Raw genomic sequence first — 115,343 nt, 5'->3', positions numbered from 1 at the left:
GTGTAGCCGCCGATGATGCCGTTGAACTCGGCCGTCGGCCGCGCCCAGGTCAGTTCCATCACCGAGCGGCCTTTTTCGCCCGACGGGATCGAGAGGCCGATCGGTCCGAGGAAGGTTTCGGCGGTCTCGCCCAGAGTTTCCCATGATTTCAGGATCTGCGACGGCGTTTCCTCGACCCCGTCATAGAAGCCCGGAATGGTGACGTGGCCGTTCTCGTCATGGATGTCGGCGAGGATTTTCGCCAGGATGCGGATCGGGTTGGCGGCGGCGCCGCCATAGAGGCCCGAATGCAGGTCGCGATCGGCAGCCTTGACCGTGACCTCCTCGCCGACCATTCCGCGCAGCGAAACGCAGATCGACGGCGTTTCGCGGTCCCACATGCCGGTGTCGCAGACCAGAGCGAAATCGGCCTTGAGCTCATCGGCATTGGCCTCGAGGAACGGCTTCAGCGACGGCGAACCGGACTCCTCCTCGCCCTCGAACAGGATGGTGATGCGGCAGGGCAGATTGCCATGCACCTGCTTCCAGGCGCGGCAGGCCTCGACGAAGGTCATCAGCTGCCCCTTGTCGTCGGCCGAGCCACGGCCGGTGATTACCTTGTGACCGGGCTCGATCTCCTTGACCGCCGGCGCAAACGGGTCGTTCTCCCAAAGCTCGATCGGATCGACCGGCTGCACGTCGTAATGGCCGTAAAACAGCACATGCGGCGAACCGGCGGGGCCTTCATGGTGCGCAACCACCATCGGGTGTCCCGGCGTGTCGCGCACCGAAGCGTCGAAGCCGATCAGCTTGAGGTCCGCCACCAGCCATTCGGCGGCCTTGCGGCAGTCGGCAGCATAGTCGGGATCGGTCGAGATCGACTTGATGCGGAGCAGGCCGAACAGGCGCTCCAGGCTCTGGTCGAGATTTTTGTCGAGACGGTCGAGGACGGGGGTGATTGTGGACATGTCTTGCGGGCCTTTCTTTTCGGTGGCCGAACCGTAAAGGCAGCGCATCAAAACGAAAAGCCCGCGATCGTTGGACCACGGACCGTAAACACTTGTCAGAAGGCAAAAAAGAACCGCCGTGGTGGAGGGGAACCACGGCGGTCTTTTACTCGAAACGATGCGGCAGCCCGGAGAGGGGGGATAGGCTGCCGCAATTGTCCGGGATAGGCGGGGGACGGGCCTTGCTCCGGACTCGGCGAAAACTGCCGATGACCTTTATTTGTGTCTCGGATCGTGGCGTTTCAAGGGCACAAAAATTACACTTTTGTAACATAGCCGTGAGCGCCGAGGCAAACAGCAGCAGGGCCTATTGGCAGGCAGGCTCTGTCAGCATGTCGCCGCAACACCTGTTGGAAGCCCGCCTTTGCCATGGACCGCGCCGTCCTGCCGCGCTATCCCTGCCGGCATGAAAAAAGGCGACCATCTCTTCCTTATCGACGGCTCCGGTTACATCTTTCGCGCCTATCATGCGCTGCCGCCGCTAACCCGCAAATCCGATGGGCTACCGGTCGGCGCGGTCTCCGGCTTCTGCAACATGCTGTGGAAGCTGATGCAGGATGCCCGCAACACCGATGTAGGAATTGTACCGACGCATTTAGCGGTCATTTTCGATTATTCGTCGAAAACCTTCCGCAATGATCTCTACCCGGAATACAAGGCCAACCGCAACGCACCGCCCGAAGACCTGATCCCGCAATTCGGTCTGATCCGCCAGGCAACCGTGGCCTTCAACCTGCCTTGCATCGAGATCGAAGGCTACGAGGCCGACGACCTCATCGCCACTTATGCCAGGCTGGCGTGCGAGGCCGGCGGCGACACCACTATCATCTCCTCCGACAAGGATCTGATGCAGCTGGTCGGACCCACGGCCGGCATGTACGACCCGATGAAGGACCGCCAGATCGGCATCCCCGAAGTCATCGAGAAATGGGGCGTGCCGCCGGAAAAGATGATCGACCTGCAGGCGCTGACCGGCGACTCCGTCGACAATGTGCCGGGCGTACCCGGCATCGGGCCGAAGACGGCGGCGCAATTGCTGGAACAGTTCGGCGACCTTGACGGGTTGCTCGCAAGGGCCAGCGAGATCAAGCAGGAAAAAAGGCGCGAATCCATCATCGCCAATGCCGACAAGGCGCGCATATCGCGCCAGCTGGTGACGCTGAAGAACGACGTGCCGGTGACCGACGGGCTCGACGATTTCGTGTTGCACGCGCCGGATGGGCCGAAGCTGATCGGCTTCCTCAAGACCATGGAATTCACCTCGCTGACCCGGCGCGTTGCTGAAGCGACCAGCACCGAAGCCGGCGATGTGCAGGCTGTCGCCGTCACCGTCGAGCGCGCCGACACCGCGCACGGCCCCGATGTCGGTTCCGGCATAGCGGCGCCTGCGGCAACACAGGATGAAGCCAAAACCGAAACCGCCAGGGCCGGCGACGCCCCTTCGCTGCTTGCCGCACTTCGCCTGGAAACGGCCGCTGCGGCCAAAATCGATCCCGCCGCCTATGTCGCCATCCGCGACACGGCGACGCTCAAGACCTGGCTGGCCCAGGCCAAGGAGACCGGCATCGTCGCCTTCGACACCGAAACCACGTCTTCCGATCCGATGCTGGCCGACCTCATCGGTTTCTCTCTGGCGATCGGCCCCGGCCGCGCCGCCTATGTGCCGCTCGCCCACAAGAGCGGCGCCGGCGACCTGCTCGGTGGCGGTACGCTGGAGAACCAGATTCCGGTCCGCGAGGCGCTGGCGCTTCTGAAGCCGCTGCTGGAAGACAAATCGGTCCTCAAGATCGCCCAGGACGCCAAATACGACATCGTCGTCATGAGCCGCCACGGCATCGATATCGCACCCTTCGACGACACGATGTTGATTTCCTATGTGCTCGACGCCGGCACCGGCCACCACACTTTGTCCTCGCTTGCCGACAAATGGCTCGGCCATGCCACGACGCCGCTCAAGGATCTCGCCGGTTCCGGCAGAAGCTCGGTCGGCTTCGACCAGGTCGACATCGACCGGGCGACCACCTACGCCGCCGGCCATGCCGACGTGACGCTGCGGCTGTGGCAGGTGCTGAAGCCGCGGCTTGCCGCCAAGGGCCTCGTCTCGGTCTATGAGCGGCTGGAGCGGCCGCTGGTGCCGGTGTTGGCCCGGATGGAACAGCGCGGCATCTCGGTCGACCGCCAGATCCTGTCGCGGCTCTCCGGCGAGCTGGCACAAGGCGCTGCACGGCTGGAGGAGGAGATCTACGGCCTTGTCGGCGAGCGCATCAACATCGGGTCGCCAAAGCAGCTGGGCGACATCCTGTTCGGCCGCATGGGCCTGCCCGGCGGCTCCAAGACCAAGACCGGGCAATGGTCGACTTCCGCGCAGCTTCTGGAAGACCTCGCCGCCGAAGGCCACGAACTGCCGCGCAAGATCGTCGACTGGCGCCAGCTGACCAAGCTGAAATCGACCTATACCGACGCGCTGCCGGGCTTCATCCATCCCGACACCAGGCGCGTCCACACCTCCTATGCGCTGGCCGCGACGACCACGGGCCGGCTGTCTTCCTCCGACCCCAATCTGCAGAACATCCCGGTGCGCACCGCGGAGGGACGCAAGATCAGGACGGCCTTCATCGCCGACAAGGGCCAGAAACTGGTCTCGGCCGACTACAGCCAGATCGAATTGCGCGTGCTTGCCCACGTCGCCGAAATCCCGCAGTTGAAGCAGGCCTTCGCCGATGGCGCCGACATCCACGCCATCACCGCCTCGGAAATGTTCAACGTGCCGGTCGAAGGCATGCCGTCCGAAGTGCGCCGCCGCGCCAAGGCGATCAATTTCGGCATCATCTACGGCATCTCGGCCTTTGGGCTCGCCAACCAGCTGTCGATCCCGCGCGAGGAGGCCGGCGCCTACATCAAGAAGTACTTCGAGCGTTTCCCCGGCATCCGCGACTATATCGAGGCAACAAAGGCCTATGCGCGCGAACATGGCTTCGTCGAAACCATCTTCGGCCGCCGCATCCACTATCCTGAGATCCGGTCGTCAAACCCGTCGATCCGCGCCTTCAACGAGCGCGCCTCGATCAACGCCAGGCTGCAAGGCACCGCCGCCGACATTATCCGTCGCGCCATGGTGCATATGGACGAGGCGCTGGAGAAGGCCGGCCTGTCCGCCCGCATGCTCTTACAGGTGCATGACGAATTGATCTTCGAGACGGTTGAAGCGGAAGTCGAGGCGACGATCCCCGTGGTGCGCAGGGTGATGGAGAACGCGCCGATGCCGGCCATCTCGATGTCGGTGCCGCTGCATGTCGATGCCCGCGCAGCGAACAACTGGGACGAGGCGCATTGAAGGTGCGATGATTGTCTTTGTCACCGGAGACCTGCTGGCCGCCCAGGAAAGCTATATCGCTCAAGGCGTGGCAGAGGGCAATCAAGAGGGCCTTGGCACCGGACTTGCGCTGAAGATTTCGAAAAAGTGGCCGAATGTGCAGGCTGCGTTCAAGAAATATGCTCGGACCGGCAGGTTTATTGGGGGTCATATCTGGACATTGGAGCCAGACGGCAATCAGCCGGGCTTCATTTATCTGGCAACCCAGCCAGATATGTATCACGCCACGCTTCCCTTTTTTACGGAAAGCAGTTCGCGGGCTTGTGAAATGGGCCGACAAAAACCGGGTAGAATCCATCGCCTTGCCAAAAATCGGGTCTGGCCTTGGCAAATTATCTTGGCTCGACGAGGTGAAACCCCTGCTTATGGAGCAGCTAACACCTGGGCCTACGCGGTACGTCGTCTATGAGACATTCTTGAACGAATTCGAGAATAGCGCACCGCCTCGGCTCAAGTAGGAAGCAAGCTAAGCCGCTTCAGCCAGGCACTTGGCACACGTCCCCCGAAACTCGATGACCGCCTTCTTCGCAGCAAACCCGGTCGAGCGCACCCATTCGTCCAGCCGGTGGCCGACGTCATGGTCGGACATCTCCATCACCTGCCCGCATGTGTCGCAGATAGCGAAGGCTGTCATCGAATGCGTATGGTCGTGCGGTTCGGCGCAGGCGACGAAGGAGTTGAGGCTTTCCAACCGGTGCACGAAGCCTGACTTCACCAGGCTGTCGAGCGCCCGGTAAACCTGTAGGGGCGCGCGGAAACCGCGCTCGCGCAGCTGGTCGAGAAGCGTATAGGCGCTGAGCGGTCCGCTGGCGGCCTCAAGCTTCTCGAGCACGCTCAGCTGATTCTTCGTCAGCACATCCCTTGCCGCCATGATCCCGTTTTCCGATCGTTTAGTGCATGATGCCGAAAAGTGTGAAGCGGTTCTCGGACGACATCATGTTCTATCCTGTTTGATCCAGCGCCGCTCGCAATCAATGCGGCGGTCTCAATTCCCTTGAGATAGCGATGAAGTGGGCTTTTTGCCACTGTTTCCGTTATCGCCATCGACACCATGACCACCACCGCCGATTGACGGCACCGACCACATTCAAAATACTGACAAAATTCGCGACGAAAGGTGCCGCACTTGCAAATTCGGTTGGGCTTGGGGAAGCAATTATGATCAAACTGACACGACGGACGCTGCTCGTCGGCACGTCGGCGCTTGTTGCTGCCGGTACTGTCTCGTTCGGCGCCCTCGCCGCCTCGCGCACCTATCACGCGCTGCTGGTTGCCTGCACCGATTATCCGAACCTGCCGCAGAAGAACTGGCTGATCGGGCCGAAGAACGATGCCGGCCTAGTGCGCGACTATCTCCTGAAGAACACGCCCGATCCGGTGAAGTTCTCGGCCGAGAACGTGATCCTGCTCGCCAAGGACGTCGAAGGCGCCAACGGCCCGCCGACGCATGCGGCGATCAAGGCCGCTCTTGCCGACCTCGCCGGCAAGGTGCAACGCGACGATTTCGTCTATCTGCATCTGTCGGGCCACGGCGCCCAGCAGCCGCAGGCCAAGGCCGGCGACGAGACCGACGGCCTCGACGAGATTTTCCTGCCGTCCGATATCGACAAATGGATCAACCGCGAAGAGGGCGTGCCGAACGCGCTGGTCGACAACGAAGTCGGCGCCGCACTCGACGCCATCCGCGACAAGGGCGCCTTTGTCTGGGTGGTGTTCGACTGCTGCCATTCGGGCACCGCGACGCGCGCCGCGGAAGTCGATGACGAACTGGAGCGCAAGGTCGAGTTCGCCGACCTCGTCGGCGGCGACGACGCGGCGAGAGCAGCCGCGGTGAAGGCCTATGACGACATCTCGGCAAGCGCATCGCGCGGTTTCGACGAGAATGGCGGCCGCAAGCCGGCCTTCAACCTGACGCCGACCGGCGCAGAGCCGATCGCCCGGGGCAAGCTGGTCACCTTCTATGCCGCGCAGACGGTCGAGACGACGCCGGAAATGCCGCTGCCCAAGGGCACGCCCGACGCGCCGCGCTTCGGCCTGTTCACCTTCACCATCCTGTCGAAATTGGCCGAGAACCCCAACGTCACCTATCGCCAGCTCGGCCAGGCCGTGCTGCAGCAATATTCGGCCGACGGCCGCACAAGGCCGACGCCCCTGTTCGAGGGCGAACTGGACGCCCGCGTGTTCGGCACCGACAAAACCGACGCCGTCATGCAATGGCCGATTGCCGTCAAGGACGGCGATGTCGCGATCGGCGCCGGGCTGCTGCAGGGTCTGACCCCCGGCAGCAAGCTCGCCATTTTGCCTTCGGCGCTGTCGAAGCTCTCCGACGCCGTCGGCTATCTCGAAGTGAAATCGGCAAAAAACCTCGAAAGCCAGCTCGCACCGGTCGAATTCGACGGCAAGCCGGCGCTTGCGCCGACGGCGGTGCCCGCCGGCGCCTATGCGCGCGTTGCCGAACTCGCGGTCGACTACAAGCTGCTGGTGGCAAAGCCGGCGCCGACCGCAGGGCTCGAAAAAGAAACCGAGCTGGTCAATTCGGTTCTGGACGAATTGGTGGCGAAGCCGAAGTCCGGCTTCCACATCGCGCTGGTCGAGCCCGGCAAGAGCGCCGATCTGCGGCTTGCGGTGCTGCGCGAAAAATCCATAGACGGCGCTGCCGCCAACGCCAGCGACGAACCGGCGCTGTGGTTCCTGCCGGCGTCCGGCGACATCAGCCTGAAGGACGGCAGCAAGCCGCCACGCATCGTCATCGATCAGGATGGCCGCGACAAGCTTGCGGAAAACACAGCCAAGACCCTGACCACGATCTTCCGCGCCACCGGCCTGTCGCGGCTCGCCGCGGCGTCCGACTACCGGCCGGACGAGGTCAGCGTCCAGTTCCTGATCAAGCGCCAGGACAGCGATGTGCTGGAGCCGATCGAATCCTCGACGGTGCCGCGCGTTTCGCCGGGCGATCAGGTACACATTGCGGCCAAGAACGGGTCCGACGAGTTCGTCGACATCAACGTGCTCTACATCGGCAGCGACTATTCGATCACCCATATCGTCGCCGAGCGGCTGGCGCCGATCAACGAGCAGGCCGATCAGGGCCTGAAGGAAGGGCTGCTCGCCTTCACCGACACCAGCTTCGGCATGGAGCGCATGATTGCCGTGCTGACCGAGGCGCCGCCGCAGAGCGAGAAAGAGGATCTGAGCTTTCTTGCCCAGGAAGGCGTGCGCGCCGTGACGCGTGCCGCATCGGGAACGCCTGGTTTTTCCGACATGCTGGCCGACATCGGCATGGCGCCGGCAACGCGCTCCGTGATGCGGCTTGCCGACAAGAGCGGTCCCAAAGGCGCGGTGATGATCTTCCCGATGGAGACGGTGCCCCGCGCCTGACCTGACATCGCTTCGCCGGCTCTTGCCGGCGTGATATAGGAACATTCCCGGCTCGCGACACTTCTATGCGCCGCGGCTGGATGCAACAGATGAGGACATCAGTGACTATCCCCGTGCTCTCCTGGCGTGCAGCGACGGTCGGCCTTGCCGGCAGCCTGTTGCTGGTTGCCAGCGCCTCGGCGGACGAGAATTGCGGCCTGTGCGCCAAGCAGATCGTCACCAATTCCGAGCTCGCCACCTGCTTTCTCGACCAGTACGACCAGATCGCCAAGACCGGCAGCACGGCCGTTGTCGTCGATCTCTCCAGCTGCGCCTCGCGCGGCGTGGTCGAGCCCTTGCCGTCACCCAGCAAGGCGGCTGCCGAACCGGACGTGCAGTTCATGATTTCGCGCACGCAGCTCGATTGCCTGAAAAAGAAGCTGGAGACACCCGGCATCGTGCTCGATCCCACCGCCATTATCCAACTGGACAGCTGCGGATGAAAAAGCCGGGGGGCACTGCAACGCAAAAATCGCCAGCCACATCGGCGCCGGCACCGGCCAAGAAGCCGGCGACCTTGCCCGAAACCACCGAAGGCTTTCCGTGGCCGAGCAGTCACGAGATCAAGAAGGAAGCCAACCCGTTCACCGACCGCGACTGGCGCATGCTGATCTATGCCTGGTCGGGTCTCGCCGTGCGCCTGGCGATCGTCTTCACCTTGGGCTTCTCGGTCTTCCAGTTTCTGGCAAACCAGGAACAGAAGCGCGTCGAGCAGACGATGTCGCTGGTCGAGCTTTGGGAAAGCAAGGATTTTCAGCAGGCGCAGCGCGCGCTCAAGGAGCGCCTCTCGTCGCTCAACGCCAAATACGACAATCTGCTCAGCGCCACGCCGTCGCCGACCGAGGAACGGGTCTTCCGGCAACGCATTGGCATTGAGGCGATGACTGCCGGCGGCGGCACCATGCCGATCGCCGATTTCAACGACAATTTTGATCGCATCGTCTATTTCCTCAATCGTCTCTCCATCTGCGTTGAGGGCAAGCTCTGTTCGCGCGATGTCGCCGATGCCTATTTCCGCGACTATGCGGTGTCGTTCTGGAGCTATTTTGCCGGCTACATCGAAAAAGAGCGCAAGGCCGGTTCCGCCAGTTATGCCCAGGCGATCGAGAATTATGTGCGTCACGGGTCGGCGCCGCCCGCCGACTCCAAATAGCGGCGCAACAAGGTGCCGGGCAGCTCCCATCCCTTGCGTGCTATCCGGTGGCTAATCCTGGTCGGTCTTCTGGCGTTAACGTCAACCGCCGGTGCCGAGGACCTCGATTTCCACCTCGATCTCAACACCGGCGGCCACAGCGCCAGGGTCACCGACCTTGCCTTCACGCCGGACGGCGAGGAACTGGTCTCCGCATCTGACGACAAGACCATCCGCATCTGGGACTGGCAGAGCGGGGTGACGCTGCGCACCATTCGCGGCTATCTTGGCAATGGCAATGACGGCAAGGTCTTTGCGATTGCCGTGTCGCCGGATGGCAAGACGATCGCCGCCGGCGGTTATTTCGGCGCCGGCATCGGCGACAAGGCCCCTTATGACGATATCAGGCTGTTCGATTTCGCCACCGGCAAGATCAAAACCGTGCTCAAGGCCGCCGACTATGCCATCTATGATGTCGCCTTTTCACCCGACGGAAACACGCTCGCCGCCGGCGGTGGCGATGGTTTCGTCTACCTCTGGCGGGCGGACGACAAATCCGCGTCGGGCTGGACGCTGGCGGAAAAACTCGATGCCGATTCCTGGCGTGTGGAAAAGCTCGCCTTCGCCGCTGCGGGAACCCGGCTGGTGGCGACGACCACCGACAACGGCATAAGGCTCTGGGATGTGGCCAAGGCTGAGGAAATCGCCTTGCCGACCGAGGCCGAACCGCTGCGGGATGTCGGCGTCGCCGCACTCGCCGTGTCATTGGATGGCAGCCTGTTTGCCACTGGCAGCAAGGACGGTGACGTCCAGCTCTGGCGGGCCAGCGACGGCAAATTCGTCCGCGCCATGCCGAAGCAGGATTTCCAGATCGGCGCTCTGAGCTTCGCCACGGGTTCGCGGCTTGTGGCGTCATGCAGCTATCGCTGCGCCGACAAGCATCGCTCGGTGGTCTGGAATACCGACAGCGGCGAGCAACTGCTCGACTATAACGGCCATGACGGCACGGTCTTTGCTGGCGCCGGCAATGCCGACGGCTCGCTGGTGGCGACAGCCGGCGGCACCCGCAACGCCATCCAGGTCTGGAACCCCATGACCGGCGAGCGCAAGGCGCTGCTGCAAGGGGTCGGCGAACCGGTGACGGCGATCGGGATCGATGCGGCGAGCAGCTCCATCGCTTGGGGCAACACCAACCCCTGCCCCGAACGCGTGTCCTGTCCCGAGCTGCAGGGCACGCTGGACAAGGTGCTGGCACTACCGACGGCCAAGCGGTTCTTCGAGGACCCGGTGGCGTTGGCGGAACAGGGCGCCTATGCCCGCGCGGCACTCGCAGAGGGTGAGTGGTCGCTCCGTGCTGCCCCCGGCGGCAAGGACGGCCTGGAGAATGCCGTGCTCGAAATCGCGAGCGGCGGAAAGGTGATGCACAGCATCGAGAATGCCGCCACCAATGGCTTCGTCCATTCGGCTTACACGCTGATCGGCAATGGGCTTGGCCTGATCACCGGCGGCAGCGACGGCACGCTGTTGGAATACAAAACCGCGACCGCCGAGCTATCGGGTGAATTCACCGGCCACACCGGCGAGATCAACGCCATGGTTGCCGCCGAGAAGGAAGGGCTGTTGGTCACCGGCAGCGCCGACCAGACCGTGCGGCTGTGGAATTTGAAGACACACAAACTGATAGTGTCGATGTTCTTCGCCGGCTCCGAATGGATCGCCTGGATGCCGCAGGGCTACTATTATTCCTCCGCCGACGGCGACAAGTTGATAGGCTGGCACGTCAATCAGGGTCGCGACCACGAAGGGCGTTTCATCAGCGCCGGCCAGCTGAAAAAATATCTCTGGAGCCCGGAAATGGTGCGCCGGGCCATCATCCTGCGCAGCGCCGAACAGGCGGTTCAGGAAATGCGCCCCGGCGTCGACCGCCAGCTGGAAAAGCTGCTCGAGCGCAAACCGCCGGAATTCGGCATCAAGCTTGCCGCCGACCAGAGCAACGTCCGCGAGGGCTATGTCGCCGTCGAGATTTCGGGCGCGCAGGAAGCCGGCGCCGATGTCGCCGGATTTTCGATCCTGTCGAACAGCCGCAATGTCGGCAATGTCACGGCGCGCTCGGCCGATGGCGGCAAGAGCACCATCGTCGAAGTGCCGGTCGAGAATGGCGAAAATACCATTCGCATCACCGGCACCAACGAGTTCGGCTATCTGACCGAGCGCAGTGTCACAGCACTTGGCAGGAAAACCGAAAAGCCCGCCAACAAGGGCAAGCTCTACGTCGCCGTGATCGGCGTCGACAAATATCCTTTCCTCACCGATGCATGCGCCGGCCACGCCTGCGATCTGCGCTATCCCGTCGATGACGCCACCGAATTCCTCAAGGTGATCTCGCAGAAATCCGCGCCCTTGTTTTCGGCGATGGAGACGCTGGTTCTGGTCAACCGCGAAGCGCTGGATGAGGCGCCCGATTCCGGCAAGGACGTGTTCAAGGTCGCCAGCGCCGACACCATCCTGGAACCGGATTCCGACACGATCAACGACCAGCTCGCCGACTTTCTCGACAGACCCGGCGAGAACGACACCACCATCATTTTCGTCGCCGGTCACGGCATCAACATCGACGAAGATTATTATTTCATCCCCACGGACGGCCGCAAACAGGATGCCGACCGCTGGAAGCGCTCCTCGCTGGTCGACTGGGGCGACATCCAGAAATCGGTTGAGCGGGCCAAGGGCATGCGCTTCATGCTGCTCGACACCTGCCACGCCGCCAACGCCTTCAACCCGCGCCTGGAAAAAGACGCGCAGGACGCACGCATCGTCGTCTTCTCGGCCACCGCTGCCAACAACACCGCCGCCGAACTGCCCGAGCTCGGCCATGGCGTCTTCACCTATTCGATCCTCGAAGGCCTGCGCGGCCGGGCCAAGACCTCCGACGGCGGCGTGACGCTGTTCGGCCTCGCCGACTACATCTCGCGCGAAGTGCTGCGGCTGACCGCGTCCAAGCAGAAGCCGTTCTACTATGTCGGCGGCGTGGAGAACATTGTGCTGGCTGAGCCGTGAGAGGTCGGCACCCAGGCACCCGCCTCTGGCCTGCCGGCCATCTCCCCCGCAAGGGGGGAGATCAGTCTCTTCATTGCTGGAGATCTATTTTCAAGGTTGGTGATTGGCGAAAGTCGAGGCGACATCCAATCTCCCCCCTTGCGGGGGAGATGTCCGGCAGGACAGCGGGGGGTGCCTGGGCACGGACCAGCATTCTGATCTTTGCCACCGCCTTGCTTATCCTCTCAGTGCTTCAAGCGTCTGCCGCCCCCATCACCTGCCCGCCCGGCGACACAAACTTCCCGTCCTTCTACTCCGACCCCACACTCTTCACCGACGCCATCGCCGCCGTCGCCAGAATCGAGCCGTCCAACCAACGCCTCACCGGCATCACAGTCCCCCACCACCTGCTCGTCGCAGATCTCGTCGCACTCGGTTTCCACGCCGCGTCCGGCTTCCGCTACAAGCGCATCGTCATCCTGTCGCCGGACCATTTCCATAAGACGCAGAAACTCTTCGCCACCACGACGCGCGGCTTCGACACTGTGCTTGGCCCGGTCCTGGCCGACACGGCAGCCCTGCGCCTTATCCAGGCGAACAGCGACATGGTCGAGGACTCCTGCCTCTTCGCCAAGGAGCACGGCGTTCAAGCCATGCTGCCCTTCCTGCACCATTATTTTCCCGAGGCAACCATCGTGCCGGTGGCGATGTCGGTCAAGGCGAAGCGCGGCGACTGGGACCGGCTGGCGCAGGCGCTGAAAGCGATCGTCGACAAGGACACGCTGATCGTCGAATCCACCGATTTCTCACATTATCTGCCGCAGCACGAAGCCAGGCGTTTCGACCAGCAGACGCTGAACATGCTCGCCGCCGGTTCGCTCGACGGCATCGCGGCGCTGCGCCAGCCGGATCACGCCGATTCGGTCGGTGCGCTCTATATCCAGACCAGGCTGCAGCGCGAACTGTTCGGTGCTGCGCCGCTGGTCGTCGCCAACGAGAACTCGCAGGCGCATTCAAGCGACTATGTCGAGCGCACCACCAGCTATGTCGTGGCGCTGTTCGGCGCCTTCGGCCCCGGCATCAACAATCCTGCCCGTCCCGACGACAAGCTCTACTATTTCGCGGGCGACGTGAATTTCGGCCGCGCCATGAAGAAGATCCTGGTCCGCGACGGTGTTGCCGAGAAGATCGTCGAAAGCGTGCTGGCCCTGACCCGCTCGCGGCCGCTGATCGTCAATCTCGAAGGCGTGATCCTGCCCAACGTCCCTGAGGCGATCGACGACATGACGCTGGCCATGCCCGCAGACCTCGCCATCGACATGCTCAAGAAATTGCATGTCGCCGCTGTCAGCCTCGCCAACAATCACGCCTACGACCTCGGCCCGTCAGGCTATGCCGAGACGCTGGCCGCACTCGATGCGGCCGGCATCGCCCATTTCGGCCAGGGCGAGACGCTGGCGCTTGCCGATCTCGACCTGGTCGGGCTGACCGACATCGATACCAACGGCTCCAGGAACACCGACCTTGTGACGCCCGCTTTGCTCGACCGGCTGCTGCACGACAATGCCGAGCGGCCGGTGATTGCCTTCGTCCATTGGGGCCGCGAGTACAAGACGGAGCCGTCGCCGCACGAGGAGATGCTTGCCGACCAGATGCGGCTGCGCGGTGTCACGGCAATCGTCGGCGGTCATCCACATGTATCGAGCGAGGCGATCCTGCCGCTCGGCGGTGGCGATGTTGCGGAGATCTATTCGCTCGGCAATTTCCTGTTCGACCAGAAAGCCGAACGATCGTCCGGGTCGATGCTGGAACTCAGGGTGTTCAGCCAGGGCACGATCTTTGCCCGGCTGATCCCGCTGCCCAATTTTTTCGAGATGGGCTCGAAATGACGCGATTCCCGAAAGGACGTGACAGGACCTCAACAGCCTTGCAGATCTTCCGGCAGATAGCAGACCGCCGGCTTGGTGCTGGTTTCGAACAGCGACTGCTTCGGCCTGAAATAGAAGAACGTGGCCGGCTTGCTCTCGCGTGTGCTGCCATCGGCGAAATGGGCGGCGATGCTGAAGCGATGGATCGACGACATTGACGACCACATTTTCAGCCGTGCCGTGTAGGCGCTGAGATTCTTGTTGCCGCGCACCGGCATGGGGATGCTGTAATCGGTCTTGCCGATCGGAAATTCGATGTTCTGGTAGCGCAGCGCTTCGGGCGACGCGCCGCCGCCATCGCCGCATTCGGCGAGCGATTCTGGGACCTCGATGCTGACCAGCGAGACGATGACGCGAAACGGCTCGCTCTGCTGGTAGACAGCGCCCTGATCGTCCGCCCAGGAATAATCGAGCTTGCCAATCCCGGTCACGCTCATTTTCTCGACGCTGCCGCTGATGTAATCGGCAACGTCGCCGAACTTGACCTTGTTGGCCACCTGGGCGCGGCAGACATCCAGGCTGTCCCTTGACGGGCAAGTGAAGCGCTCGGTCTCGAGCGTGGTTGTGTCGACGCCGGCTTCAATCAGCACGTTCTTGATCGAGACGTCGACGCCGTCGCCGAAAGTGCCGATGTCCTTCGTGAACATGCGGCTCGGCTCGCCGGTCGCGTTGTCCTCCTCGTCGGTTCTGGTGAACTGGATCGACATCTTCATGTCTTTCACATCGCCCCAGCCATTGTTGACGATCGAGAAGTCGGGGCGGAAGCCGACGCAGCCATAATGCTCGCTGATCGACAGCATCGGCTTGCGGTAGGCCTCGCTCGCGGCCACCTTCATTTCCAGGCTGTCGATCTTGACCCTCGACTGGTCGGTGGTCTTGAGGTCGACTTCGGCGAAGGCCGGCGCCGTCTCCCAGTCCATGCCTTCATAGACATTGCCGGTACGAATCTCTCCGGTGCCGTTCCAGGCATCATTGTACTGGTCCGACACCGGATAGATCGCGATGTCTTCGTCGCGCACCAGATGCTGGTACTGCATGTCGGCCTGCTGCGTCATGCGCTGGTCGACGGCAATGCCGATCTCGACCTTGTCGGCGGAACCGCCGCCGGTCTGCGCCTTGAGCAACCCGCCCACTCTGGCATCGGCCAGCACGTCGGGGCGCGCACCGCCGATCTCCTTGCCCATCGCCCATTGCGACCAGTAGACGGTGCCGCCGGGCAACCGGGTGCGGCCCTTGCCGTCCTTCAGCCCATCGGCAAAAGAGCCGACGAATATCTCGCCTGTCTTCGTCTCCAGCCTGCCCTCGCCATTCGGCACACCGGCCCTGAATTGCCCTTCATAGCGATTGCCGTCGGCATCGACATGGATCGCATGGCCGTCGAGCTGGCCGGCGACCCAACGGCCGTCGAGAACCTCGCCTGAACGCAGCTCCAGCCGGCCTTGTCCTTCGGGGCGGCCATTCCTGATCTCGCCGAAATAGCTGGAATAGATCGTCTTGGGGTCATAGCTCGCCGAGCCGCGTACGCGCCAGACCAGCCTGCCCTTGCCGTTGACGGTGCCGTCGGCTGCGACGGTGCGGTCCGGCGACACGCCGGCTGCCGGCTCCCAGGTGAAATCAAGACCCAATTCCGGGTGGGAATCCCAGACCCGTACATTCTTGCGCAGCACCGAACGTGTTTCGCTTTTATAGAGGATTTGCACCCGCTCGGCCCAGGCGCCATCGGGTGTGGCACCGCCTTGATCGGCCATAGCGGAAAAGCATGTCAGTGCGGCCAGCATGGATGCAGCCGCCATCGCTTTGACTCCGAAGATCATTCTTGCCCGCGCCATCTTACCCAACCCCTTGGATCGCCTAGCGTAAGCACCGCTGTAACACAGTGCAAGAGAGGTGTTTCGATACAAAAAAACCGGCGGCAGGAACGTCCCGCCGCCGGTTTGGTAGTGCTGGTTATCGCCGCTGTTTGCCGGCGAAAGATCGGGCCTTATTTGTACAGGCTGTTGATCCACGCCACGTTGGCAGCGTTCAGGCGCACCGCAGTGTTGGCGTTGGGGCTTTCGGCCACGTTCACGCCGGTGACGACGCGCTGCTTGGCGCCATTGTCGTAGGCGTAGACCGAGCTGCCGCTCGACCCCGGATAGGTGTCGCAGTCGTACTGGAAATACTCCGCGCCGACGTTTTCGGCTTTCACTTCGCAGGTCGCCTTCCACATCGTTCCCATCGGCTTGTCGCCGGGATAGCCAACGATGTTTGCGGTGAAATCGCCGAGGTTCTCATAGTTGGCATAACCCAGCCAGCCGAGATTGGTGCCGACATCCTGCTTCAGCGTAATGATGCCGAGGTCCCACGGAATGACCGAGCCGTAGTAACCCTGATAATTGTCGATGAAGCCCTGCAGGATATAGACGCTCTCGTAGCTGAAAGCGCCAAACGGTGCATCGTCGGCGGTGTTGCCGTTGAGCGACGGCACGAAGATGACGTCGTCGAGCCAAGCCTTGTCTTCATTGCTGTAGAGGCAATGCGCGGCGGTGAGCACCGTGCGCGGACCGATCAGGGTTCCCGAGCAGCTGCCGTAACCGCTCTTGGCTTTGCCTTCGATATACCCGATCGCGGTGAACGGGTAGGTCTTGGTGTTCTTGATCTGCTCGCGATCGTCGGCCCCGAACACCTGGCGGCCGGCTTCGTCGCCGCCCGTCAATCCGGTCTTGTCGGCGTTCGGTGTGTTGGCGGGCGCGTTCAATTCCTTGATGACAAGGTCCTTCAGCGTCTCGCCTGCATCGATCTTGATGTCCTTGCCATCGGCGGAACGTCCGACGATGCCATAGGATTTGACCGCCGTGCCCTCGTCGGTCAGCGGCGCTGCCCGGCTGGCTTCATCTTCGGTCAGTTTCGGCGGCGCGATCGGCTTTGCACGGCCGGGCTGGTAGTCGCCCGTTCCGAGATCGCGCATGCTTTCGCCATTGCCGGCATTCGCTGAGCCGGGATCGGCGGCGAAGGCAGGCATCGTCCACAGTGCGGTGGATAGCAGTGCGGACGCAATGATAGTGCTTGTCAGTTTCGTCATGGTGAGACTCTCCCAAAAGTCAGCAAGGAGTGGAGCAAAATACAGAAATATTGTCGAGATCGTGGTGGAGTTAAAAAATTAGTTTGGTTACCCGCCCGTATCGGATCATCGGTCCGGGCGGCCTCGTTAAAGCCCTCCGCCAAACGCACCCGCGTCGATATACTGCCTAAAATAATCCAACATTGGCAATGACAAATCGCTTCCACGTAGCCCGTGGGGGGCTATAGGGTTTGGGTGGGCTCTGCCCGATGGGGCACGATTAGCAAAAGTGGTATTTCGGTTTTATAACCGCGCGGATGTCGTTCGTTCTGGCAGAAGGCGATCGAGGTACCGCTACCGCTTCTGTTGGTTATGCGTCATGGCGGCATGGCTCGGCAATTTTCATCTCAGGAGGGTTTCAAGGTGAACATTATCCATCGGTTCAGGCCGCTTGCCGCTGCATCGCTGCTGGGCATCGCGGCCGCTTTCCCCGCCGTCAACGCGCTCTATGCAGCCGACGACGCCGCCAGGCCGGAAGCGGCGGTCTCGCCGATGCAGCGCGTTGCCGAATCCCGGGACAAGGCCAAGGCCGAGAATCCCGACGGGGCCGACCGCGTCTATGGCGGCAAGGAAGCCGACAAAGGGGCCTATCCGTTCCAGGTGGCGCTGCTGACCAGCGCCCGGCTGGACCCCAGCCCGGCCTCGCAGCCGAACGCGCAATTCTGCGGCGGCAGCCTGATTGCTCCGCAATGGGTGCTGACGGCGGCGCACTGCCTCAACGACAAGGGCCGGCCGATTTCGCCCGACACGGTGACCGTGCTGACCGGCGCCACCGATCTTACCGAAGGCAAGCGCTACAAGGTGGTCGAGGTCATCGTCAACGAGGGCTACAGCGAACAGACGCTGGACAATGATCTCGGCCTGCTCCGGCTGGCGGAGCCCGCCGATGCGCCGGTCATCAAGATCACCAATGAGCCGACGCCAGACAGCGGCAAGACCACGGTCATCGGCTGGGGCAAGATGCAGGACGGCACCTTCCCGACCGCGCTGATGGTGGCCGATCTCGATCTCGAGCCGAGCGCTGCCTGCAACAGCGGCATCAAGTCGATCTATGCGCATGACCTGAAGGCGGCACTTGGCGATCTCTCGCATCGGATGCGTTATTCGGAAAAGGGCATCGATGCCGCCGCCAATGCGATCGCCGCCGATATGTCGGATCCGCTGACCAAGAACATGATCTGCGCCGGCACCGACAGCGGCGAACGCGACGCCTGCAACGGCGACAGCGGCGGTCCGCTGTTCATGACCGGCGCCAACGGTCCGGTCCAGGTCGGCGTCGTCTCCTGGGGCGAAGGTCCGTCCGACGGCACCGCCGCTTGCGGCCACAAGAATGCCTATGGCATCTACACGCGATTGGCCAACTATACGGGTTGGATCGAAGCCAAGATGAAGACCCCGGCTCCGGCAGCCGCGGCGGCGCCCAAGGCCGGTCTCGGCACGGCCAAGAAGCCCTGAACGGGCCCGAAGCTTGATAAACGCAAAACGGCGGGATCTTTCCCGCCGTTTTGATTCATGTCCGGTGCCGGCTGTTCCGCTTACTTCCGCGGCGGGCCTTTGCGCTCGGCCGACGCCGCCCACAGATTGATGTCGGACTCGCGTGCGTAAGTGTCGATTTCGGCGAGCTCGGCATCGCTGAACTCGAGCACCTTGAGCGCGCCGACGCAGTCCTCGACCTGTTCGGGCCGGCTGGCGCCGATCAGCGCCGAGGTGACCCGGCCCTTGCGCAGCACCCAGGCCAGCGCCATCTGCGCCAGCGTCTGGCCACGCTTGCCGGCGATCGCGTTCAGCGCCTGGATGTTAGCGATGGTCTTTTCGTTGATGAAGGCGGGCCGCAGCGACTTGCCTTGGCTGGCGCGGCTACCCTCGGGGATGCCGCCGAGATATTTGTCGGTCAGCATGCCTTGCGCCAGCGGCGAGAACACGATCGATCCGACACCGAGCCCTTCCAGCGTATCGAGCAGTCCGTCCTCTTCGACCCAGCGGTTGAGCATCGAATAGCTCGGCTGATGGATGATGCAGGGCGTACCGAGCTGCTTCAATATGTCGGCGGCCTCGCGCGTGCGCTGCGAATTGTAGGACGAGATGCCGGCATAGAGCGCCTTGCCGGAACGCACCGCATGGTCGAGAGCGCCCATCGTTTCCTCAAGCGGCGTATCCGGATCGAAGCGGTGCGAATAGAAGATGTCGACATAGTCGAGCCCCATCCGCTTCAGGCTCTGGTCGAGGCTCGCCAGCACATATTTGCGGCTGCCCCATTCGCCATAAGGCCCTGCCCACATCTCATAGCCGGCCTTGGTCGAGATGATCAGCTCGTCGCGATAGCCGGCGAAGTCGGTGCGCAATATCTCGCCGAAGGCGATCTCGGCCGAGCCGGGCGGCGGGCCGTAATTGTTGGCGAGATCGAAATGGGTGATGCCGAGATCGAAGGCCTTGCGCGCGATCGCCTGCTTGGTGTTGTGCGGCGTGTCGTTGCCGAAATTGTGCCACAGGCCGAGCGAGATCGCCGGCAGTTTCAGGCCGGATCGCCCACATCTGTTGTAGAGCATTTTCTCATAGCGGTGTTCAGCCGGCTGCCAGCGCATGGGTACAGATCCTGGATTGTATGGGTGTCGGCGCGAGCGCGCCCACACCCTTCTACCTCATTTCTGCTTCGCCAACAGTCCTTTTGCGTCCTTGACGCCGAGTGCAGCCGGCCGCTCGCAGCTGGTCTGCATGGCGACGAACTTGCCGGTCTCGCCCGACCGCAACAGGCCGGTCATGACATCGACGGCATGCAGCGCGAGCTCCATCGAGCAACGATGCGGCCGGCCCTCGGCGATCGCCAGCGCCATGTCGGCAAGGCCTGCGGTGCGGTAGTTGGCCATCATGCCCTGGCCGTGCATTTCGTTGGGCACGCCGAACGGATGCTGCCATTTCGGCAGTTTCTTCACCGGTTTTGCCGCCTTGGTTATGCGCACGTCGCCACCGAAGAAATTCGGATCCGGCACGAACACCGTGCCCGTCTCGCCATAGAGTTCCATCGGCGCGTGACCATGCGCCCAGACGTCCCAGCTGGTGTTGAGCGTGATCACGGCGCCGTTCTCGAACTCCAGCAGGCCGTGGATCGTCGTCGGCGTGTTCACCGGGATTTTTTCGCCCGCGCGCGGTTTCGACGAGATCGTGCGTTCCTTGGCAGGCGTCGTCGCGAAGGCCGCCACCTGCTTCACCGGCCCGATCAGCTGGATCAGGTTGGTGATGTAGTAGGGCCCGATGTCGAGCACCGGCCCGGCGCCCGGCTGGAAGAAGAAATCGGGATTGGGGTGCCAGTGCTCCATGCCGTGGCCCATCACATGACAGGTGCCGCTGGTGATCTTGCCGAGCGCGCCGGTGTCGATGAGGTTGCGCACCAGTTGGTGCGCGCCGCCGAGGAAAGTGTCCGGAGCCGAACCGATGCGCAGCCCTTTCTTCTCGGCCCGGCTCTTGAGGTCGAGGCCTTCCTTGACCGACAGCACGAACGGCTTTTCCGAATAGACGTGCTTGCCGGCATCGAGGATCTGCTTCGACACCCCGTAGTGCACCGCCGGGATGGTGAGGTTGACGACGATGTCGATCTCGTCATCCTTGAGCAGTTCTTCGACGGTCTCGGCGCGCAGCTTGAACTCCTTCGCCCGTGCCTTGGCCGCGTCCATGTTGATGTCGGCGCAGGCGCGCATCTCAATGCCGCGAAACAGCGGCGCCAGCGAGAAATACGCTTTCGAGATGTTGCCGCAGCCGATGACGCCGATACCCAGTTTCTTTGCCATGATGATTGTTCCTAGTAAGCCTTGACGGATGCGAGCGAGCGGCTGGCGAAGCGCTCGATATCGTTGGGGTTGTCCTGTTCCATGACGTAATATTTGGCCGCGCTCTTCGCCCGAAGTGTCTTGATCAGGCCGGCCCAGTCGATGGTGCCGTGGCCGACATCCGCCCAGCCGTCCTCGTCAAGGCCTTCGCCTGACTTGGCCATGTCCTTGACATGGACGGCGCTGATGCGCTTGCCGTGCTTTTCGATCCACGGCAGCGGATCAACGCCACCGCGGACTACCCAGGCGACGTCCATCTCCCAGCCGATGTCGGGCGCAGCCGACAGGATGTGATCCTGCGGCACCGAGCCGTCGGCGAGTGTCTTGAACTCGAAATCATGGTTGTGCCAGGCAAAGCCGTAGCCGGCTTTTTTTGCGGTCTCGCCGACCTTGGCCAGACGCTCGCCAAAGCCGCGCCAGCCGGCAGCGTCGGCCGGCCGCTGCTCGGCCAGCAGATAGGGACAGATGACGAGCGTGATGCCGAGTGCGTCGGCTGTTTTGCGTACCCCGTCGAAATCATTCTCCAGCGCATCGATCGAGAAATGTCCGGTCGGCATCGAAAGCCCGTTCTTGTCGAGTTCGGCGCGGAACGCCGTGGGGTCGTCATAGACGCCGCCGAAACCTTCGACTTCCTTGTAGCCGAGCTTGCCGAGCATTTTCAGGATGCCGTCCCACGGCTGGAAATTGCGGGCGCTGTAGAGTTGGAATGACCAGTTCATCGTCTCTGTCCGTTTCTTGGGTGGTTAAGGCTTGGGGATGTTTTCGGGGGATCGTTTCGGTCGTTCTTGGGAGGATGGTTTGCGGATGATTCTAGAGGGTCACAGGCGATTGCCGGTCGCAGCGTCGAACAGCGAGGCGCGCGCCGGATCGAAACCGAACTGGATCGGATCGCCGCTGCGCAGCGTCCGTTCCGCTTCGACGCGGAAGGAGAAGTTGCGGCCGGCAAGCTTGGTCCACACCAGCGTGTCGGAACCCATCGGCTCAACGATCTCGACCGAACCGCCGGCGGAAAACGGCATCGACTTTGCAGCGTCACCGAAAGCGATGTGTTCAGGCCGGATGCCCAGCACGCAAGCGCCGGCCGGGCGCTCCGTGCCGTCAAAGGTATAGCGGTCGAGCGGCACCGAAACACCGTCGGTCCTGAACGCCGGAGCAGCACCGGCTTCCAGCTCCCCTTCGAGGAAATTCATCGCCGGCGAGCCGAGGAAGCCCGCGACAAAACGGTTGACCGGCCGGTTGTAGATCGTCTGCGGCGCGTCGAGCTGCTGGATGACGCCGCCGCGCATGACCGCGATACGGTCGGCCAGCGTCATCGCCTCGATCTGGTCGTGGGTGACGTAGATCATGGTGTTCTGCAGCTTGCGATGCAGAAGCTTGATTTCGACGCGCAGTTCCGAGCGCAGCTTGGCGTCGAGATTGGATAGTGGCTCGTCGAACAGGAAGACATCGACGTCGCGCACCAGCGCCCGCCCGATCGCCACGCGCTGGCGTTGGCCGCCGGACAAGGCCGCGGGCTTGCGCTGCAAAAGCGGCTCGATCTGCAGGATCTCGGCGGCGCGTGCGATGCGCTTGGCGATCTCATCCCTGGGCACGCCGGCAACGCGCAGGCCGAACGACAGGTTCTTCTCCACCGTCATTTGCGGATAAAGCGCATAGGACTGGAACACCATGCCGATGCCGCGATCCTTGGGCTCCTCCCAGGTGACGTTCTTGCCCTTGATGAAGATGCGGCCTTCGGAAATATCGAGCAGCCCGGCGATGCAGTTGAGCAAGGTCGACTTGCCGCAGCCCGAGGGACCGAGCAGCACGATGAACTCGCCCTCTGCGACCTCGAGATTGAGGGTCTGCAGCACCGATACAGAGCCGAAATTTAGGGACAGGTCCTGGATCGAAACGCTGGTGCCGTTGGCTGCCGTCATCGCCATCACCCTTTCACCGCACCGGCGGCGATGCCGCGCACGAAAAGCTTGCCGGAAATGAAGTATACGATGAGTGGCACAAGGCCGGTCAGGATGGTGGCGGCCATGTTGACGTTGTACTCCTTCACGCCTTGCACCGAATTGACGATGTTGTTGAGCTGCACCGTCATCGGATAGGTGTCGGGGCGGGTGTAGACGACGCCGAACAGGAAGTCGTTCCAGATGCCGGTCACCTGCAGGATGATGGCGACGACGAAGATCGGCAGCGACATCGGCGCCATGATCCGCAGGAAGATGCCCCAGAAGCCGGCGCCGTCGACCCGTGCCGCCCTGAACAGCTCTTCCGGCATCGAGGCAAAATAGTTGCGGAACAAAAGCGTGAGGATCGGCATGCCGAATATGGAATGGACGATCACCAGGCCGCTGAGGCTGCCGTAGAGGCCGATCTCGCGCAGGATGATGACGATCGGATAGATCATCACCTGATAAGGGATGAAGGCGCCGACGATCAGGATGACGAAGAATGTGTCGGCGCCCTTGAAGCGCCAGTTGGCCAGCGCATAGCCGTTCACCGAGGCGATCGCGATCGACAGCAGCACTGACGGCACAGTGATGCGCACCGAATTCCAGAAGCCCCGCGAAAGCCCGTCGCAATTGAGGCCGGTGCAGGCCGTCGCCCACGCCTTCACCCACGGTTCGAACGTGATTTCGAGCGGCGGCGAGAAGATATTGCCCATCCGTATCTCGGGCATGCCCTTAAGCGAGGTGACCACCATCACGTAGAGCGGCAGCAGATAGTAGACCGCCACCACGATCAGCGTGCCATAGAGGTAGATATTGCGGCGCGAGAAGACATGCCGCGGCTTCGGCCCGCGCGGCCCGGAGGCTTCGCGCTCGGCGGCACCCGCGCTGGCGGGCAAAGGGACGGCCGGGTCAGCCACGCTTCCTGCCTCCAAATTCAAGGTAGGCCCACGGCACGACGACGATCACCACCGAGAGCAGCATCATGGTCGAGGCGGCAAAGCCCTGGCCAAGATTCTGTGCGAAGAACATGTAGTCATAGACATATTTGGCCGGCACTTCGGAGGCGATTCCGGGGCCGCCGCTGGTCTGGGCGACAACGAGGTCGTAGACCTTGACGATGCCCGACGCGATGATGACCAGCGTGGTGATGAAAACCGGCCGCATCATCGGGATGACGATGAACAGATAGGTCTTCCACATCGGGATCCCGTCTACCCGCGCCGCCTTCCAGATGTCCTCGTCGATGCCGCGCAGGCCGGCCAGCATCAAGCACATGATGAGCCCGGTGCCTTGCCACAGCGCCGCAATCGAAATGCCGTAGATGACCATGCTGGAATTGTATAGCGGGTCGAAGTTGAAGCTCGTCCAGCCGAGGTCCCGCACCACATGCTGGATGCCGAAATCCGGATTGAGCAGCCACTGCCAGACCAGGCCGGTGACGATGAAGGAAAGCGCGAACGGATAGAGGAAGATGGTGCGGAACGTGTCCTCGAAACGGATCTTCTGGTCGAGAAGCGCTGCAAGCAGGAAGCCGATGACCAGTGAGAACACCAGCGAGATCGCGCCGTAGATCAAAAGGTTCTCGATCGAGATCAGCCAGCGCGGCGTCGCCCACAGCCGGTAATACTGGTCGAGCCCGGCGAAATTCAGCCGTGGCAGCAGCTTCGAATTGGTGAAGGAATAGAACACCGTCCAGACGGTGCCGCCGACGAAAACCACCGACGCGGTGAGGATCATCGGGATCGAGGCGACCTTCGCATTGAGGTTGCGGAACAGCGGGTTGGGGCGTTCGCTCTTGCTCATCTCGTCAGCCGGCTGGGTAAGGGCGGTGCGATCCCGGCCCTGCTTTCGCAAGGCCGGGAGCGAGGTGTATTGCCTCCAACGTCAGTCTGCCGAAGCGATGAGGTCGGCGAAGCGCTTCTGCGCGTCTTCGATGGTCAGGTCCGGCTTGGCGAAGAATTCGGCGAAGAGATCTTCCTTCTGCTTCTGGGTGTCCTGCGAAAGCAGTTGGTCAGTCCACGGGATGACGGCGCCCTTGGCGAGGATCGCCAGACCCTTCTTCATGCAGTCGTTCGCCGCATTGAGATCGACGTCACCGCGCACCGGCAGCGAACCCTTCTTGAGATTGAAGGCGACCTGAGTCTTAGGGTCGAGCAGCGTCTCTGCCAACACCTCCTGCGCCTTGGACTTGTCGGCATCCTTGAGCAGCGGGAAATAGAAGGCGTCGCCGCCGGTGGCGATCACTTCGTTCAGACCGAGGCCCGGCAGGCAGGCATAGTCCTTGCCGGCGACCTTGCCGGCAACCTGGAACTCGCCTTGCGCCCAGTCACCCATGATCTGGCCACCGGCCTTGCCGGTGATGACGAGATTGGTTGCCTGGTTCCAGTCCTGCACATTGGTGTTCTTCGCCATCTTGCGGGCATCGTCGGCGGCCTTGAAGACCTTGGCGATCTCGGGCCCGGCGGCGAACTTGGCATCCTTGTCCTTGTAGACCTTAAGGAACGCGTCGGTGCCGCCGACCGCCGCCAGCAGCACGTCGAAGGCGCCGGAAGATTGCCAGGCCTGTCCGCCGACAGCGAGCGGGATGATGCCCGCCTTTTCCAGGGCGGGCGCTGCCGCCACGAATTCATTCCAGTCCTTCGGCAGCGGCACGCCGGCCTTCTCGAAGGCTTCGTTCGACAGCCACAACCACTGCCAGGAGTGGATATTGACCGGCACGCAATAGATCTTGCCGTCGATGGTGCAGCTGTCGAGCAGGCTCTTCGGCCGCACGATTTCCGTCCACTTGCCCTTGGTGGCGACATCGGTGAGGTCGCGCATCAGGCCGGCCTGCACCAGTTCTTCGGCCTGCCGGCCGTGATTGAACTGGGTGGCGCCCATCGGATCGCCGCCGGTGATGCGGCTGATCATGATCGGCCGTGCCGTGCCGCCGGATCCGGCAATGGCGCCGTCGACCCAGTGATTGCCGGTCGCGTCAAAAGCCTTCGCGAATTCCGCAACCGCCGCCGCCTCGCCGCCCGATGTCCACCAATGGGTCACTTCCAGGTCGGTGGCGGCCGCCGGGCCGGCAAGCTGAAGCGCGGCCGTCGCGGCAAGGGCAGCGGTCAAAAGTCTATAGCGCATTTCGGTTCCTCCCAGAATCTGAAACGTTACAGATTTTCGATACGGCAATTATGCGGTGCGTGCAACCCCTGAGATAAACGCGCTCGAATGTTTTTTCGAGGCGCGAACAAATTCGTTGCGTGCGAACCGGCAAACTGCGCGCAAAACCGGGTGCTGCGCTGCAAAATCATGCTGCAGCGCAAGAAAACCGTCTCGAACCTGATTGTCGCGCTACGTTTCTGGCCGCCAAAACCCTGCCAAAACCATGGCTTGAGAGGCCCACGCGCTGCGATGTTGGAAATCTGTAACGTTTCAGTATATTGAGGCCTGACTGCGAAGAACCGTGCCACATCGTCATCGAAGCGATTGTCGGCTGGTCCGGCGGCTGCTATGCGCCTGAGGGGCGGGACGAATGGACAGGGACCAGACGGACAAGGACGACGAGGCGTCGGCGCATGAGCGGCCGACGCTGAAGACGCTTGCCTTCATGACCGGGCTCGGCGTCACCACCGTCTCGCGCGCGCTCAAGGATGCACCCGAGATCGGCGCCGAGACCAGGCGGCGGGTTCAACTCGTCGCGAGGCAGATCGGCTACCGGCCGAACCGCGCCGGCGTGCGCCTGCGGACCGGCAAGACCAATGTTATCAGCCTCGTGCTCAATACCGAGCGCGAGATCATGAGCTTTGTCTCGGACATCATCTACGGCGTCTCGGAGGTCATTGCCGACACACCCTATCACCTGATCGTCACGCCCTACTCGCGCTCGCAGGATCCGCTGGACCCGGTAAAGTATCTGGTCGAGTCCGGCTCGGCCGATGGCGTCATCATCTCACGCACGCAGCCCAACGATCCGCGCGCCCGCTACATGCTGGAGCGCGGCATACCCTTTGCCACGCATGGCCGCACCGACATGGGGCTTGTCCACCCCTATCACGACTTCGACAATTACGCCTTCGCCGCCGAAGCGGTGCGCCATCTGGCCGGCGTCGGCCGGCGCCGGCTGGCGCTGGTAGCGCCGCCGGTCGGGCTCACCTATTACGACCACACGGTCAATGGCTTTGCCGACGCACTGAGCGAGGTCGACGCCAGCGAAGTGCCGTTCAACGCTGTTTCGATCGACCAGTCGATCGATCAGATCAGGACGCGGACCGCGCAGTTGATGCGCCGCGACGTCAGGCCGGACGGTTTCGTCAGCAGCGCCGCCGCAGCAACGCTGGCCATCGTCGCCGGCATCGAGGATGCCGGCCTGAAACTCGGCCGCGACGTCGATGTCGTGTCCAAGCAATCGTCGGAACTGCTGCATCTGTTCCGCCGGGAGTTGCTGATCGTCAACGAAGATTTCCGCCTCGCCGGCACCGAGCTTGCCCGCGCCGTGCTGGGCTGGATAGGCGGCGCGGCACCTGGCTCTTTGCAGACTGTGGTCAAGCCAGGCGACGTCGTCGCGTATCAGGGCTGACTGGCACGACCTGAGAGGTCCGCCTCACCTGACCCTATCCGGCCGCTCCACTTCCCCATGGCCCATGGAAAGCGCCCTGCTCGCCGATGCGCTCGAAGCCATGCGCGCCGAAGAAGTCGCGCTGCGCCTGGATCAGGTTCGAGGTGCCGCGGCCCTGGCGGTAGCTGTCGAAATAGGCAAGTGCCGACGCCAGTGCAGGCACCGGCGAGCCTGCTTCCGATGCCTTGGCAACGGTGCGCCTAAGCGACGGATGCGCCTCCTGCATCATGGTGGTGAAAGCCGGCGCCATCAAAAGGTTGGTGGACGCGCCGCCCGAGCCGAAGGCTTCCGCCATGGTGTCGAGCATCTGCGAGCGGATGATACAGCCGGCACGCCAGATCTTGGCGATGGTCGGCATCGGCAAGTTCCAGTTGAACTCCTTCGAGGCGGCGCTCATCACCGCGAAACCTTGTGCATAGGCGGCGATCTTGCCGGCGAGCAGCGCCAGCTCCAGATCTTTCAGAAGTGCCGCCTTGTCGCCGGAGATCTTGGTGACGCCGATATTGCCATAGGCTTTTTCGGCCGCCTGCCGCTCATCCTTGATCGAGGACAGCACGCGGGCCGCCACCGCCGCCTCGATGGCCGTCGCCGGAATGCCGAGCTGCTGCGCCTCGATGACAGACCATTTTCCGGTGCCCTTCTGGCCGGCACGGTCGAGGATGATGTCGACTACCGGCTTGCCGGTCTTTGCATCGTCAGCGGCCAGCACCCTGGCGGTGATCTCGATCAGATACGAATCGAGCCGGCCCTTGTTCCAGTTCTCAAAGACCTTGCCGATCTCCTTCGGCCCCATGCCGAGACCGTCACGCAGGATACCGTAGATCTCGGCGATCATCTGCATGTCGGCATATTCGATGCCGTTGTGGATGGTTTTCACGAAATGCCCGGCGCCGTCTGTGCCGAGCCAGGCAGCGCACGGTTCATCCTTGAACTTGGCCGAGATCGCGGTCAGCACGCGTTCGACGCGCTTCCAGGAGTCTTCGGTGCCGCCGACCATGATCGACGGCCCGTGGCGCGCGCCTTCCTCGCCGCCCGATACGCCCATGCCGATGAAGGTGAGACCCGAGCCCGACAGTTCCGAAAAGCGCCGCATCGTATCGCGGAAATTGGCGTTGCCGGCATCGATGACGATATCGTTGTCAGACAACACGCCGCGCAGCGCTTCGATCTGTTCGTCGACCGGCTTGCCGGCCAGCACCATGATGATGACCGGGCGCGGCGGCTTGATCGCAGCTGCCAGTTCCTCCAGGCTGTAGCAGGGCACCACCATGTCCCTGAGCGAACCGGCGCCTTCGAGGAAGGCATCGGTGCGCGCCTTGGTGCGGTTGAAGACGGCGATGCGGTGCCCGTGCTCGGCAATGTTGAGCGCGAGGTTGGAGCCCATTGTGCCAAGGCCGATCAGGCCGATTTCGGCTTTTTCCATCGTTTCTTCCCTGCTTTCGGATTTTGTTGAGGCCGCGTTTTTCGGGATGCCCATTTTTCGGCGAGATGATTGACGGGCCTTTCGCGCCACGTCAACCGCCTCGCCGAATTGTGTTGCGTCGGCGTTGTGTCAAACCGAGTCAGGAAGGGTCAGTTGGTGACCAGGCGACGCCTTGCCGATCGAACATATGGCGATAGGTTGGACATATGGCAGTCAAACGGATGGACAATGTCGGAATCGTCGTCGATGACCTTGACGAGACGATTGCTTTCTTTTGCGAGCTCGGCCTCGAACTGGAAGGGCGGGCGACGATCGAAGGCGAGTGGGCCGGACGTGTCACCGGGCTCGGCGATCAGCACGTCGAGATTGCCATGATGCGCTCACCGGATGGCTATAGCCGGCTCGAGCTCTCCCGCTTCCTCACGCCGACTGTCGTCGCCGATCACCGCAACGCCCCGGTCAACGCCCTGGGCTACCTGCGCGTCATGTTTACCGTGGACGACATCGACGACACGCTGGAAAGGCTCCGCAAGCGTGGCGCGCAGCTGGTCGGTGAAGTCGTCCGTTACCAGGAGGTGTATCGGCTCTGCTACATCCGCGGGCCGGAAGGGCATCTCATCGGGTTAGCCCAGGAACTCGGCTGAGCGTCCTTCGCGGGCGGGCTGAATATCACTCGGCGCGGATATCGATCGGCGCTTCGATCTTTATCACTTCGAAATCCGAAACCAGAATATCGAGCCGCGCCGTCCAGCGGCCTGGAATCGGAATGACGAGATTATCGACCCGCCAGGTGCCGTCGCCTGGCTTGGTCGCCGGACGCTTGATCGGCTCGATCCCCGAATCGGGCTTGGACAGCACCAGCGACACTTCCTTGGCGTCGAGCGGGCCGAAATCGCCATCCATGATGACGATGGAGGCGGTGACCTCCCCGGTATGGCCGGGCGTGATGTCGATGTCGGCCATCGCCTTCATAGTGTGGATATGGGTCGACGTCGGTTGTGCCGCGGCGATTGCCAGGGCCCGTGGCGGCGGCGTGAAGCGCCAGCCGGCGGCAACGCCGAAGATCAGGAGCACGATCAGCATTTCGACTGAGATCGAGCGGCTAAGCCGTCGCCGCACTTCCGTCGCTCCGGCCTCGGCCAAGGCGGTGAGCCGCCATCGATTGACCGCCGCCAGCGTGAACAGAAACACCAGCAGCGCCAGCTTGATCAGCAGCAGCCGGCCATAGGCGGTGTTGACCAGTGCCGCCGGTGTCTGCACCTGGATGATGGCGAGCACCACACCGGCGGCGGCAAGCACTACCACCACGGGCATGATCGCGCGCGAAAACCGCCGCAGGAACGCCCCGGCTTCCACCGATTGGCTGCTCAACGCCAGGCCGAGCGGCAGCAGTGCTCCAGCCCAGAAAGCGATGCCGGCGCCATGCAGGAACACCATAGGCCGCGTCAGCCATTGCGGTTCGGCTGCACTGGCATGGCCGCTGGCGGCAAGGGCTGCACCCACACCGGCCAGCCCGGCGAGCGCCAACGGCCTGGCGCCAGCACGCGATCCGACCAACGACAGCAGGCCAAGCCCGAGCGCCGCCAGCGAAATCAGCACCGTCCAGCCGAAGCTGGTGCCAAGCGCCGTCCGCCAGACCACCGGTTGCGCCAGCCGGGCGAGTGGCGCGCCCAGCGCGTCCAGCCCCTGGAACCCGAGCGACAGGGGTGCTGCGACCAGCCCGCACAGGATGGCGGCAATGACGAAGCGCTGGCCTGAGCGCTGGCCTTGCGCCAGCCATGTCAGCGCGAAGGCGCCGCCAATGCCGAGGAAAAGCCCGATGTAGAGAAGAACCTTGCCGGTCCAGATCGCTGACCGCAAATCTATATCGACAGCTTCCCCCACCGCCGGCGCCGCACTTGGCGCGCCAACGGAAAACAGCACCGAGCCGCCGACCGGATGGCCATCGGCGGAAATCACCCGCCAGCTCAAGACATGGGTGCCCGGCCCGAGCTTTTGTGGATTGTCGATCTCAACCGTTTGGTCGCTCAACCGAAACGAGGTCAAAGCGACAGGCGTACCGTCGGGCCGCACCAAGGTCAGCACCAGCGGCGACACAGGCTCGCTGAAGGTCAGCGAAAATTGCGTCGGCGCTCGCTCCAGAACCGCGCCGTCGGCAGGCTCGGCCTTGATCAGCGCCGCATGGGCAAAGGCCTGGTTTGGCGTGGCAAGGACGGCAAGCAGCAGGATCGCAGCCAGCAGGCCGAAACACCTGCCGACTGTCCGTTCTATCCGCTGGAAACAGGCCACGCTCATGCCATCCACCAAAACAGCGGCGCGCCGCTTCGAAGCAGCGCGCCGCCAATGCATCATTTCTTCGGCAGCAGGTTGAGGCCGGGGGCCGGATCTTCCAGCGCATCCTCATCCTGACCAGCCGCCGGAATCTCTATCCAACGCGTGGTGGCGCCATCGCATTCCTGCACCACCGGAAAATAGAGTTTTTGCCCGGCCGGCAGATCGGCGGCCAACGTGCCGCGGAAGACGAACTCGTCATAAAATTCATCCGGCAGGCTGCCGCCGCTCCAGTCGACTTCCTTGACGCCCGAGGTCACCGCCTCGCCATAGAGCTGGTAGGATTTCTCGTACTTGCCTTTCTTGACCTGCAGCGTCCAGCCGGGCTTGGGCATCGGCTTCACCCCGATCACCCCTTCCGGGATCTGCACGCGCACGGCAATCGTCGCCTTGCCTTCGCAGCCATGCGGCACGCGCAGCACGGCCTTGTAGGTCGAACCGACCGCAACCTGCTGTGTTTCGAGCGTGATATGGGCGAAGGCGGCACTTGTCCCCAGGACGAGGAATGCAGCGGCCGGCAAATGATGCTTGTTCATGATGGGTCCCTCTCGAAAAAATTGATTGGCAATAATTGGTCAGTCGTTGTCTTCCAGGGGTGGCGCGCTGCCTATGGCTTGCACGGCAAACTCGACGGTCACGGTTCCGGCCCTCTCGAAAGTCAGCGTAGCGGCAAACATCTGGCCTTCTTTAGGGGGCTGCTTCAGATCCATGAACATCACGTGATAGGCGCCGGGACCCAGCGTGACCTTGCCGCCCGCCGGGATATCCAGGCCACCACTGACCGGGCGCATGGTCATGACGCCATCCTTCACCCCCATTTCATGCAGTTCGGCCTTGCCCGAAATGTCGGAGGAAATCGATAGCAGCCGGTCTGGCGCGCTGCCCTTGTTGACGATGGTGAAATAGCCGCCGGCAACCTTGGCGCCGGCCGGCGTGGCGCGCGACCAGGGATGCTCGATCTCGATGTCACCGGCCTTGAATTCATGCGCAAGGACGGAATGGGAGCCGACGAACAACAGTGCAAAGGCGAACAGGGCACTGCCGAGACGCTGCTCGATAGTGCTGAATAAACGGGTGCTGCGGTGCAACGCGCCGGCACGAAGAAAACGGAACATGGGTAGGCTCCATGAATATAAGGTCGCGCCGTTGTCGGGCTGCGAACGTGTTTGTCATTGGATGATTATCGCCTGCGCAGGTTACGCAAAGCGAGCGGCGGTTTTCAGCCCGCAAGCGGCGGCGCGCGCGGATTGGCCGGAGAGCGCTCGCGCGTGACGTCGGGATACCTGACTGCCGGCGGGGCAAAAGCGACTGTTTCCAAGGACTGGCTGACCGGCGCCAGGCCGACGCCTGCCGGCGGCGCATAGGCGACGGAGGCCATGCTGCAGCCGAGCATGCAGCACGCCGGCATATGCTGCTGGTGCGGATCGCCGCCGGGAAGCTTGACCGCTCCCTCATGGCTGCAGATGACATTGCCGAAAGCGTCGAGTTGCGAGGCATCCGGCGCAATGCCGAAGGCAAACACGCCGAGCGTCGACTGGAGCAGCAGCACACAGGTCGCGACAAACGCGGCCATCATGCTCCATCTCTTACGCCCGAAGTTCAAGGATCTGCCTCTTCACGCAGCAACGGCGGATACCTAGCATGCGTCACGCGGCCGGAAAATCGCCAAATCATCGCTGCGGCAACGCGGCGCGTTAAGAAGCAATCCGACCGATTTCCGGGATCGACGTCAACAGCGTGTGGCGTGCCGACTTCAGATGCTTGCGGCAGGCGGCGTCGACCTTGCCGAGATCGCGCGATTTCAGCGCCGCGATGTAGGCGAGATGCTCGCTCACCGCGACTTCGTTGCGCTCGCGCTCCTGCGCCTTGTTCCACTGGTAGTGGTAGTGAAAGATCATGGCGATGACGTCGTAGAAATCGACGATGAAGCGGTTGTGCGACGCCCGGTGGATCAGCCGGTGGAAGCGCTCGTCTAGCTCCGAGAATTCGTTGAAGCGGATGGCGATTTCGCTGGCCAGAAGCCGGTGCTCGTCTTCCAGCCGGTCGAGATCCGCCCAGACCGGACTATCCCCAGGCAAGGCGGCAAAGGCCGCCGCCGAGCGTATCTCGAACATCTCGCGGATTTCAGTGAGTTCGAGCGCGAAGGCTCGCGTAAACCCCTTCAGCACCCAGTGGCTGTTGCGCCGCTTCTCGATCAGGCCGAAGCGGGAGAAGCGGATGAGGAACTCGCGCACGCTGGTGGTGCCGACGCCGATCTCGCGCGCCAGTTCGAGCTCGTTGATCTGCATGCCGGCCTCGGCGCCGCCAGCCAGCAATCTGCGCATAAACGACCGCTCGATGATCTGGGCCAGTGTGTCTGTCTCCTCCTCGGGGAAGAAATCATCCGGCTTCGGCGCCCTGAGCACTGTCTTGCTGCGTTTGTTCCACGCGATCAGCCCGGTCTCTTCCATGCGCGCCAGAATGGTGCGCACGGTGGTCCGGCTGACGCCGAGCAAAGTGCCCAGTTCCGGCTCCGACGGCAGGCTCTGCGTTTCATCGAGCAGCCGCAGACCCCTGTTGTAAGCGTCCTTGTAGACGTTGTTGCTCTTCGACATCCCTGCCCCGTTGCGCGCCGGCGCTTGCTGTGGCTGGCTTGAAGCGCGATATCACATATGTCCTGGCTCTCACCCGGCAGAGCAAACGCTCTGCGTGTCAGACGCCGCTCCCCACAAGCCAAGCGTCCATCGGACGCACGGTCTCCTCCTGAAAAAACAATTGACGCACAAATGTTTTTTCACGATAAAAGACATTATATGTAAACAGACGCGTGTCAATCCGCGCATCCCCAGGAACAGACCCAGGAAACTGCCCGTGAACGCCTCGAACAGCATTCTTCTGTCCCCCGCCGACAATGTCGCGGTCGCCAATGGCCGCATCGAGATCGGCACCCCTCTGCCCGGCGGCGCCGTCGCCACGGCCTTGATCGAGCCCGGCCACAAGGTGGCGATCAAGCCTATCGCCGTCGGCGAGGCGGTGGTCAAGTATGCCCAGGCCATCGGCCGCGCCACCCAGGACATCGCGCCCGGCGACCACGTCCATTCGCACAATCTGGTCTTCGAGTCCGGCCGTCTGCCGGTCGTGCCGCCGAGCGAAGCGGAGCATGCCACCGAAGCCGACCGCGCCCGGACATTCATGGGCTATCGTCGCGCCGATGGCCGTGCCGGCACGCGCAACTTCATCGGCATCATCGCCAGCGTCAATTGCTCGGCCACCGTCTGCCACGCCATTGCCGACGAGGCCAACCGCGTGCTGTTGCCGAAATATCCGGGGATCGACGGCTTCGTCCCGATCGTCCATGGCCAGGGCTGCGGCATGAGCGGCACCGGCGACGGCATGATGGTGCTGCACCGCACGCTCGCCGGTTACACCCGCCACCCGAATTTCGGCGGCGCGCTGATGGTCGGCCTCGGCTGCGAGGTCAACCAGCTCACCCTTTACGGCCAGAAGGGTGCGGCGGCGGGAAAACGCCATTTCAATATTCAGGACGCCGGCGGTTCGCGCAAATCGGTCGCAAAGGCGATGGGCGTGCTCGCCGAAATCGCCGAGGAAGTCGGCCAGTATCAGCGCGAGCCGATCCCGGTCTCGGAGATCGTCGTCGGCCTGCAATGCGGCGGTTCCGACGGCATGTCGGGCATCACCGCCAATCCCGCGCTGGGAGCGGCGGTCGACATCCTGGCCGGCGTCGGCGGCATCGGCATCCTGTCGGAGACGACGGAGATCTATGGCGCCGAACATCTGCTCGCCTATCGCGCGGCAACGCCGGAGATCGCCAAGAAGCTCGACGGTTTCGTCAAATGGTGGGAGGACCATGTCGCCAAGCACGGCGCCTCGATCGACAACAACCCCTCGCCCGGCAACAAGCGCGGTGGCCTGACCACCATCCTGGAAAAGTCGCTGGGCGCCGTGGCCAAAGGCGGCCAGACTCCGCTCAACGGCGTCTTCGGTTATGCCGAAAAGGTCACCGGCAGTGGCTTGGTGTTCATGGACACGCCCGGTTACGACCCGGTCTCGGCGACCGGTCAGGTGGCGGGCGGCGCCAACATCATCGTCTTCACCACCGGCCGCGGCTCCTGCTTCGGCTGCCGGCCCACGCCGTCGATCAAGGTCGCCACCAACTCGACCATGTACCACCAGATGGAAGAGGACATGGACGTCAATTGCGGCGTCATCGCTTCGGGTGAGAAGACCATCGCCGGCATGGGCCGGGAACTCTTCGAACTCATCGTCGAGACGGCATCGGGCCGCAAGACCAAGAGCGAGGCGTTCGGCTACGGCGACAACGAGTTCGTGCCGTGGCACCTCGGCGCGACGCTCTAACCACCGACGAAAAAAGCGGGCTGCAACGACGGCTCACAAGGGGAGGCTTTGGATGGACAAACGCCGCATCGGCACGACTGCGCTCGAGGTAACCGAGATAAGCTTCGGCGGGGCGGCGATCGGCGGGCTCTACCGTGCCTGTCCGCGCGAAGCGGCGATGGAGACGCTGCAGACAGCCTGGGATGCCGGCCTGCGCTATTTCGACACCGCGCCCTTCTATGGCTTCGGCCTGTCGGAACGGCGGACCGGCGATTTCCTGCGCTACAAGCCGCGGGATTCCTATGTGCTGTCGACCAAGGTCGGACGGCTGTTCCGCCCGGTGCCGGAAGACCAGGTTCCCGATCATTCCTATGTCGACCCGCTGCCTTTCGCGCTCGACTACGACTACTCGTATGACGGCATCATGCGCTCGGTCGAGTTCTCCTATGCGCGGCTCGGGCTGAACCGGATAGACATCCTGTTTGTGCACGACATCGGCACCTACACACATGGCGTCGAGAAGACGAAGCTGCACTTTCGCCAGCTGATGGACGGCGGCTTGAAGGCGCTGGACGAGCTTAAAACGTCCGGCGTGATTTCCGCCTATGGGCTCGGCGTCAACGAGGTGCAGATCTGCCTCGACGTGCTGCGCGAAGCACCGCTCGACTGCATCCTGCTGGCCAGCCGCTATTCGCTGCTCGACCGCTCGGCTGAAGCCGAGTTGCTGCCGCTGTGTCGTGAGCGACAGACTTCGCTCATCATCGGCGGCGTTTTCAACTCCGGCATCCTGGCGACCGGGCCGGTGCACGGCGCGCATTTCGACTATCTGCCGGCGACGCAGGACATACTCGAGCGTGTCGGCGCGATGGAGAAAATCGCTGATGAGGGCGGATATCCGCTGGCGGCGGCTGCATTGCAGTTTCCGCTGCAGGAGCCTGTCGTGGCCAGCGTGCTGACCGGAACGGCCAAGCCCGCCAACCTGACGCGCAACCTCGACCTGTTCGACGTCCAGGTGCCGCAAGCGGAATTCGCCCGCTACGCTCCCTACACCATCGTGCAGGAGCTCGGCTGACGAAACGCCACGATCACGGTTCTCAAGAAGGAATGAACATTCCATATTGACTCGACGGTGGAATTAATATTCCATTATGATCAAGGAGGATCGGGAGCGTCTGGACGTGGCACTGAGGATCGGCAGGGAGGTTTCCCCGCCAAGCCATGCGCAGGCCGATATGAAACACCGCTTGCGTCGGCCGGACCGATGCACTATCAAAAAGCGGCAACTGTTTTTTATTGATAAAGTTCTGTTTGGGCCGCGCCTATCCAAATGGAGCTTCCGTAACCTTCACCGGGCGATCTAGGGAGGATTCCTAATGAAATTCGTGACCAGCATTCTCAACCGCCGCTCACTGATGGCACTAGCTGCCGCCTCGATGCTTGCCGGCACGCTGCACACGGCGCCGGCTTCGGCGGCGGACGTGACCATTCCGATCATCGTCAAGGACACCACGTCCTTCTACTGGCAGATCGTCCTGGCCGGCGCCCGCAAGGCCGGCAAGGATCTCGGCGTCAACGTACCCGAACTCGGCGCCCAGGCTGAAACCGACGTCAACGGCCAGGTCTCGATCCTCGAGAATGCCGTCGCCGGCAACCCGGCCGCGATCGTCATCGCGCCGACCGAATTCAAGGCGCTCGGCAAGCCGATCGATGAAGCGGCCAGCAAGGTCAAGGTCATCGGCATCGACTCCGGTGCCGACTCCAAGGCGTTCACCTCGTTCCTGACCACCGACAATGTGCAGGGCGGACGCGTCGCCGCTGACGGTCTTGCAGCAGCCATCGGCGAAGCCAATGGCGGCAAGATCGAGGGCGACGTCGCCCTGATCACCAACGCGCCGGGCGCCGGTTCGCTGGAGCAGCGTAAGCAGGGCTTCACCGAGCAGCTGGCCGCGAAGTATCCGGGGCTCAAGCTCGTCGCCGACAAATATGCCGACGGCCAGGCAACGACCGGTCTCAACATCGCCACCGACCTGATCACCGCCAACCCGAACCTCAAGGGCATCTTCGCGTCCAACCTGATCATGGCGCAGGGCGTCGGTCAGGCTGTCGCCGAGAATAACCTTGGCGGCAAGCTGGCGCTGGTCGGCTTTGACAGCGACGAGAAGCTGATCAAGTTCCTCAATGACGGCGTCATTTCCGCGCTCGTCGTCCAGGATCCGTACCGGATGGGCTATGACGGCATCAAGACCGCGCTCGCCGCCTCGAAGGGCGAGAAGGTCGAGGCCAATGTCGACACCGGCGCCAACCTGGTGACCAAGGCAAACATGAAAGACCCCAAGATCGACGCCCTGCTCAACCCGAAGCTCTGAGCCCGTCAACCAAAAATCCTTTCCGGGGCCTCGCGCCCCGGAAACACCGGATACAAGCTTGAATATCCACAGGCTTGAATCACCTCGACGATGCGGCTTGACTGCATCGCGACGTGCCAACCGTAAGGCCAATCTGGGAGGATTGTCATGACGCCCACGGCGCAGGAACTGCACCCGGCCCCAACGCTAGCGCCCGGCAGGACGATCCTCGAACTGCACGGGCTGGAAAAACGCTATCCCGGCACGCATGCGCTGAAGCCCGTTCACCTTGCCTTCAAGGCAGGTGAGATCCACGCCATCGTCGGCGAGAACGGCGCCGGCAAATCCACCTTGATCAAGCTTCTGACCGGCGTCATGCCGCGCACCTCCGGCGATGTCATCTGGGAGGGCAAGCCGGCAGCGCTGGCAACCCCGCACGAGGCAATGGCGCTGGGCATCAACGCCGTGCATCAGGAGGTCGTGCTCTGTCGCCATCTCACCGTCGCCGCCAACATGTTCCTCGGCGAGGAGAATTCGCGCTTCGGCATCCTGCAGCAGCGCGCCATGGTCAAGGAAGCGCAGAAGATCATCGACGGTCTCGGCTTCGACCTGCCGGCGCATGTCATGCTGGGTGACCTCACCATCGGCCAGCAGCAGCTGATCGCCGCCGCCCGCGCCACCGTGCGCGGCACCAAATTCCTGATCTTCGACGAGCCGACCGCCTATCTCACCCGCAAGGAAGCCGACCAGCTGTTTACGCTGATCCGCAGGCTCAAGGGCGAAGGCGTCACCATCATCTACATCAGCCATCGCATGGAAGAGGTGTTCGAACTCGCCGATCGCGTCTCGGTGCTGCGCGACGGCACGCTGGTCGGCACCCGCAACATTGCCGAGACCAATGACGCCGAGCTGGTCAAGATGATGATCAACCGCTCGATCGAGCAAGTCTACCACAAGGAGCATTTCACCCCCGGTGCCGTGATCGTTGAAGCGAAAAACCTGTCGGGCAAGGGCTTCGAAGACGTCTCGATAACAGTGCGTGCCGGCGAGATCGTCGGGCTCTATGGCCTGATCGGCGCCGGCCGCAGCGAGTTTGTCACCACGCTCTATGGCCGCCACAAGAAGTCGGCCGGCCAGATCCGCTGGCAAGGCAAACCGGTGCTGATCAATTCCGAGCACGACGCGATCAAGCTCGGCATGGCGCTGGCGCCGGAAAGCCGCCGCGACCAGGGCCTGTGCCTGAACCTGCCGGTCGGCCTCAACCTCAACCTGCCGATCTACAAGCGCATCTCCAACAACCTGCTGATTTCGAACACGAAGGAAAAGGCTGAAGCCGATCGCCAGATCGCCGGCCTCCGCATCAAAACGCCAACACGCGGCGCCCTGGCCTCCAGCCTGTCCGGCGGCAACCAGCAGAAGATCGTTATCGGCAAATGGCTGGCGCACGGCGCTAAGCTGTTCATCTTCGACGAGCCTACGGTCGGCGTCGATGTCGGCACCAAGGCCGAGATCTACCGCCTGTTCGGGGAACTGTTGTCCAAGGGCGCCGGCATCATCCTGATCTCGTCCTATCTGCCCGAGGTTTACGAGCTCGCCGATACGCTGCACGTGTTCCGGCGCGGTAAACTGGTCGCCAGCCATGGCTTTCGCGCCGCTAGCCACGAAGACGTGCTGACGCAGGCGATCGGCTGACAAAACAAGAAACGGGAGGAACCATGAGCATCGAAACCGTCGCGATCGAAAAACCGAAACGGAACTACAACGTCCTGTTTGGGCTGACGCTTCTGGCGTTGCTGGTTCTGCTCTGGATCGTGCTGTCGGTGGCGACGCCGAGCTTCGCCTCCTCCAACAACATCGCCAATCTTTTGCGGCAGGGCTCGATGATCGCCATCATGGCGGTCGGCCAGACCTTCGTCATCATCACCGGCGGCATCGACCTCTCGGTCGGCGCCGTGGTCGGCTTCGCCACCGTCATTGTCGCCATGATGATCAATGCCGGCTTCCCGATCTGGGTCGCCATTCTGGTGACGCTGCTGGTCGGCGTTGCCATCGGCCTGTTCCATGGCTTCGGCATCGTCAAGATGGGCCTGCCGCCCTTCATCATCACGCTGGCGACGCTGACCTCGTTGCGCGGCATCGGCCTGTTGATGACCAACGGCAATTCGATCAACATCAACAGCGACAGCTTCACCGCGTTCTCGCGCAGTTCCTTTGTCGGCATCCCCAATCTGTTCTGGATGGTGATCCTGGTCGGTATCCCGGCCTACATCTTCCTGCACCACAGCCGCTGGGGCCGCTATCTCTTCTCTGTGGGATCCAATGCCGAGGCCTCGCGCCTCTCGGGCGTCAATGTCCAGCGCACCATCTACATGGCCTACACGCTGTCGGGCCTGTGCGCGGCCTTCGTCGGCGTGCTGCTGGCGGCGCGCATCGGCATCGGCAACCCGACCCAGGCCGAAGGTTGGGAGTTGCAGGCGATCGCCTCATCGGTGATCGGCGGCACCTCGCTGTTCGGCGCCGTCGGCTCGGTGCATGGCCCACTGCTCGGCGCCTTCATCCTGGCCACCATCAACAACGGCGCCAATCTGCTCAACGTCAACTCGTTCTGGCAGCGCATCATCACCGGCGCGCTGATCATAATCATCGTCTATTTCGACGGGCTGCGCCGTCGCGGCAAGTAATCCTCCCTGACCTTCTGCGCCGGCCTGCTTAACAACGGACCGGCGCCTTTTTTGAGAAACACTGGAATTGCCGAATGAAAGCTGTTGTCTGCCGCTCGCCCGGCGAGCTTGTCCTGGAAGACCGGCCGGCGCCAGGAGCGCCGCCTGCCGGCTGGGCGCTGGTCGCCGTCAGCCATGTCGGCATCTGCGGCACCGACTACCACATCTTCGAAGGCAAGCACCCGTTCCTTGCCTATCCCCGCATCATGGGCCATGAAGTGTCGGGCACCGTCGTCGAGACCGGCGAAGATGTCGACCTTGCCGTGGGCGAGCCCGTCATCATCAATCCCTATCTCGCTTGCGGAAAATGCATCGCCTGCCGGCACGGCAAGCCGAATTGCTGCGTCAGGATCGAAGTGCTTGGCGTGCATCGCGACGGCGCCATGGCCGAGCAGATCCTGGTGCCGGCACGGAATCTTTATCCGGCAAACGGCTTGTCGCTGGCCGATGCGGCGGCGGTGGAATTCCTCGCCATCGGCGCGCATGCCGTGCGGCGCGCTCGCGCCGAACCAGGCGCCCGCACGCTGGTCATCGGCGCCGGGCCGATCGGCCTTGGCGCAGCGCTGTTTGCGCGCATCGCCGGGCTCGATGTCAGCCTGCTCGACATGAGCACGGAGCGGCTGGATTTTGCAAAAGGCGAACTCGGCTTCGCCACGCTCGACGGCTCACAAAAAGCGGCAGCCGAACTGGTGCGCGAGGCAACCGGCGGCGAAGGGTTCGACGTCGTCTTCGACGCCACCGGCAACACCGCCTCGGTGCAGTCGGCCTTCGCCCATGTCGCGCATGGTGGCACGCTCGTGCTGGTCAGCGTCGTCAAGGACGACATCGTCTTTTCCGATCCGGAATTCCACAAGCGCGAAATGACATTGATCGGCAGCCGCAACGCGCTGAAAGTCGATTTCGACCACGTCGCCGCCTCGATACGCAACGGCGCCGTGCCTCTGGCAAAACTCGTCACCCACCGCACCACGCTGGCCGGCACGCCGGATGATCTCGCCCGCTGGGCGCATGAGAAATCGGGGTTGATCAAGGCTGTGATCGAGGTGGGGTAAGACATCCGAAAAATTTGGTGGAGCGATAAGTGCCGAGTTAAGGCAGATCGCATACCTCGGCGATTTGCGAAAAGGCCCGTCGCTTCCTCATCCACGGGCGGAGCAAGGAGCGAAGCGACGCGGCGCAGACCCGAGGATTCATTCGGTGACGTCTGCGCTAGAATCCAGCGGTGCAAAAAGAGGCGTCCACTCGCATCTCCTACCTGCACCGCTGCGGCGCGCGACAGTCGCGGCATGGGTCCTCGGGTCTCCGCGTCCGCTGCGCTCCCGCTTCGCCAGTGGATGAGGAAGTGAGCGGCTAAGCCGCCCGCTTCCACCCATCCCTGATATGCCTGTATCCCTCGCGATAAACTGCCTCCGGCGTCTCGGAAAAATCCCGCCACACCTTGGTCGCCGCCGCCAGATCCTTCAGCGATCTGCCAAACGCCTCGATCGTCAGCCAGTCGTCATAGCCGCTCTTGCGGATGGCCGCGAAAGTCTCTTTCCACGGAATGTTCCCGCGCCCCGGCACGCCGCGATCGTTCTCCGAAATGTGGATGTGCACGACATTCCGCCGGTGCTTCATGTAGGCGCCGATCGGGTCGGCTTCCTCGATATTGGCGTGGAAGGTGTCGTACATCGCCTTGATGTGCGGCCGGTCGATGGCATCGACGTGCTCGGACAGATCGGCCATCGTGTTCAGCAGATAGCACTCGAAACGGTTGAGCGCCTCCAACCCGATGGTAACGTTCCGCTTGCCGGCATGATCGCCAATGGCGCGCTGCGAGGCGATCGAGCGCTTCTTCTCGGCAGCGGTCGGCCCGCTGCCGGAGAAGGCGCCGAGCGTCGAATGCAGCGGCCCGCTCAGCGTACTCGCGCCGAGCGCCTGGGCGCAATCGATCGCCCATTTCATGTAGCCGATGCCGGCCTTGCGGGTCGCGGCATCCGGCGAAATCAGATTCATCGCCGGGTCGCCCATCGCCGTAACAGCCGTGCGCTCCAACCCGATGCGGTCGAGCAGATCGCCAAGCTTCTTGTAGTCCTCTGGCGTGCCTGAGAAGATCGGTATCTCGACGCCGTCGAAGCCGGTCGCCTTGATGTCGCGCAGCAACGGCTCGTGTTTCTTAGACACGGAAGTCGTCCACAAAAACATGCACATGCCGACTTTCATCGACAGCCCCTCCCCGTTTGACGGCGCGCGCTGGTTTCTTTCGCACCTCGCACCATGCGCCCTCATTCGGCCGCTTCGCGGCCACCTTCTCCCCGAAGGGAGAAGAGACTTGGCGCCGGCGCTCCCTAAAGTTTCGTCCACGCCCCGTTCTTCTTCGATGACTTAACGCAGGCCTCGATGAACGCCATACCTTCGACGCCGTCCTGGATGGTCGGGAACACCACGTCCTTGCCCGGCTTGCCGCCCTTCTTGCGTGCCGCGCGGATCGCCCGCGCCGCCTCCTGGTAGATGTTGGCGAAGCCTTCGAGATAGCCTTCCGGATGGCCAGACGGAACGCGGCTGACGCGTCCCGCAACTGGCAGCGCGCCGGCGCCGTTGCGGGTGAGCAACTGCTTGGGCTGGCCGAACGGCGTGTACCAGAGATAGTTCGGATCGGCCTGCACCCATTCCAGCCCGCCCTTCGAGCCGTAGATGCGCAGCTTCAGCCCGTTCTCGTGGCCGGGCGCCACCTGGCTCGCCCAGATCATGCCCTTGGCCGGATGCACCTTGCCGACCGGCTTGAAGCGCAGCATGACATTGACATTGTCGTCGAGCAGCCGCCCCGGCACGAAAGCGTCGAGATCGGCCGACAGGGAATCGAGCTCCAGACCCGAGACGAAGCGCGCCAGATTGTAGGCATGCGTGCCGATGTCGCCGAGCGCGCCGCCCGCGCCCGCCTGCTTGGGGTCGGAGCGCCACGCCGCCTGCTTCTGGCCGGTGGCGGCAAGATCCTCGGTCAGCCAGTCCTGCGGGTACTCGGACTGAACGATGCGGATGTCGCCAAGCTGCCCCTTGGCCACCATCTCGCGCGCCTGCCGGATCATCGGATAGGCAGTGTAATTGTGCGTCAGCACGAACACCTTGCCGGTCTTTTCAACCACGGCCGCGAGCTTCTTGGCCTCGGCCAAAGTCGTCGCCAGCGGCTTGTCGCAGATGACGTGGATGCCCGCCTCGAGGAAGACCTTGGCCGCCGGCACGTGCACATTGTTGGGGGTGACGATCGCCACCGCCTCGATGCCGTCCGGGCGCTTGGCCTCGGCCTTGGCCATCTCGGCATAGGAGGCGTAGCTGCGCGCCGGGTCGAGACCGAGTTCGGCGGCGGAAGCCTTGGCGCGCTCGGGATTGGCCGACAGGGTGCCGGCCACCAGCACGAAGTCATTGTCCATGCGGGCCGCGATCCGGTGCACCGCGCCGATGAAGGCGCCTTGGCCGCCGCCGACCATACCATAGCGGATCGGGCCGCCCCCCGCTTCCGACTTCGATGCGCCGACCATGTCTTTCTCCTGCTTGTCTCAAATACCCATCATGGCGCGCAGCATCTTCTTGTCGGTGGCGCCGCCGGCGAAATCATCAAAGGCCTTTTCCGTCACCCGGATAATGTGCTGCTGGATGAAGGGCGCGCCTTCGGCCGCGCCGTCCTCCGGATGCTTGAGGCAACACTCCCATTCCAGCACCGCCCAGGAATCGTAGCCATACTGGGTAAGCTTGGAGAAGATGCCGCCGAAATCGACCTGCCCGTCGCCAAGCGAGCGGAATCGCCCCGCGCGATTGGTCCAGCTCTGATAGCCGGAATAGACGCCTTGCCGCCCCGTCGGATTGAACTCGGCATCCTTGGCATGGAAGGCCTTGATCCGCTCGTGATAGATGTCGATGAATTCGAGATAGTCGAGCTGCTGCAAAAGGAAATGCGATGGGTCGTAGTTGATGTTGCAGCGCTTGTGGCCGCCAACCGCATCGAGGAACATTTCGAAGGTGGCGCCGTCGAAGATGTCCTCGCCGGGATGGATCTCATAGCCGACGTCGACGCCGTTCTCGTCATAGACGTCGAGGATCGGCTTCCAGCGCTTGCCGAGTTCGGCAAAGGCCTCCTCGATCAGCCCGGCCGGCCGCTGTGGCCAGGGATAGAGATACGGGAAGGCCAGAGCGCCGGAAAACGTCACCGAGGTTTTCAGGCCAAGATTCTTCGAGGCCTTGGCGCCGAACTCCATCTGTTCGACCGCCCATTTCTGCCTGGCCTTGGGGTTGTTGTGCACCGCAGGCGGTGCAAAGCCGTCGAACTGGGCATCATAGGCCGGGTGCACCGCCACCAGCTGCCCTTGAAGATGCGTCGACAGCTCGGTGATCTCGACGCCGGCATCAGTGCAGACGCCTTTCACCTCGTCGCAATAGGTCTTGGAAGACGCCGCCTTCTTGAGGTCGAACAGGCGTGCATCCCAGGTCGGGATCTGCACGCCCTTGTAACCGAGACCGGCCGCCCATTTGGTGATCGAGGCCAGCGAATTGAACGGCGCGGTATCCCCCGCGAACTGCGCCAGAAACAGCCCCGGACCCTTCATTGTCGACGGCATCGGCATCCTCCCAATTCATTTTTCCAAGGACCAAGCATAGCGTCTGATGAAAGCAGGGCCAGCCTCTTTGGTCTCTCGTGATGTGCATTCTCGTATCGGCATTCTGGTATTACCAAATACCGGAAATGGGTCAAGCCATTTGACTCACGCGCAAAGCTGCCGGGGCATTCCATTTTTGGCGATATATACCAGCATAATCAATACGGTACACAGATGCCGATATCGCATGGCGGCGGTTCTTGCCGCGCGACAAAAATTGCTGTAGACCTCCATTAGGGCCCAATTGGTCGAACCAGTTGCGCAAAAACGCTGGAGCGCCTTGGGGAGGAAACACGCGACGCGCCTTGTGGGGCGCATCGCAGGGCGAACTGGCACAGACGAATTCTGGGAAGGATAGACCATGCATCTTTCGACGCACAACTGGATGCGCGCGGAACCGTTGGAGGTGACGCTGAAGCGCATCAAGAAATTCGGCTACGAGTCGATCGAGATTTCCGGCGAGCCCGAGCAATATAAGACCAAGGAGACCCGCGCGCTGCTGAAAGAATACGGCATCCGCTGCTGGGGGTCGGTGACGCTGATGCTGGGCGAACGCAACCTTGCCGCCAGGGACCAGGGCCAGCGCGAACGCTCGGTGCAGTACGTCAAGGACGTGCTGACCATGGTCAGCGAACTTGATGGCGAGATCATAACGCTGGTGCCCGCGACCGTCGGCAAAGTGGTGCCGGACGGCACCGAGGAAGAGGAATGGAAGTGGGTGGTCGACGCCACCCGCGAATGCTTCACCCATGCCAAGAAGGTCGGCGTCAAGATCGCGGTCGAGCCGCTCAACCGCTTCGAGACCTATCTGTTCAACCGCGGCGCGCAGGCGTTGGCCCTGGCCGATGCGGTGAGCCCCGAATGCGGCGTCTGCCTCGACGCCTATCACATCCATATGGAAGAATTTAACGTCCATGACGCGATCCGTCAGGTCGGCAAACGGCTGTTCGACTTCCACGTCGCCGACAACAACCGCTTTGCCGCCGGCCTTGGCCAGATCGATTGGCCGCGGATCGTGCAGACGCTGAAGGAAGTCGGCTATGACGGCGCGCTGACCAACGAATTCGTCGCGCCAGTCGACCGCACACCCGCCGCGCCCTATCCCGACATGGTCGACCGGAATCCGGTCGACATTTCTCCCGAACAGCTGAAGTTCATCCAGGATCACGGCTCCAGCGTGCTGACGGAGAAATTCTACACCGACCAGATGCGCATCACCGCCGAAACGCTGCTGCCGCTGATCAAGTAGCCGATCGGGATGCGCATCAAAACGGTCCAGGCGTGGTGGGTCCGCGTGCCGATTGAGGCCGCGAAGCAGCATCGCAGCGACTTTGGCCAGGTGACGACGTTCGACGCCGCCATCCTGCGCATTGAGACTGACGACGGGCTGATCGGCTGGGGCGAGGGCAAGAACGCCGCCGGCAGCGCCGGCAGCTATGGTGCGCTGGTCTACATGCTGAATCACGAGGTCGGGCCGCAGCTGATCGGCCGCGACCCCGCCGACATCGGCATGATCTGGGAGATGCTCTACAACGGCGTGCGCCATGACAGTGCCGCGCGCGCCGGCCATGCCATGCCGCAGCTGGCGCGGCGCGGCATGAGCATTGCGGCAATCAGCGCCGTCGATATCGCGCTCTGGGATATTCTGGGCAAGTCGTTGGGACAGCCGGTGTGGCGGCTCATCGGCGGCCGCAAGCTCGACCGCATGCCGGCCTACGCCTCCGGCGGCTGGGCTGCCGCCGACGCTATCGGCGAGCAGCTCAAATCCTACATCGCCAAAGGCGGCTTCAAGGCGCTGAAGATGCGCGTCGGCGCCATGGACGGCGCCCCGCACATTTCCGCCGCCCGCGTCCGCGCCGCACGGCAGGCGCTCGGTCCTGACGTCGAGTTGATGGTCGACGCGCATGGCACCTATACGGTGGCCGAGGCCAAGCGCTTCATCAGCTTGGCCAGGGATCTCGACCTCGCCTGGTTCGAGGAGCCTGTTATCGCCGACGACAAGGCTGGTATGGCCGAGGTGCGCGCCTCGGGCTCGATCCCGATCGCCACCGGCGAAAGCGAAGCGACGCGCTACGCCTTCCGCGATCTCGCGGTGCTGAAATCCGCCGACATCTTCCAGCCGGATCCGGCCTTTTGCGGCGGTATCAGCGAGGCGATGAAGATCGGCACCATCGCCAGTGCCTTCAATCTGCGCTTTGCCCCGCATCTGTGGGCCGGCGCGCCATGCTTCTTCGCCGGCCTGCATGTTTGTGCGGCCTCGCCTGCCAGTTTTACCGTCGAATATTCGCTCGGCGCCAACCCGATGATCCACGATCTTATCGAAGAGACTGTCGAAGCAAGGGACGGTATGATAGCGATCCCTGAAAAGCCGGGTCTGGGATTCACCATTTCGGAGCGGTTCCTGGAGGCGCACGCGCAACGCGGTTGACGATGAAAGAAAAGAACCTTCTCGCCGAGCTCGCCGCCTATCTCTTCGCCCATTCGGACAAGGAGACCGGCCGCACGCCTTCGGAGCGCGAACTGGCGGAGCATTTCGTCGTCAGCCGCGGCCAGATCCGCGAAGCGCTGGCCATTCTGGAGGCCATGCGCATCGTCGAGCGCCGCGCCAAATCCGGCATCTATGTCGACACCAGGCAGGCCAGTGTAGAAGCCTTGGCTCTTTTCGCCCGCGCGGGCCTGCCGCTCGATCCGGTGCAGATCTACGAGACCGTCGAACTGCGCAAGATCCACGAGATCAAGGCCGCCGAACTTGCCTGTTCGCGTGCCACCGAAGAGAATTTCGAACGCCTGCGGGAGATCCTGAAAGCCTCGGAGGAGTGCATCGCCGCCGGCGAAGGCCTCGCCAAGGAAGACCGCGAATTCCACCTCGAAATCGTGCGGGCGACCAAGAACGGCGTCTTCCACAATATCTGCAGTGTCTATTACCTGATGGGCGAGCAGCGGCTGCCGATCTACTTCAACGATCCCGAGCGCTCAGTGCGCTCGCATGCCGAGCATATCCAGATCTACGAGGCGCTGCTGCGTCGCGACGGCAATCTCGCCCAGGCGCTGATGAGCGCCCACCTGCAAGGCGCGGAAAGCTACTGGAAGGGGATCATCGAGGGCCGGGAGGCGCAAGCGCAAAGCCTGGCACTTGAGAAGGTCTAGTGCAATTCCAGGAAAGGTGTGAAACGGTTTTTCTGGGAAAAGCGCGCGGCGCTTTCCTTTGAGAATTGCGACTAGCGAGAGCCCCATGCCCAGAATCCTGTCGACGCACACGCTGCATCCGCGTGCCTCCGCAATGCTGGCGGGCGCCGGTGAACTCGTCGTCGCCTCAGCGCTTGATGCGGCAACGCTGACCGCCGAGGCGAAGCATGCCGACGTCATCATCGTTCGCGCACCGCTGCCGCCGTCGCTGTTCGAAAACGCCACGAAACTCAGAGCAGCGGTCCGCCACGGCGCCGGGCTCGACATGGTGCCGATGGAGGCCGCGGCCGCGGCCGGCGTGCTGGTCGCCAACGTGCCGGCGGTCAATGCGCGTTCGGTCGCTGAATATGTGATGTTCGCGGCCCTTGCCCTGCTTCGGCGCTTCCGTTCGGTCGACCGCGACTTGCGCGCCAAGGGCTGGAATGCCGGCCGCGACCACGCCAGCCATGCCAGCGAGCTTGCCGGCAAGACCATCGGCATCATCGGCTTCGGCGCCATCGGTCAGGCAGTCGCCCATATCGCCGCGCACGGCTTTGGCCTCGACGTCGTGGCGACGACCCGCAGCATGCAGCCGGCACCCGACAGGATCGGCTTCCTGTCGATCGATGCGCTGGTCGAACAGAGCGACATCATCGTGCTCTGCTGCCCGCTGACGGAAGAGACGCGCGGCTTGATCAGCCGCGAACGCATTGCCCGCATGAAGCCCGATACGCTTTTGATCAACATTTCGCGCGGGCCGGTGATCGATGACGAGGCGCTGATCGAGGCCTTGCGCAAGGACCGCATCGGCGGCGCCGCGCTCGATGTCTTTGCCACGCAGCCGCTGCCGCCGGCTCATCCCTATTTCAGCTTCGACAATGTCATCGTCACCCCGCACATGGCCGGCATTACCGAGCAGTCGATGATGCGCATGGGGGTGGGTGCTGCCGGCGAGACCTTGCTGGTGCTGGCCAACCGGCTGCCTGTCAATCTGCGCAATCCCGACGTGGTCGAGCATTACCGCAGACGGTTTCCTGCCGACTGACGTTTCTGCAAGCCGCCTCAATTTTCGCGGATTTGGCGTCGACCTTCGCCGATATGGTCAAGAGCGTCGTGAGAGTTCTTCTTCTGATTGCCGGTACAAGCGTAGGGACAGCCAAGGCTCAGGCCGAAAGCAGCTACGTGCCTTGCGACAACGGCCTGCGCTGCGTGATGGCGCCCTGCCCTTCTACCAGCGCGCTCGACCTCGCCACCGGAAAGGTCGTCAAGGGTGTGTGGGTCGACATCGACGGCTTGCCGCAGCAGGACAAGGCGCTTGACCTTTCCGACAAGCTCTATGCCGGCAAGCTCGTTGTCACAGGAACAATCGAGAACCGGCCACACAGCTTCAACGGCAAGCAGCACGACGTGCCGACATTGTTCGCGACGGGCATCCTGCGCACCGCCAAGGACAGCGAACGCAAGCACTGCTCGTCGGGTTGACTATTACCGACCAAGCAGCCGCTCGATTTCAGCCGCGATGCGCAGCAGATGGTGGTCATGGCCATTGCGCGCCACCAGCATCAGCCCGGCCGGCAGCGTCATGCCGGGCATCGGTAGCGAGATCGCGCAGAGGTCGAACTGGTTGGCGACCTGGGTGTTGCGCAGCAGCAGACCTTCAGTGCGTTCACGCAGAGCCGTATCCTCGGCCATCGAAACGATAGTCGGCGCTGTCACCGGCGTGGTCGGCAGAGCCAGCACATCGACCGAACCCAACCGCTCGTCCATGGCTATGCACAGTGCCGCGCGACGACGCATTGCCCTGATATAAACCGGCGTCGGTATGGCCGCCGCCCGCGACAGCGGCCCGCTGACATGGGGATCGACCGGCATCGATGCGCCCGTCGCCAGCCAGTCGGCATGGATTTCAGCACCTTCCATGGCCGCTATCGAGCCGCGTTTGGTGGCCAGGCGCAGATCGGCAATGAGGTCGTCGATCGAAATGTCCGTGAGCCACGCGCCTGCCTGCTCGATCCCGGCAAGGCTGCGATCGAACGCGGCGGCAATCTCCGTTTCCGTGTCTTCGAAAAGCAGGCCGCGCGGAATGCCGACACGAAGCCCGGCAAGCGCTAACGGCAGGTGCAGTTGCGGCATCTGCTCGCCCGTCATCGCGGCGTCAGCCAGGGCACACGCAGCAACACTCAGCGCCAGCGGCCCGATCGAATCCAGCGTCGCAGAAAGGGGATAGGCACCAGTCAGCGGCACGCGCCGCGCCGTCGGCTTGAAACCGACGACGCCGTTCAGCGATGCCGGGATGCGCACCGAACCGCCGGTGTCGGAGCCGATGGAAATGTCGCTCGTCCCCTCGCCAACGGACACGGCGGCGCCCGACGACGAACCGCCCGGAATGCGGCTGGTGTCGGCGGCATTGCCCGGTGTGCCGTAGTGCATGTTGTCGCCGATGGCGGTGAAGGCGAATTCGGTCATGTTGGTCTTGCCGATGATGACGGCGCCGGCCTGGCGCAGACGGTTGACGACCGCAGCGTCGTGCCGACGGGGCGCGGTGTCCCTCAACATCAGCGAACCGGCCGTGGTCGATTCACCGGCGACATCGAACAGATCCTTGATCGAGATGATGGCGCCGTCGAGCGGCCCGAGCGATACGCCGGCCTTCTTGCGCGCATCGGTGGCCTCGGCCGCTGCGCGCGCCGCCTCGGCATAGAGTTTGGTGAACACCTTCTCGCCTGCCGCGCAATTGGCAAGACGTGACAGGATGATCTCAAGACGATCGCGGATTGATTGCATGTCGATGTCGGATTCCGTCAAGGTGGAGCGTCTTTAAGGCATATGGGCCGCTAGGTCAGCGGAAGGAATAACCCGGACAGCGTGCCTTTGCACCTGCCAGCGATAGGAAGAGACTGATGCTGTACAAAGGCAGCTGCCACTGCGGCAAGGTAGCGTTCGAATTCAAAGCCGAACTGACCGGCGCCGTGCGGTGCAATTGTTCGATGTGCAGGCGCAAGGGCGTGCTGTTATGCGCCATCCCGCATGACAGCCTGAAGGTGCTCGCATGGGGCGATGATCTCGGCACCTATACGTTCAACAATCACGTATTGGCGCATCGCTTCTGCCGGACCTGCGGCATCCATCCCTTCGCCGAGGATGTCAGTCAGGGCAACGAACGCAGCGCCTACGTCAACCTTAACTGCGTTGCGGATATTGATGCTGCCGGTCTGTCGATTTTCGACTTCGATGGCCGCTCGGTCTAAGCTTACCGGTAACCCGCGGCATCGGCAGGTTTGCCGGCGTCCTGTACCTCCGGAACATAGCGCCAGGCGTCCGGGCGTGAGCCGTCGAGATCGGTAAAACCATAAATCTGCGCCAACCCACCGCTGGACAGCGACTGGCCGTTCCAGCGCGCACGATCCGGATCCGCCGCAAGCGACGCGACCGCGCGGCCGACAAAGCGCGGCCTTTCGGAAATGACGAAATGCGGCACGTTGGCGGTGGCGTCGCGCCAATTGTCTTCGGTGACGCCAAACGCCTCCAGCATCATTTCGGAACGCAGCCAGCCGGGCGTCAGCGACACCGAGGTGGCGCCATGCGCAGCAATATCTTTGGCGTGTGCCCATGCCATGCGGTTCACCGCGACCTTGGCGAGATCGTAGAACGGCGACAGCCGATAGTGATCGGCATTGTACTCGGCGGTGCCGTCAGTGACCTCGACCAGCAGCCCGCCCGGCCGCTCGATCATCAGCGGCAGCGCATGATGCGCGGTGATCAGATGCGTGTCGATGCCGAGCCGCAACAGGCGCAGGCCGTTTTCCAGATTGTGGTCCCAGACCGGCTTATTCCACTCGAACAGCTTTTCGCCGCCCCAGACATCGTTGACCGGAATGTCGAGCCGACCCTGTTCGGCCCGGATGCGCTCGACCAGACTGCGCACATCATCAGTCACCATATGATCGACTTGCACGGCAATGCCCTTGCCGCCATGCGAAGAAACCAGCTCCGCCGTCTCCTCGATGGTTTCGGGCCGGGCATAGTCGGATTGCTGGCTGCGTGTGGTGCGCCCCGTGACATAGACGGTGGCGCCGGCGGCACCGAGCTCAACCGCGATTCCCCGCCCTGCGCCACGCGTGGCGCCGGCGACCAAAGCGACTTTTCCCTGCAATGTCATGGTACGCTCCCAAACGAAACAATGATTAATCCAGCTGGCCTTCGCCGCTCACATTATATATAAATGATCATTCGGTTATATCTGGATGTCAAGATGACTCGACCAAAAACGCAATCCGACGAGCAGGTGCTGGAAGCCGCGCTGCGATTGATTCACGATCAAGGCCCCGAGGCGCTCACCTTTGAGCGGCTGGCAAAGGCCTGCGGCCTCTCGGGCGCGACACTGGTGCAGCGCTTTGGAAACAAGGCGCAGCTGAAGCAGCGCACCTTGCTCTGTGCCTGGGGCGGTCTCGACGACAAGACCAGGATGCTGACGGCCACGGTTGCCAAAACCCCGGCAGGCGCCATCGAGCTTCTGGTGGGACTATCGCAGGGCTCTGGCGGCATCGAAGCCTATGCCGAAGGCCTGCTCGTGCTGCGCGAGGATCTGCGCGACCCCGTGCTCAGGGCGCGGGGCGCCGCCTGGAAAGCGTTCCTGAGCGAGGCCCTTGCGGCTTGCTTCGCCGGAACGCCCGACACCCCGCGCGACATCGGCCTGCTGATGGCATCGCATTGGCAGGGCTCACTGCTGTGGTGGAGTTTTGACCCGACGATCGAGGTGGCCACCTATGTCGAGGAAAGCCTCAAGTGCTTCGTTGCAGCCATCACCAAGACAGCGGCCCGAAAACCGTGATGGGCCGCTGCGCAAGCTGGGAGTGGATGTAGTCTAAGTTAGCTGGCGTGACGCAAGCTCACGCCGCTGCCCTTGTCGAACAGCACCACCTTGTCCTGATTCCACGCAAAGCGCACCGGCTGCTCGATCTGGACATCGGTTCTGGCCGGCACCGTGGCGCGCAGCGTCGTGTCGCCGACCCGCAGAGTCAGGATCTTTTCCACGCCATGGTTCTCGACATCGTGGACGCGTGCCTCGACCGGCGCACCGCTTTCAAGATACACATCCTCAGGTCGAATACCGAAGACGAGCGGGCGACCGTCGGTCGCACCGCCCGCCTTGGCACCCCCAGAGAAAGGCAGTTCGAAATTCAGCGGCGCCATCACCGCGCGGCCGTTGACCAGCTTGCCATCGATCAGGTTCATCGGCGGCGAGCCGACGAAGCTGGCCACATAGGTATCGCGCGGATTGTTGTAGATCTCGTGCGGCGTGCCGGTCTGGATGATGCGGCCATGGTTGAGCACGCCCACCTTGTCGCCCATCGACATCGCCTCGATCTGGTCGTGAGTGACGAACAGAAAGGTGGCGCCGAGCTGGATCTGCAGGTTCTTCAGTTCCGTGCGCAGCGCCTCGCGCAGCTTGGCGTCGAGCGCCGACAGCGGTTCGTCCATCAGGAACACGCGCGGCTTGCGCACGATGGCGCGCCCGATAGAGACGCGCTGCATTTCGCCGCCTGAAAGCCGGTCGGTCTTGCGGTCGAGCAGATGCTCGATCCGCAGTGTCTTGGCCGCTCGCGCAACACGGTCCTTGATCTCGGCATCCGGCAGCCGACGTATCTTCGGCTTCAGCGGGAATTCGAGATTTTCGCGCACCGTATAGCGCGGATAGAGCGAATATTGCTGAAGCACCAGCGCCACGTCGCGCTCGGCCGCACCCCAGTCGGCGACGTCGACGCCGTCGATGAACACCTGACCCTCGGTCGGCTTTTCCAGACCCGCGATCATGCGCAGCGTCGTCGTCTTGCCCGCGCCGGTCTCGCCGAGCAGCACGAAGAACTCGCCATCGGCGATCTCGAGATCGAGCCCGGTCAGTGCGGTGTGGTTGCCGAAGCTCTTGGAAATATTCTTGAGCTGGATATGAGCCATCAGAGCCTCACCTCAAGCGACTTGCCGCTTGCCGTGTCGAAGAAATGTGCCTGCGTCGGATCGATCCTGGCGAAGACCTTTTCGCCCGGGCCGCCGACGAAGCCGCTCTTGGTGCGCGCACGCAGCATCTTGGAGCCGACCTTGAGATCGACAATGTCGAACGAGCCGAGCGGCTCGACGATCTGCGTCTCGACCGGCAAGAAACCCTCCGCCGCTTCATGGCGCACCAGCACGCCTTCGGGCCGGATGCCGAGCGCCAGCTGGCCGCCGGCATGACCGTTGAGCTTGGACAAAAGCGCGCGCGGGAACTCGAAGCCGGCGGCAGCGCCACCGACGGTGACGGAGGCCGCCGAAGCGGTCTCGGCGATCGCCGCATCGGCGACGTTCATCACCGGGCTGCCGACGAACTGCGCCACGAACAGATTGGCTGGATGCGAATAGACCTCGTCGGGCGAACCGACCTGCTGCAGCACGCCCTCATGCATGATCACGATGCGGTCGGCGAGGCTCATCGCCTCGATCTGGTCGTGCGTGACATAGATGGTGGTCGAGCCCTGTTTGATGTGCAGCCGCTTGATCTCGGCCCGCATCTCTTCGCGCAGCTTGGCGTCGAGGGCGCCGATCGGCTCGTCCATCAGCATCGCCTTCGGCCGCCGCACCAGAGCCCGGCCGATGGCCACACGCTGCATGTCGCCGCCCGACAGCGCCGACGGCTTCTTGGCCAGCAGTTCCGTAATCTGCAGCGTCTTGGCGACCGAGCGCACCTCGCTATCGATCTCGGCCTTGCTTTTGCGCGTCGCGCGCAAGGGAAAAGCAATGTTCTCATAGACGCTCATATGCGGGTAGAGCGAGAACGACTGGAACACCATGGCGATGTCGCGGTCGGCGGCCTTGAGGTGTTGCACCGGCTTGCCGTCGATGAGGATGTCACCGCCGTCGATCGTCTCCAGCCCGGCAACCGCCCTCAATGTCGTCGTCTTGCCGCAACCCGACTGACCGAGCAGCACGATGAACTCGTTGTCGTCGATCTTGAGGTTGAGGTCCTTGATGACCTGGACCGCACCGAAGAATTTCTGGACGCCGCGAAGCTCAATCTGGGTCAATGCTCTGCTCCCGGATTGCGCACCTGGCCGGTACCGGCCTTCTCCGCCGGCGCGATCTTCGAGGTGATGTTGAAGCCGATCAGGCCGATCAGGGTGATGGTCACGCCATAGCTGTGCAGCAGCAGGTTCCACGGCTGGCAAAGCGCGATGATGCCGAGGACCATCAGCACCTGAGACCCCGGTTCGAGATATTTCTGGTTGATGGCTCGAAAGCTCATTTGCGGATCGCTCCGAAGGACATGCCGCGCAGCAAATGGTTGCGGAGCAGGAAGGTGAAGATTGCGACCGGCAGCAGGAACAGGAAGGTTCCGGCGGCGATCACCGTCCAGTCGGGCAGGCCGGCGCCGACCTGGCTGGGGATGAAGGGCGGCGCCGTCTGGGCGCGGCGGTTGGTCATGATCAGCGCGAAAGCATACTCGTTCCACGCCGTGATGAAGCAGAAAACCGCGGTCGCGGCGATGCCGGTGGCGGCCTCCGGCAGCACGATCTTGAAGAAGGCTTCCATGCGGGTGTAGCCGTCGACCAGCGCTGCCTCTTCATACTCCTTCGGGATCTCGTCCATGAACCCCTTCATCAGCCACACCGAAAAGGACAGGTTGAAGGCGGTATAAAGGATGATCAGCCCGATATGGGAATCGTTGAGGCCGACGGCCCGGTACATCAGGAACATCGGGATCGCGACCACCACCGGCGGCAGCATGCGCGTCGACAGGATGAAGAAGAGCAGATCCGCCTCCCCCTTCACCTTGAAGCGCGAGAAGCCGTAGGCGGTGAAGGTACCCATGCCGACAGCCAGCACCGTCGAGGTGATGGCAATGATCAGCGAGTTCATGAAGCGGCTCGGATAGCCCGACCATTGCACCTGGCCCTTGCCGTCGCGCACGATCTTTTCACCGCCATCGAAGACGACACGTTCCCACCAGGGTGCCGCCGCATACTCTTCCGGCGACGGCGGGTTGCGCATTTGCGAGCGCTTGGTGAACAGCTTGACGAAGGGCGAAATCTCCGGCTGGAACACCACCGTGGGCGGGATGGTCGTGGCAAGGTTGCGCGGCTTGAACGCCGTCGAGGCGATCCAGTAGATCGGCGCCAGGAAGATGATCGTCACCAAAAGGACGGCGACGATGGCGACGCGATTGAAGCCGATTTCGGAAGAAGTGCGGACGGCGGCCATCTCAGCGCTCCTTCACCTTGTTGAGGTACTTGACGTAGATGTTGGTGATGGCCAGCACCATGATCAGCACGATGTAGGCGAGCGCGCAGGAGCGCCCGGTCTGCCATTCCTGGAACGCCATCTTGTACAGCCGGATAGAGATCAGCTCGGCCGTCGGCTGGCTGGTCAGGATATAGGCGAGGTCGAAGGTCTTGAACGCTTCCATGGTGCGGAAGATGACCGCGATCATCAGGATCGGCGCGACCAGCGGCAGCGTGATGCGGAAGAAGGTGTAGAACGGTCCGGCGCGGTCGATCGCCGCTGCTTCGTAGAGATGCTTCGGCACCGCTGAAAGGCCGGCCAGCGACAACAGCATGACAAAGGGCGACCACATCCAGATGTCGGTCAGCGCAACCGCATAGAGCGCCATCTTGGGATCGGCCAGCCACTCGAAATTGCCGAGGCCAAGCGCATAGTTGATGACCCCCCATGACGGATCATAGAGCAGTTTCCAGAACAGACCGACGACGGCCATCGACAGCATCATCGGCAGCAGCAGCAGCGTTGTGATGAGACCCTTGAGGGGAATATCCCGGTTGAGCAGCATGGCCACGCCGAAGCCGACGAGCAGCTGACCCGCGACCGAGATGATGACGTACTTCGCGGTGATGGCGAAGTTGGACCAGACATAGGGATCGTTGAGCAGATCGCGATAATTCTGCAGCCCGACGAAATTCGCCGGCGCGTTGGTCGACGCGCGGAAATCGGTGAAGGAATAGCCCAGCGAATAGATCAGTGGGAAAATATTGAAGACGATCAGGAACAGGATCGTCGGGATTATGAAGAGGTTGCGGATCGACATGTCGCTCAAGCCGCGTGCAGCGGCCCGCGAGGAAGTGTCCAGCGTGGTGATCATCGTGGTCGCCAAGACCCTGCTCCCGTTTCGGAAAAAAAGAACGGAGGAGGCACGGATGCCTCCTCCGCGAGAAAAGCTGCTTATTGGCCGCGGCCGTATTTCTTGAACGTCGCGTTCCAGTCGCCTGCGAGCGCGTCCAGCGTTTCCTTGGCGGTGCCTTCGCCGCCGATCATGTAGGGATAGACGCGCTGGTTGAGCTGCTGCAGCAGCTCGGCATATTCCGGCACCGCCCAGAAGTCCTTCACCTTGAACATGGTCTCGTAGAAGGCCTTGTTGTACGGCGTGGCGTTCTGGAATTCCTCCGACTTGAGCACGGCGGCGCTGCAGGTGTAGCCGCCGAGCGCCGCCCACTTCTTCTGGGTCTCGTCCTTGATGAACCATTCAAGGAACTTCGTCGCCTCTTCCTGCTTATTGGAGTAGGAGACGATGGAGATGCCCTGACCGCCGAGTGCGGCGAACTGATCGCCGTTCGGGCCTGGAGGATTGGCGAAGAAGCCGGTGTTCTTGGCGTTCGGGTTCGACGCCTCGTTGATCAGCGAGGGGAAGAACGCGAAGTAGTTCATGCTCATCGCGGCCAGGTTTTCGGTGATCGCCTGGTTGTCCTCGACGAAGAACGACTTGGCCCAGCCCGGAGGCGTGAACGTGTAGAGTTCCTTGTAGGCGTCGAGTGCGGCGATTGCCTTGTCGGAGTTGATGAAACCGTCGACCTTGTAGGTCTTGTAGTCACCCAGTTCGCCGCCGAAGGAGAACAGCGCGTTTTCGAAGCCCATCGCCATCGCGTCATAGGAATTGTCGGTGTAGATGGCGATGCCGTATCGCTTCTGATCCGGCCGATAGAAGAACTCCGCGATGTCGCGCAGCGCCTTGAAATCCTTCGGCACGTCGAGATCGTAGCCGTATTTGGCCTTGAAGGCTTCCTTTTCCTTCGGGTCCTCGAACCAGTCCTTGCGATAGGACCAGCCGACAGCGTCGCCTTCGAGCGGGATCGCCCAGTACTTGCTGCTGCCGCCCGGATACTCGGCGTAATATTTCACCGTTGCCGGCGCCATCACTTCGCCAAGCTTGTGCTTGTTGAAGAAGTCGGTCAGGTCGACATAGTGGCCGCCGGTCGAGCCGGCGCCGAGCCATTGCGAGTCGCCGACGACCATATCATAGGCGTCGCCATGGGCGTTGAACTCGGTGAAAGCCTTGGTCTGGAAGTCGGACCAGGGCGTGGTTTCCACCGTGATCTTGACGCCGGTTTCCTTCTCGTACTCGTTGCCGAGTTCCTGCAGATAATTGGCCGGATCCCATTCCGCCCAAAAGATGGTGAGCTCCTTGTCCTGCGCGTAGACGGACGTTCCGCAGGCAAGTACTAAGCCGATACCAGCAAGCAGGCTGGTCATTGTCTTGCGCATAATGATTTCCTCCCTTGTGCGCATTCTACCTTGTCATGCTAGCCGGCGGTGAAGCCGGCCTGGTAGTTCCTCCCGAGATCGCACCTTTCCGGTTCCAAGCCTCCTCGCTTTGCCGGAAACTGGATCGCAGCTCTCACTTTCGATCCGCTTTTCTGTCCTGATCTGGTATTACCAATTTTAGATAGCCGTCAAGCTCTTTCTTGGACCACCACCGGACCTTGTATAACCGGATTCTTCATGTATCCGACTGTTTTCCCTGAATTTTCCTACTCGTTGATATAGGAGAGCCTTGTTTCGGCACTGCCATCCCGGTTAACATCAATAGTGGGCATCCAAATCTGGTCGAACCAGATTGGCGCTATTTCGCCAATGCCGCTGTCGGGGCCGCATCGATTTCAACCGTTGATTCCGCCACCGCGGCGCGCACAAGGGCGCCCGCCGCCCATTGCGCGACCGACCGCATGCCGCGGCTATCGAGCCCCCATATATCCTTCAGCACGATCAGCACTTCGACGCCGAACATCATCGACAGCGCCTGCGCCAGGCGCTTGAACTCGCGCGGCGGCAGCCGGCCCTTGAGCGGTGCGATGGCATCCTTCAGCAGCTGGACGCGATGTCCGCGCGTGAATTGCGGCTCGCCGCCCAGCGTGCCCGCCTGCCGCTGCGCCCATTGGTCGAGCGACAGTTTCAGCGCTGCCTTGAAAGTTGCCTCGAAAGCTTCGATGCGCGGCATGGCGGTATCGAACAATTCGGCAACGCGCCGCCCGGCATCGGTGGACGTCGATTGCCAGGTCAGGATCGGCCCAAGCCCCTCGTCAACCACCGCCTGCACCAGGGCTGCCTGGCTGGGGAAATAGCGATAGGCGGTGGCGCGCGACACTTGCGCCGCCTCCGCGACTTCGCTGACCGACGGGGTGACGCCCGCCTGCATCAGCCGCGTCGCCGTCTTCAGCATCAGCCGTTTTGTGCGGGCCCGTGGGCCGCGTTCGGCAGCCTCGTTGGCGTCGTCGTTCCCAGCGGCTTGTTGACGTGAGACTTCCATGTCAATACGATACGCGCGTCTCAAAAAATTGCAATGACCTTTGCCCACCGAAGGGCCGGCAAAGGGCGACAGGCGGCCCGGCGCCGGTCGGCCGGTGACGGGAGAAACGCGATGAAGCGCATCTACGTGGTGGGCACAGCCGACACCAAGGGCGAGGAACTTGCCTTCCTGGCCGATGCTATTGCCGCCACCGGCAGTTCGGTTGCCCGCGTCGACATCGGAACGCGCGGTGCCACGGTGCCGGTCGATATCCCGGCCAGCGAGGTCGCGGCGCATCATCCGGGTGGAGCCAGTGGCGTGCTCGGCATCGATGATCGCGGCACGGCAGTGACCGGCATGGGCGCCGCCTTCACCAGTTTCATTCAGTCGCGCGACGACATATCAGGCGTGATCGGCATTGGCGGCGGCGGCGGCACGTCGATCATCACTGCTGGCATGCGCGCGCTGCCGCTTGGGCTGCCCAAGATCATGGTCTCGACGCTCGCCTCCGGCGACACCGCGCCCTATGTCGACGTCTCCGACATCATCATGATGCCATCGGTCACCGATATGGCGGGACTGAACCGGCTCTCCCGCACGGTGCTGCACAACGCGGCGCAAGCGATCGCCGGCATGGCCGCAAAGCCGGCGCCGACTGCCACCGGCAAGCCGGCACTCGGGCTCACCATGTTCGGCGTCACCACGCCTTGCGTGACCGCCATCGCGGATCAGTTGCGCGCCAACTATGACTGCATGGTTTTCCACGCCACCGGCACCGGCGGCCGCTCGATGGAGAAGCTCGCGGACTCGGGCCTGCTCGCCGGCGTCATCGACATCACCACGACGGAAGTCTGCGACCTGCTGCTCGGCGGCGTGCTGCCTGCGACGGAGGACCGCTTCGGCGCCATCGCCCGCACCAAGCTGCCCTATGTAGGCTCGGTCGGCGCGCTGGACATGGTCAATTTCTGGGCGCCGCCGACCATTCCCGAGAAGTTTAGGGGCCGGCTGTTCTACGAGCACAATCCCAACGTCACACTGATGCGCACCACGGTGGATGAATGCCGCGGTATAGGCGAGTGGATCGGCACCAGGCTCGCTCGCTGCGAGGGCCCTGTGCATTTCCTGATCCCCGAAAAAGGCGTCTCGGCACTCGACATCGAGGGCGGCGCCTTCTTCGACCCCGAAGCCGACGCCGTGCTGTTCGGTGCCGTCGAGCGCACCATCAAGCCGAACGCCGCGCGCCGGGTCTCACGCCTGCCGTTGCACATCAACGATCCGGAATTTGCCAAAGCCGCAACCGCGGCCTTCCTCGACATCGCCAGATAGTGAGAGCCAACAAATGCCCGCAATACCGCGCAAGGACATATTGAAGAAGTTCAAGGCGATGATCGCCGACGGCGTGCCCATCGTTGGGGGCGGCGCCGGCACTGGCCTGTCGGCCAAGGCCGAGGAAGCCGGCGGCATCGACCTCATCATCATCTACAATTCCGGCCGCTATCGCATGGCCGGGCGCGGCTCGGCTGCGGGCCTGCTCGCCTATGGCAACGCCAACGAGATCGTCAAGGAAATGGCCTATGAGGTGCTGCCGGTGGTCAAAAAGACGCCGGTGCTGGCCGGTGTCAACGGCACCGATCCGTTCGTCATCATGCCGCTGCTGCTTGCCGAGCTGAAGACGATGGGCTTTTCCGGCGTGCAGAATTTCCCGACCATCGGCCTGTTCGATGGCAGCATGCGCCAGAGTTTTGAGGAAACCGGCATGGGCTTCGGGCTGGAGGTCGACATGATCGCCGAGGCGCACAAGCTCGATCTTCTGACCACGCCCTATGTCTTCAACCCCGACGAGGCGCGCGCCATGACAAAAGCCGGCGCCGACATCGTCGTTGCCCATATGGGGGTGACGACCGGCGGCTCGATCGGAGCCACGTCGGCCAAGTCGCTCGACGACTGCGTGGTCGAGATCGACGTCATCGCCAACGCGGCGCGCTCGGTGCGCAAGGATGTCATCCTGCTTTGCCATGGCGGGCCGATCTCGATGCCGGATGATGCCCGCTACATCCTCGACCGCTGCAAGGGCCTGCACGGCTTTTATGGCGCGAGTTCGATGGAACGGCTGCCGGCTGAAGCCGCGATCGCCAGGCAGACGGCGGATTTCAAGGCCGTCATGCTGCACGACCAGAAGAAAAAGAAGGGGATGAGATCATGACCGACAAGAGCAAGGTATTCGTATACCCGAAGGACGTGAGCGCCTTCGGCTTTGACTGGGGCAAGCTGTCGCTGACGGTGGCGCCTGAAGTGAATGGCGCTGAGCGCTTTTCCGGCGGTGTCGTCGACCTGCCCTCAGGCAAGGGACACACGCGCCACAACCATCCCGGCGCGGAAGAGATCATCTTCGTTATTTCGGGCAATGGCGAGCAGATGGTCGAGGACGAGGAGGGCAATCCGGTCGTCGCCAAGGTCGGCCCCGGCTGCACCATCTATGTGCCGGAAAGCCGTTTCCATTCGACGCTGAACACGGGCGATGGGCCGATGCAGCTCTTCGTTGTCTATTCGCCGGCTGGACCCGAACTGGTGCTGCGGGAGCTGCCGGATTTCAGGCTGATCCCGGCGGGGAAGTAATCGCGAAAGGCCCCCTTCATCCGGCCGCTTCGCGGCCACCTTCTCCCCGAGGGGAGAAGAGGCAGAAGCCAGCGCCGGCGCAAACTCCTCTCCCCTCGGGGAGAGGTCGGATAGCCCCGAATTGCCCTTCGCAATTCGGATGGCAATCCGGGTGAGGGGGTAGCGCCGAGCTAGGCTATCCCACCTCTATTCCACCCCCGCGCCCGATCCCCAAACATCACATATCCCGCATCCGTCACCGCCAACGTGTCCTCCAGCTTGATGAACCCCCGCGTCGGGTGAAGCATGGTCGTCTCCACCGACAGCACCATGTTTGTCTCCAGCGGCTTGGCGGCATAGGTGCCTTCATAGGTCACCGGATGGTTGGTCATCAGGAACGGAGCCTCATGCGTGATCAGGCCCATGCCGTGGGCGAAGAAATCCGTGTAGGGCGCGACCTTGGAGGCCTTCAGCACACCCTCGGCATGCGAAATCATGTCGCCGCCGATGGTGCCCGCCCTCACCTTCGAGAACGCCGCCTGCTGCACCGTCTCGACCTCGGCCAATAGATCCTCAAGCTCGGCATCCGGTTCGCCCAGAATGCCCATGCGGCAGAGATCGCCAATATAGCCGTGATAATTGCCGCCGGAATCGATCGACAGCACTTCGCCCTTTTTCCACGCCTGCGGTGACGCCGCGCGGTTGTGGCTGGCGCCCAACGTCAGCAGGCAATATTCGAAATGCGCGCCGCGATTGGTTTCCTCACGCCGCAGCTGCTCGATGATCTCCGCCTTGGTCGTGCCTTCATGCGCCCACCGGATGGTCGCCAACATGGAATCGGTGATCAGCTCGGAGGCGATACGCAGCTTTTCCAGCTCGGCGTCCGTCTTGATGGCGCGCATGCTCTCCAGCATGCCGGTCGCGTCGATCAGCCTGGCATCCGGCAACGCCTTGCGGATCAGCGCATAGGCGTCCGACGGCAGGAAGGCCGGCTCGATGCCGAGGCGGGCGCCGGCCTTGCCGATCTTGCTGATGTGCTCGACCGCAAGATTGGCAGCATCGAGCGTGCCCCAGCAGGCGGCATGCAGCGTCGGCGTCCAGAACGGGCTGTTCTGGTGCTCGGCGCCTTCCATGCGGTTGCCGATATAGGCGGCATGACCGGGCCCGCCCTTTTCATAGAGGACGATAGGCAGGTAACGGCTATGGCCGATCGCATCCATGGCGGCAAAGAAGATGAACTTGTAGCCGCCAAGCAGATACTGCGTGTTGTGCTTGGAGGTCGCGAGCAGAACATCGATGCCGGCCTCTTCCATCAGCCGGTCGACCCTCACCTGATCGAACGGGATATTGCTGACGGCGCTCTTGCCCGGGGCGATGTTCATCTTTCTCTCCCTGATATCAGTGGGATCGTCGGCCGTACTGCGTCCAATCCCTTGGCTTCGATCAAATCTGCACAATTTCGTTAACTCTGGTCCAGCCAGAAACAGGTTAGATTGCTTCGGCAGGCTGTCACCACTCGTCATTGCTGCACACTAAGGCAATCTGGTCTACCAGAATACCAGAATGAAAGGGCCACCTCTAAAACTGGTCCAGAGGACGAAAATTTCAAAGCCAAGCAAAGATGCGCCAATTCCGTCTCTGGCGAAACCCTTGGCAAGGGCCATAATCGCCGCGAGGATGCTGGCGGGTGCCGCCAGCTTCGAGGGGTGCGCCCATCTGGTCGCGGAGAGGACGGAGGTTGATCATGTCGGATATTTCCAGACGCACGCTGCTTGGCGGCTCAGTTTTACTGCTGGCCTCCACCGCCATGCCCACATTCAGCTGGGCGCAGACGCCGAAGAAGGGCGGCCGCCTGGTGCTTGCCGCCGATTCCGAGCCGCGCAACCTCAATCCGGCCATCGTCGCCTCCAACGGCGTCTTCTTCATCTCCAGCAAGATCGTCGAAACGCTGGCCGAAGCCTCGTTCGAAGGCAAGGACGGACTGGAACCCCGCCTTGCGCTCTCCTGGGAAGGTGCTGCCGATGGGCTGTCGGTGACCTTCAAACTGCGCGACGGCGTCAAGTGGCATGACGGCGAGCCGTTCACCTCGGCCGACGTCGCCTTCTCCGCGCTGCAGATCTGGAAACCGCTGCAAAATCTCGGCCGCACCGTGTTCAAGGATCTGGCCAGAGTCGACACCCCTGACGATCTGACCGCCGTCTTCAAATTCGCCAAGCCAACGCCGTTCCAGCTGATCCGCAACGCGCTGCCGGCGCTGTCAAGCGTGGTGCCGAAGCACATCTACGAGGTCGGCAAGATCGAGGACAACCCGGCCAACAATGCACCCATCGGCACCGGGCCGTTCAAGTTCGGCGAATACAAGGCCGGCCAGTATTACAAGCTGACCAGGAATGCGGATTACTGGGCCAAGGACGAGCCGTATCTCGACGAGATCATCTACCAGGTGCTACCCGACCGCACGTCGGCTGCAGCGGCGCTCGAGGCCGAAGAGATCCAGCTCGCCGCCTTCTCCGCCGTGCCCCTGGCCGACCTCGACCGCATCTCCAAGGTGCCGGGCCTGAAGGTGATCTCCAAGGGCTATGAGGGGCTGACCTATCAGCTCGTCGTCGAGATCAACCATCGCCGCAAGGAACTGGCCGACGTGAAGGTCCGCCAGGCGATCGCGCATGCCATCGACAAGGACTTCGTCGTCAAGACGGTGTTCCTCGGCTATGCCGCCACCGCCACCGGCCCGGTGCCGAAGAACGATCCGCAATTCTACACTGCCGACGTGCCGATCTATCCATTCGACGTCGCCAAGGCCAACGCCTTGCTCGACGACGCGGGGTACAAGCGCGCCGATGACGGCAAGCGTTTTGCGCTGAAACTCCTGCCGGCACCCTATTTCAACGAGACCAAGCAGTTCGGCGACTATCTGCGCCAGGCGCTGGCGGCAATCGGCATCGACGCCGTGATCGTCAACAACGACTCGGCCGCGCACATCAAGGCCGTCTACACCGACCACGCCTTCGACCTCGCCGTCGGCCCGCCGGTGTTCCGCGGCGACCCGGCGATCTCGACCACCATCCTGGTGCAGAGCGGCATTCCCGACGGCGTGCCGTTCTCCAACCAGGGCGGCTACAAGAACGCCGCGCTCGACGCGCTGATCGCCAAGGCTTCGGAGACGCTGGATACGTCAGCGCGCACCGACCTCTACAAGGAATTCCAGAAACAGGTCGCGGCGGACCTGCCGCTGATCAACGTCGCCGAATGGAGCTTCATCAGCGTCGCGCGCGAGACGGTGGGGAACATCGCCAACAACCCGCGCTGGGCGGTTTCGAACTGGGCGGACACGTATCTGGAATCGTGACACATTTGCGCGGATGAAAGTTCGCAAAGAAATTGGTGTGAAGGCATGGCGTAGGGCCGCGTTTCGTCACACCCCCCTCTGTCCTGCCGGACATCTCCCCCTCAAGGGGGGAGATCAGCAGCTTGTCTGTCCCGCCAATTCTGCAACGTTGGAGATTGGCGAAGCCTGCGATGACAGCCAATCTCCCCCCTTGAGGGGGAGATGTCCGGCAGGACAGAGGGGGGTGCCTAGACACCGCACCTCTCCCGACTGGCGCAGCGTTATGCCTTTCCCATGACCCGCGCCCTCACCCTCATGCGCCGTCGCCTCGTCGGCAGCATCTTCGTGCTGCTGATCGTCATCATCGGCACATTCCTCCTCCTGGAAGCCGCCCCCGGTGATGCGGTCGACGCCTACATCGTCTCGACCGGTGGCGATGCCGGCATGATCGAATTGCTGCGCCATCGCTGGGGCCTCGACCAGTCCGAGTTGACCCGGCTCGCCAACTACCTCTGGGCGCTGCTGCATTTCGACCTTGGCCAGTCCGTTACCTTCTCGCGGCCAATTCGCGATGTCATCCTGGAACGCCTGCCGACGACACTGCTCCTGATGGTCACCGCCACCGCGCTCTCCTTCGGGCTCGGCTCGGCGCTCGGCATCTACGCCGGCGCCAGACCCGGCAGCTTTCGCGACCGCTTCCTGTCGATCGGCTCGCTGGCGCTTTATGCCGTGCCGGGCTTCTGGCTCGGCCTGGTGCTGATCGTCGTCTTTGCCGTCGACCTGCGCTGGCTGCCGATCGGCGGCATCGAGAGCCTGGCCTCGGACAAGACCGGTTTTGACCGCGCCACCGACATCGCCGTCCACCTCGTCCTGCCGGTTTCCGCGCTCGGCTTCATCTATCTCGCGCTCTATCTGCGCATGATGCGCGCCGGCATGGCCGAGGCGTGGCGGCAGGATTTTGTGCTCGCCGCCCGCGCCAGGGGGCTGTCGCGCCGCCGCATCGTGCTCGCCCATGTCGCCCGCAACGCGCTCTTGCCGCTGGTCACCATGCTCGGCCTGCAATCGGCGCAGATGCTGGGCGGCAGCGTCGTCATCGAAAGCGTCTTTGCCGTGCCCGGGCTCGGCCGGCTGGCGCAGGAAGCGGTCGGTTCGCGCGACACGCCGCTGCTGCTCGGCATCATTCTCACCAGCGCCGTCCTCGTCATTGCCGTCAACCTTGCCGTCGACATCGCCTACGCCTTCCTCGACCCGCGCGTCGGCGCCGGCGAGGCCAGCGCGTGAGCGCGCTGCCGCGGTTCCTGCGCCGGCCGGAAGCGGTCGCCGGCGCGATCATCCTGGCGCTTCTGTTCGCCATGGCGCTGTTTGCGTCGCTGCTCTTCCCCGGCGACCCGCAGGCCATTGCCGGACCAGCACTGCTGCCGCCGTTCCAGGACTGGTCGCTGCCGCTCGGCACCGACCGGCTCGGCCGTGACGTGCTGGCCGAACTGTTCCACGGCGCCCGCACCTCGCTGGCGGTCGGCCTGGCGGCGGCAGCGGCGGCACTCTTCATCGGCGCGGTCGTCGGCACGCTGGCCGGCTTTGCCGGCGGCCTTGTGGACGAGGGGCTGATGCGCATCACCGATGCCTTCCAGACCGTGCCGAGTTTTCTTCTGGCGCTGGCCTTCGTCAGCGTCGTCGGGCCGTCGCTCGGCGTCGTCGTCACGGCAATAGCGCTTGGCGCCTGGACCGGACCGGCGCGTGTAGCGCGCGCCGAAGTGCTGTCGATCCGCGAGCGCGATTACGTCGCCGGCGCTCGCGTCATCGGCATGCATCCGCTTGAGATCGCTTTTCGCGAGGTGTTGCCCAACGCGTTGCCGCCGGTGCTGGCCTTGTCCTCGGTGATCGTGGCGGCCGCGATCCTCACCGAGGCAGCGCTGTCCTTCCTCGGTCTCGGCGACCCCAATCGCGTCACTTGGGGCGGCATGATCGCCGAGGGCCGCACTGTGCTGCGCACCGCGCCCTTTCTGTCGATCGTTCCGGGCATCGCGTTGGTGCTGACCGTGCTTGGCGTCTATCTCACCGGCGAAGGCGTGGTCGAAACGACGGCGGTGCGGAGGAGCCTGTCGTGACCGCACTGGCTGAGATACGCGATCTGTCTGTGCGCTATTTCAGCGATGGCAGCGAGGTAACGGCGCTGAAGGGGGTCAGCCTGGATGTTATTGCCGGCGAGCGGCTGGCGATTATCGGCGAAAGCGGTTCGGGCAAGAGCACGCTGGCGCTGGCGGTGGCTGGACTGCTGCCGGCGAGCGCCAAGATTGAAGGGCATGTCAAGTGGCAGTTTCAGGCGCCGCGATCCTTCCCACCCCCCTCTGTCCTGCCGGACATCTCCCCCGCAAGGGGGGAGATCAGCAGCTTTGCCGACGGCTTCCCTTCTGCAACGTTCGTGGTTGGCGAAGGCGGAGATGAGAGAGCAATCTCCCCCCTTGCGGGGGAGATGTCCGGCAGGACAGAGGGGGGTGTGACGGAACGCCGACCTCTCAAATTAACCGAACCCAGTACGCTCCCCCTTCCCGGTCGCGACATTGGTTTCGTCTTCCAGGACCCCTCCGCCAGCCTCGACCCCGTCATGACCGTCGGCAAACAGATCGCCGAAGTCGCCCGCACCCACCTCGGCCTCGACTGGCCACAAGCTTACGCCAAAGCCAAAACCCTGCTCCAACGTGTCCGGCTGCCCGACCCACAAACCGCCATGCGTGCTTTCCCGCACCAGCTCTCCGGCGGCCAGAAGCAGCGCGTTGCTGTTGCCGCGGCCATTGCAGCCGGTCCGAAACTGCTGATCGCCGATGAGGCGACCAGCGCGCTGGACACCATTGTGCAAGCCGAAATCGTCAGCCTCATTCGGCAACTGGTGGCGGAGGACGGCATGACGCTGCTGTTCATCAGCCACGACATCGCGCTGGCCGCCGAACTCGCAGAGCGTATCGCTGTATTCCGGAACGCCGAACTGATCGAACTCGGCCCGACGGAGCAAATCATAAACGCCCCGCGCCATGCCTATACACGAACGCTGCTCGACGCCCATCTCGGCCTCGACGCCGATCCGCTGCTACGACGGGCGCCGGCATGAACTTGCTCACCGTCTCCGGTCTTACCAAGCGATACCGTCGTGGCGGCAAGGCCATCGCGGCCGTCGACGGTGTCTCCTTCGCCATCGAACCCGGCGAGACGCTGGCGCTGGCCGGGCCCTCCGGCGGCGGCAAGTCGACGATCGCGCGGCTGGTGCTTAGGTTGATCGAGCCCGACGCCGGCACCGTCCAGTTCGAAGGCGATGACTTTCTGCTCTTGAAGGGTGCGGCCCTGCGCACCAAGCGCGCGCGCCTGCAAATGGTGTTCCAGGATCCGCTCGCCGCGTTCAACCCGCGCGCCACGGTGGCTCGCGTGCTTGACGATCCCTTGCGCATCCATGCCATCGCTTCCCGCGCCGAGAGGCCGGCCCGCATTGCTGCCTTGCTGGATCGCGTCGGGCTGGCAGCCGATCTCGCCCCGCGCGCCATTCACGAAATCTCCGGCGGCCAGCGCCAGCGCGTCGCCATCGCCCGCGCCATTGCGACAAACCCGTCGCTGATCGTGCTCGACGAGGCAGTGTCGGCGCTCGATGTTTCGGTGCGCGGACAGATCCTCGAACTGCTGCTCGACCTGCAAGCCAGGGAACGGATCGCCTATCTCTTCATTTCGCACGATCTCGGCGTGGTCCGTGCGATCGCTCACCGCGTCGTCCTTCTCGACGCCGGGCGGATCGCCGAGAGCGGCGACGCCCGCAACGTAATCGACGCGCCGCAATCGGCAATCGGCAAGGCGCTGGTTGCGGCGGCGCCAAGATTGAACAAAAGCAGCAGGCAGGTACCATGACCGAACCAGAAGCCAGAGCCGAAAAACTGTCGCTCGAACTCGATTCCGCCTTCCGCAACCGCGCCGATCTCTACCGTCTGTTTCTCGACGAGCTGACCGGCGAACTCGGCGCGGAAAAGGCCGAGGCGATCATGATCCGCACCATCGAGCAGCGCGGCAAGGAGGTGGCGGCGGCCGCCTTCGCCCGTTTCGGACCTAACGACGCGCCGGCCATCGGCGAGGCATTTTTGGCCGTCAGCCCGGATGGCGGCCTGATGTATCCGACGGATGTCGAGCGCGGGCCGGACCACATCGCTTTCAAGGTGAAGCGTTGTCCGCTGAAGGACGCCTGGGTCGAGGCCGGTGTCGGTGATGAAAAACTCGCCACGCTCTGCCGCATCGCCGGCGCTTTCGACCGTGGTCTGTTCGAGGCAACGGGCGTGCGCTTCGACAATGTCACCTGGACGCCGGGCCACGGCTCCGGCTGCTGCCACATCGCGCTGACCAACCGGGATGCCGCCGGATAGGCAGTTGCTGATCAGCCGGCGGCAAACACATGCAGCTCCGTGCCCGCCTGTTCGGCAGCAGTGCGCAGGTCGGCCTTCGGTTCGCTGTCGGTGACGATATCGGCAATGTCATCGAGCCCGCAGATGCGTTCGAGACTGCTGCGGCCAAACTTGTCGTGGGTCACCACCAGCACCGTCGACAATGAACGCGATATCATCGCGCGTTTAACGGCTGCGGCGCCCGAGATCATGTCGCTCGGACCATCGGCGCTTATCCCCGATGCCCCGATAATGGCGACGTCGGCATTGTAGCGGCGCAGGAACTCGACGGTGTCTTCGCCCAACACGCTGCCTTCCCGGCTATCATAGGTCCCGGGGCAGAGCAGCACCCGAAAGGTCGGATTGGCGCCGGCCACAGAGGCCACTCCGGTGGAATTGGTGATGATGGTCAGGTCGCGCTTCAGCTGCGAAAGGTTGCGCGCCACCTCATAGGTGGTCGAACCGCCATCGATCATCACGATCTGGCCCTTCTCGACAAGGCTTGCCGCGCCGCGGCCGATGCGGGCGCGCTCCTCGATCAGGGTCAGGCCACGCTCGGAAATCACCGGTTCTGATGTCACCAGCGAGATCGTCGCACCGCCATAGGTGCGGTTGATCAGTCCGGCATCGCCGAGTTCGATGAGATCGCGGCGGATGGTCTCGCCGGCGACGCCGATGCGCCGTGCGAGCTTGGAGATGCGTATCGACGCCGACCGGCGCACTTCCGAAAGGATAAGCGCGTGCCGCTCCTTCTTCGTCAGTCGGCCTTGGTCCATGACTATTCCATTCCCTTTGCAGCAATCAGCGCGTCGCCAAGCTCGGCAAATCCCTCCGCGCCGCGCCCGCTTGTGACGAAGGCGGGAGACGCAGGAAGCTCGCCGGCGAAGTCCAGCACATTAGCGACGCCGACGCTGTTGGGGAAGAAGCCGAACATTGGTGCATCGTTTGGACTATCGCCGACGAAGACAATGCTGTCCTTGTCGTGGTCGATATCTATACCGAAACAGTCCCGCAAGAATAGCCGGCTTGTCGACAGTTTGTCGTATTTGCCGAACCAGCCATTGACGTGGATGGACGAGATTTTCGCCGTCGCGCCATAGCGCTGGAAGATGCCGACGATGTTCAGAACCTCGGTTTTGGGCAGCGGCGCCACGTCCTCGCAAAAATCGATCGCCAGATCGGCCTCGCGATAGGCCTGGTCGGCCGCGACCGCCGCACCCGGAACTTCGCTCAGAACGGTTTGCTCGATCTCCTTGAGGCGTGCGGCATCGGCCTGCCGTTCGGCAGCGCTCTTGGCGTAGTGGCGAACAATCCGCTTTTTGGCGTCGTCGTAGCGGAAATAGAAGGCGCCGTTCTCGCCGATCACGCCGTCCACCGGCCATTGCCGGGCGATCAGGTCGCACCAGCCGGCAGGGCGGCCGGTAACCGGCGCGACAATGAAGCCGGCCTGCTTCAGCCGCTCGAGCGCCACATAGGCTTTTGCCGGCAACCGCCCCTTGTCGGTCAAGGTGTCGTCTATGTCGGTCAGCACGACAGCGATGTTGCGCCGGTCCGGCGCGGTGAAGTCGGTGAGCGGACGCAGCACCCGCTCAGGCTCCCGCCGCAACCGTTTCGAGCGAGGCAGCAGCGACGTCGAGCATGGTGAACCTGTCGCGGATCAGCCGCGCATTGGCGACCGCCTCGTCGTAGAAGCCAGCCGGTATGGCGACCTCTTGCGGCGTGGTCGGGGCGCCGGCGGCACGCAGTGCTGCCGCGATCTCGCGCGCCGGGCGTGCCACCCGCAGCAGCCTTTCGCGATGCGAGCGCCACTGCCTGGCCAGCATGGTGTTGACAGCGTCCGCCCGTTCGCGGTCCAGCAGCTTGGGCTTGAATGCCGCCCAGCAGGAACGTCCGAGCGTTTCGCCGAAGATTTCGATGAAGCGGTCTGGCGTATCGGCGGACGGCGCGAGCTGCAGCTCCCGCAGCGCCAGCACGCGTTCCTGTAGCCGCGCCATCGTCAACGTCGTCACCGCTATGTGCTCGCCGTGATGCGCCTCGGGCAATCCCTGGCCCCGCATGTCGATATAGTGGGCGATGAGATGTTCGCCCTGACTGGCCGGATAGGAGCCGCCGCACAAAGTCATGCCAAGGCCCGACATGACCAGCGTGCGCACCAGCACTTCCGTCGCCTCAAGGTCGCCGGTCCCGAGTTCGCCGGCTTTGGCGATAAGCGCCTCCTCGTCCTCGGCCAGAAGCATGAACGGCGCCTCCCGGTAGGGCGTGCCGAGCAACAGATGCGCCATCAGCCAATCGGTCTGCGCGGTCGGCCGCGCCATCGAATCGCCGAAGCCGGCAGCGATCAGCCGGTGCGGCGCTCGCGCCATGACATCGAGATCGAGGAAGACACCGACCGGCAGGCTCGCCGTCAGCGATTTCTTCAGGCCGTCCTCTGTGATTGCCGCAGACACCGAGGTGTAGCCGTTCATCGACGGCGCGGTGCCGAACACCGCATAGGGCTTTTGGGTCAGGTGGGCGGCATATTTGGTGATGTCATTGATCGAGCCCGATCCGACCGCGACCAGACCGCTGGCGTCTTTCGTGCGGGCGATCACCGATCGCACGGTGTCCATGTCGGGATGCGGATGGCGCGGCAGGATGATCTTGTCGACATCACTGGAGCCGCGCAGCGCAATCGACACTCTCTCGCCGAGAGCCAGCCTTGTGTCGGGATCCATGACAACGGCGAGCCTGCGGCCGAGCGGCAGCGGCTTGACCAGCGCATCGGCTTCATCGCCGAGACCGCGCCCTATGACGATGGTCTTCAGCGGCACCGACAGCATTCCCTGGCTATCCGGGTCAGGCAGCGTGCCGGCAATAAGGCGATCGAGCATTTGTCTGGACATAGGATGCAGTCCGGTCAGTCAGCATGAAGCGGGGTCAGGGCATCGAACAAGGTGCGATACCGGCGGTAACTTCTGTCGTAGGCGGCCTTGGCGGAAGGATCAGGGTCGATCGTCTCGATGTGGCCGGCCAGCCTTTCAGCCGCCTGCTGCACTGAGGAGGTAAGGCCGATGGCTGCGGCGGCAAGGATTGCCGCACCGATCGGCGAGGCATCGGCCGCACCCGCGATCTCGACCGGCCTGCCGCTGACATCGGCACGGATTTGCGCCCATACCCGGCTGCGCGCGCCACCGCCTGAGAGCCGGATGCGATCCGTCGCGATATCGAGATCGTCCAGCCGGTCGACCACGTCGCGCATGGCAAAGGCACAGCCCTCCAGCACGGCACGGGCACAAGCGGCTTTGCCGTGGAAGGATGTCAGGCCGTAGAAAGCGGCACGCGCTTCGGCGATCCAGCGCGGCGCCATGGCACCGGACAACGCGGGCAAGAACAGCAAATCGTCGCTGCCGGCAACCACCGTCGCCGCCAGTTCCGACATCGCCGCCGGCGAATCGACGCCGAAGGTTGTTAGAAACCACGTCACCGCGCCGCCCGAGAGCCATCCGGGATTGGAGATGAAATAGCCGTCGCCGAGAAAGCCATGGGTCTCGACCAGGCCGCCGGGGTCGAGGCGAAGCGTGCCGGACACCGCGCCGACCACTTCGGCCGTGCCGAGATTGCAGGCGACGACACCGGGCACGACAACCCCGGCGCCTATGGCGGCCGAAAAATCATCGCCGGTGCCGACCGCCAGCGGCGTGCCCACAGGCAGACCGGTGAGCTCGGCGCCGGCGTGCGTCAAGGCGCCGGCGATCTCAGATGCATCGTCGATGCCGGGCAATTTATCTGCATCGATGTCGAAGGCCGCCAGCAGATCGCCGGCATAGTTGTGCTCCTTCAGCCCATAGAGCATGGTCGTCGAGGCCAGCGCGTGATCGATGACGGCACGACCGCACAGCGCCGCGACCACGAACGATACCGGTTGATGCCAGAGCGCCACCCGGCGCGCTTCGGGCAGGTTGCGCGCGGCCCAGCGGATTTTCGCCGCCATATGAGTGGCGTCCAGAACGAGACCGGTGCGCTCACGGATGAAGTCCGGATCGATGCCGGCGATCTCTCCTGCCGCCCGCCGGTCCATCCAGATGATGCACGGAGCCAGCGCCTCACCATTGCCATCGACCGCGACGCAGCCGTCGAGCTGGCCGGCAATGGCAATACCCTTGATGTCGGACGGTGCAAGCCCAGCCTTGTCGAGCGCGCCGGCAATGGCCGGCTTGAGCGCCGCCAGCCACAGCGCCGGGTTCTGTTCGGCCCAGCCGGGCGCCGGGAAGGCCGGCTGGTACAACACAGCGGCCTCGCCACGCAGCCGCAATTCGTCATCGACAACGATCGCCTTTAGGCTTTGTGTGCCGAGATCGATGCCGATGACTGGCATTAGACACGCTCGCAATCCGCGAGGACATCCCGCAGTTGCGAGAGGATAGAACCTTTCGTCGGCGAATAGGAGCCATCGAAAACCGCTGTGCCAATGGTAAAAGCGTTGGCGCCGGCCAGCTTGATTGCCTTGATGCGATCGGCTGATGCCACAGCGCCGGCGACGATCAGATGCCGCGACGGACCAAGCCCGCGCCGGGCTGCGCGCACCAGTTCGGCCGGGTCGGCCTCGGTGGCGCGATAGGCGAGGATGTCGCATCCCGCACAACCCTTCTCGGCGAAGGCGCGGCAGTCGGCCTCGACATCCTCAGCCGAACCGCCGAGCTTGGTCGGATGGCCGACCGGCCGCCCGGGAAAAGGGTAGTATTCGGTGCCGCTCCCCTCCAGCAACGCCATGATCTCGTCGACCTGGGTACCACCGAGCAGGCGCTGGATGCCGAGATCCCTGGCGATGCGCGCGGAATTAAGGCAGGCCTCAGCCGTCGTCGAGACAACTTCCATGTAAGTGGTGGCGCCTGTCCGGCCAATGGCGACAGCGAGCTTGCGCAGCACATCCGGCGCGACGCCAATATCCTTGAAGCCGACATGCTTCAGGCCGACCGGCTCAATCAAATCGACCAGGTCGAGACAGTCCTCGACCGTGCGATCGTTGCGCGTCAGCATGAAGATGAAGTCCATCCGAAAGGTCCCTCGCCTGGTCGGGAAAGCCGGTTTGCTGCCGGTCTGTTAACACCTCCCAACCATTTGTTGCAAGGTGCCACATTTTGATTTGCAGTACCACACATTTTATGACAAAACGGGCGCCGGCCCGCCAGGCACGACTTCTAGGGAGAGGGAAGAATGCTCAAGCCGCTGAGACGTACCGCGTCCAGACTGCTCGTCGCAGTCGTATTTGTGTGGCCCCTGACGTGGCAAGTGACACAAGCGGCCGCGTGGGATCTGAAAGAGGCGTCGAAACGCTATAGCGGCCAGACCATCCGCATGGTCGGCGAGGCGCTGCCGCCGCTCGAAGCGCTGAAGAAGATGGCGCCGGAGTTTGAAAAACAGACCGGCATCCATGTCGAAGTCGAGATGTACGAGCACTCGGAAGCCGTCAACAAGGTGCAGCTCGATCTCAACTCGCACCGCGGCCGCTACGACGTCATCATCCAGCCGCATCGCGAACTCGGCAAGTTCGCCACCAACAACCATCTGGTCGAAATCGCCAAGATGATGGCCGACCCGGCTTTGCGCGATCCGAGCTTCGAGCCGGAGAAGCAGCTCTACCAGACCGCCTGGCACGAAATCTCCTGGTATGACGGCAAGGAGTACGGCTTCCCCTTCACAGTGCTCAACATGTTCATGTGGTATCGCTCGGACCTGCTCGCCGATCCCAAGGAGCAGGCAGGCTTCAAGGCCAAGTATGGCTACGACCTCGCTCCCGCCAAGGACTGGAAGCAATACCGCGATATCGCCGAATGGTTCTATCGCCCCGACCAGGGTTTTTACGGCACCGCCCTGCAGGGCAAGCGCCATGAGGCACTGTGGTATGAGTGGCTCAATTTCCTTTATTCCTTCGGCGGCGACGTGCTCGACGTGAAGAGCGGCTCGGCCTGCGGCCCGGTCATCGTCAACAGCCCCAAGGCCGTCGCCTCGCTCGAATATTACAAGAGCCTGCTGCAATTCTCGCCGCCGGACAGCCTCAACTATTTCTGGGATGATGTCATGGCGCTGATGCAGCAAGCCAAGGTCGCCGAGCTGATCATGTGGAACGACGCAACCTATGCCGTGTCGGTCGACACCACGGCCTCCACCGTGGTCGGCAAGGTTGGCTTCGATCTCGTGCCGCAAGGCGACGGCGGGAAGATCGGCCAGGTCGAGGGCTGGACCTATCTGATCCCGGTCTATTCGAAGAACCAGCAGGCCGCCTTCCTCTTCGTCCAGTGGATGATGGGCTATGACCGCCAGCTCGAACAGCATCTCAATGGCGGCGCTTCAGGTCGGCCGGATGTCTATGCCTCCGCCGAGGTGCAGAAGCTGCCCTATGCCAAGGCTTCGATGGAGGCCAACGAGCATGCGGTGCCGAAGGCGACGCTGCCGCAATCGGCCGAGATGACCGACATACTAGTGCGCGAACTGTCATCCTACCTCGCCGGCGAAAAGGAGGCGCAGGCCGCCCTTGACACCGCCGCCACTGACATCTCGACACTGCTCGGTTCTTGCGCACCCATGACCTATCCGGCACGATAGGCCTTGAGATGTCGCGCAGAGGCTACCCGCACAAGCGGGTAGCCGTTCTTGTCCGCAGGAAACGCCCGTGACGAACCGCACTCCATCGCCGCGCGGAATGCCGCTTCTCGACCGTGGGGTGGGGCCGCTCTTGATGCTGCCGGCGACCCTGCTCGTCGTCGTCTTCCTGGTCGGCCCGTTCTACTACATGGTCTACACCGCGCTGACCGACCTCAGCTTCGCCGACGCCAGCCATGCCGGCGCCTTCGTCGGTTTCGACAATTTCCGCAAGCTGATGCGCAACGACCCATTCTTCTGGGCATCGTTCCTGTTGACGCTGAAATTCGTCGTCATCGCCGTCGGCCTTGAGTTCCTGCTCGGCTTTGCGCTGGCCTTCCTGATCTTCCGCTTCGTCGCCAGCCAGCGGCTTCTCACCACACTGCTGCTCATCCCGATGATGATCGCGCCGGTCGCCGTCGGGCTGATCTGGCGGCTGCTGTTGCAGGGCGATTTCGGCATGCTCACCTTCTACATGCGCAAGGTCGGTCTGCTGGCGCAGAATTCGGCGGTGCTTTCGGCACCCGACCTGGTGTTTCCGACCATCGTCGCCATCGATGTCTGGCAGTGGACGCCTTTCGTCACCCTGATCATGCTCGCCGGCATGATGAGCCTGCCGCGCGCGCCGTTCGAGGCGGCAATGATGGATGGCGCCAAACCGTTCCAGATTTTCCGAGACGTCATGCTGCCGCTGCTGCGGCCGGTCATCGCGCTCGTGCTGCTGCTGCGCGGCATCGACGCCTTCAAGGAGTTCGACAAGGTTTTCCTGATGACCGGCGGCGGTCCGGGAACGCTGACCGAGCTGGTCTCGATCTACGCCTACCGCGTCAATTTCCGTAACTGGGACCTCGGCTACGGCGCCGCGGTCGCCTTCATGATCTACCTCGTCGTGCTGATCCTGTGCTCGGTCTTCTACAAGGCCGTCTACTGGTCGAGCCGCAAGCAGGCGGCGGCGTTTTGAGGGCGCGGCGATGATCGATCAATCCACCAACCGCGCCTGGAAAAGCTTTGCCTGGGCGGTGTTGCTCGTCGCCGTCGTGGTGTCGCTGACGCCTTATGTCTGGATGGTGCTGGCGTCGTTCAAGAACCGCGTCGATCTTCTGTCTTCTGTGCCGAAATGGATTTTTTCGCCGACGCTTGCCAACTATCCCGCCGTCTTCATCGACAAGGGATACTGGCCGCTGGCGATCAATTCGGTGCTGATCTCGGTGTCGTCGACCATACTCTGCATCGTCATCGGCGCGCCAGCGGCCTATGGCTTTGCCCGCTCGGATTTTCCCGGCAAGGAAGACCTGTTCTTCTTCTTCCTGACCACGCGCATGGCGCCGCCGATCTCAATCGCCGTCCCGCTGTTCCTGTTCTTCACCTCGCTGGGCCTGATCGACACCATCTACGCCGTTGTGATCGCCCACACCTCCTTCAACCTGTCGCTCGTCGTCTGGATGATGCGCGGCTTCTTCGCCGAAATCCCCAGGGAGATCGACGAGGCCGCGATGATGGACGGCCGCTCGCGGCTCGGCGCATTCTTTTTCGTCGTCGCGCCGCTGGCCGCGCCCGGCATCGGCGCAACGGCCGTGCTCTGCTTCATCCTGTCGTGGAACGAGTTCCTCTATGCCTTCATCCTCGTCGCTTTCGACGGGCGGCCGCTGACCGTCGGCATACCGGGGCTGGTGACGCCGCATGGCACGCTCTGGGGACAGGTCGCGGCAGTCGCGATCGTGGCAACGCTGCCGATCGTGCTTTTCACGTTCCTTGTCCAGAAACAGCTCGTCCGCGGCCTCACCTTCGGCGCGGTCAAGGGTTGAAGGGATCTTGTATGGCAATTGTTTTCGACGGCGTCACCAAGGCCTTCCCGGACGGGACGGTGGCGCTGCAGGCGCTCGATCTTGCTTTCGAGCCCGGCGAATTCCTGGTTCTGCTCGGCCCGTCCGGTTCCGGCAAGACGACAGCCTGCCGGCTGCTCGCCGGGCTGGAGCGGCCGACCGCCGGGCGCATCATGGTCGAGGGCCTCAATGTCACCGACCTGCCGCCGCGCCTGCGCGGCATGGGCATGGTGTTCCAGAACTATGCGCTCTACAGCCATAAGAGCGTCTACGAGAACATCGCCTATCCCTTGCGCATCCGAAAGATGCCGGCCGCCGAGCTTGACCGCTGCGTCCGCGCCATGGCCGAGCTGCTCGAAATCACCCGTTACCTCGACCGCCGCCCTTCGCAATTGTCGGGCGGCCAAGCGCAGCGCGTGGCTGTGGCCCGCGCACTCGTCTGGCAGCCGAGCCTCTGTCTGATGGACGAGCCGCTGTCCAATCTCGACGCCTTGTTGCGGCTCCACATGCGCACCGAGCTGAAGCGTCTGCATCGCGAGCTGAAAAAGACCTTCGTCTTCGTCACCCACGACCAGGAAGAGGCGATGACGCTGGCGACCAGGGTCGCGGTGTTGCGCGAAGGCGCACTGATCCAGTACGACGACCCGCGCGAGATCTATCGGCGGCCTGCCAATCGCTTCATCGCCGAATTCATCGGCCGTCCAGCGATGAACACGTTCGATGGCGATGTCCGCGCCGGCGTCTTCCACGCCAGCGGTTTCACTTGCCCGCTTCCGGGAAAGCCTGATGGTCCCATCGTGCTCGGCATTCGCCCGGAACAGATCCAGCTTGTCGACGCGACTGCCGGCGACGCCATCCTGTTTGCCGTCGACGTCGTCGAACCGGTCGAGCCGGACGTGCTGATCTTCGCCAATAGCGAGGCCAACGCGCTGATCGTCAGGACTGTGAATGACGATCGCGCTTTCGATCCCGGCCAGCCGCTTTATCTACGCTTTCCGCCGGCAGCGCTGCACACATTCGATGCTGTGTCGGGAGCGCGGCTGCCGTGAGCACGCTGCTCGCTTTGGTGCCGCTGGCCGCCGCAGCCTTGGTCTGGTGGCTGTTCTACAGCTTCAACGGGTCGCGGCGCTGGTTCTCGACAGGCGAACTCATCTTCTGGGACGCCATTGCACTGGTAATCCTGCAGCTTGTCTGGCTGATCTGGTTCTGAATGCGCATTCCAGCAAAGCAGATCAGTAGCCCAGCGCACAACCGTCCTTGCGCGGATCGGAGGCACCGGTGAGCGTGCCCTTTTCCCAATCGATCAGCACCAACTGGCCGCCGCCATGCGGCTCCTCGGCGATCGAAACCTGATGGCCGCGCTGACGCAGGCCGGCGATCGCCTCAGCCGGAATCCCGCGCTCGGCCAGCACGGCATTGTCCTTGTAGAACACCCGTGGCGCATCCAGTGCCTGCTGCGGGTCCATCCCGAAATCGATCATGTTGGTCAGCAGATGGACATGGCCGAACGGCTGGTAGCCGCCGCCCATCACCCCGAACGGCATCACCACCTTACCCCCTCGCGTCGCCATGCCAGGCATGATGGTGTGCATCGGTCGCTTTCGCGGCGCGATACGATTTGGATGGCCTTCCGTGAGGCGAAAACTGCTGCCGCGATTCTGCAGCACGACGCCTGTCTTGGGACCTACGACGCCGCTGCCGAAGGAACCGAAGGTCGAGTTGATGAAGCTGACTGCATTGCGGTCGCGGTCGACCACGGAGATATAGACGGTGTCGCTGCGCGGCAGCTCAAGCTGCGGCAGATGCGTCATGGCGAGGGCCGGATCGATGGCGGCGCGCAGCCGCTCCGCATAGGCTGCCGACAGCAGTTGTTCGACGGGGACCTGGACGAAATCCTGGTCGCCGATGAAAGTATCGCGGTCCTGGTAGGCAAGCCGGCCGGCTTCGATCTCGAGATGCAGCCGCTCGGCGCTGTTCGGCTCCAATGACCCGAGCGCAACGCCGGAAAGCACGTTCAGCATGATCAACGCCGTCACGCCCTGATTGTTTGGCGGCATCTGACGGATGTCGTAGCCGCGATAGGACGTGTTCACCGCCTTGACGTAGTCGCCCTTGGTTGCAGCGAAATCGTCCAGCGCATGCAGCCCGCCCAGCGCGCCGAGACGCGCCACCAGATCGCCGGCGACCTCGCCCTCATAGAAGCCGGCGCGACCTTGCTTCGAGATTATGCGCAAGGTTTCCGCGAGTTCCGGCTGCCGATGCACATCACCGGCCTGTGGTGCCCGGCCGTTCGGCAGGAAGATCCGCGCCGCATGTTCGTCGGCGGCGAGCAGGGCGACCTCGTCAGCCCAATCGAAGGCGACGCGATCATGAACGACATAGCCTTGTTCGGCATAGCGAATGGCCGGAGCCAGCGCGGCGTCGATGCCCTTCCTGCCGTGATCTTCAAGCAGCCGGCACCACGCGTCGATGGCGCCCGGAACGGTGACGGCATGCGGTCCGGTTCCAGGCAGTTCGCCATGGCCCCGCTCCAGAAACCAATCGGCATTTGCAGCAGCAGGCGATCGCCCCGAGCCGTTGAAGGCCAGCACCTCGCCCTCGCCTTTGGGGCTGTAGAGCACAAAACAGTCGCCGCCGACGCCGGTCGATTGCGGCTCGACGACGCCTTGCACCGCCGCAGCGCACACAGCGGCATCCATGGCATTGCCGCCGGCGCGCAGCATGTCGATGGCGGCCAGCGTCGCCAGCGGATGCGATGTCGCCGCCATCGCTTCTGTCGCGCGAACTGGCGAGCGTCCGGGGAACTGAAAATCACGCATGCAATCGCCTCCAATGATTTCGCGCCCGCCGGCCGCAGCCTCAATGCTTGATGCGGTCGCGCATGGCGTACCACAACATCCCCAGCACATAGAGCGGGGCCCGCAGCGCCGTACCGCCCGGGAACGGCATCGGCGTCAGCGTCGAGAACAGGTCCAGCCGCGAGGCGTCGCCCGTAATCGCTTCGGCCAAGAGCTTGCCCGACAGCGTTGACAGGATGACGCCCTTGCCGGAATAGCCATGCGCGAAATAGACCTCGCCATAGTGCCCGACATGCGGCAGCCGCGACGTGGTCACCGACACCAGGCCGCCCCAGGCATGATCGATGCGGCAGCCCTTCAGTTGCGGGAAGGTGGCCTCCATGTGCGGCCGCACGAAGCCGGCGATGTCGGCCGGCGGCGATGGCGTGTAGCGCTCGCCGCCGCCGAACAGCAGCCGACCGTCCGCCGACATGCGGTAGTAGTTGACGACGAAGCGTGTATCGGACACCGCCACATTGGCCGGGATCACATTGCGCTTGCCCTCCAGCGGCTCGGTGGCGACGATATAGTTGCCGACCGGCATGATGCGGCTGTTGACGCGCGGCTCCAGCCCATGCAGCAGCGCGTCGCCGGCCAGCACGACATGTTTGGCCCTTACCGACCCCTTCGCCGTCGAGACCCGGATCGAAGGCGCGCGCTCCAGCTTTACCGCGACGGAATTTTCATGGATGACGACACCGGCCGCCACGGCGGCACGGGCAAGGCCGAGCGTGTAGTTCAGCGGATGCATATGGCCGCCAAGCGGCTCATACATGGCGCCATGATAGGGCGTGTCCACCTTGCCGCGTGCCTGCGCCGCCGACAGGATCTCGACGTCGTGGAACTTCATCACGCTCTCGAGGCATTTGGCCTCGTCTTCGAGATCCCTGAGGTCGGAGCCATTAACGGCACCGACGAGATGGCCGGTCAGCCGCAGATCGCAGTCGATGGTGTGGCGCTCGATGATGTCGAGCACCAGGCCCCGCGCCTCGAAGGCGAGGTCGAACAGCGCCTTCGCCCGCTCGGGGCCGTAGAGCTTGACCAGCCCCTTGGCGCCTTTGCGCAGGCCGGGGATCATCTGGCCGCCATTGCGGCCCGACGCGCCCCAGCCGATCTTGCCGCCTTCGAGCAGCACCACCTTCAGGCCGCGCTCGGCGGCATGAAGGGCGGCCGACAGGCCGGTGCAGCCGCCGCCGACCACCACCAGATCGGCGCCGACATCTCCCACCAGCGCCGGATGGTCCGGCGCCGGATTGGCGGTGGCGACATAGTAGGATTTGCCGATATCGAGGCCCGAATTGAAACCCGTTGAGCCGGAGGCCATGATCACACCTTCAGCAGCAAATGGTCGCGTTCCCAACTCGTCACCACGCTTTGGAACAGGTCGAGTTCGACGCTCTTGACGCGCAGATAGGTCTGGAAAAAATCCTCGCCGAGCAATGCCCGCACCGGCTCGCAAGCAATGAAACGATCAAGCGCCTCCTCCATCGTTTTCGGCAGCGTGCTTTTGATCTTGTAGGCATTGCCCGAGGCCTCAGCCGAGCGCGCCAGCTTCTGCTCGACGCCGAGATAGCCGGCAAGCAGCGAACCGGCGATCGCCAGATAGGGATTGCAATCCGCTCCCGGCAAGCGGTTCTCTACCCGCCGGGCGGCGCGGCCACCTGCCGGCACGCGCAGGCCGCAAGAGCGGTTGTCATGCGACCATTCGATGTTGGCCGGTGCGCTGTGGTTCGGCCGGATGCGGCGGAACGAGTTCACGTTGGGTGCGAACAGCGGCATGATCTCGGGCACATATCTCTGCAGGCCGCCGATGAAATGGCCGAACATTTCGGTGTCTGCATCATCTCTGTCGGCAAACAGCGCGGCGCCTGTCGTTTCATCGACGACAGACATGTGCAGATGCATCGAGCTTCCCGCCTGCGCCGCGATCGGCTTGGCCATGAAGGTCGCGTGCATGCCGCTCTGTTGCGCCGCTTGGCGAGTCAGCCGCTTGAACAGCAGCACCTGGTCGGCGAGCGGCACCGCGTCGCCGTGCAAGAGATTGATCTCCAGCTGCGCGGTGCCGGACTCATGGATCAGCGTGTCGAGCGGCAGGCCGGCGGCTGCGGCATAATCATAGACGCGCCTTATCACCGGCTCGAATTCTTCCAGCGCCACCATGTCATAGGGATGCTGCGAGCCCTCGGCGCGGCCATTGGCGCCAACCGGTGCCGTCAGCGGCTGGTCGGGATTCGGATTGGGCGCGGTCAGATAGAATTCGATTTCCGGCGCCACCACCGCGCGCCAACCGCGCTTCCGGTAGAGATCGAGCACGGCGCGCAGCACATGTCGTGGCGAGGCCATCCAGGGCTTGCCTTGCATGTGGAAGGCGTCGGCGAAGACATAGGCTTTGCCGACGCCACCGCCCGGCGCCAGGCACAGCGTCGACATATCAGGCACCATGCGCATATCCGGGTCTTGATAGGCAAAGCCTTCGTCGATGGAACCGGAGTAGCGGCCATCGATGCTGACCAGGAAAGCGCTGCTCGGCAGGTAGAGTGCGCGGTCTTCCAGCGCCTTGAGGAATTTCACCGTCGGCAGCGCCTTGCCGCGCAGCACGCCATTCATGTCGGGCACCAGGCACTCGACCTCCGTGATGCCGTGCTGGGCGAGCCAGGCCTTGGGATCGTTGCCGGTGAAGAGAGCGGTGTTGGTATTTTTGTCCTGCATTTTGGTTCACGTACCTATGAGAGAGAGTATGGCTTGCGCGGCCACATCCGTTCCAGGGGTCAGCGCCATCTTGGCAGCATTGTCCCTGAGGCGGGCGCGCATCGCATCGTCGGCCAGCAGGCCGAGAATGGCTCTCTCCAATCCCCCTTCCGTCCAGGCGTCGCGGCCGATATGGTCGCCGACACCTGTCTCTCCCGCGCGTTGCGCATTGTCGTGACCGTCCCAGCAATAGGGCATGATCAGCGACGGCACGCCGAAGCGCAGCGCCTCGCAAAAGCTGTTGTTGCCGCCATGGTGGATGAACAGGTCCGACTTCGCCACCACCGAAGGCTGCGGAAACCAGGCGTCGAGATAGACATTGTCCGGCACCGCGCGATAGGCGTCGCGCAGGCCGCCGGCATTGACGATGAAGCGCGCCGGCAGCCTGTCGAAGACGGCGAGCATGCGCTCGATCAGCCCGACATCCATCGCGCCGAGGCTGCCGAAGCTGACATAGACCAGCGGGCCGCCATTGCGCGGAAACACCGGCACCTCGAATGGCCCTTCCGAACGCACGCAGCCTTCGAGATAGACAAAGCGTTTGGGGTCGAGCGGCTCGGCCCGCTCACGCCGTACGATCGCTGGCGTCAGCAGCAGATTGAGGTCGGGTGATGTCTCGAGGAACAGGCCCTTGGGCAACGGCGCCAGGCCGGCATCCGCACGAAAACGGTTGAAGCGCTCATGCGCGGGTGCGGAGGCCGCGAGATAGCGCGCTTCGAACGCCGCACGTTGCGGGTCGTCGGCACCCATCCCCGAGAGATAGGGCGGCACCTCGGCATCCGGCAGTTCCGTCTCGGCACAGGAGACGACGCGCACCCACGGGCAGCCGGCGGCGGCGATCGCCGGGAACATGATGACGTTGTCGAGCACCACCGCGTCCGGCTTCAGCCGCGCCAGCAATTGGCGCAGCGGCGCCTCGGCGTTGACGGCGGTGTCGACGATCGCTTGCCAGGTCGGCGCGACATAGGTCTCGAGCTGGTCGATCGGGCTCAGCCGGAAATGCGGCAGGTGCCGGCGCACGAAGGCCTGCCAATAGCTCTGGCGGTCGCTGTCGCTCAGCGGCTCATCCGTCGGCAGATGGTATTCCTGGAAGCCATAGTCGGTAAAGACGCCGGAGAAGCCGGCATGGCAGATGAAGACGGGGCGAGCGCCCCGTGCGCGCAATGCCTGTGCGATACCGACGCAATTCAACGCGGCGCCGAAACTGGCTTCGGGAAACAGCGCGATGGTCGGGCTGGCTTTACGCGTCAATTATTCCTCTTCAATCCGGCCGGCTGATCATGCTGAACAGTGCGGGAGCTCCGCGGCTGGCTGCTTGCGGTCGCTGGCTGCGGGAGAGCCGCAGGTGGATGCGAAGCAGATCGGCAGCCACCTCATACTGCCGGCTTTCAAGATAGTCGAGTATGCCCGAGTGTTCGCGCAACGATTGCCGCAGCCGAAACACGTTGACGCCGGAATAGATGCCCGGCAGCCGGCGCAGGCGGAGATGATCGGCCAATGCATCCGACACAAAACGGTTGGCGCAGCCCTCGGCGATCATGCCATGAAAATCCATGTCCAGCCGCTGGAACTCGCGCGTGTCGAATGTCTCGTCCGGCAGCGCTGCAAGCGCTTCCATGCCTTGCCGCAACATTGCTGCCCGCGCCCCGTCCAGCCGAAAGCCTGGCGTCAGGATGGCCGCCGGCTCCAGCACCAGGCGGAACTCGTAGCTTTCGCCTTGCGCCTCCGGATCGTCCGGCGCGCGGCGAAACAACCAGGATTGCCCAGGCGCACGATCCAGAAGATTCTCGTCGGTCAGTTTGTTAAGTGCTTTTAGTACCGTCTTGCGATCAGCGTCGTAGCGTCGCATCAGCCCCGCGATGGTCACCGTCTGGTCCAACCGTCGCGCCGAGCGGTCGCGCAGGATGGCTTCGGCGAGCTCGTCTTCCTCCGCACTGGGTAGTTCGGCGGCAATGGCGGGCTGGGCGGCGAGGTCGACCGTCAGATGATAACCGCTGTCGGCCTCCCAGCGCACCACGCCCCGTTCCGCGAGCAGGCCGAGTGCGGCGCGTACGGGCGTGCGCGAGACATTGCACAGCGAGGCGATCTGCTGTTCGGGCAGGCGGGCGCCAGGCTCGAAGCCACGCTGCCGCGCCACATCCAGGATGCGCTGCGCCAGATCGAGATGGTTGGTGCGAGGTCGTCTGGCTACGGCTTGCATGACTTTTCTCGAATGCGAATGTGGCGCATTGGTCTGGCTGATCTCCTGAACAGGGACAATCGGCCAAATTCCTCCGTCGGTTGACAGATTATGGATTGACGTACTTTTTTCTGCAATAGTACTGTCGGCACAATCGGCGAGAAAAGACCGAGGGAACAGGATCGAGTCAGGCGCGCGCGTCGCCGGCCTTGGTCCGGCAAATGATTTCGACGATCAAACCGAATGGGAGACTGCCATGACCGCTACCAGCCTGCGGCGCCGTGCGCTCAATACATCCTCAATCGCTCTCGGTCTCGCCCTGACGCTCTCGGGGCCGGCCGCCGCAGCCGACCTCGTTATTTCGAACTGGGATGGGTACATGGCACCCGACGCCATGGCCGCTTTCAAGACCGCCACCGGCGTTGCCGGCGAAGTGGTGGTGCACGCCACCAATGAAGAGATCATGGGCAAGCTGATTGCCGCCGGCGGCAAGGGCTATGACGTGGTCTTCGTCTCCTCGCCCTTCGCCGAAGTATTAAACAAGCTTGGCCTGACCGAGCCGATCGACCATGCCAAGATCCCCAACCTCGCCAACCTCTATCCCGAAGCGACCAAGCTGCCGCACGATGCCGGCAACGCTTTCTCCGTGCCTTACACCTGGGGCACGACGGGCCTCTGCTACCGCTCTGACCTTGTCAAGACGGCGCCCACGAGCTGGAGCGACCTGCTCGCCCCTTCCGACGAGATGAAGGGCAAGACCACCATGCTGGCGACCGATCGCTGGCTGCTGGCCGCCGGGCAGCTCGACAAGGGCTATTCGGTCAACGAGACCGACCCGGCCAAGATGGCCGAGGTCAAGGACCTCCTGATCTCCGCCAAGAAGACCCTGCTCGCCTATGACGACACCACCTTCTATTCCAAGCTGGTTTCCGGCGAGGCGCTGATGGTGCAGGCCTGGGACGGCTGGTGCAATTACGGCATCGCCGACAAGCCGGAGATCAAATACGTCATCCCTAAAGAAGGTTCGGACCTGTGGGTCGACACGATGGTGGTGATGAAGGCGTCCGAGCACAAGGACGACGCCTTCAAGTTCATCAACTTCATGCTCGACGCCAAGAACCACGCCTGGGCGGCGCAGAACATCGACTACAAGGTGCCGAACAAGCCGGCGATGGAAAGCCTGCCGGCCGACTTCCTGGCCAAATTCCCCAACATGGCGATGCCGGTGGCCGATCTCGTCAAGTTCGAGCAGTTGCGTGACGTCGGCGAAGCCCAGCGCGACTATTCCAAGATCGTCAGCGAGATCAAGGCCGCGCAGTAAGCGGCGCAGACTTCACGGCCGGCAGCACTTCTGCCGCCGGCCCTGAGCGGTACCCGAGAAATTGTCCCAGACCCGACTTCGTTCCTCTCTGCTGATGGCCCCGGCGCTGGTCTGGCTGACCGCGCTGATGGTTATCCCATGCGCCCTGGTGCTGGCGCTCGCCTTCTTCCGGCGCGGCGTCTATGGCGGCATCGACTACACCTTCACGCTGGGGAATTTCGGGCTGGTCTTCGACCCGCTCTATGCCGGCATCTTCCTCAACTCAGCACGTATCGCCGGTACCGCGACGCTCATCGCAGTCGTGATCGGCTATGCCGCGGCCTATGCAATTGCCGCCGCACCGCGCCGGTGGCAGCCAATTTTCCTGTTCTTCGCCGTGCTGCCGTTCTGGTCCAACTATCTGATCCGCACCTATGCCTGGATCGTGCTGCTGAACCGCGAAGGGCTGATCACCCAGCTCTTGCGCTGGTTCGGCTACACCGGCGAACCGCCCTCGATGCTCTATACCGAAGGCTCGGTCATCGCAGGCCTCGTCTACAACTATCTGCCCTTCGTCATCCTCGCCTGCTACGCGCCGCTGTCGCGCCTCAACCCGGAACTGACCGAGGCATCGCGCGATCTCGGCGCCTCCGCTGCCACCACCTTCCGACGTGTCATCCTGCCGCTGACCGTGCCCGGCATCGCTGCGGGTGCTGTCTTCGTCTTCGTGCTGTCGATCGGCAATTTTGTCACCCCGGCGCTGCTCGGTGGCGGCCACTTCCAGATGATCGGCAACCTCGTCTACGACCAGTTCCTGACTGCCAATGACTGGCCGTTCGGCGCAGCGCTCGCCATGGCGCTGATCGCCATCATGCTTCTGGTGCTGATGGCGCAGGCGCTCGCCGCCGACCGCGCCGCGGGGCGTGCGGCTGAGGCAAGGGGCGACGTCGATGGCTGAGCGCTGCGCAATTCTTGCCTTCTCCCCGTTCACGGGGAGAAGGTGCCCCAAAGGGGCGGATGAGGGGCGGCGTCAACCTTTGCGACGCTCAGCGCTGCCCCTCATCTGCCTGCCGGTATCTTCTCCCCGTGAACGGGGAGAAGGACTCTGGTCGTTCGCTTGCCTTCCAATTGCCGGAGGCCGGCGATGACCCATTCCTTCACCCGTACGCTCGGCATGCGGACGATTCTCACCCTCGTCTTCGCCTTCCTCTACATCCCGATCGCCGTGCTGGTGGCGCTGTCCTTCAACGAAGGCGGATTGCCGACGGCATGGTCGGGCTTCTCGCTGAAATGGTACATTTCGCTAACTTCGAACAGCGCCATCCTGTCTGCAGCGCTCAACACGCTGATCGTGGCGCTGGTCTCGACCGCAATCGCCACATTGCTCGGCACGCTGCTGGCGATCGGCGTCGAGATGCGCCGGCAATATGGCAAAGGCCTCGAAGCCCTGATCTTCGCGCCGATGATCATCCCCGACATCGTGCTGGCGATTGCGCTTCTCTCGTTCTTTTCGATGCTCAACCTCACCATGGGCCTGCACACCATCATCCTCGCCCATGTCGTCTTCAACCTCGCTTTCGTCTGCTCGGTGGTGCGCGCAAGGCTGAAGAGTTTCGACTGGTCGATCGTCGAGGCCTCCGCCGACCTCGGCGCCTCGGCTCTGACCACCTTCCGGCGTGTGACATTGCCGGTCATCGCGCCGGCAGTGATTGCCGGCGCTCTGCTTGCCTTCACGCTCTCGGTCGACGAGTTCATCATCGCCTTCTTCACCGCCGGTGCCGGCCGCGCCTCGACGACGCTGCCGATGCAGATCTACGCCATGATCCGCTTCGGCATCACGCCGGAGATCAACGCGCTGGCGACCATCGTCATGGCGGTATCGATCACCGCGCTGACCCTGTCGCAGCGGATCAACCGTGGGATCATCGGCCAATGAGCGAACCGCGCACGCTGCTGGCCATTGATAACGTGTCGAAGACGTTCGGCCGGGTCACCGCCGTCGACGGCATCTCGCTCGATATCCGCGAGAACGAGTTCTTCGCGCTGCTCGGTCCTTCCGGCTGCGGCAAGACCACGCTGCTGCGCATGCTGGCGGGCTTCGAGACACCTACGGGCGGCCGCATCCTGCTCGACGGCAAGGACATCGCCCGGACCCCGCCCAACAAGCGGCCGGTCAATCTGATGTTCCAGTCCTACGCGCTGTTCCCGCACATGAGCGTGCGCGCCAATGTCTCCTACGGGCTGGAGATGGAGCGCTTGCCGAAAGCCGAAATCCGTTCCCGCGTCGACGCCATTCTGGCCACCACCGAGCTTGTCCCCTGCGCCGACCGTAAGCCTGAGCAATTGTCGGGCGGCCAGAAGCAGCGCGTTGCGCTTGCCCGCGCCCTGGTCAAGCGGCCGCGGCTGCTGCTGCTCGACGAACCGCTGGGCGCGCTGGACAAGAAACTGCGCGGCGCCATGCAGTTGGAGCTGAAGCGCCTGCAGCACGAAGTCGGCATCACGTTCGTCATTGTCACCCACGACCAGGAAGAGTCACTCGTCATGGCCGACCGCATGGCGGTGCTGAAGGACGGCAGACTGCTGCAATGCGACACACCGCACGCGATCTACGAGCATCCCGCCGACCGTTTCGTCGCCGACTTCATCGGCGTGATGAATTTCGTACCGGGCAAGGTGTCTGCGGATGGCGTGATCGCCGCGAACGGCGCGCGCATTGCCGGCAAGGTTCCCGCCGCGCTTTCACCCGGCGCTTCCGCCGTGGCCTCGGTGCGACCCGAACGCATCCGGCTGTTCCCGTCACCCGAGACCGCCAACCGCACCGCCGGCATGGTCGAGGCGCTGGCCTATCACGGGCTGGACCTGCAGTTGCATATCCGCACGCCTCTGTCGCCAAAACCATTTCTGGTGCGCGTCACCGCCGATGCCGCCGACCGCCGGCCGGTCTCGTCGGGCGATCAGGTCGAACTCGGCTGGGACGCCGCCGATGTCAGAATTTTTCAGGAATAGGAGAGCTTGATGGCGCAGAAGACGATCGCGTTTTTTCCCGAAGCGGCCTACGGCCCGGCGCTCAATTCGGTCGGCATCGCGCAAGCGGTCGAGGCGCGCGGCCATAAGGCAGTGTTCCTGTCCGACCCCGGCTTTGTCGATGTCTACAAGGGTTACGGCTTCGAAGCGCATCCGGTGAACCTGTCGGAGCCGATGCCACCCGAGCAGATGGCGAAATTCTGGGAAGACTTCATCAACGGCCACATCCCGAACTTCCGCAAATCGCCCTACGATCAGGTCGACAATTACGTGAAGGATTGCTGGACCGCGATCGTCGACAGCGCCAAATGGGCGCAGAAGGATTTGCCGCGAGTCCTGGCCGCCATCAAGCCTGATGTCATTTGCGTCGACAATGTCATCCTGTTTCCGGCCATCAAACAGTTCGGCAAGCCTTGGGTGCGCGTCATCTCCTGCTCGGAAAACGAGATCGAGGATGAGGACATCCCGCCGCATCTCTCCGGTTGCGGCGAGAACGACCATGTGGGCCACCAGCGCTATCGCGATCATTTCAATGCGGTGATCAAGCCCATCCACGACGACTTCAACGCCTTCCTCACCGCAAACAATGAAGCGCCATACCCGGTCGGTCAGTTCTTCGAGACCTCGCCCTATCTCAATCTGCTGCTCTATCCCGAAGCGGCAAAGTTCAAACGCCGCCATCCGCTTGATACGACGAAATTCCAGTATCTCGAAGGCTGCGTGCGGCAGGAAAAGCCATACGCCGTGCCGACCTTCGCCGAGAACAATGACGGGCCGCTGCTCTATGTCTCCTTCGGCAGCCTCGGCGCCGGCGATGTCGATTTGTTGAAGCGCATAATCGCAACACTGGGCAAGACCTGTTACCGCGCGCTGGTCAATGTCGGCGGCTACAAGGACCTGTACACGGATGTGCCGGACAACGTCGTCGTCGAGAGCTGGTTTCCGCAGCCTTCAGTCATCCCGCAGGTCGATGCCGTAATCCACCATGGCGGCAACAACTCGTTCACAGAGTGCCTCTATTTCGGCAAGCCGGCCATCATCATGCCCTATGTCTGGGACGGCCACGACAACGCCACCCGCGTCCAGGAAACCGGCCACGGCTTCGGCATGCCGCGCTATGACTGGAGCGACGCCCAGCTGATCAGCAGGATCGAAGCCTGCCTGACTGACCCCAAGATGAAGATCAGGCTGGCGAAGACCTCGGCGCAGATGCAGGCCCAGAACGGGCCTGAGAAGGCAGCCGGGCTGCTGGAGGCGCTGCTGTGACCTCCTCCGCCCCGCATCTCTACCAAGCCTCCACCCGCACCGACCTCGTCGACTGGGGCGCCCAGTCCGACGCGCTGGACGGCGCGTCGCACTCGACCGGCAGGCTTGTCCACAAAGGACCCAACAACCAGCCGGAATCCGGCATCTGGATGTGCACGCCCGGCCGCTGGCGGCTCTCGATTCCGCGCGACGAATTGTGCCATTTCGTCGCCGGCCGCGCGACGTACCGGTCGGATGCCGGGGAGGTGGTAGAAGTCGCAGCCGGGACCGTGGTCATGTTCCCTGCCGGCTGGACAGGCGAATGCACCGTGCATGAGACCATGCGCAACGTCTACATGCTGGCTTGAACAGCAACGGAGCTTCCCAATATGCCGACACCGCACTGGCCAAAGGCCTCGACCGTGAAACTGGAGGACTGGGGCGGGGGCAGCAACACGCTTGCCGGCTCGCCGCGCGCCTCGGGCAGGATCCTCTCGCAGAACCCGGACGGCTCAAGCGAATGCGGCCTGTGGTCGTGCACGCCAGGCAGCCGCAAGGTTACCTTTGCCGCCGACGAGTTCTGCCATTTCCTGTCGGGCCGCGGGACCTATGTCCGCGAGAATGGCGAAGAGATCCCGGTCGAGGCCGGCATGCTGGTGTTCTTCCCCGCCGGCTGGGCCGGCACCTCCACCATCACGCAAACACTGACCAAGGCCTTCATGTGCCGCTGAGCACTTTTTTAAAGGAAATCGCCATGACCACGCCCATCATGCAATCCCCGCTTGCCATCACCGACCTCGTCGACTGGGGCGTCATCCCGACCATGATCGAGGGCGTGTCCCACACCTCGGGCAAGCTGCTCTACAAGGGGCCGGAGGGCCGTTCGGAATGCGGCCTGTGGGTCTGCACCCCCGGCAAATGGCACTGCCATGTCACCCGCGACGAGTTCTGCCACTTCCTCGAGGGCCGCTGCACCTATGTGCACGAATCGGGCGAGGTCATCCAGATCGAGCCGGACACGGCGGCGTTCTTTCCTCAGAATTGGAAAGGCGTCTGCACCGTCCATGAGACCATCAAGAAGGTCTACATGATCCGCTGAGCGGACCTGAAAGGACGACCATGCAATTCTCCGCTGAACGGCCGGCTTTCTTCGTCAATCCGGACTACCGGCCGATGACCGGCACGGCAAAACCGGTGATCGATCCGGCGACGCTGGAGACCGTCGGCTCGATCTCCGCCGCAACGGACGGTGAGGTCGATGCGGTGCTGTGTGCCGCAACCACGGCACAAGCCGCCTGGAAGCAGCTCGATGCCAAGAGCCGGGCAAAGCATCTGCATGCGGTCGCCAACGCCATCGAGGCGGCGGACTTCACGCGCTGCGCCGAGCTGATGGTGCGCGAGATGGGCAAGCCCTATCCCGAAGCGATCGGCGAGATCGCCAATTGCGCGCCGATCTTCCGCTACTATGCCGAGATGGCGCGCGACGACGCCGGCAAGATCGCCGGTACGACGCAGGCCGGGTCGTTCCAGTATGCGCGGTACGAGCCGTATGGCGTCTCCGTGCACATCATGCCTTACAACTTCCCGATCCTGCTGATGTGCTGGACCGTCGCGGCCTCGCTTGCCGCCGGCAACGGCTGCGTCATCAAGCCGGCCGAAGCGACGACGCTGTCGACGCTGGACTACATGACGGTGTTCCGTTCACTGCCGGAAGGGCTGGTCGCCTGCCTGCCTGGCACGGCCGCCACCGCGCAGGCGCTGATCGCCTCCGAGCGCACCCACGCTGTCGCCTTCACCGGCTCGGTCGCCGCCGGCAAAGCCGTGGCAGTCGCCTGCGCCGAGCGCATGAAGCCTTGCGTCATCGAAGCCGGCGGCAGCGATCCGCTGATCATCAGCGAGCACGCGCCGCTCGACGTGGCGGCAGCCGGCAGCGTCACCGCCGCCTTCCACCTGACCGGCCAGGTCTGCACCTCGGCCGAACGCTTCTTTGTCGTCGACTCGGTTCACGATCGCTTCGTCGAGCTGTTCGCCGAGAATACGCGGGCGCTGCGCATCGGCAATGGCATGGACAAGACCGAGATCGGCCCGCTGGTCAGCGAAGCCGCCCGGGCGAAAGTGATGCGGCTGGTCGATGATGCTATCAGCAACGGCGCTATAGCCGTTGCCGGCGGGCGCATTCCGCCGGCGCACAACACTGGCTGGTTCTACGAGCCAACGATCCTGACCGGCGTCACCCCCGATATGGCGATCGTGCGCGAAGAGTGTTTCGGACCGGTCGCCGCGATCTGCCGCGTCAAGGATTTCGACGAGGCGATCCGGCTTGCCAATGACAGCCCGTTCGGCCTCGGCGCCTCGGTGTTCACCACCGACCTCGCTGAGGCGCATGAGGCGGCCGAGCGGCTCGAGGCCGGCATGGTCTGGGTCAACAACCCGCTGATCGACAATGACGCCTTGCCCTTCGGCGGCTGGAAGGCATCAGGCCTTGGCCGCGAGCTGGGACGCCAGGGACTCGACGCCTTCCGACGCTCCAAGATGGTCATCATCGACCACAGACCGGCGATCCAGGACTGGTGGTATCCTTACCCCGACAGCTGGTTCCGCGAGACAGGCGGCCGCAAGCACGTGTGAGCCCGGCCAGTCCATAACGTAAGCTGATGCTTACGCATCTGCCGAGATAGGCCGGCTATTTCAACGCTTGAAGCTTGTCGATCGCGGCAGTGAATCCGGCAAGCGAGACCGGAATGGTCACCGGCTTGCGCGTCACCGACTCCATGCCGATGTTCAGGTTGGTTCCCGATTTCATCGCCTTGACGAGGTCCGCCGACAAAGGGGTCGCGGCATAGGCGCCGTTCTGGTCGCTGGTCTGGATGGCGATGGTCGTCTTCTGCCCCTGGTCGATCTGGTACGAGGCGCCGGAAGGCAGGAACAGCCCGTGCGGCAAGGCCAGCAGCATGGCGAGGTTGCCATTGCCGTTGTCGCGGCGAACCGTAACGGTAAGAACGCGCTGCCCCGTCTTGGCCTCGGTAAGGTTTTGGGAGACCTGGCATTGAAGCTCGATGCCGGCCGATCCGCTGGCGCAGTTTAGCGCCCACGGATTGCCTTCTGCAGGCTTGGTCTCGGCAGATGTGGTTGACTTCGGCTCTTCGGCAAGCGCCGACCCTGCCGTCACGACCAGCCATAGCGCGCCGACCCAGGCGGCCCGGCCACAAACGGTTCTCAGCAATGAAGCCACCCGATCCTCGTCGTGTCAGGGTTTCGCCGAGCGCGTTGATACAACAGCCGAGCCTGGCGGGGAAGCCAATACGGTACATGAGCTCGGGCTAAATTACTGTTGCTGACTTGTCACAATAAACAACTTTGAAATCTTGTACGTGTTAAGCAAACAATCATGCTCGCTATACACTGGGATTCGGATAGTATTAGCGACGGAGCGTGTACTCGTCGGGGTTCGCAAGGGATGGAGACGACCGAGAAAACTCGGCAGATCAATGGCATGGCGACGCACGGAAGAAGCTTCCGGGCGAATAGCAAGTATCGCCGGTCAGGTTTTTCCAGGCATCTCTGGAAGACGACTGCGCTGTCCACTCTGGCACTTGCCCTTTCCGGCATAGCCGCCCATGCCGGCGACACCGGACTGTGGCAGCCGCAGGTCCGCGCCATCATCGGCGCCAACAACAATGGCGGCAACACGGCGATCGAGGGTTTCCTGCCGCTGAAGCAGAACCTCGAATCCGTTCTCTTTCTCGATGTGCGCTCGAAATACGATTTCGACGACGGCTTCGGCCAGGACGTCGGCCTCGGCGTTCGCCGCATCGTGAATCCGGATCTGATGATCGGCGGCTACGCCTATCTCAACATCCAGAACCACGACAGTCACCAGTTCGTCGCCTCGACGCTCGGCCTCGAGGCCATCACCTCAAAATACGATGCGCACGTAAACGTCTATCTGCCGATCAGCGGCGACCGCAGCACGGCCGGGCAAGAGTCGAGCCTGTCGCTGGTCGGTCATCAGCTGATCGAGCAGATATCGGCCATCGCCCACCGCGATTACGCGGCCTGGGGCATCGAGGGCGAGGTCGGCGTTCAGGTGCCGCTCAACCTGCCCGAGAACCATTCACTGCGTTTCGATGTCGGCGCCTACCATTTCGGCGATCCCGACGGCGACGACGGCAGCATCACCGGCGCCAAGGCCGGCCTGGAATATTCGATCGGCGACGTCATCGGCAAAGGCACGTCGCTGACCTTCACCGGCGAGGTGCGCAACGACAACCGCGATGACACCCAGTTCGCCGGCAGCATCCGGCTGACGGTGCCGCTCAACGCTTTCGACAAGGGCTCGTCTTCGGCCGATGACGGCGCCGAGCCGGTCTATCCGGTCAGCCCCGGCCTGCGCAAACGCGTCAACGAGCGCGTACGCGGCGACATCGGCGTTCGCATCGAGAGCCAGGACAAAGTTACCGGCACGTCGACGCGGGTGGCGATCAATGCCGCCACCAACACGGCATTCGGCCAGTTCTTCTTTGCCGATGGTGACAACGACGCGCTCGGCCTCGGCACGATCGGCGACCCGACCACGCTCGACAATGCAGTCGCCGGCGCCGGCGCTAACGGCGTCGTCGTCGCGCTGGGCGGCAAGGGCAACATTACGACAGCCGGCGTGACGCTCGCCAACGGACAGACCGTTATCGGCGGTGGCGGCGGTGTCCAGGCGCGGCTCGCCGACGGCAGCATCGGCACCTACAATTTCGGCGGCTCCAACGGCACCATCCAGGGCACTAACCCCGCCAACAACGTCCTGACGCTCGCCAATGGCAACACGCTGAGCGGTATCACCATCACCGGCGGCAAGGACGGCATCTTCGGCAACAACATCGCCGGCGCCACGCTGACCAACGTCACGGTCACCGGCACCGGCGGCCACGGCGCCGACTTCACCGGCACATCGACCGGCGTCAATGGCTCGAACTTCACCGCGACCGGCAACGGCCTCGACGGACTGCATATCGAAGGCGACGGCACCTATAACTTCACCGGCACGACGCTGCTGCAGGGCAATGGCGACGACGGCCTGGATATAACCGGCCACGGCACCTACACTTTCGCCACCCTCAACGCGCTCGACAACAACGATGCCGGCATTACCGTGAAGGGCACCGGGATCGCCGGCTCGATCACCATCACCGGCGGCCAGGTGTCGGGCAACAAGGGGCTCGGCGACGACGGGGTCGGTGTCTTCATCGATCCGATCACCGCCCATATCGTGCTGGATTCGATCACCCAGACCGGCGGCGCATCGGGCGTCGTGCTCGAGAATCTTTCGGGCAGCTTCACCGTCAACGGCGCGACGACGATCTCGAACACGACCGGACCGGCCATCGCGATCACGGATTCGCCGGCCGCGATCCGCTTCGGCGACATCGACATCATCAATCCCGGCACCGACGGCATGGTGTTTGCGGGCGCCAACACATCGATAATTGCCGGCAACATCGTCATTGCTGGCCTCGGCTCCGGCGTCGGCCTCGATTTCTCCGGCAGCCAGACCAATTTCAGGGCGCAGTCGCTCAACATCACTGGCACAGGCGCCGCCGGCTCGATCGGCATCGATCTGTCTTCGCCGAGCGCGGGCGGGGCGACGATCGTCATCACCGATGGCGGCGCGATCGCCAATGTCGATACCGGCGTGCGCTTCGGCATTTCCGGCTCGCTGGCCAATTCGGCCAATGCCCAATTCAGTTTCGGCGGCGGCTCGATTGCCGGCATCACCGCCTCGCTCGACGCGCGGGGGCTCAACCAGACGCTCGGGCTCTATGCTTTCGGCTCGACGACCTTCAGCGGCCCGCAGCTGTTCGACCAGCAGAATGTGATTTTCGTCGGCGCGACCGCGACCGGTTCGGGCACCGGATCCTCGCTGCTCGATCTGGCGACGGTCGCGACGGCCGATGCCAATACCGACGGCACCGCGATCTTCGTGCTGGTCAATCGCGGCACGGACATAGACGATGCGGACGCTTTCTCGCTGAGCGCCGGCCAGACGCTGGCTTCGTTCGGCAACGGCCGCACGTTCTCGCTCGGCGGCATCCCGATCAATGTGACGGGCGACAATGTCGTGCACAGCAGCACCGTCTCCGACGCCGGCGGCGCAGCCACGCTGACCAATAGCGGTGCCGGCGACACGGTGACGCTCGCCAACAATACCTCGCTGCTCGACTTCAACCTGTCCAATACCGGTGGCGGCAACGCGGTTCACGGCAGCGCCGTCAGCAATGTCACAATGACGGGCCTGGCCGTCAGCGGCGCCGACCTGAACGGCTTGCTGTTCGACGGCACCAATACCGTTACCGCCACCAACCTCAGCTCGACCAACAATGGCGGCGCCGGCTTGTCGATCCAGGGCGACGGAACCTATTCGTTCAACGGCACGACGACGCTGTCGAACAACGGCACCGACGGCCTGTTGATCAACGGCAACGGTACCTACGGCTTCGAGACGCTTGACGCCAAGGTCAATGGCGGCAGTGGCGTCGACGCCACATCGACGGGCGCCGGCAAGCTGACGACCACTGGCGGAACGATCTCCGGCAATGGCGGCAACGGATTCAGCGCATCCCAGATTGGGCTCGATGTCACGCTGACCAGCCTCAACCAGATTAGTGGCGGGACCGGTGTCGGCCTCACGAACGTCACCGGCAGCTTCGATATCTCCGGCTCGACGACGATTTCGAACGTCGCAAACGGCATTGTCATCCAGAATAGCTCGGCAACGGTAGGCTTTGGCGGCAATGTCACGGTCACCGCTCCTTCTGGCTCTGGTATCATACTGGCTGCCAATTCCGGTGCCATCACTTTCGGCGATGTCGCGATCGACCAGCCGGGCCAAAACGCGATCGACATTTCCGGTACGAACGGCACGATCAGCTTCGCCAACATCGACATCACCGGCCTGCCGACCGGCAAGACCGGGCTCGACCTGTCGGGCAGCCAGTCGACCTTCACCGCCACCTCGCTCGACATCACCGGCGCCGGCACTTCGACCGGCATCGACCTTTCCGGCACCACCGGCGGCTCGGTGACGATCGGCACCGGTGTGATCTCCGCCGGCACCGGCGTCCAGATGGGCACCAACGGCGCGGCAGGCACCAGCGCAAACACGACCTTCTCGTTCGGCGCCGGTGTCGGCACCAGTTCGATCACCGGGACGACCGCCTCGCTCGACATGCGCGGCCTGCTGGCCGGCAACGGCACCTATGCCTTCAACGCCACCCATCTGGTCGGCCCGCAGCTGTTCGACACCGCCAACGTCATCTTCGTCGGCGCAGCAAACACCGGGACCGGCTCCGGCGCGAGCGTTGGCGACCTTATCAACGCCGACGCCGCCGACGGTCTGACGACCGAAGCCAACACCATCTTCGTCCTTGTCAACAACGGCGCTGGAACCATCAACACCGATGCCGACGGCTTCACGCTTGCCGACGGCCAGCAGATCGTCTCCTTCGCCAACGGCAACACCGTCGCTCTCGGCGGGCCGCCGGCCAACGTCACCGGCGCCGAGGTGGTTACTTCGGGCACCCAGGTCGATCCGTTCGGCAATGGCGCCGCCACTCTCAACAACTCGGCCGGCAGCACCATCGATCTCGCCAACGGCAACCGCGTCGCCGACCTCAGCGTCAGCAATGCGGGTTCGGGCTCGGCGATCAACGGATCGAATGTAAACGCGGCCACCATCACCGGGGTGACGATCAGCAGCGCCGTAACCGGCATCGACCTGACCGGCGCAACGGGTGCGATCAACATCACCAACACGACGATGGGCGGCGTCAGCGGCACCGGCCTGCTGGCCAGCAACTTCGGCGACACCGGCACCTTCAACAATTTGGACATCACCGGCGCCGGTATCGGCGTCAGCGTCACGGGCGGTTCCACGGGCACGCTGACCTTCGACAATGCGAGTTCGATCGCCGGCACGACGGGCACGGCGCTCAGCATTCTTGGGGCAACGCCTAACCTCACCTACAACGGCACCATCAATCAGACGAGTGCCGCGAGCGCGGTCATGATCAGCGGCATGACCGGCGGCTTCGCCACCTTCGCCGGCCAAATCACCGCCAGCACCGGCGCGGCCAACGCCATCGACCTGACCGGCAATGCCGGCGGCACGATCAATTTCACCGGCGGGCTCGACCTCACCACCGATGGCGGCCTTGCCTTCAGCGCCATCAATGGCGGCACGCTCACCGTCACCGGCACCAACACGACCGCATCTGGGCTCGGCCCTGTCGAAAACGGCATCCATCTCGGTGGCGCCGGCGGTTTGACCATCGGCGCAGGCGGCGTCATTTTCGACAGCGTCACCGTCGACGGCTCAGGCGGCGCCGTGCAGACCAGCATCCTCATCGAAAACACCAGCGGCGGCAGCGTCACCTTCGGCGCTGTCGACATCAATCGCGTCAATGGCGACGCCATCCGCCTCACCAACGTGGCCAACGCCGTTACCTTCAATGGCACGACGACGATCGACACGGTTGTTGGCGGTGGCCCCGGCTTCGGGGTGCAAGGCAGCGCCGCGACGGTCAATGTCAACAATCTGGTGACGACGCTGGTTTCGGGCGACGACGTCAGCCTGACCAACAACACCGGCACGATCAACATCGGCGGCACCATCACCGGTTCCGGCACCGGCAACGGCGTCGTGGTTTTTGGCGGCAGCGCCGCGATCACGGTCTCGGCCAACATCTCCAGCTCGGCAACAGCACCAGGCACGGCGGTCAAGATCGACGGCACCATCGGCGGCTCGGCCCAGTTCAGCGGCAGCGTCACGTCGACCGGCACCGGAAATCTGTTCGCCATCGGCTCGACATTGCCCCCGGCAGGCGGTGCGTTCAGCTTCACCGGCCCGACCCTGTCGGCGAGCGGTGGCGGCGGCGCGGTGGTCGGTGGCCTGATCGGCACCGCAACGTTGAATGTTACCACCCCGCTATCGATCACCAATGCCTTGGGCACCGGCCTGTCCGTCTTCGGTGTCGCGAGCACCGCATCGGCAACCTTCGGGGCGGTGACCGTGACGGGCGCCGGCGGCTTCGGCATCAACATTGTCGGCAATGCCGGCCCGGTGACCTTCGGCACGACCCAGGTCACGCTGGGCACCACGAGCGGCACTGCCGGCATCAACTTCGCCGGCACCAACAACGATGTCAGCTTCGGCACGACCACCATCGACGATGTCGGCGCCAACCAGACCGGCATCGACTTCAGCGGCTCCTCGACGACGGCCGATTTCGGCCTGACGACGATCACCGGCCTGGGCGACCTGACCTCGCGCGGCATCGACCTGTCGTCGACCACCGGCAACAAGGTCATCACCTTCCTGCAGGGCTCGAAGATCGACAATGTCGGCATCGGCGTCGAATTGTCGTCCGGCCAGACCACGGCGACCTCCGCCAATGCCAACTTCACCTTCGGCGACGGCGATTCGACCGACGGGCTGGAATCCTTCATCATCGCCGCCGCCGGCGGCTTCACCGTCAACACGGTCGGTCTCGATCCGACGCTCGGCAACTACGATTTCGACGACGTGTTCTTCACCGGCAGCGCCAACCTCGCCACCGCGCCCGGTTCGATCACGCTGGTCTCGCAGTCGGGCGGCTTCATCGCCGCCGGCACGACCGGCAATCTCAGCATGGGCGTCAACACCATTTCGCTCGCCGCCGCCGATGCGCTGACCGGCACGCAGAACTTCGCCTTCGTCGGCACGATCAATCTCGGCGCCACCGCCTTCACGCTCGATTCCGGCCAGACGATCACCGGCTTCGGCAACAGCAATGTGGTTTCGACCGGCACGATCCAGCCGGCCAACGTCCAGGGCAATCTCGGCGCCACCGGCGGCAACATCACCGGCGACGAGGCCGTGGTCAGCGGGACGGCCAACCTGATGCAATTGCTCGGCGACAACGCCGTGCGCCACACCGCTTTCGACTTCAGCAGCGCGACCGGTGCCGCCTTCCTCATCGATCAGAGCGCGGTCGGCTTCAGCAATGCCAGCGGCATCACCATCGAAGGCGTGACGATCAGCAACGTCGCCGCTGGTCAGACGGCCATCCAGGTCGCCGGCCTCAACGGCAATCTGTCGATCATCAACAACAACATCAACGTTGCCGGCACGCTGCTCGACGTCAACGGCGGCACCGGCACCATTTCGGTGTCGCGCGGCATCCTGCCCAACAGCGCCACTCCGGGAACGCTGACCGGTGGCGGCATCAATATCGCCAACCGCACCGGCGGCGCGGTGACCTTCACCGACCAGGTGACGATCACCGGCGGCAACGGCGTTTCGATTTCGGGCGGCAGCGCGGCAGCTGCGGTCAACTTCAATGGCGGCCTCGACATCACGACATCGTTGGCCACCGGCCTCAGCCTTTCGGGACTGAATGGCCTCACCGTCGCCAATGCCGGTTCGACGACGATCAACGCCACGGGCCAGACCGCGCTGTCGCTGCAAGGCACACTCGGCGCCGGCGGCGTCAATTTCGACAGCATCACCTCGAGCGGCGCCACCAGCGGCATCATCCTCAACGGCGTCACCGGGGCGGTGAATGTTTCCGGCGCAACCAGCATCACCGGCACCGGCAGCTTCGGCATCGACGTCACCGGCGCCAACACCGGCACGTTCACCTTCAACACGGTGACGGTGAACAACGTCGCGACGACCGGCGGCGGCATAAACTGGGTCAGCGGCAACCTCAACATCGCCGGCCTCGCCAACATCGACACGAGCAGCGGCGTCGGCTTCTCGCAAAGCGCCGGCACGGTGAACTTCCTCAACGGCCTGACCATCGATACCACCAGCGGCACCGGCATTGTCGGGACCGGTGGCGTTATGGGCATCACCGCTTCCGCTGCAGCCCAGACGGTAAATTCGACCAGCGGCCAGGCGATCAACCTCATCAACGTCGCCGCCAGCATTGCGCTCGACTCGACCTCGTCGGGCGGCGGCACCAACAATGTTGGCCTGGCCAATGTCACCGGAACAGTCAGCCTCGGATCCGGCGCATTGAGCGGCGCTTCGGGCGTCGCATTCCTGCTCAATGGCAGTGCTGCGACCGTCAGCTATGGCGGCACGGTCACCAAGACCACCGCCGGCAAGATCGTCGACATCTCCGGCGTCACCGGCGGCACGGTCACACTGTCCGGCGCGCTCAGCGCCACCGGCGGTTTCGACAATGGTATTTATGTCCACGGCAACTCCGGCGGGACCATCACTCTCAGCGGTGGCACGAAGACGCTGACCACTGGCGCCAATACGGCGGTCGACTTGACGACCAACACCGGCGCGACGATCAACTTCGATACGGGTGGCCTGGTGATTACCACCACCTCCGGCACGGGCTTCAACACCAGCGGCGGTGGCACGGTCAGCGTCGGCGCGCCCCTCAGCGACAACAGCATCACCACGACGGCCGGCGGCACCGCGTTGAACCTCAATGGCGTTACGATTGGCGCTGCGGGCATGAATTTCGACAGTGTTTCGGCCACTGCCGCCGCAACCGGCATCTCGCTGAACAATATCGCCTCGTCCGGCGGCGGCGCCATCATTCTCGGCACGGTCAACCTGCAAGGCATGACCACGCGTGGTGTCGATGTTTCCGGCACGCTTGGCGCGGCGCTGTCCTTCAACGATCTCGACATCGGCCTGAACAGCACGACAGGCATCGCCTTCGACCTCAATGGTGCGGCGATCAACGCGGCGATCACCGCCAATGATTTCGACGTGACCAACGCGGCCGCCGCCGGCAGCACCATCGCCGTCGACCTGCGTGGCGCCACTGGCGGCCAGACGGTACGCCTCGGCGATGCCGTTGTCGGCGGCGCCAGCTCCAGCATTGCCGGCGTCAACACCGGCGTGTTCCTCAACAGCGCCACCAACCTCGCTTTCACCTATGGCGACGGCGAATCGGCGACCGACCAGCTCTCGACCATCGGCGCCAATGTAGGCATCGATGCCTCCAGTGCGCCGGTTGCTGACACCTACAATTTCCAGGACGTGAACTTCCAGTCGGCTCCCGGCCTGGGCTTCGGAGTCGGCAAGGTCTATTTCGTCGGCGCGTCCGCGACCGGTGACGGCAGCGGTCGCGACCAGAACAATCTCGCGACGCTGGCCACCGCCGAAGCAGCAGCCGTGGCGACGGACATCCTGGTTCTCGTCAACGATGGCGGCACCATCACCGCGGCAGGCAGCAATGGCAACGACACGCTGGCGCTCGCCACCGGCGAGCAGGTGCGCGGCTTCGGCAACGGCAACATCAATCTGGCGCTGACGGTGCCCTCCACCATCCAGCTCGCCAGCAACAGCATCTCGATCATCGACCAGACGCTCAATGGCGCCGCGACGCTGACGACGAGCGCCGGCAACAATGTCATCACGCTCGGCGCCAGCGGCAACATCATCGACGGCTTCATCCTGAATGGCAGCCCGGCGGGTGCCGCGCGTGGCGTCAAGGACAATGGCGCGGGTGCTGCGAATACCGTCATCAGCAACATGACCATCAGCAATTTCGCCACGCAGGGTATCGAGATTACCCCGTCGAACAGCGCGACGATCAACAACGTTACTTTCTCCGGCAACGCCAGCGATGTGTGGCTGAACGCGTCCAACACCACCATCACCAACGTCACCAGCACCGGCGCCACCGGCATTGCTTTCAAACTCGACAACACCACCGGCACGACGACGCTGACCAACGTCAACATCACCACGGCGGCGAGCGGAACCGGCATCGCCTTCGGCGGCGCGTCGGGCGCTGGCGGCACGATTGCCGGTACCAATGTCGATATATCGGGCGGCAGCGGCCTTTCGGTGACCGGCGGCAACGCGGTGATCAGCTTCGACGGCGCCAGCTCCATCATCAGCACGTCGGGCGCGGCGGCCACGATCTCGACCCGCGCTGGCGGCAGCTTCACCTTCGCCGGCTCGGTGATCGCCAACGGCGCTGCGAGCGGCATCAGCATTTCCGGCGCGACGGCGGCCAATACGGTGAGCTTCACCGGTACGGTCGATCTCGGCACCACGACGCCGATGACCGGCACCGCAGTCGCAATCAACAACGGCGCCACGGCCTCGACCGTCAGCTTCGCAAACCTCGACATCGTCACAAACGGCACCACCGGATTCAGCGCCATCAATGGCGGCACGGTCAATGTGACGACCGGCACGGTGAGCTCCACTTCCGCGCAGGCGGTCAACCTCAACGGCATCGCCACCACCACCGGCATCAATTTCACCTCGACCAATTCGACCGGCGGCACCAACAACGTGTCGCTGACCAATGTCACCGGCGCCGGCACTGTCAGCCTCGGCTCCGGTGCGCTCGGCGGCGCGACCGGCGCGGCCTTCCTGGTCACTGGCGGCTCGGCCAACATCAGCTATGCCGGCTCGGTCACCAAGACCACGGCCGGAAACGTCGTCAGCATCTCCACCCGCACCGCCGGCACCACGACATTGTCGGGCACTCTCAGCGCCACCGGCGGCGTGGCCAACGGGATCCTCGTCAACGCCAACACCGGCGGCACGATCAACTTCTCCGGCGCCAGCAAGATACTGACCACCGGAGCCAACAATGCCGTCGACCTGACGGCGAACACCAACACCGCGGTCAACTTCACCGGCGGCGGCCTAGCCATCACCACCACCTCCGGCACCGGCTTCAACGCCACGAGCAACGGTACTGGCACCGTGACCGTTATTGGCTCGGGCAACACGATTTCGACCGGCAGCGGCGTCGCGGTCAACCTTGACAGCGTTGCTATCGCGGCGGGCGGCGTGACCTTCGCTTCCACAAACAAAGGCGCCGGCGGCACCAGCGCCGTCATCCTCGATACCGTCACCGGTTCGGGCGCGATCGACCTCGGCACCGGCGCGCTGGTGGGCGGAACAAGCGCCGTGATCCGTATCGGCGATGGCCTAGGCACCGCCAACAGCGGCGGCACGGCGGCCTTCACCTATGCCGGCGCGATCACCAGCGGCAGCACCGGCCAGGCGGTCAACATCCAGGATCGCGCCCTGACCGCCGGCAACATCACCCTGTCGGGCAACATCACGCATAATGCGGCGGGCCAGATCGGCATCCTGCTGGACGACAATGTCGCCGGCATCATCACCTTCTCCGGCGCGTCGAAATCGATCACCTCGACCACGGCGGCTGGCGTCAGCCTGAGCGACAATGCCGGTGCGACGATCAACTTCACCAATGGCGGGCTGGTCATCGCCACCACCAGCGGCGCCGGTTTCAATGCCACCGGCGGCGGCACGGTGACGGTGCAGGGCACCGGCAACACCATCGCGTCCGGCACGGGCACGGCGCTTAATGTCGCCAACACGACGATCGGCGCCGGCGACGTGACGTTCAGGAGCATTGCGTCCAATGGTGCAGCCAACGGCATCGTGCTCAACAACACCGGCACCAGCGGCAATCTGGTGGTGACCGGCACCGGCGCGACGGGGGGCAGCGGCGGCACGATCCAGAACTCGACCGGCGATGGCGTCAGCCTGACCGACACTCAGGATGTCAGCTTGAGCAACATGATTATCAGCGACAATGCGGGCAACGGCATAAAGGGCCTGCGCGTCAACGGTGTGGTGCTCAACGGTCTGACCCTGAACAGCAATGCCGATGCCAACACCGAGTCCGGAATCCTGTTCAACGAACTTACCGGCAACGCCTCGCACGTCACCACGTTCACCAACCTCACGGTCTCCAACTCATTCACCCATAACGTGCAGGTCATCAATTCCGGCGGCACGTTGGCGAACCTGGTGGTGAGCGGCGGCACGTTCTCGAACAACGGCGCCTCAAACAATGCCGGCAGCGACTTCATCTTCGAGGCGGACGGCGCCGGTGTCGCCGGCGCGCCGACGATGACGCTGACCGTCGACGGCGCAACCTTCACCGGCAACAACGCCTATCCCGGACCGGGAGTCATCCCTGGAACCGGTCTGTTCGTCATTGCCAATGACGGCACCGTCAACGCTCACATCGGCGAGACCACGGGAAATCTATTCAACAATCTGAACAACGGCATCAACCTCACCCAGAGCAGCAATTCCGGCGCCGGCACGGGCGGCAATCTGAATTTCACCGTCCGGAACAACACCGTCACCAACAGCGACTCGACGGCCATCAACGTGTTCAGCAGCGGCGACCTCGCACGGACGCTTGACGGCACAATCGCCAACAACGTCATCGGTACGCAAGGCGTAGCAACCTCGGGATCGCGAACCGGCAACGGCATCAGGGTTGGGCATGAAAGCCTCGGCGTCGCCAAGGTGCTGATCGACAACAACATTATCCAGAGCATCGGCGTCAACGGCATAAGCGGTGGCGACAGCGTCTCGATCACGCAGCTCGTGCAGCCGGGCACCGTGCACGCGACGGTCACCAACAACACCATTCGCGACAATGCCGACAGCCGCGGCATCACGGTCACCGCCACATTTGCCGGCGCTATCATCAATGCCGACGTTCATGCCAACACCATCACCAACGTCAACAACGCCAATGCCATCCGCTTCCTCGCGGACGGCCTCGGCGGCGCCGACGGCACGATCAACGTACCGCAGGCGAGCGAGGCCGGTATCGAAACCGTCAATGGCGGGGCAACGGCACTGACGGACACCCGGACGTTCTTCAACCAGCCGCTGCCACTGCTGCCTGCCGCGACACCGTAGTCAGCAACCTTGGATTTCGTCCTAGGAAATATATTTTATGAATCTGATATCGACTTGTTGTCTTACTTAGGCATAATACAAGAATTCAGACAGTAAGCGGCCAACGGAGGGAACGGGGATGAGTGAGCCTTATTTAGGTGAAGTCAAGATCATTTCCTGGAACTATGCACCGCGCGGCTGGGCATTTTGTAACGGCCAGTTGTTGCCGCTTAACCAGAACCAGCCATTGTTCTCACTTCTTGGCACCAGGTACGGCGGCAACGGCCAGACAAATTTTGCCCTTCCGGATATGAGGGGACGTGCGCCGGTTCATACGGGCGGCCCTATCGGTGCAATTGTCGGCGGCCAGGGCGGCGAAGAGTTTCACACGCTCACGCTCGGCGAAATGCCGACACACAACCATTTCGTCAACGCATCGAACACTGCCGGCAACGTCAACAATCCATCCGGCGCGCTGTTGGGGGCGAACGCCAGCCCGATCTATCAGCCGCCTGGCAGCGCGGTGGCGATGGCGAAGGAAAACATCACTTTCGTCGGTGGCGGCCAGCCGCATGAGAACAGATCGCCCTATCTCGTCTTGAATTTCATCATTGCCCTGCAAGGCATATTCCCGTCGCGAAATTAAGAGGACGCTTCGATGAGCCAACCTTTTGTCGGCGAGATCAGGATGTTCGGTGGCAATTTCCCTCCGAATGGCTGGGCGTTCTGCCAAGGCCAGCTGATGCCGATCTCCGAGAACGAAACCTTGTTCAATCTGATCGGTACGACCTATGGCGGCGACGGGGAGGAAACATTCGCCCTGCCCAACCTCGCATCCCGCATCCCCGTCCATGCTGGCAAGGGCCCGCTGGTCAGCCAGACCTATATCATCGGAGAACTGGGCGGGGTCGAATCCGTCACTGTTTCAACCCAACAAATGCCGAACCATTCCCATACCTGGACCGGTTCGTCGAATATCGCCAAAAATCCGGGTCCGTCCGGCGGTGTCCTGGCGACATCGAGCCTGCTGACGCCCTATGTGGGTATCGCACCTGATGGCAACATGGCCGCCGGAGCCATTTCGCCGGCCGGCGGCAGCCAGCCTCACGACAATATGGTGCCGTTCCTCGCCGTCAGTTTCATCATCTCGCTATTTGGCATCTTCCCCCAGCAAAGCTAGAGACTTGCCATGACCAATCCGTTCGTCGCCGAAATTCGAATTTTTGCCGGAGATTTCGCCCCGACGGGGTGGGCGACCTGCGATGGCCAGCTCCTGCCAATCTCGCAGAATACGGCGCTGTTTTCGCTGCTGGGCACAGTTTACGGCGGCGACGGCAAGTCGACCTTCGCGTTGCCGAATATGGCTGGCTCCGCGCCCATGGGGCAAGGACAGGGCAATGGCTTGTCGGAGCGGTTTCTCGGCGAGACGGGTGGCGAAACCTCCGTCACCCTTCTGCAAACGGAAATGCCGCAACATAATCATTTTGTCGCGATATCCACCGAGAGTGGCGCCCAGGGAACTCTTACCGATGCGGTTGTTCTGGGGAAGTCGGGGGGCGGAACGCTGTATCAGAACAACACTTCGCAAAATCTGGTCCAGATGGACCCCCAGGCACTGAGCATAACGGGCAGTACGTTGCCTCACAACAACCTGCCTCCCTATCTGGCGATGACGTTCATCATTGCCATGCAAGGCGTTTATCCGGCGCGTCCGTAAGCGCCACTCCATGATCCAGCTTCCGATTGTGAACAACGGGCCTGTTATATTTTGCTGGGTGCGCGCGGCGCGGATTGATCTGACGTTCCGCCCGATGGCGGACGCCGATCTGCCGTTCCTGTCGGCGCTCTACGCCTCGACCCGCGCCGAAGAACTTGCCGTCACGCCGTGGAGCGACGCGCAGAAAACGGCGTTCCTCGACATGCAGTTTCAAGCGCAGCACGCGCATTACCAGAAATACTATCCCAACGCCGACTGGCTGGTGATCGAGCAGGCAAGGCAAGATATCGGTCGCCTGTATATCGAGCGCTCGGCGAGCGAGCATTGCATCATAGATATCGCCTTCCTGCCGGCGCATCGCGGCAAGGGGTCTGGCGGTGCGTTGCTCGCCGATCTCATCGATGAGGCCGCCGCCGTCGGCAAGTCGGTCTCGATCCATGTCGAGAAGAACAATCCAGCGCGGCGGCTCTACAAGCGCCTCGGCTTCACCGTTGCCGAGGACAAGGGCGTCTACGACCTGATGATCCGTTCGCCGTAAGGGCCGTGCCGGTCGTCACGTGCCGCGATACCAGGAGACGATGGTGAAACGTTCGTTGCACGTGACCGGGGTGACTTCATGCGTCGTTTCCGAGCGAAAGGCGACGAGAGAGCCCGGCAATGCCGGCATGGCAATGCGCAGGTCCGGGCCGCTGTAAGGCCCATGCAGGACCAGCGAGCCGCCTGCATAGCTTTCTGGCGAAGGGTTGTCCGATTGACGGTTGAGAAAGATCACCACCGAGATCTTTCGGAACCGCGACTCGTCGTGAATGAGCGGCGTGTTGCCATCCTGGTGCGGCACAAAGAAATCGCCTTGCCGATAGTGAAGGAACTGAGGTTTCTCGACCTGGCCGAGCAGCAGCCCGAAATGCCGCTCCAGAGCCGCCTTCTGCTGCGCCAACAGGGCACTCACTCGCTCTTCAGTGGCCTGCGAAACATCGGCGCGCACGGTCTTTCGGATCTCCGGCCATGCCATCTTCTGGTCGGCACGCCCCAGCAGGCCGGCCGGACGGCCCACGGCCGCCCGAATTTCCGCGCACAGTGCGCTACACGCCGCTCCGTCAAATACGTCCCCAATCTCGATATAGTCGATCATATGTCGAGCCGCCGCGCTGCCAAATCGCCCTGATGGCCGGAGCGTCCCCGTGGCCGATCCGGTCGAAAAAAATCAGTTGAATACCGCCTCGTAAAGCCGCCCTGCCTCATCGGCAGCGATCGGCACGATGAAGATCTCATGGGCGCCGCTTTTGCCGTTGAACCGATAGATAGCCTGCGGCAGCGCCGCGTCGCGCGGCCCCCTGAACAGCAGCGTGAAGCCACCGCCGTCGCGCGGGCTGTTGGCAATGGGCTGCACCGCGCTCAGTTCCATCGTGTGCGTCTGACCTCCGGCTTCGACGGAAAAGCTCTGCCCCTGCTCGAAATCCGAAAGCGATGCCATGCGCCTGCCCTGGTTCGTCTGTCTTTCAGACGGCTCTCTTGAGATGTCTATCCCGTCAGCCAATCTCGCCGCTTCATGGCGTGCTGTCTATAGAGCTCGATCTCCAGAAGTACAAAAGAGCACGATCAAGCAAACAGATAGATTTATCTTGGCCATGTAGGGTGAAGCAGCCGTCAACGCGTTGCGCACCGGCAGCCACTGGCCTAAACCGGAATGGTATAAGAGGAGAACACTAGGGATGACTGACGCGAAAACAGACACGGCCCCGGCCGGAAGCACCGCGACAAACGCGCTGCCGCTGTTCTACAAAAAACCCGAGGCGCTCAATCCGCTGCGGCACGGCTCACTCGGCCTTACGGCGCGGGCCGATTTCTCCTTTGCCCGCACCGCGCACGCAATCCCCGTCGTCGCCTCGGAAATGCCGGCGGCAATGCGCTCCTACCCGATCGTTTTCATCGGCGACGCCAAGGCGCCTGTCATCATCACCGGCCTGCGCCAGGACCAGAACCTGTTCGTCGGCGCCGACGGCAAATGGGCGGAGCCGCATTACATTCCCGCCTATGTCCGCCGGTACCCCTTCATCCTGGCCGATGAACCGAAAACGACCGGCCGCCTGACGTTGTGCATCGACCGCGCCAGCGAACGCGTCGTCGAGCAGACGCCTTCGTCCAAGGGCGGCGACGAGACCGCGCCCTTCTTCGACGGCAACGAGCCGGCCGAGGCCTCGAGGCAGGCGCTCGCCTTCTGCAGCCAGTTCCAGACCGACTTCAATGCGACTCGCGCCATGATCGACAAGATCGACGCGCACGGCCTGTTCGCGCCGCGGCAGAGCAAGGTGACGCTGGAGGGCGGCGAGACCCTCAACCTCACCGACTTTCAGGTGATCGACGAGCCGGCCTTCAACAAATTGAGCGACGAGGCGTTTCTTGATCTCAGGAAATCCGGCGCGCTTGCGCTGCTCTATTGCCATCTCGCCTCGAGCAACAGCTGGACCTCGCTGGCCTTCCAGGCGTCATTGCGGCGAGCTGGCTGACGCGGCCCGCGACGAAAAGCTTCGGCAAGGCGCGGGTTGTTTAAATCAACGGTTCGCGCCTTCGCACGACGATCTCTCCGCGGCTCGAATCATGCTGTTGTCGTGCAGATCGATTGCCATGACGGGTTGGCGAACTTCCTAATGCTCGACGTATAGCTCTCGCGAAATGCGCCGAGGCGGCATCAATCCCCCGGTTCGCGGACCTCTCAGCACGCCAACCTTGCTGCCCTCCTCAATCGTTGAATAGCCGGTCGTGGCCATCGATCACGGTCCGAACGCAAAAAGCCCGCGTGAAGCGGGCTGTTTTTGATGTTGGTTGCGGGGACAGGATTTGAACCTGTGACCTTCAGGTTATGAGCCTGACGAGCTACCGGGCTGCTCCACCCCGCGTCACCTCCAGGGCAAGCTCTTGCCTGCTCCGGATCTGAAGCAAGCGTTTGCTTGCTTATCTGGACGTAAGCCTGGGCCTATGAACAGGATGGCTTACAGATAGGTATATGGCTGACCAAATGAAAGGGCCGCTTGCGCGGCCCGTGATCCCTTGGCGGGCCTTTTCGTAGAGAGAAGATTTCAGTTTCATCCGGTTTGCGGATGAGAGTTCAACGTGCGTTTTGCAGACCTGGCAGCGACCTACTCTCCCGCGTCTTGAGACGAAGTACCATCAGCGCTGGAGCGTTTCACGGCCGAGTTCGGAATGGGATCGGGTGCAGCCGCTCCGCCATAACCACCAGGTCGGCAAAACGCACGTTATATCGAGAAGCTGTTTTTTCGTGCCAAGGCGACGTTTGTGTTTTGCTTTCGGGCGCAAGCCCGCAAGCGCGACTGCGCGTCGCCGGTTTTCCGGCGCCCTCGCGGAGCATAGGCCCTGTAAGGGCCGCTCATGCGTGAGCGCTGGTCAGATCATCGTGTTTCACGATGAGCATAAGGAATGAGAACGATCAAGCCGATCGAACTATTAGTACCGGTAAGCTTCAAGCGTTGCCGCTCTTCCACACCCGGCCTATCAACGTGGTCGTCTTCCACGGTTCTCAGGGAATACTCGTTTTAAGGTGGGTTTCCCGCTTAGATGCCTTCAGCGGTTATCCCGTCCGGATATAGCTACCCTGCTATGCGGCTGGCGCCACAACAGGTCCACCAGAGATCCGTCCATCCCGGTCCTCTCGTACTAGGGACAGATCCTTTCAATATTCCTACACCCACGGCAGATAGGGACCGAACTGTCTCACGACGTTCTGAACCCAACTCACGTACCGCTTTAAATGGCGAACAGCCATACCCTTGGGACCTGCTCCAGCCCCAGGATGCGATGAGTCGACATCGAGGTGCCAAACAACCCCGTCGATATGGACTCTTGGGGGTCATCAGCCTGTTATCCCCGGCGTACCTTTTATCCGTTGAGCGATGGCCCTTCCACGCGGGACCACCGGATCACTATGACCGACTTTCGTCTCTGCTCGACTTGTCAGTCTCGCAGTCAGGCAGGCTTATGCCATTGCACTCAGCGAACGATTTCCGACCGTTCTGAGCCCACCATCGCGCGCCTCCGTTACTCTTTAGGAGGCGACCGCCCCAGTCAAACTACCCACCATACATTGTCCCGGACCCGGATAACGGGCCGCGGTTAGACATCCATAGTAATAAGGGTGGTATTTCAAGGGTGGCTCCACCTGAGCTGGCGCCCAGGTTTCAAAGCCTACCACCTATCCTACACATGCCACTACGAATGCCAATGTAAAGCTATAGTAAAGGTGCACGGGGTCTTTCCGTCTAACCGCAGGAACCCCGCATCTTCACGGGGAATTCAATTTCACTGAGTCTATGCTGGAGACAGCGGGGAAGTCGTTACGCCATTCGTGCAGGTCGGAACTTACCCGACAAGGAATTTCGCTACCTTAGGACCGTTATAGTTACGGCCGCCGTTTACTGGGGCTTCGATTCAGAGCTTGCACCCCTCCTCTTAACCTTCCAGCACCGGGCAGGCGTCAGACCCTATACGTCGTCTTGCGACTTCGCAGAGCCCTGTGTTTTTGATAAACAGTCGCTACCCCCTGGTCTGTGCCACCCTCCTCTACTTGCGTAGAAAAGGGTCACGCTTCTTCCGAAGTTACGCGTGCAATTTGCCGAGTTCCTTCAGCATAGTTCTCTCAAGCGCCTTGGTATACTCTACCTGACCACCAGTGTCGGTTTCGGGTACGGTTTATAAGGAGGAGCTATTTCCTGGAACCGCTCCGCTGCCCGTTCAATCCGATAAGATTGGACAACTTGTGCGATCCGTCACTACCTCCAAGCCCACGAATATTAACGTGGTTCCCATCGACTACGCGTTTCCGCCTCGTCTTAGGGGCCGGCTAACCCTGCTCAGATTAGCTTTAAGCAGGAACCCTTGGTCTTTCGGCGGGGGAGTCTCTCACTCCCCTTACGTTACTCATGTCAGCATTCGCACTTCTGATACCTCCACCACCCCTCACGGGTATGGCTTCGTCAGCTTACAGAACGCTCCGCTACCGCTTGGCCCTTGCGGACCAAACCCTAAGCTTCGGTGTATGGCTTTAGCCCCGTTACATTTTCGGCGCAAAGACCCTTATTTAGACCAGTGAGCTGTTACGCTTTCTTTAAATGATGGCTGCTTCTAAGCCAACATCCTGGTTGTTTTGGGATCCTCACATCCTTTCCCACTTAGCCATAACTTGGGGACCTTAGCTGTAGGTCAGGGTTGTTTCCCTTTTCACGACGGACGTTAGCACCCGCCGTGTGTCTGCCGACTAGTACTCCCAGGTATTCGGAGTTTGGTTAGGTTTGGTAATCCGGTGAGGACCCCTAGCCCATCCAGTGCTCTACCCCCTGGGGTATTCGGTCGACGCTCTACCTAAATAGATTTCGCGGAGAACCAGCTATTTCCGAGTTTGATTGGCCTTTCACCCCTAGCCACAAGTCATCCCGAACTATTGCAACAGTTATGGGTTCGGTCCTCCAGTAAGTGTTACCTTACCTTCAACCTGCTCATGGCTAGATCACTCGGTTTCGGGTCTAATGCGACGAACTGAACGCCCTGTTCAGACTCGCTTTCGCTGCGCCTACACCTAGCGGTTTAAGCTTGCTCGTCACACTAAGTCGCTGACCCATTATACAAAAGGTACGTGGTGACCCTTACGGGCTCCCACTGTTTGTAGGCAATCGGTTTCAGGTACTCTTTCACTCCCCTTGTCGGGGTGCTTTTCACCTTTCCCTCACGGTACTAGTTCGCTATCGGTCATGCACGAGTACTTAGGCTTGGAAGGTGGTCCTCCCAATTTCAGACAGGATTTCACGTGTCCCGCCTTACTCGAGGACGATTGATTGCATTACGCGTACGGGGCTGTCACCCACTATGGCCCTACTTTCCAGAAGGTTCCGCTTGTCTCTCAATCGCCACTGGCCTGGTCCGGGTTCGCTCGCCACTACTTCCGGAGTCTCGGTTGATGTCCTTTCCTACGGGTACTTAGATGTTT

General features: G+C 63.0%; 95 protein-coding genes, 1 tRNA gene and 2 rRNA genes (2 of these 98 cut by a window edge). 52 read left to right on the top strand and 46 right to left on the bottom strand.

Annotation, left to right across the window (positions count from 1 at the left end):
* Nucleotides 1-947, bottom strand: the 5' portion of a protein-coding gene (locus NKJ76_RS07200) for a M20/M25/M40 family metallo-hydrolase (protein ID WP_352537082.1). 439 nt of this gene lie to the left of the window's left edge; 947 of the gene's 1,386 nt are visible here — the first part of the coding sequence; the start codon lies at nt 945-947; its stop codon lies off the left edge, out of view.
* A gap of 445 nt (nt 948-1,392) precedes the next feature.
* Between NKJ76_RS07200 and polA the strand changes: the two genes are divergently transcribed.
* Nucleotides 1,393-4,320 carry a DNA polymerase I gene (gene polA / locus NKJ76_RS07195; protein ID WP_352537175.1) on the top strand — a complete coding sequence of 976 codons (2,928 nt, stop codon included), beginning with the start codon at nt 1,393-1,395 and terminating at the stop codon, nt 4,318-4,320.
* 7 nt (nt 4,321-4,327) lie between these two features.
* Nucleotides 4,328-4,768 (top strand): macro domain-containing protein, encoded by a 441-nt coding sequence (locus tag NKJ76_RS07190; RefSeq protein ID WP_352537081.1) that lies wholly within the window; start codon nt 4,328-4,330, stop codon nt 4,766-4,768.
* 57 nt (nt 4,769-4,825) lie between these two features.
* On the opposite strand, the gene NKJ76_RS07185 is transcribed toward NKJ76_RS07190, so the two are convergent.
* On the bottom strand, nt 4,826-5,230 hold the full coding sequence (locus tag NKJ76_RS07185; protein WP_023686595.1) for a Fur family transcriptional regulator: 405 nt from the start codon (nt 5,228-5,230) through the stop codon (nt 4,826-4,828).
* A 287-nt stretch (nt 5,231-5,517) separates the two neighbouring features.
* Between NKJ76_RS07185 and NKJ76_RS07180 the strand changes: the two genes are divergently transcribed.
* From NKJ76_RS07180 to amrB, 5 genes are all read left to right on the top strand, one after another.
* Nucleotides 5,518-7,737 carry a caspase family protein gene (locus tag NKJ76_RS07180; RefSeq protein WP_352537080.1) on the top strand — a complete coding sequence of 740 codons (2,220 nt, stop codon included), beginning with the start codon at nt 5,518-5,520 and terminating at the stop codon, nt 7,735-7,737.
* A gap of 89 nt (nt 7,738-7,826) precedes the next feature.
* Nucleotides 7,827-8,219, top strand: coding sequence for a hypothetical protein (locus NKJ76_RS07175; protein ID WP_352537079.1), 393 nt, complete (start codon nt 7,827-7,829; stop codon nt 8,217-8,219).
* Nucleotides 8,216-8,929 (top strand): DUF4760 domain-containing protein, encoded by a 714-nt coding sequence (locus tag NKJ76_RS07170; protein WP_023700125.1) that lies wholly within the window; start codon nt 8,216-8,218, stop codon nt 8,927-8,929. Before NKJ76_RS07175 ends, NKJ76_RS07170 begins: the two co-directional genes overlap by 4 nt.
* A gap of 12 nt (nt 8,930-8,941) precedes the next feature.
* Nucleotides 8,942-11,965, top strand: a complete 3,024-nt coding sequence (locus tag NKJ76_RS07165) for a hypothetical protein (RefSeq protein WP_352537078.1) — start codon at nt 8,942-8,944, stop codon at nt 11,963-11,965.
* Between the two features lie 149 nt (nt 11,966-12,114).
* Nucleotides 12,115-13,833 (top strand): AmmeMemoRadiSam system protein B, encoded by a 1,719-nt coding sequence (gene amrB / locus NKJ76_RS07160; protein WP_352537077.1) that lies wholly within the window; start codon nt 12,115-12,117, stop codon nt 13,831-13,833.
* A gap of 29 nt (nt 13,834-13,862) precedes the next feature.
* Here amrB and NKJ76_RS07155 read toward each other — a convergent pair whose 3' ends face one another.
* Nucleotides 13,863-15,665 carry an MORN repeat-containing protein gene (locus tag NKJ76_RS07155; RefSeq protein ID WP_352537076.1) on the bottom strand — a complete coding sequence of 601 codons (1,803 nt, stop codon included), beginning with the start codon at nt 15,663-15,665 and terminating at the stop codon, nt 13,863-13,865.
* A 188-nt stretch (nt 15,666-15,853) separates the two neighbouring features.
* Nucleotides 15,854-16,933, bottom strand: a complete 1,080-nt coding sequence (locus NKJ76_RS07150) for a trypsin-like serine peptidase (RefSeq protein ID WP_023691993.1) — start codon at nt 16,931-16,933, stop codon at nt 15,854-15,856.
* A 402-nt stretch (nt 16,934-17,335) separates the two neighbouring features.
* Here NKJ76_RS07150 and NKJ76_RS07145 point away from each other — a divergent pair, with 402 nt between their 5' ends.
* Entirely contained in the window at nt 17,336-18,427 is a 1,092-nt protein-coding gene (locus NKJ76_RS07145; protein WP_023713445.1) for a S1 family serine peptidase, read from the top strand.
* Nucleotides 18,428-18,507: 80 nt separating this feature from the next.
* Here NKJ76_RS07145 and mgrA read toward each other — a convergent pair whose 3' ends face one another.
* The 7 genes from mgrA to NKJ76_RS07110 all read right to left on the bottom strand — a co-directional run bounded on the left by mgrA (nt 18,508) and on the right by NKJ76_RS07110 (nt 25,859).
* Nucleotides 18,508-19,554, bottom strand: a complete 1,047-nt coding sequence (gene mgrA, locus NKJ76_RS07140) for an L-glyceraldehyde 3-phosphate reductase (RefSeq protein ID WP_023669798.1) — start codon at nt 19,552-19,554, stop codon at nt 18,508-18,510.
* 57 nt (nt 19,555-19,611) lie between these two features.
* Nucleotides 19,612-20,754, bottom strand: coding sequence for a Gfo/Idh/MocA family protein (locus tag NKJ76_RS07135; protein ID WP_023669799.1), 1,143 nt, complete (start codon nt 20,752-20,754; stop codon nt 19,612-19,614).
* An 11-nt stretch (nt 20,755-20,765) separates the two neighbouring features.
* Nucleotides 20,766-21,512 (bottom strand): sugar phosphate isomerase/epimerase family protein, encoded by a 747-nt coding sequence (locus NKJ76_RS07130; protein ID WP_023669800.1) that lies wholly within the window; start codon nt 21,510-21,512, stop codon nt 20,766-20,768.
* Nucleotides 21,513-21,611: 99 nt separating this feature from the next.
* Entirely contained in the window at nt 21,612-22,712 is a 1,101-nt protein-coding gene (locus NKJ76_RS07125) for an ABC transporter ATP-binding protein (protein WP_023686606.1), read from the bottom strand.
* A 5-nt stretch (nt 22,713-22,717) separates the two neighbouring features.
* A complete protein-coding gene (locus NKJ76_RS07120) occupies nt 22,718-23,653 on the bottom strand; it encodes a carbohydrate ABC transporter permease (RefSeq protein WP_352537075.1) in 936 nt (311 codons plus the stop codon).
* Nucleotides 23,646-24,539 (bottom strand): carbohydrate ABC transporter permease, encoded by an 894-nt coding sequence (locus NKJ76_RS07115; protein WP_352537074.1) that lies wholly within the window; start codon nt 24,537-24,539, stop codon nt 23,646-23,648. The genes NKJ76_RS07120 and NKJ76_RS07115 overlap by 8 nt, the downstream gene beginning before the upstream one ends.
* 81 nt (nt 24,540-24,620) lie before the next feature.
* Nucleotides 24,621-25,859 (bottom strand): ABC transporter substrate-binding protein, encoded by a 1,239-nt coding sequence (locus NKJ76_RS07110; RefSeq protein ID WP_023683028.1) that lies wholly within the window; start codon nt 25,857-25,859, stop codon nt 24,621-24,623.
* Between the two features lie 391 nt (nt 25,860-26,250).
* Between NKJ76_RS07110 and NKJ76_RS07105 the strand changes: the two genes are divergently transcribed.
* Nucleotides 26,251-27,294: a LacI family transcriptional regulator gene (locus tag NKJ76_RS07105; RefSeq protein ID WP_023824641.1), complete on the top strand. Its 1,044-nt coding sequence runs from the start codon at nt 26,251-26,253 to the stop codon at nt 27,292-27,294.
* Between the two features lie 34 nt (nt 27,295-27,328).
* Here NKJ76_RS07105 and gnd read toward each other — a convergent pair whose 3' ends face one another.
* A complete protein-coding gene (gene gnd / locus NKJ76_RS07100) occupies nt 27,329-28,756 on the bottom strand; it encodes an NADP-dependent phosphogluconate dehydrogenase (protein ID WP_352537073.1) in 1,428 nt (475 codons plus the stop codon).
* Between the two features lie 206 nt (nt 28,757-28,962).
* Here gnd and NKJ76_RS07095 point away from each other — a divergent pair, with 206 nt between their 5' ends.
* Nucleotides 28,963-29,400, top strand: a complete 438-nt coding sequence (locus NKJ76_RS07095) for a VOC family protein (protein ID WP_023820506.1) — start codon at nt 28,963-28,965, stop codon at nt 29,398-29,400.
* A 25-nt stretch (nt 29,401-29,425) separates the two neighbouring features.
* Here NKJ76_RS07095 and NKJ76_RS07090 read toward each other — a convergent pair whose 3' ends face one another.
* From NKJ76_RS07090 to NKJ76_RS07070, 5 genes are all read right to left on the bottom strand, one after another.
* Complete coding sequence (locus NKJ76_RS07090; protein ID WP_352537072.1) at nt 29,426-31,051, bottom strand: copper resistance CopC/CopD family protein; 1,626 nt, start codon at nt 31,049-31,051, stop codon at nt 29,426-29,428.
* 53 nt (nt 31,052-31,104) lie between these two features.
* A complete protein-coding gene (locus NKJ76_RS07085) occupies nt 31,105-31,623 on the bottom strand; it encodes a YcnI family copper-binding membrane protein (protein WP_352537071.1) in 519 nt (172 codons plus the stop codon).
* Between the two features lie 39 nt (nt 31,624-31,662).
* A complete protein-coding gene (locus tag NKJ76_RS07080; protein ID WP_023704234.1) occupies nt 31,663-32,202 on the bottom strand; it encodes a copper chaperone PCu(A)C in 540 nt (179 codons plus the stop codon).
* 104 nt (nt 32,203-32,306) lie between these two features.
* A complete protein-coding gene (locus NKJ76_RS07075) occupies nt 32,307-32,663 on the bottom strand; it encodes a DUF2946 family protein (RefSeq protein WP_352537070.1) in 357 nt (118 codons plus the stop codon).
* Nucleotides 32,664-32,781: 118 nt separating this feature from the next.
* The gene (locus NKJ76_RS07070; protein WP_023692007.1) at nt 32,782-33,681 is read right to left on the bottom strand and encodes a GntR family transcriptional regulator; all 900 of its coding nucleotides are present in this window, start codon (nt 33,679-33,681) and stop codon (nt 32,782-32,784) included.
* Nucleotides 33,682-33,937: 256 nt separating this feature from the next.
* Between NKJ76_RS07070 and NKJ76_RS07065 the strand changes: the two genes are divergently transcribed.
* The 6 genes from NKJ76_RS07065 to NKJ76_RS07040 all read left to right on the top strand — a co-directional run bounded on the left by NKJ76_RS07065 (nt 33,938) and on the right by NKJ76_RS07040 (nt 41,539).
* Nucleotides 33,938-35,443, top strand: a complete 1,506-nt coding sequence (locus NKJ76_RS07065; RefSeq protein WP_023712307.1) for a UxaA family hydrolase — start codon at nt 33,938-33,940, stop codon at nt 35,441-35,443.
* Between the two features lie 52 nt (nt 35,444-35,495).
* Nucleotides 35,496-36,494: an aldo/keto reductase gene (locus NKJ76_RS07060; protein ID WP_023735134.1), complete on the top strand. Its 999-nt coding sequence runs from the start codon at nt 35,496-35,498 to the stop codon at nt 36,492-36,494.
* 301 nt (nt 36,495-36,795) lie between these two features.
* Complete coding sequence (locus NKJ76_RS07055) at nt 36,796-37,788, top strand: ABC transporter substrate-binding protein (protein WP_023669816.1); 993 nt, start codon at nt 36,796-36,798, stop codon at nt 37,786-37,788.
* Between the two features lie 147 nt (nt 37,789-37,935).
* Nucleotides 37,936-39,459, top strand: coding sequence for a sugar ABC transporter ATP-binding protein (locus NKJ76_RS07050; protein WP_031196896.1), 1,524 nt, complete (start codon nt 37,936-37,938; stop codon nt 39,457-39,459).
* A gap of 23 nt (nt 39,460-39,482) precedes the next feature.
* Nucleotides 39,483-40,448, top strand: coding sequence for an ABC transporter permease (locus NKJ76_RS07045; RefSeq protein WP_023683015.1), 966 nt, complete (start codon nt 39,483-39,485; stop codon nt 40,446-40,448).
* Nucleotides 40,449-40,522: 74 nt separating this feature from the next.
* Nucleotides 40,523-41,539: a zinc-binding alcohol dehydrogenase family protein gene (locus NKJ76_RS07040; protein WP_023733621.1), complete on the top strand. Its 1,017-nt coding sequence runs from the start codon at nt 40,523-40,525 to the stop codon at nt 41,537-41,539.
* Nucleotides 41,540-41,837: 298 nt separating this feature from the next.
* Here NKJ76_RS07040 and NKJ76_RS07035 read toward each other — a convergent pair whose 3' ends face one another.
* The 3 genes from NKJ76_RS07035 to NKJ76_RS07025 form a co-directional block, all read right to left on the bottom strand.
* Nucleotides 41,838-42,689, bottom strand: coding sequence for a sugar phosphate isomerase/epimerase family protein (locus tag NKJ76_RS07035; RefSeq protein ID WP_023804587.1), 852 nt, complete (start codon nt 42,687-42,689; stop codon nt 41,838-41,840).
* A 125-nt stretch (nt 42,690-42,814) separates the two neighbouring features.
* Nucleotides 42,815-44,002, bottom strand: coding sequence for a Gfo/Idh/MocA family protein (locus NKJ76_RS07030; protein ID WP_023804586.1), 1,188 nt, complete (start codon nt 44,000-44,002; stop codon nt 42,815-42,817).
* 18 nt (nt 44,003-44,020) lie between these two features.
* A complete protein-coding gene (locus NKJ76_RS07025; protein ID WP_352537069.1) occupies nt 44,021-45,076 on the bottom strand; it encodes a sugar phosphate isomerase/epimerase family protein in 1,056 nt (351 codons plus the stop codon).
* Between the two features lie 400 nt (nt 45,077-45,476).
* Between NKJ76_RS07025 and NKJ76_RS07020 the strand changes: the two genes are divergently transcribed.
* The 5 genes from NKJ76_RS07020 (at nt 45,477) to NKJ76_RS07000 (ending at nt 49,762) form a co-directional block, all read left to right on the top strand.
* The gene (locus tag NKJ76_RS07020; protein ID WP_023669836.1) at nt 45,477-46,364 is read left to right on the top strand and encodes a sugar phosphate isomerase/epimerase family protein; all 888 of its coding nucleotides are present in this window, start codon (nt 45,477-45,479) and stop codon (nt 46,362-46,364) included.
* A 9-nt stretch (nt 46,365-46,373) separates the two neighbouring features.
* Entirely contained in the window at nt 46,374-47,543 is a 1,170-nt protein-coding gene (locus NKJ76_RS07015; RefSeq protein WP_023819617.1) for a mandelate racemase/muconate lactonizing enzyme family protein, read from the top strand.
* Nucleotides 47,544-47,545: 2 nt separating this feature from the next.
* Entirely contained in the window at nt 47,546-48,262 is a 717-nt protein-coding gene (locus NKJ76_RS07010) for a FadR/GntR family transcriptional regulator (protein WP_023686625.1), read from the top strand.
* Nucleotides 48,263-48,347: 85 nt separating this feature from the next.
* Entirely contained in the window at nt 48,348-49,325 is a 978-nt protein-coding gene (locus NKJ76_RS07005; protein ID WP_023669839.1) for an NAD(P)-dependent oxidoreductase, read from the top strand.
* 68 nt (nt 49,326-49,393) lie between these two features.
* Nucleotides 49,394-49,762, top strand: a complete 369-nt coding sequence (locus NKJ76_RS07000; protein WP_245261902.1) for a hypothetical protein — start codon at nt 49,394-49,396, stop codon at nt 49,760-49,762.
* 3 nt (nt 49,763-49,765) lie between these two features.
* On the opposite strand, the gene NKJ76_RS06995 is transcribed toward NKJ76_RS07000, so the two are convergent.
* Nucleotides 49,766-51,064, bottom strand: coding sequence for an amidase (locus NKJ76_RS06995; protein WP_023820498.1), 1,299 nt, complete (start codon nt 51,062-51,064; stop codon nt 49,766-49,768).
* Between the two features lie 116 nt (nt 51,065-51,180).
* Between NKJ76_RS06995 and NKJ76_RS06990 the strand changes: the two genes are divergently transcribed.
* Nucleotides 51,181-51,528, top strand: coding sequence for a GFA family protein (locus tag NKJ76_RS06990; RefSeq protein WP_023747011.1), 348 nt, complete (start codon nt 51,181-51,183; stop codon nt 51,526-51,528).
* A gap of 2 nt (nt 51,529-51,530) precedes the next feature.
* Here NKJ76_RS06990 and NKJ76_RS06985 read toward each other — a convergent pair whose 3' ends face one another.
* A complete protein-coding gene (locus NKJ76_RS06985; RefSeq protein ID WP_023819615.1) occupies nt 51,531-52,439 on the bottom strand; it encodes an SDR family oxidoreductase in 909 nt (302 codons plus the stop codon).
* Between the two features lie 93 nt (nt 52,440-52,532).
* Between NKJ76_RS06985 and NKJ76_RS06980 the strand changes: the two genes are divergently transcribed.
* Nucleotides 52,533-53,111, top strand: coding sequence for a TetR/AcrR family transcriptional regulator (locus NKJ76_RS06980; protein WP_023704245.1), 579 nt, complete (start codon nt 52,533-52,535; stop codon nt 53,109-53,111).
* A 38-nt stretch (nt 53,112-53,149) separates the two neighbouring features.
* On the opposite strand, the gene NKJ76_RS06975 is transcribed toward NKJ76_RS06980, so the two are convergent.
* From NKJ76_RS06975 to NKJ76_RS06945, 7 genes are all read right to left on the bottom strand, one after another.
* Nucleotides 53,150-54,235, bottom strand: a complete 1,086-nt coding sequence (locus NKJ76_RS06975) for an ABC transporter ATP-binding protein (RefSeq protein ID WP_023669844.1) — start codon at nt 54,233-54,235, stop codon at nt 53,150-53,152.
* Complete coding sequence (locus NKJ76_RS06970) at nt 54,235-55,338, bottom strand: ABC transporter ATP-binding protein (protein ID WP_023704246.1); 1,104 nt, start codon at nt 55,336-55,338, stop codon at nt 54,235-54,237. The genes NKJ76_RS06975 and NKJ76_RS06970 overlap by 1 nt, the downstream gene beginning before the upstream one ends.
* Nucleotides 55,335-55,556 (bottom strand): hypothetical protein, encoded by a 222-nt coding sequence (locus tag NKJ76_RS06965; protein ID WP_023704247.1) that lies wholly within the window; start codon nt 55,554-55,556, stop codon nt 55,335-55,337. Before NKJ76_RS06965 ends, NKJ76_RS06970 begins: the two co-directional genes overlap by 4 nt.
* The gene (locus NKJ76_RS06960; RefSeq protein ID WP_023682998.1) at nt 55,553-56,512 is read right to left on the bottom strand and encodes a carbohydrate ABC transporter permease; all 960 of its coding nucleotides are present in this window, start codon (nt 56,510-56,512) and stop codon (nt 55,553-55,555) included. Before NKJ76_RS06960 ends, NKJ76_RS06965 begins: the two co-directional genes overlap by 4 nt.
* Before the next feature lies 1 nt (nt 56,513).
* On the bottom strand, nt 56,514-57,419 hold the full coding sequence (locus NKJ76_RS06955; protein ID WP_023682997.1) for a carbohydrate ABC transporter permease: 906 nt from the start codon (nt 57,417-57,419) through the stop codon (nt 56,514-56,516).
* A 68-nt stretch (nt 57,420-57,487) separates the two neighbouring features.
* Nucleotides 57,488-58,804 carry an ABC transporter substrate-binding protein gene (locus tag NKJ76_RS06950; protein WP_352537068.1) on the bottom strand — a complete coding sequence of 439 codons (1,317 nt, stop codon included), beginning with the start codon at nt 58,802-58,804 and terminating at the stop codon, nt 57,488-57,490.
* Between the two features lie 358 nt (nt 58,805-59,162).
* Complete coding sequence (locus NKJ76_RS06945) at nt 59,163-59,846, bottom strand: TetR/AcrR family transcriptional regulator (protein ID WP_352537067.1); 684 nt, start codon at nt 59,844-59,846, stop codon at nt 59,163-59,165.
* A gap of 111 nt (nt 59,847-59,957) precedes the next feature.
* Between NKJ76_RS06945 and NKJ76_RS06940 the strand changes: the two genes are divergently transcribed.
* From NKJ76_RS06940 to NKJ76_RS06930, 3 genes are read left to right on the top strand one after another with little or no spacing between them, the layout of a single operon-like run.
* Nucleotides 59,958-61,151 (top strand): Tm-1-like ATP-binding domain-containing protein, encoded by a 1,194-nt coding sequence (locus tag NKJ76_RS06940; RefSeq protein WP_023704249.1) that lies wholly within the window; start codon nt 59,958-59,960, stop codon nt 61,149-61,151.
* A 13-nt stretch (nt 61,152-61,164) separates the two neighbouring features.
* On the top strand, nt 61,165-62,028 hold the full coding sequence (locus tag NKJ76_RS06935; protein WP_023704250.1) for a phosphoenolpyruvate hydrolase family protein: 864 nt from the start codon (nt 61,165-61,167) through the stop codon (nt 62,026-62,028).
* On the top strand, nt 62,025-62,441 hold the full coding sequence (locus tag NKJ76_RS06930; RefSeq protein WP_023669853.1) for a cupin domain-containing protein: 417 nt from the start codon (nt 62,025-62,027) through the stop codon (nt 62,439-62,441). Before NKJ76_RS06935 ends, NKJ76_RS06930 begins: the two co-directional genes overlap by 4 nt.
* Before the next feature lie 170 nt (nt 62,442-62,611).
* On the opposite strand, the gene NKJ76_RS06925 is transcribed toward NKJ76_RS06930, so the two are convergent.
* Nucleotides 62,612-63,802 (bottom strand): M24 family metallopeptidase, encoded by a 1,191-nt coding sequence (locus NKJ76_RS06925; protein ID WP_352537066.1) that lies wholly within the window; start codon nt 63,800-63,802, stop codon nt 62,612-62,614.
* Nucleotides 63,803-64,164: 362 nt separating this feature from the next.
* Here NKJ76_RS06925 and NKJ76_RS06920 point away from each other — a divergent pair, with 362 nt between their 5' ends.
* The 6 genes from NKJ76_RS06920 (at nt 64,165) to NKJ76_RS06895 (ending at nt 70,142) form a co-directional block, all read left to right on the top strand.
* Complete coding sequence (locus tag NKJ76_RS06920; RefSeq protein ID WP_352537065.1) at nt 64,165-65,769, top strand: ABC transporter substrate-binding protein; 1,605 nt, start codon at nt 64,165-64,167, stop codon at nt 65,767-65,769.
* Nucleotides 65,770-66,042: 273 nt separating this feature from the next.
* Nucleotides 66,043-67,029, top strand: a complete 987-nt coding sequence (locus tag NKJ76_RS06915; RefSeq protein ID WP_023747004.1) for an ABC transporter permease — start codon at nt 66,043-66,045, stop codon at nt 67,027-67,029.
* Nucleotides 67,026-67,856: an ABC transporter permease gene (locus tag NKJ76_RS06910; protein WP_023735154.1), complete on the top strand. Its 831-nt coding sequence runs from the start codon at nt 67,026-67,028 to the stop codon at nt 67,854-67,856. Before NKJ76_RS06915 ends, NKJ76_RS06910 begins: the two co-directional genes overlap by 4 nt.
* On the top strand, nt 67,853-68,854 hold the full coding sequence (locus NKJ76_RS06905; protein ID WP_023747003.1) for an ABC transporter ATP-binding protein: 1,002 nt from the start codon (nt 67,853-67,855) through the stop codon (nt 68,852-68,854). The genes NKJ76_RS06910 and NKJ76_RS06905 overlap by 4 nt, the downstream gene beginning before the upstream one ends.
* Nucleotides 68,851-69,636, top strand: a complete 786-nt coding sequence (locus NKJ76_RS06900) for an ATP-binding cassette domain-containing protein (protein ID WP_023747002.1) — start codon at nt 68,851-68,853, stop codon at nt 69,634-69,636. Before NKJ76_RS06905 ends, NKJ76_RS06900 begins: the two co-directional genes overlap by 4 nt.
* The gene (locus tag NKJ76_RS06895) at nt 69,633-70,142 is read left to right on the top strand and encodes an L-2-amino-thiazoline-4-carboxylic acid hydrolase (RefSeq protein ID WP_023672929.1); all 510 of its coding nucleotides are present in this window, start codon (nt 69,633-69,635) and stop codon (nt 70,140-70,142) included. The genes NKJ76_RS06900 and NKJ76_RS06895 overlap by 4 nt, the downstream gene beginning before the upstream one ends.
* Before the next feature lie 11 nt (nt 70,143-70,153).
* Here NKJ76_RS06895 and NKJ76_RS06890 read toward each other — a convergent pair whose 3' ends face one another.
* The 5 genes from NKJ76_RS06890 to NKJ76_RS06870 are packed head-to-tail and all read right to left on the bottom strand — an operon-like array spanning nt 70,154 to nt 75,191.
* Complete coding sequence (locus NKJ76_RS06890; protein ID WP_023672930.1) at nt 70,154-70,936, bottom strand: DeoR/GlpR family DNA-binding transcription regulator; 783 nt, start codon at nt 70,934-70,936, stop codon at nt 70,154-70,156.
* 2 nt (nt 70,937-70,938) lie between these two features.
* A complete protein-coding gene (locus NKJ76_RS06885; RefSeq protein ID WP_352537174.1) occupies nt 70,939-71,742 on the bottom strand; it encodes an HAD-IIB family hydrolase in 804 nt (267 codons plus the stop codon).
* A gap of 7 nt (nt 71,743-71,749) precedes the next feature.
* Nucleotides 71,750-73,042 (bottom strand): iron-containing alcohol dehydrogenase, encoded by a 1,293-nt coding sequence (locus tag NKJ76_RS06880; RefSeq protein ID WP_084567111.1) that lies wholly within the window; start codon nt 73,040-73,042, stop codon nt 71,750-71,752.
* A 14-nt stretch (nt 73,043-73,056) separates the two neighbouring features.
* Nucleotides 73,057-74,514, bottom strand: coding sequence for a xylulokinase (locus NKJ76_RS06875; RefSeq protein WP_023743085.1), 1,458 nt, complete (start codon nt 74,512-74,514; stop codon nt 73,057-73,059).
* Nucleotides 74,514-75,191, bottom strand: a complete 678-nt coding sequence (locus NKJ76_RS06870; protein WP_023672934.1) for a beta/alpha barrel domain-containing protein — start codon at nt 75,189-75,191, stop codon at nt 74,514-74,516. Before NKJ76_RS06870 ends, NKJ76_RS06875 begins: the two co-directional genes overlap by 1 nt.
* Nucleotides 75,192-75,428: 237 nt before the next feature.
* Here NKJ76_RS06870 and NKJ76_RS06865 point away from each other — a divergent pair, with 237 nt between their 5' ends.
* From NKJ76_RS06865 to NKJ76_RS06845, 5 genes are all read left to right on the top strand, one after another.
* Nucleotides 75,429-76,742 (top strand): ABC transporter substrate-binding protein, encoded by a 1,314-nt coding sequence (locus NKJ76_RS06865; protein ID WP_023746998.1) that lies wholly within the window; start codon nt 75,429-75,431, stop codon nt 76,740-76,742.
* Nucleotides 76,743-76,809: 67 nt separating this feature from the next.
* Nucleotides 76,810-77,739 (top strand): carbohydrate ABC transporter permease, encoded by a 930-nt coding sequence (locus NKJ76_RS06860; RefSeq protein WP_156932370.1) that lies wholly within the window; start codon nt 76,810-76,812, stop codon nt 77,737-77,739.
* A 10-nt stretch (nt 77,740-77,749) separates the two neighbouring features.
* Nucleotides 77,750-78,583: a carbohydrate ABC transporter permease gene (locus NKJ76_RS06855; protein WP_023737493.1), complete on the top strand. Its 834-nt coding sequence runs from the start codon at nt 77,750-77,752 to the stop codon at nt 78,581-78,583.
* 11 nt (nt 78,584-78,594) lie between these two features.
* Complete coding sequence (locus tag NKJ76_RS06850) at nt 78,595-79,650, top strand: ABC transporter ATP-binding protein (RefSeq protein ID WP_352459785.1); 1,056 nt, start codon at nt 78,595-78,597, stop codon at nt 79,648-79,650.
* On the top strand, nt 79,647-79,811 hold the full coding sequence (locus NKJ76_RS06845) for a hypothetical protein (RefSeq protein ID WP_352537064.1): 165 nt from the start codon (nt 79,647-79,649) through the stop codon (nt 79,809-79,811). Before NKJ76_RS06850 ends, NKJ76_RS06845 begins: the two co-directional genes overlap by 4 nt.
* Nucleotides 79,812-79,833: 22 nt before the next feature.
* Here NKJ76_RS06845 and ggt read toward each other — a convergent pair whose 3' ends face one another.
* The 5 genes from ggt to NKJ76_RS06820 are packed head-to-tail and all read right to left on the bottom strand — an operon-like array spanning nt 79,834 to nt 86,386.
* The gene (gene ggt / locus NKJ76_RS06840) at nt 79,834-81,420 is read right to left on the bottom strand and encodes a gamma-glutamyltransferase (protein WP_352537063.1); all 1,587 of its coding nucleotides are present in this window, start codon (nt 81,418-81,420) and stop codon (nt 79,834-79,836) included.
* Nucleotides 81,421-81,460: 40 nt separating this feature from the next.
* Nucleotides 81,461-82,762: an NAD(P)/FAD-dependent oxidoreductase gene (locus NKJ76_RS06835; RefSeq protein ID WP_352537062.1), complete on the bottom strand. Its 1,302-nt coding sequence runs from the start codon at nt 82,760-82,762 to the stop codon at nt 81,461-81,463.
* Between the two features lie 2 nt (nt 82,763-82,764).
* Nucleotides 82,765-84,147 (bottom strand): glutamine synthetase family protein, encoded by a 1,383-nt coding sequence (locus tag NKJ76_RS06830; RefSeq protein WP_023698836.1) that lies wholly within the window; start codon nt 84,145-84,147, stop codon nt 82,765-82,767.
* Between the two features lie 6 nt (nt 84,148-84,153).
* Nucleotides 84,154-85,437 (bottom strand): glycosyltransferase, encoded by a 1,284-nt coding sequence (locus NKJ76_RS06825; RefSeq protein WP_023698837.1) that lies wholly within the window; start codon nt 85,435-85,437, stop codon nt 84,154-84,156.
* A 10-nt stretch (nt 85,438-85,447) separates the two neighbouring features.
* Nucleotides 85,448-86,386 carry a GntR family transcriptional regulator gene (locus NKJ76_RS06820; RefSeq protein WP_023698838.1) on the bottom strand — a complete coding sequence of 313 codons (939 nt, stop codon included), beginning with the start codon at nt 86,384-86,386 and terminating at the stop codon, nt 85,448-85,450.
* 235 nt (nt 86,387-86,621) lie between these two features.
* Here NKJ76_RS06820 and NKJ76_RS06815 point away from each other — a divergent pair, with 235 nt between their 5' ends.
* From NKJ76_RS06815 to NKJ76_RS06775, 9 genes are all read left to right on the top strand, one after another.
* Nucleotides 86,622-87,686 carry a polyamine ABC transporter substrate-binding protein gene (locus NKJ76_RS06815; protein WP_023698839.1) on the top strand — a complete coding sequence of 355 codons (1,065 nt, stop codon included), beginning with the start codon at nt 86,622-86,624 and terminating at the stop codon, nt 87,684-87,686.
* Nucleotides 87,687-87,780: 94 nt separating this feature from the next.
* Nucleotides 87,781-88,623 carry an ABC transporter permease gene (locus tag NKJ76_RS06810; RefSeq protein WP_023704266.1) on the top strand — a complete coding sequence of 281 codons (843 nt, stop codon included), beginning with the start codon at nt 87,781-87,783 and terminating at the stop codon, nt 88,621-88,623.
* A 186-nt stretch (nt 88,624-88,809) separates the two neighbouring features.
* On the top strand, nt 88,810-89,601 hold the full coding sequence (locus tag NKJ76_RS06805; RefSeq protein WP_352537061.1) for an ABC transporter permease: 792 nt from the start codon (nt 88,810-88,812) through the stop codon (nt 89,599-89,601).
* A complete protein-coding gene (locus NKJ76_RS06800; RefSeq protein ID WP_352537060.1) occupies nt 89,598-90,671 on the top strand; it encodes an ABC transporter ATP-binding protein in 1,074 nt (357 codons plus the stop codon). Before NKJ76_RS06805 ends, NKJ76_RS06800 begins: the two co-directional genes overlap by 4 nt.
* A 9-nt stretch (nt 90,672-90,680) precedes the next feature.
* Nucleotides 90,681-91,955: a glycosyltransferase gene (locus NKJ76_RS06795; RefSeq protein ID WP_023712265.1), complete on the top strand. Its 1,275-nt coding sequence runs from the start codon at nt 90,681-90,683 to the stop codon at nt 91,953-91,955.
* Entirely contained in the window at nt 91,952-92,302 is a 351-nt protein-coding gene (locus NKJ76_RS06790) for a cupin domain-containing protein (protein ID WP_352537059.1), read from the top strand. The genes NKJ76_RS06795 and NKJ76_RS06790 overlap by 4 nt, the downstream gene beginning before the upstream one ends.
* 21 nt (nt 92,303-92,323) lie before the next feature.
* Complete coding sequence (locus NKJ76_RS06785; protein WP_023672950.1) at nt 92,324-92,665, top strand: cupin domain-containing protein; 342 nt, start codon at nt 92,324-92,326, stop codon at nt 92,663-92,665.
* Between the two features lie 23 nt (nt 92,666-92,688).
* Nucleotides 92,689-93,033, top strand: coding sequence for a cupin domain-containing protein (locus NKJ76_RS06780; RefSeq protein WP_023672951.1), 345 nt, complete (start codon nt 92,689-92,691; stop codon nt 93,031-93,033).
* 20 nt (nt 93,034-93,053) lie between these two features.
* On the top strand, nt 93,054-94,562 hold the full coding sequence (locus NKJ76_RS06775; RefSeq protein WP_352537058.1) for an aldehyde dehydrogenase family protein: 1,509 nt from the start codon (nt 93,054-93,056) through the stop codon (nt 94,560-94,562).
* A gap of 55 nt (nt 94,563-94,617) precedes the next feature.
* Here the strand turns inward: NKJ76_RS06775 and NKJ76_RS06770 are convergent, their stop codons facing one another.
* Nucleotides 94,618-95,166: an invasion associated locus B family protein gene (locus NKJ76_RS06770; protein ID WP_031196023.1), complete on the bottom strand. Its 549-nt coding sequence runs from the start codon at nt 95,164-95,166 to the stop codon at nt 94,618-94,620.
* 261 nt (nt 95,167-95,427) lie between these two features.
* On the opposite strand from NKJ76_RS06770, the gene NKJ76_RS06765 reads away from it, so the two are divergent.
* The 5 genes from NKJ76_RS06765 (at nt 95,428) to NKJ76_RS06745 (ending at nt 109,886) form a co-directional block, all read left to right on the top strand.
* The gene (locus tag NKJ76_RS06765) at nt 95,428-107,652 is read left to right on the top strand and encodes an inverse autotransporter beta domain-containing protein (RefSeq protein ID WP_352537057.1); all 12,225 of its coding nucleotides are present in this window, start codon (nt 95,428-95,430) and stop codon (nt 107,650-107,652) included.
* Nucleotides 107,653-107,770: 118 nt separating this feature from the next.
* On the top strand, nt 107,771-108,277 hold the full coding sequence (locus NKJ76_RS06760) for a phage tail protein (RefSeq protein ID WP_023672955.1): 507 nt from the start codon (nt 107,771-107,773) through the stop codon (nt 108,275-108,277).
* Between the two features lie 12 nt (nt 108,278-108,289).
* Complete coding sequence (locus tag NKJ76_RS06755) at nt 108,290-108,811, top strand: phage tail protein (protein ID WP_023672956.1); 522 nt, start codon at nt 108,290-108,292, stop codon at nt 108,809-108,811.
* Between the two features lie 9 nt (nt 108,812-108,820).
* Complete coding sequence (locus tag NKJ76_RS06750; protein ID WP_023686661.1) at nt 108,821-109,348, top strand: phage tail protein; 528 nt, start codon at nt 108,821-108,823, stop codon at nt 109,346-109,348.
* Between the two features lie 10 nt (nt 109,349-109,358).
* Nucleotides 109,359-109,886 carry a GNAT family N-acetyltransferase gene (locus tag NKJ76_RS06745; protein ID WP_352537056.1) on the top strand — a complete coding sequence of 176 codons (528 nt, stop codon included), beginning with the start codon at nt 109,359-109,361 and terminating at the stop codon, nt 109,884-109,886.
* Nucleotides 109,887-109,901: 15 nt separating this feature from the next.
* Here NKJ76_RS06745 and NKJ76_RS06740 read toward each other — a convergent pair whose 3' ends face one another.
* Both NKJ76_RS06740 and NKJ76_RS06735 read right to left on the bottom strand, forming a co-directional pair.
* On the bottom strand, nt 109,902-110,480 hold the full coding sequence (locus NKJ76_RS06740; RefSeq protein WP_352537055.1) for a 2OG-Fe(II) oxygenase: 579 nt from the start codon (nt 110,478-110,480) through the stop codon (nt 109,902-109,904).
* Nucleotides 110,481-110,552: 72 nt separating this feature from the next.
* Nucleotides 110,553-110,822, bottom strand: coding sequence for a DUF6916 family protein (locus NKJ76_RS06735; protein ID WP_352537054.1), 270 nt, complete (start codon nt 110,820-110,822; stop codon nt 110,553-110,555).
* 238 nt (nt 110,823-111,060) lie between these two features.
* Between NKJ76_RS06735 and NKJ76_RS06730 the strand changes: the two genes are divergently transcribed.
* Entirely contained in the window at nt 111,061-111,855 is a 795-nt protein-coding gene (locus tag NKJ76_RS06730) for a SapC family protein (protein WP_352537053.1), read from the top strand.
* Between the two features lie 313 nt (nt 111,856-112,168).
* On the opposite strand, the gene NKJ76_RS06725 is transcribed toward NKJ76_RS06730, so the two are convergent.
* The 3 genes from NKJ76_RS06725 to NKJ76_RS06715 all read right to left on the bottom strand — a co-directional run.
* A tRNA-Met gene (locus NKJ76_RS06725) sits at nt 112,169-112,245 on the bottom strand.
* A 227-nt stretch (nt 112,246-112,472) separates the two neighbouring features.
* Nucleotides 112,473-112,587 (bottom strand): 5S ribosomal RNA (gene rrf / locus NKJ76_RS06720).
* A gap of 202 nt (nt 112,588-112,789) precedes the next feature.
* Nucleotides 112,790-115,343: ribosomal RNA gene (locus NKJ76_RS06715) — 23S ribosomal RNA — on the bottom strand (it continues 248 nt past the right edge of the window).

Origin of the sequence: Mesorhizobium sp. M0029 (genome assembly GCF_040323735.1) — a bacterium.
Classification (GTDB): domain Bacteria; phylum Pseudomonadota; class Alphaproteobacteria; order Rhizobiales; family Rhizobiaceae; genus Mesorhizobium.
Note: the sequence above shows the minus strand (reverse complement) of the source record. Positions and strands in the feature narration are given on the sequence as shown.

Coding starts and splice junctions, on each gene's coding strand:
- NKJ76_RS07060 (WP_023735134.1), top strand. CDS start 35,496: ATGGACAAACGCCGCATCGGCACGACTGCGCTCGAGGTAACCGAGATA.
- NKJ76_RS06930 (WP_023669853.1), top strand. CDS start 62,025: ATGACCGACAAGAGCAAGGTATTCGTATACCCGAAGGACGTGAGCGCC.
- NKJ76_RS07180 (WP_352537080.1), top strand. CDS start 5,518: ATGATCAAACTGACACGACGGACGCTGCTCGTCGGCACGTCGGCGCTT.
- NKJ76_RS07085 (WP_352537071.1), bottom strand. CDS start 31,623: ATGAACAAGCATCATTTGCCGGCCGCTGCATTCCTCGTCCTGGGGACA.
- NKJ76_RS07005 (WP_023669839.1), top strand. CDS start 48,348: ATGCCCAGAATCCTGTCGACGCACACGCTGCATCCGCGTGCCTCCGCA.
- NKJ76_RS07115 (WP_352537074.1), bottom strand. CDS start 24,539: ATGAGCAAGAGCGAACGCCCCAACCCGCTGTTCCGCAACCTCAATGCG.
- NKJ76_RS07170 (WP_023700125.1), top strand. CDS start 8,216: ATGAAAAAGCCGGGGGGCACTGCAACGCAAAAATCGCCAGCCACATCG.
- NKJ76_RS06735 (WP_352537054.1), bottom strand. CDS start 110,822: ATGGCATCGCTTTCGGATTTCGAGCAGGGGCAGAGCTTTTCCGTCGAA.
- NKJ76_RS07125 (WP_023686606.1), bottom strand. CDS start 22,712: ATGACGGCAGCCAACGGCACCAGCGTTTCGATCCAGGACCTGTCCCTA.
- NKJ76_RS06960 (WP_023682998.1), bottom strand. CDS start 56,512: ATGGCCGCCGTCCGCACTTCTTCCGAAATCGGCTTCAATCGCGTCGCC.
- NKJ76_RS07045 (WP_023683015.1), top strand. CDS start 39,483: ATGAGCATCGAAACCGTCGCGATCGAAAAACCGAAACGGAACTACAAC.
- NKJ76_RS06935 (WP_023704250.1), top strand. CDS start 61,165: ATGCCCGCAATACCGCGCAAGGACATATTGAAGAAGTTCAAGGCGATG.
- NKJ76_RS06780 (WP_023672951.1), top strand. CDS start 92,689: ATGACCACGCCCATCATGCAATCCCCGCTTGCCATCACCGACCTCGTC.
- NKJ76_RS07050 (WP_031196896.1), top strand. CDS start 37,936: ATGACGCCCACGGCGCAGGAACTGCACCCGGCCCCAACGCTAGCGCCC.
- NKJ76_RS06945 (WP_352537067.1), bottom strand. CDS start 59,846: ATGGAAGTCTCACGTCAACAAGCCGCTGGGAACGACGACGCCAACGAG.
- NKJ76_RS06850 (WP_352459785.1), top strand. CDS start 78,595: ATGGCAATTGTTTTCGACGGCGTCACCAAGGCCTTCCCGGACGGGACG.
- NKJ76_RS06765 (WP_352537057.1), top strand. CDS start 95,428: ATGGCGACGCACGGAAGAAGCTTCCGGGCGAATAGCAAGTATCGCCGG.
- NKJ76_RS06915 (WP_023747004.1), top strand. CDS start 66,043: ATGACCCGCGCCCTCACCCTCATGCGCCGTCGCCTCGTCGGCAGCATC.
- NKJ76_RS06730 (WP_352537053.1), top strand. CDS start 111,061: ATGACTGACGCGAAAACAGACACGGCCCCGGCCGGAAGCACCGCGACA.
- NKJ76_RS06895 (WP_023672929.1), top strand. CDS start 69,633: ATGACCGAACCAGAAGCCAGAGCCGAAAAACTGTCGCTCGAACTCGAT.
- NKJ76_RS06900 (WP_023747002.1), top strand. CDS start 68,851: ATGAACTTGCTCACCGTCTCCGGTCTTACCAAGCGATACCGTCGTGGC.
- NKJ76_RS06775 (WP_352537058.1), top strand. CDS start 93,054: ATGCAATTCTCCGCTGAACGGCCGGCTTTCTTCGTCAATCCGGACTAC.
- NKJ76_RS06920 (WP_352537065.1), top strand. CDS start 64,165: ATGTCGGATATTTCCAGACGCACGCTGCTTGGCGGCTCAGTTTTACTG.
- NKJ76_RS06740 (WP_352537055.1), bottom strand. CDS start 110,480: ATGATCGACTATATCGAGATTGGGGACGTATTTGACGGAGCGGCGTGT.
- NKJ76_RS07070 (WP_023692007.1), bottom strand. CDS start 33,681: ATGTCGAAGAGCAACAACGTCTACAAGGACGCTTACAACAGGGGTCTG.
- NKJ76_RS06855 (WP_023737493.1), top strand. CDS start 77,750: ATGATCGATCAATCCACCAACCGCGCCTGGAAAAGCTTTGCCTGGGCG.
- NKJ76_RS06965 (WP_023704247.1), bottom strand. CDS start 55,556: ATGAGCTTTCGAGCCATCAACCAGAAATATCTCGAACCGGGGTCTCAG.
- NKJ76_RS06830 (WP_023698836.1), bottom strand. CDS start 84,147: ATGCAGGACAAAAATACCAACACCGCTCTCTTCACCGGCAACGATCCC.
- NKJ76_RS06890 (WP_023672930.1), bottom strand. CDS start 70,936: ATGGACCAAGGCCGACTGACGAAGAAGGAGCGGCACGCGCTTATCCTT.
- NKJ76_RS07025 (WP_352537069.1), bottom strand. CDS start 45,076: ATGCCGTCGACAATGAAGGGTCCGGGGCTGTTTCTGGCGCAGTTCGCG.
- NKJ76_RS06810 (WP_023704266.1), top strand. CDS start 87,781: ATGGCCCCGGCGCTGGTCTGGCTGACCGCGCTGATGGTTATCCCATGC.
- NKJ76_RS07075 (WP_352537070.1), bottom strand. CDS start 32,663: ATGATGGCCGCGTTTGTCGCGACCTGTGTGCTGCTGCTCCAGTCGACG.
- NKJ76_RS07015 (WP_023819617.1), top strand. CDS start 46,374: ATGCGCATCAAAACGGTCCAGGCGTGGTGGGTCCGCGTGCCGATTGAG.
- NKJ76_RS07150 (WP_023691993.1), bottom strand. CDS start 16,933: ATGACGAAACTGACAAGCACTATCATTGCGTCCGCACTGCTATCCACC.
- NKJ76_RS06820 (WP_023698838.1), bottom strand. CDS start 86,386: ATGCAAGCCGTAGCCAGACGACCTCGCACCAACCATCTCGATCTGGCG.
- polA (WP_352537175.1), top strand. CDS start 1,393: ATGAAAAAAGGCGACCATCTCTTCCTTATCGACGGCTCCGGTTACATC.
- NKJ76_RS07190 (WP_352537081.1), top strand. CDS start 4,328: ATGATTGTCTTTGTCACCGGAGACCTGCTGGCCGCCCAGGAAAGCTAT.
- NKJ76_RS07110 (WP_023683028.1), bottom strand. CDS start 25,859: ATGCGCTATAGACTTTTGACCGCTGCCCTTGCCGCGACGGCCGCGCTT.
- NKJ76_RS06985 (WP_023819615.1), bottom strand. CDS start 52,439: ATGACATTGCAGGGAAAAGTCGCTTTGGTCGCCGGCGCCACGCGTGGC.
- NKJ76_RS06990 (WP_023747011.1), top strand. CDS start 51,181: ATGCTGTACAAAGGCAGCTGCCACTGCGGCAAGGTAGCGTTCGAATTC.
- NKJ76_RS06875 (WP_023743085.1), bottom strand. CDS start 74,514: ATGCCAGTCATCGGCATCGATCTCGGCACACAAAGCCTAAAGGCGATC.
- NKJ76_RS06800 (WP_352537060.1), top strand. CDS start 89,598: ATGAGCGAACCGCGCACGCTGCTGGCCATTGATAACGTGTCGAAGACG.
- mgrA (WP_023669798.1), bottom strand. CDS start 19,554: ATGCGCTGGCAGCCGGCTGAACACCGCTATGAGAAAATGCTCTACAAC.
- NKJ76_RS06785 (WP_023672950.1), top strand. CDS start 92,324: ATGCCGACACCGCACTGGCCAAAGGCCTCGACCGTGAAACTGGAGGAC.
- NKJ76_RS06980 (WP_023704245.1), top strand. CDS start 52,533: ATGACTCGACCAAAAACGCAATCCGACGAGCAGGTGCTGGAAGCCGCG.
- NKJ76_RS07095 (WP_023820506.1), top strand. CDS start 28,963: ATGGCAGTCAAACGGATGGACAATGTCGGAATCGTCGTCGATGACCTT.
- NKJ76_RS07105 (WP_023824641.1), top strand. CDS start 26,251: ATGGACAGGGACCAGACGGACAAGGACGACGAGGCGTCGGCGCATGAG.
- NKJ76_RS06975 (WP_023669844.1), bottom strand. CDS start 54,235: ATGGCTCATATCCAGCTCAAGAATATTTCCAAGAGCTTCGGCAACCAC.
- NKJ76_RS07055 (WP_023669816.1), top strand. CDS start 36,796: ATGAAATTCGTGACCAGCATTCTCAACCGCCGCTCACTGATGGCACTA.
- NKJ76_RS07175 (WP_352537079.1), top strand. CDS start 7,827: ATGAGGACATCAGTGACTATCCCCGTGCTCTCCTGGCGTGCAGCGACG.
- NKJ76_RS07090 (WP_352537072.1), bottom strand. CDS start 31,051: ATGAGCGTGGCCTGTTTCCAGCGGATAGAACGGACAGTCGGCAGGTGT.
- NKJ76_RS07130 (WP_023669800.1), bottom strand. CDS start 21,512: ATGAACTGGTCATTCCAACTCTACAGCGCCCGCAATTTCCAGCCGTGG.
- ggt (WP_352537063.1), bottom strand. CDS start 81,420: ATGCGTGATTTTCAGTTCCCCGGACGCTCGCCAGTTCGCGCGACAGAA.
- NKJ76_RS06835 (WP_352537062.1), bottom strand. CDS start 82,762: ATGGCCTCCGGCTCAACGGGTTTCAATTCGGGCCTCGATATCGGCAAA.
- NKJ76_RS06795 (WP_023712265.1), top strand. CDS start 90,681: ATGGCGCAGAAGACGATCGCGTTTTTTCCCGAAGCGGCCTACGGCCCG.
- NKJ76_RS06745 (WP_352537056.1), top strand. CDS start 109,359: ATGATCCAGCTTCCGATTGTGAACAACGGGCCTGTTATATTTTGCTGG.
- NKJ76_RS06815 (WP_023698839.1), top strand. CDS start 86,622: ATGACCGCTACCAGCCTGCGGCGCCGTGCGCTCAATACATCCTCAATC.
- gnd (WP_352537073.1), bottom strand. CDS start 28,756: ATGGAAAAAGCCGAAATCGGCCTGATCGGCCTTGGCACAATGGGCTCC.
- NKJ76_RS06805 (WP_352537061.1), top strand. CDS start 88,810: ATGACCCATTCCTTCACCCGTACGCTCGGCATGCGGACGATTCTCACC.
- NKJ76_RS07185 (WP_023686595.1), bottom strand. CDS start 5,230: ATGGCGGCAAGGGATGTGCTGACGAAGAATCAGCTGAGCGTGCTCGAG.
- NKJ76_RS07030 (WP_023804586.1), bottom strand. CDS start 44,002: ATGGTCGGCGCATCGAAGTCGGAAGCGGGGGGCGGCCCGATCCGCTAT.
- amrB (WP_352537077.1), top strand. CDS start 12,115: ATGTCCGGCAGGACAGCGGGGGGTGCCTGGGCACGGACCAGCATTCTG.
- NKJ76_RS06880 (WP_084567111.1), bottom strand. CDS start 73,042: ATGTCCAGACAAATGCTCGATCGCCTTATTGCCGGCACGCTGCCTGAC.
- NKJ76_RS06755 (WP_023672956.1), top strand. CDS start 108,290: ATGAGCCAACCTTTTGTCGGCGAGATCAGGATGTTCGGTGGCAATTTC.
- NKJ76_RS06950 (WP_352537068.1), bottom strand. CDS start 58,804: ATGCGCAAGACAATGACCAGCCTGCTTGCTGGTATCGGCTTAGTACTT.
- NKJ76_RS07035 (WP_023804587.1), bottom strand. CDS start 42,689: ATGAAAGTCGGCATGTGCATGTTTTTGTGGACGACTTCCGTGTCTAAG.
- NKJ76_RS07020 (WP_023669836.1), top strand. CDS start 45,477: ATGCATCTTTCGACGCACAACTGGATGCGCGCGGAACCGTTGGAGGTG.
- NKJ76_RS06760 (WP_023672955.1), top strand. CDS start 107,771: ATGAGTGAGCCTTATTTAGGTGAAGTCAAGATCATTTCCTGGAACTAT.
- NKJ76_RS07135 (WP_023669799.1), bottom strand. CDS start 20,754: ATGGCAAAGAAACTGGGTATCGGCGTCATCGGCTGCGGCAACATCTCG.
- NKJ76_RS06940 (WP_023704249.1), top strand. CDS start 59,958: ATGAAGCGCATCTACGTGGTGGGCACAGCCGACACCAAGGGCGAGGAA.
- NKJ76_RS06925 (WP_352537066.1), bottom strand. CDS start 63,802: ATGAACATCGCCCCGGGCAAGAGCGCCGTCAGCAATATCCCGTTCGAT.
- NKJ76_RS07040 (WP_023733621.1), top strand. CDS start 40,523: ATGAAAGCTGTTGTCTGCCGCTCGCCCGGCGAGCTTGTCCTGGAAGAC.
- NKJ76_RS07155 (WP_352537076.1), bottom strand. CDS start 15,665: ATGGCGGCTGCATCCATGCTGGCCGCACTGACATGCTTTTCCGCTATG.
- NKJ76_RS07080 (WP_023704234.1), bottom strand. CDS start 32,202: ATGTTCCGTTTTCTTCGTGCCGGCGCGTTGCACCGCAGCACCCGTTTA.
- NKJ76_RS06870 (WP_023672934.1), bottom strand. CDS start 75,191: ATGGACTTCATCTTCATGCTGACGCGCAACGATCGCACGGTCGAGGAC.
- NKJ76_RS06995 (WP_023820498.1), bottom strand. CDS start 51,064: ATGCAATCAATCCGCGATCGTCTTGAGATCATCCTGTCACGTCTTGCC.
- NKJ76_RS06750 (WP_023686661.1), top strand. CDS start 108,821: ATGACCAATCCGTTCGTCGCCGAAATTCGAATTTTTGCCGGAGATTTC.
- NKJ76_RS07010 (WP_023686625.1), top strand. CDS start 47,546: ATGAAAGAAAAGAACCTTCTCGCCGAGCTCGCCGCCTATCTCTTCGCC.